The organism is Synechococcus sp. CS-205 (assembly GCF_025128255.1).
Classification (GTDB): domain Bacteria; phylum Cyanobacteriota; class Cyanobacteriia; order PCC-6307; family Cyanobiaceae; genus Regnicoccus_A.
In genome coordinates this window covers 53,382-139,697 of sequence record NZ_JAHLZB010000014.1, presented here as the reverse complement: position 1 = coordinate 139,697, position 86,316 = coordinate 53,382, and the positions used below count along the sequence as shown (strand labels likewise).

The following is an 86,316-nucleotide window of genomic DNA, read 5'->3' as shown; positions in this document are numbered from 1 at the left end:
TGAGATGCCCTCACTGCTGCCCAGCGACTGAGCAGCGCTCCCGGCACCGGAGGTATCAGCAGAGCAGATCTGCTGCCTCGCTTGATGACCATGGCAGCCACAATGCTGTGACTCAGCATCTCGCCCCCTGAATGGGTACCAACGGCTAAAGGACAAGTTGGGTGCGGCCCTCGGGCTGATCCTGGTGGGCAGGGAGATCCCCATCGGTGGATCCAGGCTGGCCATTCTGTTTGGCGGTGGCAGTTATTTGGACGATTGGAATGACGGCTTCGCTTTGCTCGATACCACGATCGATATTCCCCTAAGCAGGCGATGGTCGTGGAGCAACAGCCTTGTCTTGCGCTACCAAACCGATACAGTGATTAAGCAAAATCCAAACCTCAGCTCAGTTTTTTCTTCACGCTTCACGTTTAAGTTCGCGCCTTGATGCTACTAAGGGCCCATGGACTACGTACCTGGCCGGCCGCTTCTCCCGGGCCACTCCCTGCAGGTCATGGGATTGGGAATCACTCTGTTGAGGAACTCCTGAAAACCGGATGGAACCGGCTCAGTTCCAAGACGGAGGCTGTCAATGGATGGCGCCCCCCCTCGCCTGCGCAAGATGGGCGAGCGGGATCCTGATAGGCATTCGTTCGCCAAGGGACACCAGTGAGTTCACCGCTGCCCGGAGAGCGCTGCGTCCTACTGCCTGCAGCGAAAACCCTTGATCAGTTGTGGATTTAGCCGTGATCGCCGAGATATCTTCATCTCTGCTCTGCTGGAACGTCCCTGAGGGCCCTCAAGTCCCCCCTGGGCTTGCATCCGTTGGAGAGCCACTTCTCGGTTGGCCCCCTGCGTGATTCCCGCGGGCGGGTGGGGTCCTCTCAATCCTGGTGTTGCACGCTCAGAGCTTGCCCTTGGGGCCCTGACCATCGGCCCCGGCATACAGGGCCTGGCTGCCCAGTTCATCCTCGATGCGCAACAGGCGGTTGTATTTCGCCACCCGCTCGCTGCGGCTCAGGGACCCGGTCTTGATCTGGCCCGCCCGGGTGGCCACCGCCAGATCCGCGATGGTGGTGTCTTCGGTTTCACCGCTGCGGTGGCTGATCACGCTGGTGTAGCCGGCCCGGCCAGCCAGATCGATCGCCTGCAGGGTTTCGGTGAGTGAGCCGATCTGGTTCACCTTGATCAGAATCGAGTTGGCGGTGGCGGTGTCGATGCCCCGCTGCAGGCGGCTGGTGTTGGTCACGAACAGATCGTCGCCCACCAGTTGCACCGTGCCGCCCAGCTTTTCGGTGAGCAGCGCCCAGCCCTCCCAGTCGTCCTCCGCCAGGCCGTCCTCGATCGAGACGATCGGAAAGCGGTTCACCAGCACCGCCAGCTGGTCCACCATCTCGGCGCTGCTGTAGCTGCCGCCGCCGAAGGCGTAGCGACCGTCGGCGTAGAACTCGGTGCTGGCCACATCCAGGGCCAGGGAGATCTGATCGCCAGGGCGGTAGCCGGCCTTCTCGATCGCCCGAACCAGCAGCTCGCCGGCTTCCACGTTGCCCAGATCGGGAGCGAAGCCGCCCTCATCGCCCACAGCGGTGCTGAGGCCCCCGTCCTTGAGCAGCCCCTTGAGCACGTGAAACACCTCGGTGCCCATCCGCAGCGCCTCGCGGAAGCTGGGGGCGCCGTGGGGCACCAGCATGAATTCCTGGAAATCCAGGTTGTTGGCGGCGTGGGCCCCGCCGTTGATCACGTTCATCAACGGCACCGGCAGCAGGGTGGCCATCGGCCCACCCAGGTAGCGGTAGAGGGGAAGGCCCACCCCATCGGCGGCCGCCCGCGCCACCGCCAGGCTCACGGCCAGGATGGCGTTGGCCCCCAGGGCCGATTTGTTGTCACTGCCATCCAGCTCGATCATGGCGCTGTCGACCGCCACCTGGTCGAGGGCTGTGAGGCCGCAGAGAGCCGGGGCGATCTTCTCTTCGATGTTGGCCACGGCTTTGAGCACCCCCTTGCCGGCGTAGCGGCTGCCGCCGTCGCGCAATTCATGGGCCTCGTGGGCTCCGGTGCTGGCGCCGCTGGGCACGATGGCCTGTCCCTGCCCGCCCCCTTCCAGCCGGACTTCCGCTTCCACCGTGGGGGTACCGCGGGAATCGAGCACCTCCCGAGCCACGATGGAATCGATCACGAGGTCGAGGGAGTCGAACACGAAAACTTCAGGCGGGCATGGCTTGGGGGGATCTTATGGGGCGCCCCGGGGAGCTCCGATGTGACGGTCGGTACCGACGGACCAGACGCCGCCGGCAGGGCCGACGCCAGAATCGACGCAACGATTCCGGAAACCCCCATGCGCCTGCTGCACACCATGCTCCGGGTGGGAGACCTGGAACGTTCCCTGGCGTTTTACACGGAGGTGTTGGGGATGCGGCTGCTGCGCCGCAAGGACTATCCCTCAGGCCGGTTCACGCTGGCGTTCGTGGGCTATGGCGATGAGAGCGACCACAGCGTGCTCGAGCTCACCCACAACTGGGACACTCCGGCCTACGACATCGGCAGCGGCTATGGCCACATCGCCCTTGGCGTCGACGATATCCACAGCACCTGTGCGGCGATCACCGGCAAGGGGGGACGGGTGGTGCGTGAACCGGGGCCGATGAAGCACGGCAGCACCGTGATCGCTTTTGTGGAAGACCCTGATGGGTACAAGGTGGAACTGATTCAGTTGTCATCCAGGGCCGATGCAGCCGCCTGAACCCGTCCCCACCGGCAGCCTCACCAGCGAGCCCGACCGTTTCAGCGAGGCCGCCTGGGATCTACTGCTGGCCTCCCAGGATCAGGCCCGCCGCTGGCGCCACGGCCAGATGGATGTGGAGCATCTGCTCCAGGCGCTGCTGCAGGATCCCCGCTTTGCAGCCTGGGTGAATCCCTTGCCGATCCAGGCCGAGCGCCTGCTCGATGGCCTGGAGGCGTTCTGCGCCGAGCAGCCCTCCTCGCCCGGCGATGACCTCTACATCGGCGAGGCCCTCGAAGACCTGCTGGAGGAGGCCGACCGGCGCCGTGCCGGCTGGGGCTCGCGCCTGCTCGACATCCCCCATCTGCTGCTGGCCCTGCTGGATGAACCTCGCCTGGGTGCCGATCTTCTGGCGGAGGAGGGTCTGACTGAGCAGGAGCTGCTGCGCCACCTCCGGCCCGGTGCCACCGCGGCCCCCGTCGCCTCCTCTCGCCGCGCCTCCTCGGCAGGGACCACTGCCGCAGGCGATCCCGCCACGCCTTCCGCAGATGCCGGGCGTCCCCGACGCTTTGCGGCGACTGCCGTCGCGGCTGACGACTGGATCGACAGCCCATCGGCGGCACCCACAGCCGCGGCCGTCGCGCCTGCTCCCACTCCGCCACCGCCAGCGTTCCCCCGCCATTCCATGCCTTCAGCGGGCGGCAGCCAGGCGACCAGGCCACCCTCTGCCCCTGCGGAGCCTGAGCTCAGCCTCGACGCCGAGCCCAGCGCTCTGGAGCAGTACGGCCGCGATCTCACCGCCGCCGCCCGCGCCGGGCTGCTCGATCCCGTGATCGGCCGCGACACCGAAATCCGGCGGCTGATCCAGGTGCTCTCCCGCCGCGGCAAGAACAACCCGGTGTTGATCGGGGAGCCTGGGGTCGGCAAGACCGCCATCGCCGAGCGGCTGGCCCAGCGCATCGCCACCGGTGAGGTACCCGACTCCCTCAAGGGGTTGCGGCTGATCGCCCTCGACCTCGGTGCCCTGATCGCCGGAGCCAAGTTCCGCGGTCAGTTCGAGGAGCGCCTGCGCAGCGTGCTCGCCGAGGTGAAGGAGCCTGAGGCGGGCCGCGCTGATGCCGGGGTGGTGCTGTTCATCGACGAACTGCACACGGTGGTGAGCACCGACCGCTCCAGCGCCGATGCCGGCAGCATCCTCAAGCCGGCCCTGGCCCGGGGGGAGCTGCGCTGCATCGGGGCCACCACCCCCGAGGACTACCGCCGCACGGTGGAGAAGGATCCCGCCCTCAACCGCCGCTTTCAGCAGGTGCTGATCCGCGAACCCGGCAAGGAGGTGAGCCTCGAGATCCTGCGGGGCCTCAAGGAGCGCTATGAGCTCCACCACGGTGTCACCATCACTGATGGGGCCCTGCAGGCGGCGGTGCGGCTCTCCGATCGCTACATCGCCGACCGCTGCCTGCCCGACAAGGCGATTGATCTGATTGATGAGGCCGCGGCCCAGCTGCGCATGGAGGTCACCTCCAAGCCCCAGGTGGTGGAGGCCGCCGAACTCGACCTGCGCCGCATCGAGCTCGCCCTGCTCGGGGCTGAGGCGGCCTCCCAGGAGGAGCGGGTGGCCCTGCAGGAGCAGCGGCGCACGGCCCTGGAGCGGTTGCAGGATCTGCAGCGGCGCTGGCAGGCGGAGCGTGATCAGCTCGCCGAGCTGCGGGAGCTGCTGCAGCAGGACGACGAGCTGCGGCTGGCGATCGGCGAGGCCGAACGGGACGGGGAGTACGAGGAGGCGGCTCGGCTGCAGGTGGATCAGCTGCAGGTGGTGCAGCAGCGGCGTGCCGCCCTCGAGGAGGAACTTCTCGACGACCAGCGGGGAGGGCTCTCCCTGCTGCGCGAGCAGGTGGAGGAGGGTGACATCGCCGACGTGGTGGCCCGCTGGACGGGCATCCCGATCCAGCGCCTGCTGGCCGGGGAACGGCAGAAGCTGCTGGAGCTGGAGCAGCGCCTGGCCGAGCGGGTGATCGGCCAGCCCGAAGCGGTGGCGGCGGTGGCCGCCTCGATCCGCCGGGCCCGGGCCGGCATGCAGGACCCCCGCCGCCCGGTGGGCTCCTTCCTCTTCCTCGGACCCACCGGCGTGGGCAAGACCGAGCTGGCCAAGGCCCTGGCGGCCGCCCTCTTCGATGAGGAGGACGCCCTGGTGCGGCTCGACATGAGTGAATTCATGGAGCGCAACGCCGTGGCCCGGCTGGTGGGAGCGCCCCCCGGTTACGTGGGCTACGAGGAGGGCGGCCAGCTCACCGAGGCCGTGCGCCGTCGGCCCTACGCCGTGCTGCTGCTCGATGAGGTGGAGAAGGCCCACCCCGAGGTGTTCAACCTGCTCCTGCAGGTGCTCGACGACGGCCGTCTCACCGACTCCCAGGGCCGCACCGTGGATTTCCGTCACACCGTGGTGGTGATGACCAGCAACCTGGCCAGCCGGGCCATTCTCGAGAGTGCCCGCAGCGGCGATGAGTCAGGCCTGGAGGCGGCGGTGGAGCGTGCCCTGGCTGGACAGTTCCGGCCCGAGTTCCTCAACCGCATCGACGAGGTGATCCGTTTCCGGCCCCTGGCGGCGGGTGATCTGGAACGGATCGTGCGCCTGCAGGTGGCGGAGCTGGCGGCCCTGCTGCAGGAGCAGAGGCTGGTGCTCGAAATCGATGAAGCGGTGGTGAGCAGGCTGGCGGAGCTGGGCTACGAGCCGGAATTCGGGGCCCGCCCCCTGCGCCGGGTGCTGCGCCGCCGCATCGAAAACCCCCTGGCCACCGAACTGCTGGAGGACCACTTCCGCGGGGCCCGTGGTGTGCGGGTGAGCCTCGGCGACCCCAGTGGCCCGGGGGGCGCCGACGGCCTGCGGTTCCTGCCTCTGGAGTGAAGGCGGAAAGGGTGTCCGGTAGGGTGTTCGTTTGCCGGTACGCCTTGCCGTCCGGTGCGCTCGCGCCCTTGGATTCTCCCAGCCGCACCACCACCCCCGACGACACTGCCCCCCAGGAGGTCAACCCTGGGGAGCGGTCTGGTCCTGCTGGTTTCGTCTCTTCCACCCTGGAAGAGCTGCGCAAGGTGGTCTGGCCCAGCCGTCAGCAGCTGTTCAGCGAGTCGGTGGCGGTGATCCTGATGGTGAGCCTCTCGGCTGCCACCATCGCGGCCGTCGATCGTTTCTACAGCTGGGCCTCCAGCCAGGTTTTCCCCTGAGGCAGCAACGGTCCTGCCGCTGCCTCCCCCGTCCTGATCCCTCCTGAGCTCCCACTCCTCCGTCCCCGTGTCCGAAGCCGATCTCGTCACCGCAACCAGCCCCGACGGGGCCCCTGAGGACGCCGTCGTCGAAGACGTGCTCGCCCTTGAAGCTCCGCCGGAATCCGAGCGGCAGGGCAAGCCGATGGTGGCCCGCTGGTATGCGGTGCAGGTGGCCTCCAGCTGTGAGAAGAAGGTGAAGGCCACCCTTGAGCAGCGCGCGATCACCCTGGGGGTCGACAGCCGCATCCTCGAGATCGAGATCCCCCAGACCCCGGCGGTGAAGCTCAAGAAAGACGGCAGCCGTCAGGCCGCCGAGGAAAAGGTCTTCCCCGGCTACGTGCTGGTGCGGATGATGCTCGATGAAGACACGATGATGGCGGTGCGGAGCACACCGAACGTGATCAATTTCGTGGGTCAGGAGGAGCGCCGCTCCACCGGCCGCGCCCGCGGTCACATCAAGCCGAGGCCGCTCAGCCGCCAGGAGGTCGACCGGATCTTCAAGCGTGCCGCTGAGAAGAAGCCCGTTGTCAAGGTCGATCTGGCCGAGGGCGATCAGATCCTGGTCACGGCCGGTCCTTTCAAAGACTTCCAGGGGGAGGTGATCGAGGTGTCGGGCGAGCGGAGCAAGCTCAAGGCCCTGCTCTCGATCTTCGGCCGGGAAACCCCGGTGGAACTGGAGTTCTCCCAGATCAGCAAGCAGAGCTGATCCCCCTGCGGCCGTCTCCCTGCGGAGGGCGGCCCTGGCTGAGGGCACCGGACCGGTGCCCTCAGCAGACGCCTCGACCCAAGGGTCAGGCGATCCGCATCGCTTCCCTCCGTAGACCAGCCGATGGCCAAAAAAGTCGTTGCCGTGATCAAGCTGGCGCTCAACGCCGGCAAAGCCAACCCCGCACCACCGGTGGGCCCTGCCCTCGGTCAGCACGGGGTGAACATCATGGCGTTCTGCAAGGAGTACAACGCCCGCACCCAGGACAAGGCCGGTTATGTGATCCCGGTGGAGATTTCGGTCTTCGAAGACCGCAGCTTCACCTTCATCACCAAGACCCCGCCGGCTTCGGTGCTGATCACCAAGGCCGCCGGAATCGAGAAGGGTGCCGCCACCTCTGCCAAAGGCAGCGTGGGCGCCATCAGCCGTGCCCAGCTCCAGGAGATCGCCAGCACCAAGTTGCCCGACCTCAACTGCTCCAACCTGGATTCAGCCATGCGGATCATTGAGGGCACCGCCCGCAACATGGGCGTCGCCATCAGCGACTGAGTTCCACTGGAGCCCTGCTCCACCTGTTCCGCTTCACTCCACCATTCACCCCACCGGGGGAGACAGTCGCCGCCGGCCCTGGCCTCAGCCCTGCCCGCGGACAACCTGTCGCCTGAACCCCGCTCAAAACCATGCCCAAGACATCCAAACGGTTCACCGCCCTGCTCGAGACGATCGAGGACCGTGACTACACGCCGAACGAGGCCCTCGAGCTGGTCAAGGCCAACGCCAACGCCAAGTTCGATGAAACGATCGAAGCCCACGTGCGCCTCGGCATCGATCCCAAATACACCGATCAGCAGCTGCGCACCACCGTGGCCCTGCCCAGGGGCACCGGCCAGACCATCCGCATCGCCGTGATCGCCCGGGGCGAGAAGGTGGCCGAGGCCAAGGCCGCCGGCGCAGACCTCGCCGGCGACGACGATCTGGTGGAGGCCATCGCCGGCGGCCAGATGGACTTCGACCTGCTGATCGCCACCCCGGACATGATGCCCAAGGTGGCCAAGCTGGGCCGGGTGCTCGGTCCCCGCGGCCTGATGCCGAACCCCAAGGCCGGCACCGTGGCCACCGATCTTGCTGCGGCCATCAACGAATTCAAGGCGGGCAAGCTGGAGTTCCGTGCCGATCGCAGCGGCATCGTGCATGTGCGCTTCGGCAAGGCGAGTTTCACGGTGGAGGCTCTGCTGGAGAACCTCAAGGCTCTGCAGGAAACAATCGATCGTCAGAAGCCCAGCGGTGCCAAGGGCCGCTACTGGCGCAGCCTCTACCTGACCTCCACGATGGGCCCCTCGGTCCCGGTCGACTTCACTGCCCTTCAGGACATCAAGCTCGAGGGTTGAGGGTCGCCTCCAACCCCGGGACCGCTCGCGTGTAAGTTGGTGGATCGGGCACGCGCCCGGCCCAAGACAGCAGGTCAATGCTGCGGCCTCCAGGCTTCCCGCTTCAGCGGGTGATCCGGTGGCCACGGTCTTCGTAAACCCTGCCGAGGTGCACGCGACTTTTTTCCGGTTCGGATTCTCCGGGCGGATCACCGTTCAGCGGCCTCGACACTTCACTCCGGTCTGCACCGGCTGCGAAGTCGGCTGAGCCTTCTGGCCCCAATGGTCAGTGGTTCGGCCTCGGTGCCGCGTTCCCGGCTTGTTCCCCTCGATCCGTACCAAACCCATGGGCCGCACGCTGGAGAGCAAGCAACAGATCATCGAAGAGCTCAAGGGGCTCCTCGGTGAGGCCGAAATGGCGTTGGTCCTTGATTACAAGGGCCTGTCCATCAAGGAGATGTCTGATCTGCGGACCCGTCTGCAGGCCAGCAACGGCATCTGCAAGGTGACCAAGAACACCTTGATGCGCCGTGCCATCGATGGAAACAGCGCCTGGTCGGAACTCGATTCCCTGCTCACCGGCACCAATGCCTTCGTCCTGATCAAGGGCGATGTGGGTGGTGCCGTCAAGGCCGTTCAGTCCTTCCAGAAGGACACGAAGAAGTCGGATGTGAAGGGAGGCCTTTTCGAAGGCAAGCTCCTCTCCCAGAACGACATCAAGGCCATTGCCGAGCTGCCCTCCAAGGAGGCGCTGATCGCCCAGATTGCCGGTGCGATCAATGCCGTGGCCACCAAGCTGGCCGTTGGTATCAACGAAGTTCCCTCCGGTCTCGCCAGAGCCCTCAACCAGCACGCCGAAGGCGACGCCAGCTGAGCACTCCGCTTCCATCCGGCCACGCCGGCTCCACCCCACCGATCTGTTGCTGACTCTCAACCATGACCACCAAAACTGACGACATTCTCGATTCGCTGAAAACTCTCTCCCTGCTGGAAGCTTCCGAGCTTGTCAAGCAGATCGAAGAGGCCTTCGGTGTGTCCGCCGCCGCTTCCGCTGGCGTGATGGTGGCTGCGGCTCCCGCCGCTGCCGCTGAGGCCGCTGAAGAGCAGACCGAATTCGATGTGATTCTCGAAAGCTTCGACGCCGCCGCCAAGATCAAGGTGCTCAAGGCCGTCCGCGAGGCCACCGGTCTTGGCCTGGGCGAAGCCAAGGCCCTGGTCGAGGCAGCCCCCAAGGCTGTCAAGGAAGGCATCGCCAAGGCCGATGCCGAGGCTCTCAAGAAGTCGATTGAAGAAGTGGGCGGCAAGGTCACCATCAAGTGATCAGGCCCGGCGGGGGCCTGCCCTCCGCCACCCCCCTTTCATTCACCTCAGCCGGCCTCTCGGGGCCGGCTTTTTGCTGGACAAAGGCAAAAAAAAACCCCGCCGAAGGCAGGGTTTCAGAGGTGGAACGATGCCGGGAGTCTGTCCTCGTTTCGACCCCGGGAGAGCGTTCTGCACTCCTCACACAAGAAGAATATATGGGATGGATCGTTGGGGTGCCAGCGGCGAGGGTCGCTGTGTCGACTGTCACTCCTTGAAGGGCACCACCTGCAGGGCGATCGGCCCGCTTTCGAGCTCGCCGCCACCGGCCAGGTCGGCCACGTCACGCCCGAGGCTGGAGATGACTCCGCTGGAGATGGGCTGGAGCGGCTGGGCACCCTCGCTGTTGCTGCCACCACCACCGGAGCTGGCGATCAGTTGCTCCAGGGGGCTGCTGGCGGCGAAATAGATGTGATTCAGCGCCTGCTGGCCGTAGAGCCGGCGGTTGAGCTGCCAGTCGGTTTCGAGGCGGATGGGGACGAATCCATCGGAATCGCGGCGGCTCACCTGCCCACGGCCCACCAGCAGCAGCGTGGTGTCCGCCGGGCTCATGGCCTGCAACTGAATCTCGTCGCCCACCTGGCTGAGGCGCAGGCGGTAGCGGCTTGCCAGGTCCTGGTCAGCCACCCGCAGGGAATAGGCGTTGCTGCCGGCGTAGCTGGCGCAGACCCCCTTGGAGTCGAAGCGGTTCATCGCCGCGTCCACCAGCCCATCAGGTCGCTCCTGCCAGCAGGGCTGACCGTTGGCCACCTGCTCGATCAGCACCAGCGACCAGTCGGCCAGGCCGACTGGCTTGGCCAGGACTGCAAAGCGGGATGCTTCAACCGGCTGGGTGTCGAACACGCCGGCTGCCACAGCCAGGGGAGTTGTGACGGCCTGCAGCGTGGTGGCCGCAAGCCCGGCCCCCGCAAGGGCCAGGTAGGTTCGCTGCATGGTGGATTTTTTGCGTCCCAACATCGTCACCAAGGTCTACGGCACCACTGTCTATCGAACAATTGCCGGTCTGCCCAGTGGCTGCTGAGCAGACACGGGTGGTGGCTGCCGCCTGCGACGGGGCCTGCAGCGGCAATCCTGGCCCGGGGGGCTGGGGCTGTCTTCTGCGTTTCGAAGATGGCAGCGTGCGCGAGCTGGGAGGTGCGGCGGCGGCCACCACCAACAACCGCATGGAGCTCACCGCCGCCCTGGCTCTGATGGAGGAGTTGCGCCAGTGGCCTCTTCACCCAGACCTGCGCCTGCGCACCGACAGCCGCTATCTGATCGACGGTCTGACCAAGTGGATGCCGGGCTGGAAGCGCAAGGGCTGGCGCACCGCCTCCGGTGGACCGGTGCTCAACCGTGACCTCTGGGAGGAGCTGGACCGGGCCCGCTTGCCAGGGCTGACCCTGGCCCATGTGAAGGGCCACAGCGGTGATCCCGACAACGACCGCTGCGATGCGATTGCCGTGGCCTTCTCCCGGGGGGGTGTCCCCGATCTGGCCCAGGGACCTGGATCCGGTGGCACCAGGCGTGATCCTGAGCCCGCCCCTTCAGGGCAGGATCAGCTCGAGCAACCGGCTCCCGCCGACCTCGGTGCTCTGCTCACCCGCCTTGAAGTGGCCGACCGCCTCGCCAGCGGAGGCTATGCCCTCACGGCCGCTGAGCTGGCCCGTCTGGTGGAGCAGCCGCTGGCCCGGCTGCAGCAGCGGCAGGGGCCATGGATCTGGCGCGACTGGCGGGTGTTCCCCACGGGTGAGGGCCGCTGGCGACTTGAGCGCACCAAGCCCGCCCTGCAGGAGGCCCCATGATCCTGGAGCGATCCGAGCGAGACGCCACCGCCACTGCGGGGACCAGCACCGGCGCCCTCTACAGCCGATGGGTGGGTCCGCTGCTGGCCCGCGATGAAGGGGCCGACGCTGAGCAGCTCAGTGCGCTCACCCTCGCGGCCCTGGCCCAGGCCTCCCTGCGCCGCAACTGGCCTGTGGTGGCCGGCAGCCTGGCGGGCCTCGGCGCCGAACTCCAGCGGCGTGACCATCGCTTCGAGCAGACCCTGTTCGGCTGCCGCTTCGCCAATCCGGTGGGGCTGGCCGCCGGCTTCGACAAGAACGCGGTGGCGGCGGCGATCTGGCACCTGTTCGGCTTCGGCTTCGCCGAACTCGGCACCATCACCTGGCACGCCCAGCCAGGCAACCCCCGGCCCCGTCTGTTTCGCCTGGCTCAGGAGAGGGCCGCCCTCAACAGGATGGGCTTCAACAACGACGGCGCCCAGGGGGTGAAGCGCAACCTCCTGCGCCAGCACATGCCGTTGCCGGGCCAGCGGCCGGCGGTGCTGGGGCTCAATCTGGGCAAGTCGAAGATCACCTCCCTCGAACTCGCCGCCGACGACTACGCCTCCTCCCTGGAGCTGCTCTCGCCCCTGGCCGACTATGTGGTGATCAACGTGAGTTCGCCCAACACCCCGGGCCTGCGGGATCTGCAGGATGCCGTGCAGCTGCGGCGACTGGTGGAGCGTCTGCGGCGCCTCTCGGCCTGCCCGCCATTGCTGGTCAAGATCGCCCCTGACCTGGAGGATGACGCCATCGACACGATTGCGCGCCTGGCCTATGAGGAGGGGCTGGCCGGTGTGATTGCGGTGAACACCAGCGTCAACCGCCTGGGGCTGGAGCACCGCCGCCTTCCCCAGACGGGGCGCACCCTGGCTGAGGAGGCCGGCGGCCTCAGCGGAGCCCCCCTGCGCGGCCGTGCTCTGGAAGTGATCCGGCGGCTGAGGGCCACGGCAGGTCCTGCCCTGCCGCTGATCGGGGTGGGCGGGATCGATTCCCCCGAGGCCGCCTGGGAGAGGATCACGGCAGGAGCCTCCCTGATCCAGCTCTACACCGGCTGGATCTATCAGGGCCCCGGGCTGGTCCCGGCGATTCTCGAGGGCCTTGCCGACCAGCTGGATCGGCATGGCTGCAGCCATCTCAGTGAGGCCGTGGGCAGCGGCCTGCCCTGGCGCTGAAAGGACCAGGACCCTTGCGGAGCAGGGTTGTGCAAGGAGGTGCGCAAACGGCCGCTGACCGATACGCTTCTGGCGGATTAAGGAAAGCGCACCTTGGTCCTGGCCGGCGTGCAGGAACAACTCAAGCCCCTTGCAAAGCGGCTGTTTCCGCGCCTGGTCTGGCTTGCCCTCACGGATGACGCGGTCACGGTGCTGACCACCAAGGGGACGGGCCAGCCTGCGCAGGTGGACCTGTTGCAGCGGGTTCCCCTGCCCCGCGGGGCCTGCTCCGAAGGGGATCCGCAGGAGGTGATGGCCCTGGGCGACCTGATCGGTGATCTGCTGGTGGAACTGGGCCTGGTGGAGGCCGATGTCGCGGTGGTGCTGCCTGCGGCGGCCTGTGTCTGGAGGGTGGTGCAGTGGCCCTTCGACGACTGGCCCGAGGCGCCGGACGAGGCCCTGCGCCAGATCGATCCTGCGTTGGGCCTGCCCTACGACCTCTCTCAGGCCTACCTCAGCCTCCTGCCTCTTGAGGGCTCCAGCGATCTGGAACCAGGTTGCTCCAACCTGCTGGTGATATCCCCGCGCCAGCGGGTGCTCCGTTGGATCGAGGTCTTCGACATCGCCGGCGTTCAGCTGGTGCGGCTGGAAGCCGCCCAGGTGTGCGAGCTGCGGGCGCTGGCGCCTCTGCTGGAAGGGGCTGAGCCTGGGCAGTTGGAGGTGCTGATGGTGCCTGAAGACCGGGGTGCGCGGCTCACCCTGCTGCGCCATGGTGTGCCGGAGTATGGCCGTGCGTTGACGGGGGCCATGGCCGATCTCATTCCCCAGCTCGAACGTTGCATCACCTACTGGCGCTCGCGGGATGCCGCTGTCACAGGAGTTCGTCTCTGGCTGGGGGGCTCAAACCCCGACCTGCCCCTGCTGGCCGAGAACCTGCGCCGCAGCGGTGAGTGGTCTGTTCAGATCCTTGATCCGGTGGTCATGGGCTGGATGGCCTTGCCCCAGCAGGATGGCGATGGAGAGCTGCCGCCCGGCTGGGCCCTGAGCTCCCTCCATGGCCTGATGCAGGCGGAGCCGGCCCGATGAGTCAAGTGCTGCCTGGCCTGGATCTGCTGCGGGAACGCCGGCTCGAGCTGGGTCTGCCGGCCGAACCACCCCAGCCGCCCCCGGCCAGACGACTGCTCCTGATCGGATCGCTCATCGGTGGCTCCATTGCGCTGGTCACTGTGGGGGCTTCGTTGCTGCTCAAGCTGCAGGGGATGCTGCTGAAGCAGGAACTCACCCGGCTGGCACCGGTGCGGGGCCAGGTGGAGTCCATCGAGGCCGAACTCGCTGCTGACAAGATCAACCTGGACCGCAAGACCAAGGGCAATGATCAGCTGGTGCGCGGCCTGGTGACCGTGCGTTCGGGCTCTGCCTTCTTGACCGATCTGGCTGGCCGTACGCCGGCAGAGTTGCAGCTCTCCTCGGTGCAGGTCGGCAAGGATGATCTGCAGATCAAGGGCCGCACCGGTGATCCAGCAGCGTTCGAGCGGATCAACGCCCTCATGCTGAGCCTGAAGTCGTCCCCGCTGATCGATCCGGCCAGCGTGACGCTCAGCCGTGCGATCCGCAACGACACCGTTCCCAATCAGTCCAGCAAGGGGCCGGAGAGCGGGCTGGTGGACTTTGATCTCAGTGCTGCCTTCCGCCCCCCCCCGTCCAGCTCGGTCCAGCTGAAGCAGTTGCAGGATCTGGGTGCAGGTGGCATGGCCCGCCGCCTCGAGCTGCTGGAGGAGGAGGGTCTGCTGCGATGACCAACCTTCAGCAGGGTGCTCAGCCCCGATCCCAACTGCTGCGCAACGGTCTGCTGATCGGATTGCCCGTGGCGGCCGGCGTGATGGTGGCCTCCCTGGTGGCCCTGTTGGGGGTCTTCCAGCCCTGGGATCAGCTGCGCCGGGATCAGCTCCAGCTCGATGAGCTTCGGGGCATGAACGAGCGGCTGCCCCTGCTGCGAGGCCAGCGATTGCGTCAGCTCGATCAGCTCAAGACGGTGAACGGCCAGAGGGCGAGCCTGCTCAGGCTGATTGCCGGCAGTGGGCAGATCAGCACCTTTCTCGCCCAGCTCAACCGTGAGGCCACCGCCACAGGGGTGCAGCTCGACGTGTTCGAACCACTGCCTGACCCCGTGGCCACAGCCCCTGCCCAGGGCGGCAACTCTTCTGCTTCTCCGGCGCCTGCGGCCGGCGACGAGACGAAGAAGACCCCGCCGTCGGATCCACTCGAAGCCGATGGCCTGCGCAGGACCATCCTGCTGCTGAGTGCCCGGGGCCGCTACCCGAATCTGCTGGTGTTCATGCGCCGGCTGGAGCGACTTAGCCTTCTGGTGGCTCAGAGCGATCTCAACCTTGACCTCGAGGCGATCCGTGCTCAGGCCCAGCAGCAGGCCGCCAACAGCACGGCATCTCAGGGCCAGAGGATTCCGCTGGTGGTCTTGAAGCTGAACCTTGCCCTTTACAGCAAGGGCCCTGGTCTCACGCCTGCCTCCGGCCGGGCCACGGCGGCGGCGGCGGCTCCCACGCCAACCCCAGCACCACCTGAGCCTCCGCCGCCGCCCCAGTAATCCTCCACGGTGGAGTTGTTGTCCAGGGGGATGCTGGTCATTTTTTCCGGCTGCTTATACCATTCCGGCGAAATAGGTGCGTGGATGAATTCTGCAGGCGTCGGATTGCGTACAGGGTTGTGGCTGGGTGCCGCCACCGCCCTGCTCACCACGCTTCCCCTGGCGGTATCACCGCAGCTTGCGAAGGCCCAGGCGGCCATCCGACAGGACGGTCTGCAGCTCAAGCTTCGCCGCCTGCCGGATGCTCTGGAACTGGTGATTCAGGGTGCCGGCACCGGCAGCGATCTGCGTCAGCAGATGCAGGGCCAGGTGTGGGTCGGTGAGCTGCGCACCGGGCAGATCCGTGGGCTCAAGGCCGGCCCCCAGTCGTTCTCGATGACCGATGCGGGCGTCGATTCGATCACCTTCGATGGCACCGGCACTGAATTTCAGCTGAAGGTCACGCCGATGCCGGAGCGCAACCTGGGCACGCCGGTGGTGAGCAGCGACGGCCGCGACCTCACCGTGCGCTTCAACGCCCCGCAGCTGCCCGTGATCCAGACGGCCCAGGTGAATCTGCGGGCACCTGCGCGCGTGCCGACAGCGCCCTATGTGCCGCCCCTGCGGCCCCGGGCGGTGGCGCCCCCGTCGGGGGACATCGCCGTGGGCACGATGACGATCCGCAACCGGGGCTACCTCAGCCTCTACGGCCCGCCGGTGACGCTCACCACCCGCAGTGCCAACCCGCGCGATGTATTGATGGTGCTGGCGCAGATTGGGGGGTATGGCTTTGCTTTCTCCGATCCCTCGATGGCGGGGGGGGATCAATGGTCAGGGGGCAACGATGCCGGCCCCTCCCGCCCCGGTGACGGTGGCGTTCCAAAGCGAGCCCTACGAGCGGGCCTTCAACTTCGTTCTGCTCTCCTCCGGGCTGCAGGCCCGCAAGGAAGGCAACACGATCCTGGTGGGATCCGACGTGCTGGGCAAGACCATCGGCCCTCAGATGTCGAAGGTGTACCGCCTCAATCAGGTGGGGGCCAATTCGGCGGCGGATTATCTGGCCAACCTCGGCGCTCAGGTCACCAAGACCAACACGATCACCACGGCTGTGTCCCAGGGCGTGCCGCTGGGGGCTCAACCTGCCGGAACCGGGCTGAGTGCCACCTCCCAGAGCACCACCTCCACCCAGCAGACCGTGGAAGCCTTCGGGGCCTCCTCCGGTCCACTGGTGGGGCTGCGGGCCACCACCGATCCACGCCTGGGCACGATCACGATCGTGGGTGAGCCTTCGCTGGTGGCGATCGGCGAGCAATACCTCAAGCAGCTGGATCTGCGTCAGCGTCAGGTGGCCCTGTCAGTGAAAATCCTCGATGTGACCCTCACGAATGACACCGAGATCGACAACAGCTTCGCCTTCCGCTTTGGCAACAACTTCATCGTCAATGATGGCGGCCGGCTGCTGGCGGCCTTCGGGCGTAACCTTCCGGCCAACGCCGAGGATTTCAGCGACGTCAACACCCGTGAGTTCTTTGGCTCATCCTCGAGCTCTTCAAGTAATTCCCTGACAAACTCCGGCAGTGATTCGACGTCGGGCTCCAGCTCAAGCAGCCAGTCTGGCAGTACGTCTGGATCTGGAACCGACTCCTCATTCAGTGAGGATCTCACCTTGTCGCTGAACAACGGCCGGTCGCTGAATCAGAACCAGATCAGCGACGTGAATCGTCAGTTGTTCCGCGAAACCGGTACGGAGATTCAGCCCTTTGATGTTGAGCGCTTCATCCCCAATCCCAATTTCAACGAAGGTGCTGAGGACCCCGGTGACCGCTTCATCACTGTCACGGACACGGAATATCGCATCGTCCCGACAGGGCGCACCACGCGAGCCATCACCAATGACCTCACGTCCAGGATTTCCCAGATCGTCTCGTCACAGGTCAACAGCGGTGTGAACATCGCCCGCAGTCGTGGAGGATTCTCCAATTCCGGCTCCAGCTCCAGCTCCAACTCGGGCAGAACAGGTTCGAACAACTCCCGTTCAGGCTCCGACACCATTTCGCAGTCTTCCTCCGACTCCTTCCAGAACTACTCCGGATCCAGGCGTCGCAACCCCGGCCTGAACTATCCCGACAACGAGTTCTTCAGCTTTCTGCAGGCTCAGATCGTCTCGGAGAACGCCAAGGTACTGGCCAGCCCCACCCTGATCCTCAGCGAGAATCCCGAAGTCATTGAGGGCGGCGCCAATGTCGGAGGGGGAGGCTTGGGAGGACAGGCCGGTGACACCTCCGGCCTCAGCCCGGCCACCATCGGCCGCACCCGGGCCAATGAATCCTTTGTGACCGTGGGCCGCCAGGTGGTCTCGGCCTACGACGTCACCAACACGGCCAACGTGGGCACCAGTTGCGAGCCCACCTTCAGCACGGCGGGGCTCACCTTCGGTGCCCGGGTCTCGAAGATCGACGACAATGGGTTCGTGACCTTCACCCTCTCCCCGGCCATCTCGGGAGTGGTGGGCCGCCAGCCGGTGCCGGGCTGTGGCTTCATCGACATCCTGCGCCTGCGCCGCCTCGACACCGGCAGCGTGCGCGTACGCGACGGCCAGACCCTGATTCTCACCGGGGTGATCTCTGACGATGATTTCCAGGTGGTCTCCAAGTGGCCCATTCTGGGTGATCTGCCTCTGCTGGGTCAGTTCTTCCGCAGAACAAACGGTTCGCGCAACAAAAATGAACTGGTGATTCTGGTGACCCCGCGCATCATCGATGATCAGCAGGGTGGCACCTATGGCTATGGCTACACACCATCTACCCGGGATGCCCGCCGCTTGATCTACAGCCCCTGACCCCTCGTCGCCCGCCTGAGGATCAGAAGGCCAGGGGGGCGAAGTATTTGACCGCCAGCGGTGCCAGTTGCTGGAAGATCGCCGTGGCGCTCTGCAGGAACTGGCCGCCCCAGCCATTGCCGGCACTGTTGCCCTGGGGATTCTTCTTGAGGTCTTCAGCCCCCTGGCGCACCTGCTGGGCCACCTTGGTGTTGCCCTGTTGCTCGAACAGACTGGCGGCGTAGGTGAAGTCGGCGGCGGCCAGGTCGCGCTTGGCCTGCTCCGCCCGGCTGATCCCCCGGGCCAGCCAGCTCAGGGCCGCGTCGGGCTGCTTGAGAATGGCCTGGTTGAAATAGGTTTCCGCTTCGCTGGCTCGGCCCTGCAGGGCTGCCTCCACGCCGGAATTGTGCAGATCGGCGTAGCTGCTGGCGCTTGGATTCACGCCAACAGCCTGTTTCCAGTGGCTGCGAGCCAGCCCGTCCACGTCAAGCAGCGCGCCACTGAGGTCGGATTCACGCAGATCCGTGCCCTCCAGCAGGGCGCCGCGCAGGTCGGCGCCGCGCAGGGAGGCCCCCAGCAGCGAGGTGAAGGTGAGGTCGGCTCCCTGGAGATTGGCGCCATCGAGCTGGGCGCGGCTGAGGTTGGCCCGCTGCAACTGAGCCTTGCTCAGGTCGGCGTCACGCAGGTCGGCATGGACGAGATCTGCATCCTGAAGGCGGCAGCTCGAGCAGGCCCGCTGGTCGAGCAGCCGCATCACGTCGTTGGCGTCGGCGGCTTGCACCGCTCCACTCACCAACTGGGTGCTGGTGGCGAGCAGCAGGGCTCCCCTCAGAAGAGGGCGATGGGTTCGCAGCGAGGGCGCCATGCCGGAGATGGGTGATGGAGGGTGAACTGGTGGAATCAGAGGGCGGCCGCTGGAGCTGCCTTGACGCCGCGGGGTGCGATGCACCAGCGAGGGCCGATTTTCTTCCATTCGTAGGCCGCCGGCAAGGGCTCCAGGCCCACCATCCCGGCGAACAACTGGTTGAGGCAGGGCTGGCCACTGGAGCAGGATTGGATGTTGCGTCCGTTCACCCGCTCCACCGAGGCGTCTGGAGGTTGCGGTCCCTGGGTGAAGAACCGCTGCTCGGCCAGGCAGTAGGGGGCGGCCTGAACCACTGCGCCCATCAGGGTTGCTGCAACTGAGAGGCCCAGCGTCACCCCGTTGGCGATGCCCCTGACCATACCCAGGTCCATGGCCCCAGCTCCGGCAACCTGACGAACCGGATTATGGCAACCTCCTCAATGCCGGGCTGCTGATCGGTGGCCGCCGTTGCGTGGGGAGATCCTGACTGGTCCAGGCTGGGGGCATGGGCTGTCAGGCAGGCATGGGCGGAGGGCCAGCGGGGATAGGCACCGCGGAGCGTCACGGCGGCAATCTGGAGGCCGTTGCCCGGCGTCTGGGCTGCCGTCCCTCCGATCTGCTCGATGCCAGCGCCTCCCTGGTTCCCTTCGGCCCCCCCGCCAAGGTGCGGGGAGTGCTGGCGGCCCTGCTGCTCACGCCAGCCGGGAGGCCGTCGCCCCTGAGGGACTACCCCGACCGCGACTCCCTGCGGCTGCGCCAGGCCATCGCCGCACACCACGGGCTCGATCCGGCCGCCGTGCTGCCTGGAAACGGGGCTGCGGAGCTGTTCACCTGGCTGGCCCGCGACGCGACGGCGATGGGACGCAGCCTGCTGCCCACCCCCGGCTTCGCTGACTACCCCCGGGCCCTGGCCTGCTGGGGCGGGGCGTGGAGTCCCTGGCCGCTTGAGCTGCCTCTGCCGGGGCGGCTGGCCTGGCCCCAGCCCCTGCCGACAGTTCCCGATGGTGACGTCCAGGCGGTGTGGATCACCAACCCCCACAACCCCACCGGGCAGCTCTGGAGTCGCGCCTCCCTGGAGCCGCTGCTGCAGCGCTTTGCGCTGGTGATCGTCGATGAGGCCTTCCTGCCCCTGGTGCCCGGCGGGGAGTGCCAGTCGCTGGTGCCGCTGCTCCCGGACCACCCCCGGCTGGTGGTGATCCGCAGCCTCACCAAGCTGCTGGCGATCGCCGGCCTTCGCCTGGGTTATGCCCTGGCGGATCCCGCCCGGCTGAGGCGCTGGGCCTCCTGGCGTGACCCCTGGCCGGTGAATGGCCTGGCGGCGGCCGTGGGGGAGGCCGTGGTGGGCGATCGGCGCTGGCAGGAACGTGTGCAGCGCTGGGTGGCAGCGGAGCGCCCCTGGCTAGAGCAGGGTCTGCAGCGGTTGCCGGGGCTCACGCCGCTGCCTTCAGCTGCCAACTTTCTGCTGGTGCGAGGGGACGCCTCCCTGGTGGAGCTGCGGGAGCGGCTGGAGTGCCATCAGCGGGTGCTGCTGAGGGATTGCCGCTCCTTTGCCGGCCTGGGGGAGTGCTGGCTGCGGATCGCCCTGCAGGACCGGCGTGGCAACCGACGGCTGCTGCGGGCCCTGCAGCAGGAGTGGGCGCCGTGGCATGACGCCCTGGATCCGGCTCAGTCGACCGCCAGCTCGCCCAGCAAGCCTGCCAGCCGCTGATCGGCTTCGCGCACCGCCAGGCGCTCCATGCCCGCCCGCAGGGTGTTGAGGGGGTCAAGGGAGCCGCAGGTGCCCCGCAGACGCGGCCCGAGCAACCGCCACACCGCCTGCTCCAGGGCCGGATGCTCCGGCTGGTGCTGCCAAACGATCACAGCGGCTCCGGCCGCGGCGGCGGCCTCGGCGTTGGCGTCCTGGTGGTGGTCGGCGGCCTGGGGAAACGGCACCAGAATTGTGGGGGTGCCGCAGACGGCCAGTTCGCTGAGGCTCCCAGCCCCCGCTCGGCTGATGGCCAGCTGGGCGTGCTGCAGCAGGCCTGGCAGTTCGTCGCTGAAGGGCCGCTCGATCGCCCCGCGGATCTGCAGGCTGCCGGCATCGGGATCGCTGCTGCCTGTGAGGTGCACCACACGGCAGCCGACGGCCACCAGCTTCGGCACCAGCGGCCGCACCATGCGGTTCAGGCCGAGGGCACCCTGGCTGCCGCCCATCACCAGCACCAGCGGTCCGGGCCCGTCGGGCACCCAGCTGGGCAGGGGAGCCGGCTGCAGGAAGGCCGCACGCACCGGGGTTCCCGTGACCAGTGGACGGCAGTGCGGCAGGCGCTCCGCCGCTTCGCGCAGCCCCACGGCCACCCGGCTGCAGTGCCGACCGAGCAGGCGGGTGACCCGGCCGGGGATCGCGTTGGATTCATGCAGAACCACAGGCACCCCGCACCAACGGGCGGCCAGGATCGCCGGGGCGGCGATATAGCCACCGGTGCTGAACACCAAGCCGATGCCCTCCCGCCGGATCAGCCGGCGCACCGCCACGCTGGAGGCGATCAGGCGCAGCAGTTGCCAGAGCTTGCGCAACCCCTTGCCCTGCAACCCTCCGGCGCGGATGGTGTGCAACGGGTAGCGGCTGGGCACGAGCTCCCGCTCGAGACGGTTGGGGACCCCCAGCCACTGCACCTGCCACCCATCGGGCAAGGCCTCGGCCACGGCCAGGGCGGGAAACAGATGCCCGCCGGTTCCGCTGGCCGCGATCAGGAGCCTGGACATGGAGCTTCACTGACGCGCTCGGCGCGCTACCGGGGCGCGCCTAACTTAAAAGGGCCGCCATGGCCCACCCGGATGCCGCACCTCCGCCCGTTCCTGCTCGCGCTGTTGTCGGCCTCGATGGTCTTCACGCGTCCTGAGGCCATGGCCGCGCCCCCGGGTCCAGCCCTTCTCCAGAACCTCGAGCAGGCGCTCAACAACGGCAGTCCCTCGGGGCTGATCGCACTTGTTGAGGCTGGCCCTGGTCTGGATCCCGCCCTGCTGGAGGCCCGTTACAAGATCCTGCGCGACCGCTTCCCCGATGCCCGCTGGACCGTGACCAGCGCCGCTCCCCTGCGCGATGGTCGCCCCACCGTGGCGATCGCGGTGAGCGGCAGCCGCATGGAGGGTCCCTTCCGCTACAGCCTTCAGGCGGAGCAGCTGCTGGCCCTCAGCGCCAATGGTTCCCTGCTGAATGGCCAGGAATTGATTCGCGAAACCACCACCATGCGCAGCGGTGAGGCGAGCCTGCCTGTGAGCGTGCTGATTCCCGATGCGGTGCTCACAGGTCAGCGCTACGACGTGGACGTGGTCTTCGATGAGCCGCTCGATGGCGCCGTGGCCGCCGGCGGCATCACCGCGATCACCCCGGAGCAGATCAGTGCCCTGGAAACCCCCGATCTCGAACTGGCAGCCCTCGGCGGTGGGGGTCTGTTCAAGACGGTGCAGGCGCCCCTCAAACCCGGCAGCCAGACCTGGGCCGTGCTGCTGGTTCATCCCAAGGGCATCGTGAGCACCACCAAGCGTGTGCGGGTGGTGGCCGACAAGGCCTCGCTCACTCCCTGACCCCCTTGGGGTTGGTCTCAGTGAACCATCGGGCCAGGGCCGAGACGTCCTCGTCGCCATGGCCGGCGGAGATCAGAGCATCCTCGATCCCGGCCACGCGGGCACTGATCGGCAGGTCCACACCTGCGGATGCGGCCGTCTCCAGAGCGATCCCCAGATCCTTGCGGTGCAGGGCCAGACGAAAGCCCAGCGGGTAGGTATTCTCGATCATCTGGCTGGCACGGTTCTGCAGGGCCCAGGAACCGGCGGCTCCGCCTTCGAGGGCGGCACAGACCTCCTGCAGTGGCAGTCCCTGCGCCCTGGCCAGCGCCAGGCCTTCCGCCAGGGCGGCGTAACTCCCGGCCACCAGGATCTGGTTGACGGCCTTCACCTGCTGGCCTGAGCCCACAGGGCCGAAGTGGCTGATCCGGGCGCCCACCACCTCCAGGAGAGGCCGGGCCCGATCCAGGTGGTCGCTGGCTCCACCACACAGCACGGAGAGTGTGCCGGCGCGGGCCCCCTCGGTGCCGCCCGTGACCGGGGCATCGAGGTAGCCCACCCCCAGCTCCCGCAGGCGGCCGGCCAGACGGCTGCTGGTGGCTGCGGAGATGGTGGAGAAATCGATCACGAGAGCCCCTGGGGACACGCTCTCCGCCACACCGCCCTGGGCGAACAGCACGTCCTCCACGGCGAGGTCATCGCTGAGGCAGAGCGCAATCAGCTCGGAGGAGGCCGCCGCCTCCGCCGGAGTGGCCGCCCTGATGGCACCTGACGCAGCCAGGGGCTCTTCCGCTCCACGGGTGCGGTTGTGGATGGTGAGGGGGAAGCCCGCCGCCAGCAGCCGCCCCGCCATCGGAGCCCCCAGGGCCCCGAGACCCAGGAAGGCCACCGCGGGGCGGTCAGGGTTGCCTGGTCGATCGGGGCCGTCCGGGAAAGATCTGGTCATCGGTCCCACGGTTTCGGTTGGCATCTGGTGATACGGACTACGCGAGCATGAAAGTGTCTGAAATCAGCTCCGTCATGTCGCTGCTTCGAAACGTCCAGTTGCTTCTGCTACCCCCGGCCGCCGTCACTCTGGCGATGCTGCTGCAGGTGGGCTCCGGCCATGCTCAGACCGGAACCTCTCCCAGCACCCGGCCTGCGCCAGCACGGGTCAAGCTCACACCCAGCCAGGAAGCCGAGCTGTACAAAGGGCAGCGCAGCCTTTCGCTACGGGCCCATGCCGAGCAGATCGCCATCCTGCAGAAGGGAGAGCGCTGCCTGAATGAGGCCAAGGACCTCGCAGCGCTCAGCGCTTGCCGCCGCAGCGAACGGCAAGCCAGGCGGGAGCTGATGGGGCGGACCCGGAACGAGGCCCGTGCCCTGCATCAGCGGCTGGGCTTGCCGATGCGTGAAGGCCGCCGCGGCAAAGGCGGCAAGGGCAGGGCCTGGGAGACGCCGGCCGATCAGAACTGAGCGACCTCAGGCTTCGTCGAGGGCGGCGACACCGGGAAGCACCTTCCCTTCCAGCAGCTCCAGGCTGGCGCCCCCCCCCGTGGAGATGTGGCTCATCTTTTCGGCCACACCAAACTTCTCCACGGCCGCCACCGAATCCCCGCCTCCAATGATCGTGCAGCAGCCCCTGCCGCTCAGCTCGGCCAGGGTATGGGCGACACCGTTGGTACCGGCGGCGAACTTGTCGAACTCGAACACGCCCATCGGGCCGTTCCAGATCACGGTCTTGCAGTCGGCCAGGGCCTCCTGGAAGGCCTTGAGCGAATCGGGGCCGATGTCGAGGCCCATCCAGCCATCGGGGATCACGTTCACCGAGGTGGTGAGGGTCTTGGCGTCGGGGGAAAAGGCGTCGGCGAGCACCACATCGCTGGGCAGAAGGAGCTGAACCCCCTTGGCCTTGGCCTTGGCCTCCAGCTCGCGGGCCAGCTCAAGCTTGTCCTCTTCCACAAGGCTCTTGCCCACCGCCAGACCGCGGGCCTTGTAGAAGGTGAAGATCATGCCGCCGCCGATCAGCACCTTGTCGCACTTGTCGATCAGGGCTTCGAGCACGCCGATCTTGCTGCTCACTTTGGAGCCGCCCACGATCGCCGCCAGAGGGCGCTTGGGCTCGTCGATGGCCCCCTGCAGGTACTGCAGTTCCTTTTCCATCAGGTGACCGGCCACGTTGGGCCTCAGGAATTCGGTCACCCCTTCGGTGGAGGCATGGGCACGGTGGGCGGCGCCGAAGGCATCGTTGACATACACCTCGGCCAGGGCGGCCAGCTGACGGGCGAAGGCGTCGTCGTTTTTCTCTTCTTCGGCGAAGAAGCGCACGTTCTCCAGGAGCACCACGTCACCGTCCTCCATCGCCGCCACCTTGGCTTCGGCATCGGGGCCGATGCAGCTGTCGGTCTTCACCACCGGTTTGCCCAGCAGCTCGCTCAGGCGGGCGGCCACCGGAGTGAGCCGCATCGCCTCGTTCACCTCGCCCTTGGGCCGGCCGAAGTGGGCGGCCAGGATCACCTTGGCGCCCTTTCCCACCAGGTCGTTGATGGTGGGCAGTGCCGCGCGGATGCGGGTGTCGTCGGTGATGGCACCGCTCTCATCCAGGGGTACGTTGAAGTCGACCCGTACCAGAACGCGCTTGCCTTGCAGATCGGCTACGGACAGGCTGGTCAGGGATCGCTTCGCCATGGGGTCTGGGGAGATCGAGGATGGGAGAGATTAACCCGCAGCCTTCGGCTCACTCCTGGCAGGGCGCTAGGACAAGTGGGGATGGGCTTTCTGCCCGACCCCTGCGCCGTGATGGCGACCACTGGATGGCGAACCCATGTTCAACACCGTTCTTTTCCCGATCGACCAGAGCCGCCAGACCATGGACACCGCGGCGGTGGCCCTGAAGCTGGCCCTGCAGCACGGCAGCCGGCTGGTGGTGCTCTCGGTGGTGGAGCCCGAAGAGGGCGTGATGCACGATGCCGCCGCTGTGGCGAGGCTGCTGGAGCAGGCCCGCGGCCATTTTGAGCAGGCCGGTGTGGCCTGTGAGGTGATCGAGCGGGAAGGTCGGCCTGCCTTCGTGATCGGTGATGTGGCCGATGAGATCGATGCCGACGTGATCGTGATGGGGACCCGCGGCCTGTCCGTCGAGGCCGATCAGCCCAGCACGGCGTCGCGGGTGATCCAGCTGGCCCCCTGCCCTGTTCTGGTGGTGCCCTGATGGAGGGGATCGCCACTCCCGCCGCTGAGGGTCTGAGCCAGTCGGCCCCCGCGATCCAGTGGTACCCGGGGCACATCGCCAAGGCGGAGCGGCAGCTGTTCAGCCAGCTCGACAAGGTGGATCTGGTGATCGAGGTGCGCGATGCCCGGATCCCCAGGGCCACCGGCCACCCGCGCCTGCAGCGCTGGGTGAAGTCCAAGCCACGGCTGCTGGTGATCAACCGTCGCGACATGGTCAACGAGGCGGCCCGCCAGGCCTGGGATCACTGGCTGCGTGCCCGGGGTGAAACCCCCTGGTGGTGCGACGCCAAGGTGGGTACCGGGGTGAAGCAGCTGCAGGAGGCCGCGATCCGTGCCGGGGAGAAGCTCAATGCCCGCCGGGCGGGCCGGGGCATGCGGCCGCGCCCGGTGCGTGCCCTGATGCTCGGCTTTCCCAACGTGGGCAAATCGGCCCTGATCAACCGCCTCGTGCGCCAGAAGGTGGTAGACAGCGCCCGCCGCGCCGGGGTCACCCGCACGCTGCGCTGGGTCCGTCTCGGCCAGGCGCTCGATCTGCTCGATGCCCCCGGCGTGCTGCCACCGCGGCTCGACGACCAGCGCTCCGCCTTGCTACTTGCCCTCTGCGACGACATCGGCCAGGCCGCCTACGACGGTGAGGCTGTGGCGGTGGCCTTTCTGCGCCTGCTCGAGACCCTGCAGATCCACCCGGCGGCCGGCATCTCCTCCAGCGGCGTGCTGGGGCGCTACGGAGTGCCGGTGCCCTCCCCGATCGACGGCTGGAGCTGGCTGGAGTCGGCCGCCGCCCGCCACACCAGCGGTGACACGGCCCGCATGGCCCAGCGCCTGCTTGACGATTTCCGCCGCTCGTTGCTCGGTCCGATCGCTCTGGAGCTGCCCCCTGATCCGGCATGAGCGGCTTCGGGGAAGGCGATGGTGAGCTGCTCACGCTCCATTACCCGAAGCTGCTGCCGATGCGGCTCGACCGCTGGCTGGTGGCCCAGCGGCCGGAGCAGAGCCGGGCACGCATCCAGAAATTCATCGAGGCCGGCTACGTGCGCGTCAATGGCGTCACGGGCCGCGCCAAGACCCCCCTGCGCCACAACGATGAGGTGCAGCTCTGGATGCCGCCGCCCGAGCCGCTGCCTTACCTGCTGCCCCAGCCGATCCCGCTTGATGTGCTCTACGAGGACGCCCATCTGATTGTGATCAACAAGCCGGCTGGCCTCACGGTGCATCCGGCGCCGGGCAACCGTGACGGCACTCTGGTGAACGGCCTGCTGCACCACTGCCCCGATCTGCCTGGGATCGGCGGTGAGATGCGCCCCGGGATCGTGCACCGCCTCGACAAGGACACCACCGGCTGCATCGTGATCGCCAAGAGTCAGCAGGCCCTGGTGCGGCTGCAGGTGCAGATCCAGAAGCGGGTGGCCTCGCGGGAGTACCTGGCGGTGGTGCATGGGGCGCCGGCGACGGAGAGCGGCACGATCGTCGGTGCGATCGGCCGACATCCCGCCGATCGCAAGAAATACGCCGTGGTGGCCGACGAGAAGGGCCGCTTCGCCTGCACCCACTGGACCCTGATCGAGCGCCTTGGCGATCACTCCCTGTTGCGCTTCCGGCTCGACACCGGCAGGACCCATCAGATCCGGGTCCACTGCGCCCACATCGGCCATCCGATCGTGGGCGATGCCACCTACAGCCGCTGCCGCAGGCTGCCGCTGGAGCTGCCCGGCCAGGCCCTGCATGCGGTGGCCCTGGGCCTCGATCATCCGATCAGCGGCGAGCGGCTGAGCTTCGAGGCTCCCCTGCCGGAGCCGTTCGAGAGCCTCCTCCACCTGCTGCGCCGGCGCCGCTGATCCAGTCCACCGCGGCGAACCTCCCCGTCAGCCGGCCCGGCGCAGCTCCTCCTCCGCCTCCTCGCGCATCAGATCGAAGAGGGTGTCGCGCTCGAACAGATCAGCCACGGCGATGGCGGTGAGCACGGCGAAGCCGATCGGCAGCAGCAGGGCGTAATCCTTGCTCAGCTCGAAGCTGAGCAGGATCGCCGTCAGAGGTGTGCGGGTGAGCGCCCCCAGAAAGGCGGCCCCACCGGCGAACAGGAGTGAGGCGGGAGCGTAGTGGACCACCACCAGGCTGAATTCCCTCAGCAGCGTCCCCAGGGAGGCCCCCACCACCAGGGCCGGAGCGAGGATGCCCCCCGGGGCCTCCGCCGCCACCGCCACAGCCGTGCCGATGGCCTGGACCACCAGGGCCAGCAGGGCCAGCACCGGCGTCGTCAGGCCCAGCAGGGCGTCGAAGCCCAGCTTGTCCGGGCTGTCGAAGGAGGAGGGCAGAGCCGCCGCCCCCGCGCCGATCACCAGCCCCACCAGGGGCAGCAGCTGCCAGGGGGGTAACCGCCAGCGCCGGAAGAGGAGCAGCAGGCGCAGCACCCAGCGCTGGTACTGCATGGCCAGAAGTCCGGCCAGCACCCCGAGCAGCAGGAGGAAGGGGATGTCCACCAGGCGGAAGGTGTCGATGCGGCTGGGGTCGACCACGATCGGGGCCAGATTGCGCATCCAGGCCGGCGACGTCGGCGCGGACGAGAGCAGGCGCGTCCAGGCCACCGTGGCGAAGGTGGCGAAGGCGGCGATCGCGTTGACCCGGATGTCCGCCTTCTTGAGTAGTTCCTCGAGGGTGTAGACCAGGCCGCCCAGGGGGGAGTGGAAGATGGCGGCGAGGCCGGCGCCGCTGCCGATGGCCACGGCCGAGCGACGGGTGCTCCCCTTGGCGCCCACCACTCCTGCGGATTCCTTGGCCATGGAGGCGCCGATCTGGATGGAGGGTCCTTCAGGCCCCACCGGCAGGCCACCGCCGATGGCGACGCCGCTGGCCAGCAGCTTCACCAGGGCTACCTTCCATCCCATCGGCACGGGCAGGCCCCGCAGCCAGACCATGACCTGAATGATCCCCGAGCCCTTGGCGCCGGGTTCGACGCCGCTGATCAGCGCACCGGCCAGGCCGCCCCCGAGTGCCCCCATCAGTGGCAGCACCAGCAGGCGTGGCAGGTGGGAGGCCAGCTGCAGCCGCAGGCCGTTCACCGCCTCGATCTCGAGGGCATAGACCCAGATCGCCACCCCGACCCCCAGGCCGATGGCGTTCACCAGCAGGAACAGCATCAGCAGCCGGCGGAGCCTGACGAGCCGCTGGTTGGGACTCACCCCCACCGTCAGGCCACCGCAGGTAGGCGCGGGCAGGCCTCCACCAGCTGGCGCGTGATCGCCGCCCGCGGTTGCTCGAGCATCGGCCCGGCTGGCCCCTCCTCAACGATGCGGCCCCCGTCGAGCACGATCAGCCGCTGGCAGAAGCCGCTGGCCACCGCCAGGTCGTGGGTCACGAAGATCAGGCCCAGGCCCAGGCGCCCCTGCAGCTCCCGCAGCAGGGCCAGCACCTCGGCCTGCACTTCGGCATCGAGCATGCTCACGCTCTCGTCGCAGAGCAGCACCTTCGGCTCCAGCACCAGGGCGCGGGCGATCGCCACCCGCTGCTGCTGGCCCCCGGAGAGCTGGCGGGGCAGGCGGTTCTCGAACAGCTCCGGCGGCTCCAGCCCCACCGTGGTCAGCCATTCCCTCGCCCTGGCGCGGGCCCCGGAGCGGCCGGCCAGCCCATGGATCAGCAGCGGATCCGCCACTGCTTCCCCCACCGTCATGGTCGGATTGAGGCAAGCCAGCGGATCCTGGAACACCATCTGCAGGCGACGGCGAGCCCTGGCCAGCTCAGCCCCGCCCATCCTGAGCAGATCGCGTCCCTCCAGGCTGACGCGGCCGCCTCGCACCGGGGTGAGACCCATCAGGGCCCTGCAGAGGGTGCTCTTGCCGCAGCCCGAAGCCCCCACCACTCCGAGGGTTTCGCCGGGGCTGAGGCGAAGGCTCACCCCATCGACGGCCTTCAGCCAGCGCTGCCGCCAGGGGGGTGAGGGCAGGGGATGCCAGCAGCGAAGCTCCTCCAGCTCCAGCAGGGGAGGGGCCACGATCGCAGGGGGGGTGTGGCTGCCTTCACGAGCACGGGCCGCCGCCACCAGCCGTCGGCTGAGCGGTGCCTGGGGGGCTTGCAGCAGCGTGGTGGCCGGGGCCTCCTCCACCACCCGTCCATGGTCGAGAACGGCGATGCGCTGGCACCAGCGGCCTGCCATGGCCAGGTCGTGGCTGATCAGCAACAGAGCGCTGCCGCTCTCCCGGCAGAGGCCGGTGAGCTCCGCCATCACCTGGCCCGCCACGGCCACATCCAGGCTGGTGGTGGGCTCATCCGCGATCACCAGCGCCGGCTCCAGGGCCATGGCCAGGGCAATCGCCAGCCGCTGGCGCATGCCGCCGCTGAATTCATGGGGATAGCTGCCATAGCGATCCGGGCTGATGCCCACCCGCTCCAGCAGTTGCTGGGCCCGTTGCCGCACCCGGGCCCGATCCCAGTCGGGGCGGTGGGCCGAGAGGGTGTCGTCGAGATGCTCGCCGATGCGCAGGAGTGGGTTCAGCCGTGTCATCGGGTCCTGAAACACCAGCCCCACGGCTTCGCCCCGCAGCTGGCGCAGGGCCGAGCGTTTCAGCCCACGGGGATCCTGCCCCGCCAGCCGCAGGCTGCCAGAGCAGTGGCTGCCGGGGGGCAACAACTGCAGGACAGCCCTCGCCACGGTGCTCTTGCCGCAGCCCGACGGTCCCACCAGGGCGAGGGTGTCGCCCGAGCCGAGCCGAAGGTTCAGGCCATCGAGCGTGGGGGCGCCAGGGCTGGCGGGGTAACGCACGCTCAGGTCGTTGATCTCCAGAACCGGCTCGGCGGCACGCATGTCGACCATGGGACGCGGCGGTTCGTGACAAGCGGACACAGCATGGGTGGGCAGGTCCTCACGCACGTGGCTTTGTTGCGTGATCTGCATACGATGGATGCAGAAGCGTCTGGTGATGCTCGATACCGCCGTTGGAATCAGAGACAACGTTGCGGGCGAGAGCCTGGGCGGCGAGCGAATCGGCCTGCACGGTGCCCGTCCCGCTGGAGCGATCGCCGATCCCCGGACCCTGAGCGGTGACACCCCGGCCTCCCTTCCCCTGGGGCGACGGCCGATCAGTACCCCTGACGACTACGGGGTGAAGCTTCCCGACTGGCTGCGGCAGTGCATTCTCAACGTCCCCCCCGGCCAGGGCGATGTCTGCCCGACCGATGCGGAATCCCTGCTGGCGGCGGCCTTTGACTTCGCCTTTCAGCTCCACGACGGCCAGGTGCGTGCCACCGGTGAGCCCTACATCATTCACCCGATTGCCGTTGCCGATCTCCTGCGCGACATCGGCGCCAGCGCGGGGGTGATCGCGGCCGGATTCCTCCACGATGTGGCCGAGGACACCGACGTCACCCCCGAGGAGCTTGAGGTTCATTTCGGAGCCGAGGTGCGCGCTCTGGTGGAGGGGGTCACCAAACTTGGCGGGATTCACTTCACCAACCACACCGAAGCCCAGGCGGAAAACCTGCGGCGGATGTTTCTGGCCATGGCCAGCGACATCCGCGTGGTGCTGGTGAAGCTGGCTGATCGGCTGCACAACATGCGCACCCTCGGCGCCCTCAAGCCCGAGAAGCAGCAGCGCATCGCCCGCGAAACCCGTGAGATCTACGCTCCCCTCGCCAACCGGCTCGGCATCGGCCGCTTCAAGTGGGAGCTCGAGGACCTCGCCTTCAAGATTCTCGAGCCCGAGGCCTACGGGGAGATCAAGCAGCAGGTGGCCAGCAAGCGCAGCGACCGTGAGGAGCGCCTCGCCACCACGGTGGGCCTGCTGATGCAACGGCTCGAGGCGGCAGGGCTGCACGACTGCGAAGTGAGCGGACGGCCCAAGCACCTCTATGGCATCTGGAGCAAGATGCAGCTGCAGCAGAAGGCCTTCCACGAAATCTTCGATGTGGCGGCCCTGCGCATCCTGATGCCCAACCTCGAGAGCTGTTATCGCGCTCTTGCGGTGGTTCACGACACCTTCCGCCCCATCCCCGGTCGCTTCAAGGATTACATCGGCCTGCCCAAGCCCAATGGCTACCAGTCGTTGCACACGGCCGTGATCGGCCGTCATCGGCCGATCGAGGTGCAGATCCGCACCACCGAGATGCATCAGGTGGCCGAATACGGCATTGCGGCCCACTGGAAATACAAGGAGGGAGGCTCACCCGCCTCCGCCGGCGCTGCAGAGCGATTCAACTGGCTGCGTCAGCTGGTCGACTGGCAGCAGGACGACGGCGGTGAGGACAGCAGCGATTACCTTGCCTCGATCAAGGAAGACCTCTTTGACGAAGAGGTCTTCGTGTTCACGCCCCAGGGGGATGTGGTGGGGCTGCGCAAAGGATCCACGGCTGTGGATTTCGCTTTCCGCATTCACTCGGAAGTGGGCAATCACTGTCAGGGCGTACGCATCAACGACCGTCTCTGCCCCTTGGCCACGCCGCTGCGCAATGGTGATTTCGTGCAGATCATCACCGCCAAGTCGGCCCATCCGAGCCTCGACTGGCTCAATTTCGTGGCCACCCCCACCGCCCGCAACCGCATCCGGCAGTGGTACAAGCGCAGCCACCGCGAGGAGAACATCCAGCGGGGCACCGCCATGCTCGAGCGGGAACTGGGTCGCGACGGCTTCGATGCCCTGCTGAACGGCGAGGCGATGGTCAAGGTGGCCCGTCGCTGCAATCTGGTGGGCACCGAGGATCTTCTCGCGGCCCTCGGCTTCGGTGGCGTCACCCTGCAGCAGGCGGTCAACCGTCTGCGCGAGGAGGTGCGGCTCACCTCCGAGGCGGCGGCCCCGGTGCTCAGCAACGAGGACCTGGCCCGCACGGTCTCGGATCAGGCGGTGCAGCCCTTGCCCGCCTCTCCCGAGGGGGGTGGCAGTCCGATCCTGGGTCTCGAGGGCCTGGAGTATCGACTGGGGGGCTGTTGTTGTCCTCTCCCCGGCGAGTCAATCGTTGGCAGCGTGGCCCTGGGCAACCACGGCATCACCATTCACCGCCAGGACTGCGTCAATGTGGCGGCCGTGCCGGTGGAGCGTCGCTTGCCGGTGCGCTGGAACCCCGAAGCGGATCTCCAGAGCCGTCGCTACCCGGTGCAGATCCGCATTGAGGTGCTCGATCGTGTCGGTGTACTCAAAGACATCCTCACGCGCCTCTCCGACAGCCGCATCAATGTCAGCGATGCCCGGGTGCGCACGGCCTTCGGCAAACCAGCCCGCATCGACCTCAAGGTGGAGCTCGCCAGCGCCAGCCAGCTGGTCACCACTATGGATCAGATCCGCTCCATGGCCGATGTGCTCGACCTCTGTCGCACCGGCATCGGTTAGGCCCTGCCCCTGCCCAGCGCGGCCGAGCAGGTGGCGACCATCGCAGAACCGCCATCGAAGTCTGGATGGATGGCCTTGGCGCACCGGGTCCATCCGGCTCACGGTTCTCGACGGAAGACCCTGATCGCCCCGGAGGAGAGATCCAGGTCCTGGGTGATCTCCCGCCAGCTGAGCTCGTCGCGGCTCAGGCACTCCAGCAGGAAGGCTTCGCTGTGCCGACCGCCCCGCCCGGTGCGGCTCCAGATCAGGTGCCGGTGGCGCGGGTCGGTGAGCTGGGCGCAGGCCTGCTCCTCGCTGATCGCCAGACCGATCTGATCGGTGGCCCAGGAGCGCCGCATGCCGTAGGGATCCAGGCTCCAGCTGGGGTGCACCCCCACGGTGGAGGACGGTTCATCCAGTTCCCAATGCAGGGAGAAATCCTGGGGGGAGGTGAAGGTGCCCGCCTCCCCCGGCAGGTTTCGCAGCTGCTCGATCAACCGCTGGCGATCCTGTTCCACCGCATCCGGGCCCCTGCTGCCTGCCCCGAGGTCCAGGGTCTCCACCACCAGCAAATTGTTCACCAGGATCAGCGAAAGCACGAGGGCGAAGGCGGCACCCGTTCGCCGCAGTCCGCGGCTGGACGACTGCTCCAGGGCGGCCATGCCGGCGGCCACGATCAACACCACCGGCACGATCGCCATCAGCACATAGTGCCTCCAGTAGTGGGTGGTGCTGAAGGAGAGGATCAACCCCCCCAGAAAAACCAGACTCAGCAGCGGCACGATCAGGCTTCTGCCACGGGCTCCGGCCCGACCTCGACTGGCCAGCCGGGTCAGGCGCAGCACACCCAGCAGTGGGATGACCAGCAGCATCCAGAGCTCCACCCCCGCCACTGACGCCCCCGCCACCCGCGCCAGCAGCTCACCCAGGCTCTGGCTGTCTCCAGGGCGCTGGGCGCTCCACTCCAGCGGCAGAACCACCGCTCCGGCCCAGAGTTTGGCCAGGCCGTCGCTGAGAAACAGGTAGGGGAGCCCCATCAGCAGCGCCCCCAGCCCAGCGCCAGCGGTGACCCAGCCAAGGCCCTCCCAGCGCCGCCGCCAGCTCCAGGACCCCGGCCAGGACAGCAGCGCCAGCGCCACCAGCAGCAGGGGAAGCAGCAGGTTGGGGCGTACGGCCACCGCCAGGAACAGGGTGAACCCCGAGGCCGCCAGTCCGACCCGGCGCGGCTTCGGCACCTGGCGTGCCAGCAGAGCCACGGCCAGCACCAGGAAGGCATTGGCGAACTGGTGCAGATGGCCGGAGAGTCCGCCGAGCATCTTCTGGCTCATGATCACGAACAGAGCGGCGCTGCCGAGCGGCACCAGCGAGCCATCCCGCAGCGGCACCAGGCCACGGCTGGCCAGCTGGCGGATCGCATCGGCCAGCAGCAGGCCGCTGCCGATGTTGAGCAGCAGCGTCAGCACCCGGTGGGCCCGGATCGATCCCAGCCATGCCGAGGGGGCATAGAGCACCTGGATGATCGGCCACTTGGCGTTGAAGCCCTCCTCGTACATCAGTCGACCGTGCAGCAGCCGGCGGCCCAGGTGGAGGTACGTGTCCACATCCAGGTCGTAGTTCCCCGCGGCCGTGGGGGCCTGCCAGAGCCGCAGGACCAGTCCTGCGCCGATCAGCAGCCAGAGCCCGGTGAGGACGATCTCGATCGGCCTGTGAGCGGTTGATCCGGAGGGTGGAATCACGACGTCGGACCTGGTGTCACGCCCCGTTTCTAGGCTGCGCCCAGCCAAGGGCTTCAGGGGTGTCGCACCAGCGTTCGAATCCGCTGCTCGCCTTGCCGTTCTAGCCGTCGCTCGAGGGCCTTGGCCCCGACTACTGGGACGTGGTGGAGGCGGCCCGCTTCCCGCTCACCCGGCTGCGCTTCCGCAACGACGACCTGCTGGTTCAGCTCGGCCTCGATCCTGGCGCCATCTGTGATGGGGATCTGGAGGCCGCCTATGGCCGTTTCGAGGCGCGCACTCCCCTGCTGGCCCTGCGCTACCACGGCTATCAGTTCGGCAGCTACAACCCCTTCCTCGGGGACGGCCGTGGCTTCCTCTACGGCCAGCTGCGCGACTGCAGGGGTGATCTGCAGGACCTGGGCACCAAGGGCTCCGGTACTACCCCCTGGAGCCGGGGTGGGGATGGCCGCCTCACCCTCAAGGGCGGGGTGCGTGAGCTGATCGCCTCCGAAGCCCTGCATCGTCTGGGTTTCTCCACCAGCCGCACCCTCAGCCTGGTGGAGACCGGCGAGGACCTCTGGCGGGGCGACGAACCCTCCCCGACCCGCAGCTCGGTGATGGTGCGCCTGGCCCGCACCCACCTGCGCTTCGGCACCTGTGAACGGCTGCTGCACCGGCGTGAGCCCCAGGCGCTGGAGCGCTTGCTCCGTCACGTGGTGCGGGTCTACTACCCCCACATCTCCGAGGCCCATCCAGTAGGCCCTGGCGGGAACAGCGAACCTGCCCTGCTGGCTTTCTACGGGGAGCTGGTGGAGCGGGTGGCCCAGCTGGCCGCGGAGTGGATGGTCGCCGGCTTCACCCATGGGGTGCTCAACACCGACAACATGTCGCTGGCCGGGGAGAGCTTCGACTACGGCCCCTTCGCCTTCCTCGAGGGCTGGGATCCGGGGTTCACTGCGGCCTACTTCGACCACAGCGGTCTCTATGCCTATGGCCAGCAGCCTCTGATCTGCCACCACAACCTGCGTCTCCTGCAGGAACCGCTGGCGATGCTGCTGCCCAGGGCTGAGCTCGAATCCAGGCTGGAGCGCTTTGCATCTGCCTACGACACCCACTACCACGCCCGCCTGATGCGCAGGCTGGGCTTCGATGCCGTGGCCCTGGCCGCGATCGAGCCGGGGTGCCCCAGGATCCCGAGCAGCTCAGCCCCTTCGTGGCTGGATGCGCTGATCCGCCGCGCCAGGCCTGGCAGGCCTGGCGGGATGCCTGGTGGGAGAGCAGCCAGGCCCTCACGAGCGAACGGCAGGCCACGATCGCCCCCACGTTGCGGCGCTGGACTCTGCCCGAGCCGCCGGTGCGTTCATGCATCGAGCGGATCTGGGCGGATATCGATGAGCACGACAACTGGCAGCCCCTGCATGACTGGTTGGACCGGTGCGGATCCAGCCACAGTGCCGGATCCGGGTGCTCGGCGCTACAGCTTCCTCGCTTGGATTCTGTCTGAATTCGTCTATCGATTTCCTCGCTGGAATGTGCAGCCATGACCTCCGAACAGGCCGCCCAACTGATTGACGACACCCTGGATCTTGTGCACCAACGTCTTCAGGCGCTTGACGCGGTCCAGAAACGTCGGGAGCACAAAGCTCTTGCCGAGGAATTTCGCGAGTGGCGTCAACCCAGTGGCGGTCACATCGACCTGATGCTCTGCCCTGGCTTCGGGGGCGGCTGACGCAGCATCCAGCGCCAGTAGGTGAGCCCCACCACCGAAGCGGAGCTGGCCCCGACGATCGTGGAGCCGAGAATCAGCCGGCTCGTGAATGACCAGCCCAGCTCCCAGAATCCATGCTGTTTCAGGATGGCCATGCTGGGCCATCCATGGCCCGGACCCAGCAGCCAGGTGCCCAGCTGGTAGTTGAACCAGAACAGCGGCACATACGTGAAGGGGTTGCTGATCCAGGTGCCGGCGGCTGCCAGCAGGTGATTGCCCCTCACCAGGCTGGCCAGCGCCACCCCCAGAAGGGTCTGCAACCCGAAGAAGGGGAAGCAGCCGCAGAACACCCCGGCGGCCAGTCCCCGCGCCCGCTGAGCGGGGCTGCCCTCCTGCTCCCAAAGCCAGCGGATCCAGTGGCGGACCCTGGTCAGGGCCGCTGAACACCAACGCCGCCACCGAGACTGGCGGGGACCCTGGCCGTTGGGCTGCTTGGACTCGGACGACACCATTGCTGCGATCGCGACGGCGCTGGCGCCCGGAGAGGGAAGTGTGGCGATCGTAAGAATGTCCGGCCCCCAGGCGGAGGCGATCGGCCGGAGCCTGTTCGTGGCCCCCGGGGATCAGCCCTGGGCGAGCCACCGCGTGCTTTACGGCCATGTGCGGGATCTCTCCAGTGGCGAGCGGTTGGATGAGGCCCTTCTGCTGCTGATGAAGGCTCCCCGCAGCTTCACCCGGGAGGACGTGGTGGAGTTCCACTGCCACGGCGGTCTTGTCGCTGTGGCGCGGGTGCTGGAGCTGGTGCTCCGCTGTGGCGCACGTCTGGCGCGGCCTGGGGAATTCAGCCAGCGAGCATTCCTCAATGGCCGTCTCGATCTCACCCGTGCTGAGGCGATCAGTGATCTGATCACGGCCCGCAGCCGACGGGCGGCCCAGCTGGCGGTGGCGGGTCTCGATGGCGGCGTGCAGCGACGGATCAGCGCTCTGCGCGAACGCCTGCTCGATCAGCTGGCGGAGCTGGAGGCCCGGGTCGATTTCGAGGAGGACCTGCCTCCTCTCGACCCAGAGGCCCTGGTGGCGCAACTGGAGGCGGTGCGTGGGGATCTCAGACAGCTGGTGGCCGAGGCCAGCGAGGGCCAGCTGTTGCGCGAGGGCCTGAGGGTGGCGATCGTCGGCCGCCCCAACGTGGGGAAATCCAGTCTGCTCAATGCACTCAGCCGTCGGGAGCGAGCCATCGTGACCGAGTTGCCGGGCACCACCCGCGATCTGGTGGAGAGCGAGTTGGTGCTGCAGGGGGTGCCGCTCACCCTGCTCGACACCGCCGGCATCCGTGCCACCGACGATCCGGTGGAGCGCCAGGGCATCGCGCGCAGCCGCCAGGCCCTGGCATCCGCCGACGCGGTGCTGCTGCTGGTGGACCTGAGTGAGGGCTGGACCGCGGCCGACGCCGATCTCTCCGCCCAGCTGCCTGCCGGGGTGCCCGCCCTTGTGGTGGGCAACAAGACCGATTGCGCCGCAGGCCCTCCCCCGGCCCCAGTGGATGTGGGGATCAGCGCCCTCACCGGCAGTGGCCTCGAGGACCTGGCGGCGGCGCTGCTCTCCCGCTGCGGCCTCAGCCTGGGCCCAGGGCTTCAGGTGGCCCTCAACGCCCGTCAGCGGGATCTGGCGGCGGCTGCCGCCACCAGCCTGGGTGGCTCCCTGGAGGCGGCCGCCACAGGGTTGCCCTGGGATTTCTGGACGATCGACCTGCGCCAGGCGGTGCGCAGCCTGGGTGAAATCACCGGTGAAGAGGTGAGCGAAGCGGTGCTCGATCGGGTCTTCTCCCGTTTCTGCATCGGCAAGTGAGGCCTCCTCGCCCGGCAGGATGATGGACCCACCCGTCGACGTTGTTGTTGGCCATTCCTGAGCGTGTCCTCGCGGCCGCCTCCCTGCTCAGCCAGCCTCGTCTGGAGCCACTGCTGCGCTCCTGGCTGGCTGAAGACATCGGTCGCGGGGACCTCAGCGCCGCCGCGCTTGTGGGCCGCACCGGATCGGCGGGCTGGACGACCCGGCGTGCGGGGATCTTCTGCGGCGGCCTGCTGGTGGAACCGCTGTTCCGCTTGCTCGATGCCTCGGTGCAGGTGAGCCTGTTGGTGGCCGACGGGGAGGCGGTGGAGCCCGGTCAGCGGCTGCTGGAGCTGTCGGGTCCGGCAACGGCCCTGGTGGCCGGTGAGCGTACGGCCCTCAACCTGGCCATGCGCCTCTCGGGCATCGCCACCGCCACCGCGGCGCTGGTGGCGGAGCTGAGCGGAACTGGGGTGGGGCTGGCTGACACCCGCAAGACCACCCCGGGGCTGCGGCTGCTGGAGAAATATGCCGTGCGCTGTGGCGGCGGCATCAATCACCGCTGCGGCCTCGATGATGCTGCGATGCTCAAGGAAAACCACCTGGCCTGGGCTGGCGGGGTGGCCGACGCCGTGGCCGCGGTGCGTGCGGCTGGCCCCTGGCCGGCCCGGGTGATCGTGGAGGCGGAACGGGCAGACGAGGCGGTTCGGGCGATTGGCGCCGGGGCCGATGGGGTGCTGCTTGATGGCTTCACGCCCGAGGCCCTGCTGACGCTGGTGCCGCAGCTGCGCCGGCAAGCGGAGGAACGGGGCACCCGGGTGGTTCTGGAGGCTTCCGGCGTGGATCCCGATCGCCTGCGCGCCTACGCCGCCACGGGGATCGATCTGATTTCCACCAGTGCCCCGATCACCCGCAGTACCTGGCTGGATCTGAGCATGCGCTACGAGGCCCTGCCGGCCTGAGGGCCCTCGGGCGGCTGGCGCGCCGCCAGGGTGCGGAACCAGCGGATGTACTGCCTCGGCCCCCCAGCCATGGTCGTGTCGATCCTCAGGGGATCCTCGGGATCACTGAGACCGGCCAGGCGGCCATCGGCCAGAGAAGGGCGATCCACTTCGCCGCCGCTGCTGTCCACCAGAACCACCCGGTTGGCGGTGCCGAAGCTCTCCCCCAGCTCCTGCAGCAGTGTGAGGAAGCCCCGGTCGCTTCCGCCCCGCAGCCAGCCTCCGCCCATCCCCGCCGGCTGTGAGGTGATCGTGTCGCCCACCCCCACCAGCCGCGGCATCTGGGTTGGATCGATGTGGCTTCGGCACAGCTCCAGCAGGCCGGCATGGTCGTGGGGGGCGTTGCGCACATGGAACTCCCCGCCCAGGGGTGCCGTGCCCGTGCGGCGCTGGATGAATTGATTGAGCAGCACCAGCAGGCCCACCTCCTTGAGGGCGCCGCGCAGCATCAGCTGGAAATCCGTGGTGCCGCTGCCGTCCGGATCCGCAGGCTTCAGACGTTCCCGGCCGTCCACGCGGCCCAGGTTGGGGGCCAGATGCACAAAGAACGACTCTCCCAGCCCGGCTGACGCTGCCTGCTCAAGCAGGGACTCCATCAGCTCCAGGGCCAGCGCCTGCAGATCCTGCTGCCGGCCCACCTCGCCGCCGATCGCCGCCAGCAGGGGATTGAGGTTGAGGCTTGGCGAGAGGGGGTTGTCGAGCACGGCCGCCGCGATCAGCTCAGTCCTGTGCTCCTGGGCTGGCGGTGGCAGCAGGGGGGGCAGTCGCTCCTCCAGCGCGGCGTGCAGCCATGCCGGAACCGCGGCCAGAAAGCGAAGCTCCGCCTGGCTCACCCCCGGGTGCGTCACCCGGCCATGGGGGCTCTGCAGCTGCACGCCGCCGGCGCCCAGCCCCGGCAGGTACAGCCCCTCGGCGGCTGGGTCCGCCACGCCGGCCAGGGCCTGCTCCACCAGCCGGTTCACCCCACGGCTGCCGTCATGCTCGCCGTTGGTGAGTACCGCAAACCGTCCCTCCAGCTGCCGCGCGGCCCTCAGGTAGTCGGGATCCAGCAGGCGCCGGCGCGGATCGTGGACCAGCTCCATGCAGACCCCATCGAGGTCCTGCACGAGCAGCCACGGGGTGCCTCCGCTGAGCTCCTCCAGCAGCCCATCGGGGCTCAGCCAGGCCTGGGCCGGGGATCGTGGTTGGGCGTTCATGCTGAGGGTTCGGAGAGGATCAACGCCGAGTGCCCGGCCAGAGAGGCCGTGGTTTCAGCGACGGTCGGGGCGCTTGCCCAGAGCGGCGTTCCTTGGACGGGCGGGGCCAGGGGCAGCGACGCCTCACCGCGGTTGATCGCCACCCAGACACGCTCAAGACCCTCGCCGCGCCGCAGCAGCAGCAGGTCGTCATGGGGGCTCTCGAGGAGCTGGAGGGTGGCCGAGCGCAGCGCCGGCAGGCGCCTGCGCAGGGCGGCCAGCTCCCGCAACCAGTCCGCCAGGGCGCCCCCGGGGCTGTCCCAGGGGTAAGCCTCCCGGCAGCCGGGCTCCCGCCCCCCGTCGAGGCCCATCTCGGTGCCGTAGTACACGCAGGGGGCTCCCGGCAGCAGGAAGAGGAACAGCAGGCAGAGACGCAGGGCGTCCCTGTCGCCACCGAGGACATGCAGGGCCCGGGGGGTGTCGTGGCTGTCGAGCAGGTTGAGCATGCAGCGGTTTACCGCTGGTGCATGGCGGCCGAGCAGCTCGTTAAGGCGTTGCTCGAAGCCGGCCCGATCCAGGGGCTGGTAAGGGGGCTCGGCCAGAGGTGGCAGCTTCAGGTCGTCGCGCACGCTGGTGGCGCCGAAATAGCCGTGGATGCTCCAGGCCAGGGGGTAGTTCATCACCCCGTCGAATTGATCGCCCCCCAGCCAGGGTCTGGCATCGCCCCAGATCTCCCCCACGATCCAGGCCTCCGGGTTCTCAGCCCGCACGGTCTGGCGGAACGCTTCCCAGAACTCGGCCGGCACTTCATCGGGGACATCCAGCCGCCAGCCATCGGCACCGGCGGCGATCCAGGTGCGGGCGACCTCCAGCAGGTGTTGGCGCACCGGCGGATGGTCGTGGCGGAATTTCGGCAGGGCCGGATCATTCCACCAACAGCGATAGCCGCAGCTCTGCCCCGCCGTCGGATAGGGGTTCAGCGGCCACTGCTCGACGTGGAACCAGTGGCGGTAAGGAGACGCCTCCCCGTTTTCCAGCAGATGGTGAAAAGCCCAGAAACCCCGGCCACAATGGTTGAACACCCCATCGAGGATCAGCCGCATGCCGCGCTGGTGGACGGCCTCGATCAGGGCTTTCAGGGCATCGTTGCCACCCAGCAGGGGATCCACCTGCAGGTAGTCATAGGCGTGGTAGCGGTGATTGGCGGCTGAGGCGAACACCGGATTCAGCGACAGGCAGGTGATCCCCAGGTCCTGGAGGTGGTCGAGGGCCTCGATCACCCCGTAGAGATCGCCCCCCTGGAACCCCTGCAGGGCCGGATCGCTGCCCCAGGGCATCAGCGCAAGCCTGTCCTGGGCCGCCACCTGCCCACTGCGGCGGAAGCGATCGGGAAAGATCTGATACACCACCGCATCGGCCACCCAGGCCGGGGCTGAGGCTGCTGCCGTTGCAAATCCCATCGCTTGCGCTTGGCGTGCCTCATCCAGCGCTAGCACATGCAAAAGCGGTTGTTCCATGCTCTCTCCCCTGTTGTTGAGCATCGATCAGGGCACCACCAGCTCCCGCGCCGCCATCCATGACCTCGCAGGCCACCGGTTGCTGAGCCGGTCCGTGCCGCTGGAGAGTCACTACCCGGCCAATGGCTGGGTGGAGCAGTCGGCCGAGGCCATCTGGCACAGCCAGCTGCAGGCCCTCCTTCAGCTCGAGCAGGCCCTGAGCCCCGAGCAGCGCCGGGCGGTGGCGGCCTGCGGCATCACCAACCAGCGTGAAACCACCGTGCTCTGGCGGCGCGGAAGCGGTGAGCCGCTGGCACCGGCGATCGTGTGGCAGGACGGTCGCACCGCCGCTCTCTGCGAGGAGTGGAAGCGGGCCGGGCTGGAGCCTTTGTTGCGGGCCCGCACCGGATTGCTGGTGGATCCCTACTTCAGCGCCAGCAAGATCGCCTGGCTGCTGCGGGAGGTGCCCGCCGTGGCCGCGGCGGCGGCCGATGGTCAGCTCTGCTTCGGCACGGTCGACAGCTGGTTGCTGCAGAAGCTCAGTGCGGGGGCGCGCCATGCCACCGAGTGCAGCAATGCCAGCCGCACGCTGCTGATGGACCTGGAGAAGCTGTGCTGGGACCCTGACCTGAGCGCTGCCCTGGGCGTGCCGCCCTCGGCGTTGCCGGAGCTGCTGCCCAGTTGCGGCGCCTTCGGCACCATCGCGGACGGCTTGCCTTTTGCGGGCGTTCCGATCACCGCCATGCTGGGGGACCAGCAGGCGGCCACCCTCGGCCAGGGCTGCCTGGCTGCCGGTGAAGGCAAGTGCACCTACGGCACCGGAGCCTTCCTGGTGATCAACACCGGGGCCACGATTCACCGCTCCAGCGCGGGCCTGCTGAGCACGGTGGGCTGGAGCGATGCCGCCGGCCGGCCCACTTACTGCCTGGAGGGGAGTCTGTTCAACGCCGGCACCGCGATCCAGTGGCTGCGCGATGGCCTCGGGCTGATCGAGCGCTCCGACCAGGTGAACGAGCTGGCGGCGCGCTGCGACAGCAGTGGGGGCGTGATGCTGGTTCCCGCCTTCACAGGCTGGGGTACGCCCCACTGGGACCCCACGGCCCGGGGCCTGCTGATCGGTCTCACGCGCGACAGCGGGCCGGCCCAGATCGCCCGCGCGGCCCTGGAGGGGATCGCCCTGGCGGTGGCCACCCTTGTGGAGCTGGCGGAGGAGGCCCGCGGCCAGCCCCTGCTGGAGCTGGCGGCCGATGGAGGCGCTGCGGCCGCTGACCTCCTGCTGCAGGCTCAGGCCGATGCCACGGGGTTGCCGGTGCTGCGCCGTGCCGATCTGGAGAGCACCAGCCGCGGGGTGGCTCTGCTGGCGGGTGTCCAGGCAGGTGTGCTGCCCGATCTCTCCAGCTGGTCGGGGCTGGTTGACGAGCCGGCGCCCCAGCGTTTCTCGCCTCGAATCGACGGGCCGTCGCGGCAGCGTTGGCGGGCCCGATGGCGCTCGGCGGTGGAGCGCAGCCTGCACTGGCATGCTCAGACCGCCAGTGTGGGCGCAGCTGAGTCGACCTAATGAGCGTGGATCTGCTCGTGATCGGCGCCGGAGCCACCGGCGCCAGCATTGCCATGGAAGCGGCCCGGCGGGGCCTGAGCGTGGCCCTGGTGGAGGCCGGCGACATCGCCATCGGCACCAGCAGCCGCAGCACCAAGCTCCTGCATGGAGGGGTTCGCTACCTGGAGCTGGCCTTCCGCCGGCTCGACTGGCGTCAGCTCCAGCTGGTGCGCGAAGCCCTCGCTGAGCGGGGCCACTGGCTGGAGGCCGTGCCGTTCCTGGCGCGGCGGCTGGAGTTGTTGCTCCCCAGTGATGGTCTGCTTCAGCAGGCCTACTACGGCCTCGGCCTGGCGGTCTACGACCGGTTGGCGGGGCGGGCCGGCATCGGCTCCAGCCGCTGGCTGGGCCGCGAGGCGGTTCAGGAGCTGTTGCCGGAGCTGTCCGCCGGCCACGTCGGTGTGGCCTATGGCGATGGCCAGTTCGATGACGCGCGACTGAACCTGCTGATGGTGCGGACCGCCGCCCACCTGGGGGCCGAGGTCTTCACGCGGACGGAAGTGGTGGAGCTGCTGCGCCAGGGTGATCGGCTCAGCGGCGCCGTGCTTCACGACCAGGCCACAGGCCAGCGGCGCCGGCTGGAGGCCCGGGTGGTGCTCAATGCCACGGGGATCGGGGCCGATCGGATCCGTCAGTTGGCCCAGCCCGACCTGCCGCCCTCCCTGCAGGTGAGCCGCGGGGTGCACCTGGTGCTGGCCGCCGACCTCTGCCCCGGGGGGACGGGGTTGCTGATCCCCTCCACCGACGACGGCCGGGTGCTGTTCGTGCTGCCGTTTTATGGCCGCACCCTGGTGGGCACCACGGACACCCCCTGTGGCTCCGCCGAGGCCGAGCGCCCCAGCGAGGCCGAGGAGCATTACCTGCTTGACCATGTGCGCCGCTGGTTCCCGGGCCATGGGGAACCGGTGGTGAGCAGCCGCTGGGCCGGTGGTCGCCCCCTGCTCTTGCCCACGGGGGAGGAGGATTCCGCCAGTGGCGGGACGGCCACGGTGGTGCGTGAGCACCGGGTGGAGACACTCCCCTGCGGTCTGATCAGCGTGATGGGCGGCAAGTGGACCACCTGCCGCCCGATGGCCTTCGACGGGCTCCAGGCCGTGGCTCAGCAGCTGGGTGTACCCCTGCCAGTTCCTTCAGAGCAGGCCGCTGCCGTGGCGATCCATGGGGCGGCCGGCAGTGGCGCGGCCACCCTGGCCGGCCTCAGCCGACTGCGGGCCGAGCTGCCCCAGCGCCTGCCCTGCGGGGAGACGGCGTTGCTGGAGCACCTGCTGATGGGTCACGGCCTGGAAACCGAGGCGGTGCTGGCCTGTGCCGCCGGCCCGCATGACCTCGAACCCCTCAGCCCGGTGATCCCGCTCACTGCCGCGGAGGTGCGCCATGCGGTGCGCCACGAGTGGGCACGGACGGCCGATGATCTGCTGGCCCGGCGTTGCCGCCTGGCGTTCGTGGATCAGGCCGAAGCCGAGCGTTTGCGGCCGCTGGTGGAGGCCCTGCTGGATCAGGAGTTGTCCTCACTGAGGTCCTCGCCCACCAGCCACCAGAAGAATCCGTAGGCCTGCAGGTAAACGAACCAGGCGTCGCTGGCGGGGGGAAACTCGCAGCCCCAGAGGGTGTCGCGCATGCGGCTGCCATGCCACTGGCCCAGGTCGAGACGGCTTGAGGCTCCCGTGGCCGCCAGGTTCGCCGCCACCACCACGGTCATGCCTTCGCTGCGGCGGGCATAGCAGAGCACGCTGGGATGGGCGCTCTGGAGCAACTCGAAGTTGCCCTGGCGCAGAGCCGGCAGCAGCCTCCGACAGGTGAGCATGCGGTGGTGCCAGTTCAGCAGGGAGCCCGACAGCTGCTGTTGCACCTCCACATTCACGACCCGGTAGTCGTAGCCGGGGGAGGTGATCGGCGGCAGCACCAGCAGGGGGTCGGGGGCAGTGGAGAAGCCGCCGTTGCGTTCGCGGGTCCAGGCCATCGGCGTGCGGTTGGCATCCCGGTCCCGCAGGCCTGGCCAGTCGCCCATCCCCAGTTCGTCGCCGTAGTAGAGGCAGGGAATGCCGGGCAGGCTGTACAGCAATCCGTGCAACAGGGTGTTCGGCCGGGGGTCGCCGTTGAGCAGGGGGGCCAGGCGGCGGTTGACGCCCCAGTTCAACCAGTGCTCCCTGGCCTCGGGGAAACCGGTTATCACCGCCTGAACCACCGCGTCTTCCACCAGGTGGCCGTCGCCGAGCCAGAGTTCGTCGTGGTTGCGCAGTGGCAGGGCCCAGCGGCTGCCGGGCACCATCTCCTGGGCGTGCTGCAGGCACTCCTGAAGCTTGTCGCAGCGTCCCTGGGCCACGGCGGCGAACAGGTGTGCGGTGAGGGCGAAATCAAAGGCGGCGTGCAGTTCGTCGTCTGCCAGATAGGGCGCCGACTCCTTCACCGGCTGAATGGCCTCGGCGATCAGCAGCAGGTCGCGTCCGGAGGCATCCACCCGGGCGCGCAGCCGCTTCAGGAAGGCATGGGTTTCGGGCAATCCCTCACAGCGGGTGCCCTCCCGCTCATGCAGGAACGGCACCGCATCCAGGCGAAAGCCGTCGACGCCACGGTCCACCCAGAAATCGACCACCTCCAGCATTGCTTGCTGAACCGCGGGATTGTCGTAGTTGAGGTCGGGCTGGTGATGCAGGAAGCGGTGCAGGTAGTACTGGCCGGCCACCGAATCCCACTGCCAGTTGGAGCTCTCGAAGTGGCGGAACAGCACCTGGGCCTCGGGGTAGCCGCTGTCGTCGTCGCGCCACACGTAGAAGTCACGCTCGCTGCTCCCGGTGGGTGACCAGCGGGCCCGCTGGAACCAGGGATGGAGCACGCTGGTGTGGTTGAGCACCAGGTCGAGCAGAACCCTGATGCCGTGGCCGTGGGCCTCCTCCAGCAGCCGTGCCAGGTCGTCCATGCTGCCCAGATCGGGATGGATGGCCGTGAAATCGGTGATGTCGTAGCCACCGTCCCTCAGGGGAGAGGGGTAGATGGGCGTCAGCCAGATCGCATCCACCCCCAGCCATTGCAGGTAGGGGAGGCGGCTGGTGATTCCCTCCAGATCACCGACTCCATCGCCGTTGGCATCCGCGAACGTGCGCGGCATCAGCTGATAGATCACGCAGCCTCTCCACCAGTGCTCCGTCTCGATCGACATCGGTGGCCACGGCTGGGCTTCGTTTCGGGTCTAGGCCTGGTCGGGATGGTCTGCCAAGGGCCGGAGCCCCTGGTGAGGGCTCAAAGAGCCCGGAGGGTGCCCAGTTGCTGCTCCGCCCAGTGCTGGACCGTGAATTCATCCACGGACAGAGTCATCGAGGCCATCCGGCGCACCTGCTCCTCCTGGGGCATGTCCAGCGCGGCGCTGATGGCCTCATCCATGCTGCGGTGGGAATAGGGGTTGGTGAGAACTGCGTCTTCGAGTTCGACGGAGGCACCGGTGAATTCGGAGAGCACCAGCACGCCGCCCAGGCCCTGGCGGGCTGCCACGTATTCCTTGGCCACCAGGTTGAGGCCGTCCCGAAGCGGGGTGATCCAGCAGACATCGGCCTGGCTGAACCAGCCCATCAGCTCCTCGTAGGAGGTGCGGCGGGTGGAGAGGCGAACCGGCGTCCAGTCGATGCGTCCGAAGCGACCATTGATGCGCCCCACGATCTCTTCCACCGAACGCTGGATGTCTTCGTAGATGCGCATGCCGCTGGCGGCAGCCACGCAACCGAGAAACAGTTCCACGCCACCCTGCCAACGGGGCTGCTGCTCGAGCAGACGCTCGTAGGCCAGCAGCATTTCCTCATTGCCCTTGGTGTAATCGACCCTGGAAGCCGAGAGAATCAACTTGCGCCCCTCGTGCTGCTCCGCGATCTGGCTGGCCATGGCCTGCACCGCCGGAGTATGAACCAGTTCACGGATCAGCTCAGGGGAGGTGCCGACCGGGGAGGCCTGGATGTGAACCCGGCGGTCCGGGTGATCGAGCCAGGGCACCTCGGTGGGTTCAGAGAGTGCGCTGCCATGGAGGCGGAACTTCTTGGCCACGGGCACTGGATCGCCGCCTTTGACCCCGCGCAGATTGATGGCGCTGCGGGCGAAGTTGTTGGCGTAGCGGGGGATGTGGAAACCCACCAGGTCACAGCTGAGCAGGCTGTCGAGGATTTCATCCCGCCATGGAAGGATGCTGAACACATCGCTCGAGGGGAAGGGCGTGTGATGAAAGAAAGCGATCCGGACGTCTTTTCGATGCTTGCGAATCAGGGCGGGGGTGAGCCAGAGGTTGTAATCGTGGATCCAGATGGTGGCGCCATGGGCTGCTTCTTCACAGGCGGCACGGGCAAAGGAACGGTTCACCTCCTCGAAGGTGGCCCAGTCGGAATTGTCGACGCTGAACAGTCCAGGGAAGCTGTGCAGGATCGGCCAGAACGATTCCTTGGAGGTGACGTGGTAGAAGCTTGAGATCTGCTCCGGCGTGAGGGGAAGCCGCCGCAGGGTGAAGGGACTGGGGGAAGTGAGGCTCAGCCGTTCGTCGGGGGTGTGGAAAGCGCTGGCATCTTCACGCCAGGAGATCCATGTGCCGGATCGTTCCTCCTGAAAGAGATTGCGCAGGGTTGGAATGACCCCATTCGGGCTTTTCTGGTCCACCCACTTGCGATTGCCGTCGGCGTCGATCTTTTCTTCGTAGGGAGATCTGTGGTAAACAAGGACAAATTTGCTCTCGCCGATCTTGGTCGGAGCTGCGTCAGGCGAGGCCTGTGGCGTTATTTCTTTAGATGTATTGGCCTGCAATGTTGACTCTGTTGTGGATTGATCGGGAGGATGTTGGTCTCTTTGTTGGAGTTGTTGCGTCACGAATTCTTCACCCTCGCATTTGAAACCATTCTATACGCTTGAACGCCTGAGCGCTCCATCGCAGCCTGTCGCCTGCTCTGATCCCTGTGCTGCACTGGTCTCGCTCAGGGCCTCTCCTGGTGACGTGGGCTTCTGTCGGGTGCCTCCGGCAACCAGGGCACTGGTCAAATCCACCCGACGTGGCCAGATTGGAGCTGGTCTGCCTGGCGAGCTCCCGTGCTGAGCCTGTTTCGTTCCCGCTTCGCTCGCTGGCTGCTGCCAGGAGGGGTGGCCCTGCTGGCGGGGCTGCTGCCAGCTGCCGGCGCTCGTGCGGAAGGTGTCATTGATCGGGTTGCCCGCAGTGGTGAATTGGTGCTGGTGGGAGATCCAGATCAGGCACCGATGCTTTCCCTCGACGACCAGGGGCAGCCGGTGGGCTATGGGATGGAGGTGGCCAAGAGGATTGCAGCCGAGCTGGCCATGGCCGTGGGCCGGCCGGTGCGGCTCCGCTTCGATGCGGTGGCTGACCCGGCCGAACTGGGCCAGCGTCTCGTCGGTGGCCAGGCAGATCTGGCCTGTGGCGTGCCCTTCACCTGGGAGCGGGACATCACGCTCGACTATTCACTGCCGTTCGGTCTCTCCGGTCTGCGGCTGCTGGCGCCCGCTGGCCGTCTGGATGGATCGCCCCAGGCGCTGGCGGGTCAGCGCATCGGTGTGGTCGCCAACTCCCTGGCGGAAACGGAACTGCGGGGCATCCAGCCGGCCGCCCGGCCCGTGGGTTTCAGGGATCTCTCCCAGGCTGTGGAGGCCCTTCGCGCTGGCTCGGTGGATGGGGTGATCGGTGACAGCACCCTCCTGGCCGGCCTGGGCGCCGGCGGGAAGGGCGCAGCTCTGGTTCAGACCCCCTCTGAGCCCTACGAGCGCTATGCCGTGGCCTGCCTGGTGCCAGAGAACGACTCCGCCTTCCGCAACCTGGTGAACCTGGCGATCGCACGCTTGCTGCAGGGATACCTCGACGGCCAGTCCGAGGCGGTGACCGCCATCGATCGCTGGGTGGGACCCGGCAGTGCCCTCAACCGCTCCCCTGAGCAGATCCGCAACTATTTCGAGGCGGTGCTGCTCGGGGTGGAGGCCCTGCGCCCGCTGCCAGCCCAGGCGGGTGCGCCCCCCACCAGGCCCACGGCTCCCTGATGCCTTGAGGCAGCCCACTCCGGCGCGTCGTTGTCTCTCCATACCCCGCTTCCACCCCTGCTCCGATGGCCTTCTTTACCCGCTCCAGGCTTTTCGGCATCCTTTTGTTGGCTGCCTCCTTGCCCCTTGATCCTGGGGTGGCCCGAGCCCTTGCGGCTTCGGGCTCAGCAACCTCAGCCGGTGATCAGCCCCGCCAGTCCGATGCCATCGAGGGGCGCCTGCGCCGCATCGCTGCCGCCATTCGGGAACACGACGACGCGGAAGTCGCGGGGAATGGGGCCAGTGCTGACGGCAGGCTGGCGCGGGTGTTTCTCAACGGGCCAAGGGTCGGTTGGGGGAATGGTGGATTCCGCAACGGTGGCTTCTACAACGGTGGATTCCGCAACGGCGGCTTCTTCAACGGTGGCTTCCGCAACGGTGGATTCCGCAATGGTGGTTTCCGCAACGGCGGCTGGCGCAACTACTGGTGACCTGCGCGCCCGCCACGGCCAAGGCCGGCCCGCTGCGGCTGCTGGTGGTGCAGCCCACCCCCTTCTGCAACCTCGACTGCGACTACTGCTATCTGCCCAGCCGCGACGACCGCGCCCGGCTGCCACTGGAGATCCTGGACGCGGCCCTGGAGCGGGTGCTGGAGAGTCCGTTCCTGGAGGGCGGCTTTACCCTCCTCTGGCATGCGGGCGAGCCACTCACCATGCCGATCGCCTTCTACGACGAGGCCTCCAAGCGAATCCGTCTGGCCCTGGAGCGTCACGAACTGCCTCCGTCCACGATCGTGCAGTCGCTGCAGACCAATGCGGTGGTGATCGACGACGCCTGGTGCGACTGCTTCGAGCGCAACGGCATCCACGTGGGCGTGAGCATGGATGGACCGGCCTTCCTGCACGACGCCCACCGCCGCACCCGCACGGGCCTGCCCACCCATGGGGCCGTGATGCGCGGCATTTCCGCCCTGCAGCGCCGCGGCATCCCCTTCCAGGTGATCTGCGTGCTCACCGCCGACGCCCTTGATCAGGCCGACGCCCTCTACGACTTCTTCACCGGTGCCGGCATCGCCGACGTGGCCTTCAACATGGAGGAAACCGAGGGGGTGAATCTTCGCTCCACGCTCGAGCGTCCCGATGGCGAGCGCCGCTACACCGCGTTTCTGGACCGTTTCTGGCAGCGGACCCGCGCTGAGCCCGGACGGCTGCACCTGCGCGAGTTCGATGGCATCACCAGCCTGGCCTGTGGCGAGGGCCGGATGGAGAGCACCGACATGAACACCCCCTTCGCGATCGTGAACGTGGATGCACGCGGCAACTTCTCCAGCTTCGATCCGGAATTGCTGGCGGTGGCTACTGCCGACTACGGCGATTTCATCTTCGGCAACGTGCTGCAGGGCAGCCTGGAAGCGTCGATGGACACCGACAAGTTCCAGAAGGTGTGGCGTGGGATCGCCTCCGGCGTGGATCTCTGCCGCCACGACTGCGCCTACTTCGGCCTCTGCGGTGGCGGTGCCGCCAGCAACAAGTACTGGGAGCACGGCAGCTTCGATTGCAGCGTCACCCAGGCCTGCCGTTACCGCATCCAGCTGGTGGCCGACGTGGTGCTCGCGGGCATGGAGCGGGAGCTGGGGCTGAGTCCCCAGAGAGGACCCAGCGGCTGAGCGCCGACCCCCACGGGGGATGATCGGAGCTGAACCTGTCCCCTCCCCGCGGCACGCCGGCCGCACCCGCCACCCATGCTTCGCATCGCCCACGCCCTCGACGCCCAGCTGCGCGCGGCCCTGGAGCGGGCCTTTCCACAGCACGTGGCCGCTGCGCTTGAGGCCGGTGCCCCGCTTGATCCCCAGCTGGCGCCGGCCAGCCAGCCGGAGTTCGGAGATTTCCAGGCCAATGGTGCTCTCTCCCTGGCCCGTCGCCTGAAGCAGCCCCCCCGGGCCATTGCCGGTGCGATCGCGGAGCAGCTGGCCGCCGATCCGGCCTTCACGGCGCTCTGCGAACCCGCTCAGATCGCGGGCCCAGGCTTCATCAACCTCACCCTGCGGCCCGGGCGGCTGGCGGAGGAGCTGCGCTCCCGTCTGGGAGATGCACGCCTGGGGGTGCCGCCGGTGACGACCCTGACCCCGGCGGTCATCGATTTCTCCAGCCCCAACATCGCCAAGGAGATGCACGTGGGGCACCTGCGCTCCACCATCATTGGCGACGCCCTGGCTCGGGTGCTGGAGTTCCGCGGCCATCCGGTGCTGCGCCTCAACCATGTGGGCGACTGGGGCACTCAGTTCGGCATGCTGATCACCCACCTCAAGCAGGTGGCTCCTGAGGCGCTCACCACCGCCGATGCGGTGGATCTGGGCGATCTGGTGGCCTTCTACCGCCAGGCCAAGGCACGCTTCGATGCCGATGAAGCCTTCCAGGCCACCTCTCGCGAGGAGGTGGTGAAGCTGCAGAGCGGCGATCCGGTGACTCGCAGGGCCTGGCAACTGCTGTGTGAGCAGTCGCGGCGTGAATTCCAGCAGATCTACGACCGCCTCGACATCCGCCTGAGCGAGCGGGGCGAGTCGTTCTACAACCCCTATCTGGAGTCGGTGGTGGCTGATCTGGAGGCCTGTGGGCTGCTGGTCAGCGATGCCGGGGCCCAGTGCGTGTTCCTTGAGGGGGTGAGCGGCAAGGACGGCAAGCCGCTGCCGCTGATCGTGCGCAAGAGCGACGGCGGCTTCAACTACGCCACCACTGATCTGGCGGCCCTGCGTTATCGCTTTGCGGCGCCGCCCGAGGGGGATGGCGCCCGCCGGCTGATCTACGTGACTGATGCGGGTCAGGCCAGCCACTTCGCCGCCGTGTTCCAGGTGGCGCGCCGTGCCGGCTGGGTGCCCGAGGGCGGGAGGCTGGAGCACGTGCCTTTCGGTCTGGTGCAGGGGGACGACGGCAAGAAGCTCAAGACCCGCTCCGGCGACACGGTGCGCCTCAAAGATTTGCTGGAAGAAGCGGTGGAGCGCGCCGAGGCGGATCTGCGCCGCCGCCTGGCGGAGGAGGAGCGCCAGGAGGAGGAGGCGTTCATCACCCATGTGGCCACCACCGTGGGTCTGGCGGCGGTGAAGTACGCCGACCTGAGCACCAATCGGAACACCAACTACCAGTTCAGCTTCGATCGCATGCTCGCCCTGAGCGGCAACACGGCCCCCTATCTGCTCTATGCCCTGGTGCGGATCGCCGGCATCGCCCGCAGGGGGGGCGTGGGTGCCGGTGAAGGGGATGAGGCTGGGGTTTTCCCTGATCCCCTTGTGTTCAGCGAACCTCAGGAATGGGCCCTGGCGCGTCAGCTGCTGGCGCTGGATACGGTGATTGCCGAGGTGGAGGAGGAATTGCTGCCCAATCGGCTCTGTTCCTACCTCTTCGAGCTCTCCCAGGTGTTCAACCGCTTCTACGACCAGGTGCCGGTGCTCAAGGCTGATGAACCGGCCCGGGGCTCGCGCCTGGCCCTTTGCCGCCTCAGCGCCGACACGCTGCGCCTGGGTCTGGGCCTGCTGGGCATCCCGACGCTGGAGCGGATGTGAGCGAAGCCCGGCTGCCGGAGTGGGCGGCGGCTCCCCTGGCCCGCCCCGAAGTGGAAGGCCTGGTGGCCTACAGCGCCCCCCTGGAGGGACGCCGGGGTCTGCTGCGGCTGGATTTCAACGAGAACACCGTGGGCCCCAGCCCGCTGGTGGTGGACGCGATCCGTGCCATCCCCGCCGACCACTACGCCATTTATCCCGAGTACGACGGGCTGCGCGAAGCGGTGGTGGTCTCTCTGGGTGGGATGGGCCTGAGTCCGGCCCACATCGGCCTGTTCAACGGTGTCGATGCCGCCCTGCATGCGGTGTTCCACGCCTATGGCGCCCCGGGCGACCGATTGCTCACCACCAGCCCCACCTTCGGCTACTACAGCCCCTGCGCCCGCATGCAGGGCATGGCGATCGAGGCGATCCCCTACCCGTTGCCCGACTACAGCTTTCCCCTCGAGGAGATCCGCGCGGCGCTGCTCGGTCCTGGTGGGGCCGGAGAACCCAGCGGTGACTGGCACCCTCCGCGCCTCCTGCTGCTCTGCAACCCCAACAACCCCACCGGCACCCGCCTGCCTCCGGAGCGGATCCTGGAGCTGGCGGCCGCCGCGCCCCGCACCCTGGTGGTGGTGGATGAGTTGTATGAGGCCTTCACCGGCGACAGCGTGATACCTCCGTTGCTGAGCTCAGGGGTGGCCGGACCAGAGGCTGCCGTCGACCCGTTCGCGGCCCACCCGAACCTGCTGGTGCTGCGCTCCCTCGCCAAGACCGCCGGCCTGGCGGGTCTGCGCATCGGTTTCGCGATCGGCGCGCCGGCTCTCGTGGACCGCATCAGCCGCGTCACCGGCCCCTACGACATCAACAGCTTTGCGGTGACGGCCGCCCGCGCCGCCCTGGCGGATCAGGCCTATGTGGATGGCTATGTGGCCGAGGTGCTGCTGGCCCGCGACTGGCTGCTGGAGCAACTTCAGGCCGCCGGTGTGTGCCACCACGCGGCTGGTGGCAATTACCTGCTGGTCTGGCCCTCCCGGTCGGTGGCGGCCGTGGAGGCTGAACTGCGCCAGGCGGGCATTCTGGTGCGCTCCATGGCCGGCAAGCCCCTGATCGATGGGTCTCTGCGGGTGAGCCTGGGCACCCGCGAGCAGATGGCGCGCTTCTGGGAGGAGTATCGCCGAATCGAGAAACGCCGCTGAAGGGCCTCAGCGCATCACCTTGATCAGGGGGCCATCGTTCAGTGGGGAACCGAAGCTGACCGTGCGTCCCACCCGTTGCACCGGCGTGCCGCTCATTGCTTCAAGGAAGGGCTCGATGTTGCCCTGGTCACAGCCGCTGGGAGCGCTTCCACTCACGTATTGCACCGGAATCACCCGCCGGGGTTCGAGCTCCCGCACCACAGCTGCCGCCTCGGCGCCGTCGTAGACCTTGGCGCCACCGCCCACACCGATGATCAGCACATCGGGCTTGCCGATCAGCACCCGGTCTTCAGGGCGCAAAGCCGAAGCCGTGCCGCCCAGGTGGGCGATCTCTAGCCCCCCCTGCTTCCAGCGCCAGAGGGTGGCCTGACCGAAGCGCCGTCCGCCGATGCGGTCGTGGGGGATGGCTGCCCCCTCCAGCTTCAGGCCCGCCACCCGGTAGGAGCCGGGGCTGACCAGCATCCGGCCGGAGGCCACGGGGGCGCCCTCATCCAGCAGCCGGCTGCTGGCCAGGATCACATCGGCGCGCACCCGCGGCTCAGCCAGGCCGGCAGCGCAACCCACGGCCTTGAAGGGGTTGACCAGCACAGTGGCGCCACCACCCCTGATCAGCAGGGCGCTGTGGCCAAAGCTGGTGACTGTGACGCCCCCGGCCGCCTGGCCGGCGCCAGGAACTCCGAGGCTCACGCCGGACACCAGAGCCGCCGCCCCCAGCGCCGAAGCCAGATGGCTCAGGGACCTGTTCCCGTTGGGTGAGGCTCCCTGGTGCCGTTGCCCTGATGCGGAGGCCATGCCTGCTGGTGCGCCCCGCAGGCGCCGATCGTGGCGCGAACCTAGCAGCGATGCTCCGGCTGCTTTCAGGAAGGGGTTCCGGTGAGCGGTCTGGCGTTGGCCGGTGGGTGCTGGGCTGCCTGCACAAGGAAGTTGGCCAGCAGTCGGTGCCCGTCCTGGGTGAGCACGCTCTCCGGGTGGAACTGGACTCCCTCCAGGGGGAACTGGCGGTGGCGCAGGCCCATGATTGTGCCGTCCTCCAGCCAGGCGCTGATCTCGAGCACATCGGGCAGGCTGGCGCGCTCCGCGATCAGGCTGTGATAGCGGGTGGCCGTGAGCGGGCTGGGCAGGCCCGCGAAGACCCCCTGGCCTGCATGCAGCACCGGTGAGGTCTTGCCGTGCATCAGCTCCGCCGCCCGCACCACCCGACCGCCGAACACCTGGGCCAGGCACTGGTGGCCCAGGCAGACCCCCAGGGTCGGCACGGTCGGCCCCAGCTCCCGCAGCACCTCCAGGCACACGCCCGCCTGGTCGGGGTCACCGGGGCCTGGCGAGATCAGGATCGCGGCCGGTTGCAGGGCTCTGATCTGGTCCACGCTCAGGGCGTCGTTGCGAACCACCCGCAGGTCAGCGGCGATCGGGTGGTCTGCCGCCAGCTCGCCGAGGTACTGAACCAGGTTGAAGGTGAAGCTGTCGTAGTTGTCGAGAACCAGGAGCATCAGGCCAGCCGCCAGGCCTCCATTCAAACGCCCAGGCGCAGCAGCAGGGGGGGCAGCAACAGCAGCAGGGCGATCAGCAGCGAGGCCAGGGCGGCCACCAGCACGGCCGCTGCCGCGCAGTCCTTGGCGATGCGCGCCAGCGGGTGGAAACGGCGGCCGATCGCCAGGTCCACCACCGACTCGATCGCCGTGTTGATCAGTTCCAGCACCAGCACGGCGGCCACGGTGAGCACCAGCAGGGCCAGCTGCTCTGTGCTCAGCTGCAGCCACACCCCCAGGGCAAAGACGCAGGCTCCGGTGATCGCATGGATGCGGAAGTTCCGCTGGCTGGCGAAGCCGTAGGCCAGCCCCTGGGCCGCATAGCGAAAGCTCAGGGGCAGGTCACTGGCCACTCGCCATGCCCCGGTCCGTTGGGTCCGCCCCCTGCGGGGAGAGTCGCTGCTCATGGGATCCGCCAGCACAAGGGGAACCGGCTCGAGGGGGACCGGATTGGCCATGCTGCCGCCTCCTTGGGTTCCGCTGCTGCGTGCTTCTCGGCTGAACGTTACCGCTGTCGTCCAGGGGGGTCGCCGCCGTCGCGACCGGAGCTGTGGCCCAGCAGCTGGTCCTGACGGCGCAGCATGGTCTCCAGGCTTGGGTCGTCGGGGTGATCCCAGCCCAGCAGGTGGAGCAGGCCGTGGCACGCCAGCCAGCAGAGCTCCCGGGTCAGGCCCTGGCTCGCCGCCTCGGCCTGCCGGGCGGCCGTTTCCAGAGAAATCACGATGTCGCCCAGCTCCAGGGGCTGCGGCTGTCCGGTCTCCGGGACCGTGGGCATCGGCATCGCCGCTGCCCCCTCCAGGGCTTCATCCTGGGCGGCGAAGGCCAGCACATCGGTGGGGCCTGGCTGGCCCCGCCAGCCAGCGTTGAGTTCGGCCATCTCCCCGTCACCCACCAGGCTCAGCCCCAGGCTGTAGCTGGGCGCCTGCAGGGCCGCCGGCAACTCGGCCTGCATCTGCTCCAGCCAGGCGCCGAGCTGATCGTGCCAATGCTGCTCCGCCGCGACGGGGTCGGCCAGGGGGCCTGCCGCCTGCAGCAGCCGGGCGCTCAGCCCAGGGTCGCAGCTGAAAGCCAGGTCGAGGCCAGGGCGGACCTCCGTCACTGGGGCAGGCTGGGACGGCCGAACCAGGCCAGCAGCAGCAGAACGGCGCTGAAACCCACCGCGGTCAGGCCGAAGTGGAGCAGGCTCTGGCGGCCCTTGCGCACCATGTTGCGCATGGCCAGCTTCACGAAGCTGGGCGGTGGGCTGGTCGCCGGCGCTGGCTCCATGTCGGCGGCTTCCGGCAGGACCGCCTCGGGTTGGTTGCTTTCAGGGAGGCTGCTGTCAGTCATCAGGGGATCGGCAGGGCTCAGGCGGCCACATCGGCGGCGATCTCCACACCCTGGCGCAGCAGGGCCTGAATGAAGGGATCGAGGTCGCCGTCCATCACCCCCTGCACATCGGTGGTCTCCTCCGCTGTGCGCAGGTCTTTCACCATCTGATAGGGGTGGAACACGTAGTTGCGGATCTGGTTCCCCCAGGCCGCCTCCACGATGTCGCCGCGGATGTCCGCGACTTCCGCGGCCCGCTGCTGCTGGGCGATCACCAGCAGCTTGGCCATCAGCAGAGCCATCGCCTTCTCCTTGTTCTGGAGCTGGGACCGCTCCTGGGTGCAACGCACGGCCAGGCCGGTGGGCACGTGCAGGATGCGCACCGCCGTTTCCACCTTGTTCACGTTCTGCCCCCCCGCGCCGCCCGAGCGGGAGGTGGTGATCTCCAGGTCCTTGTCGGGGATGTCGAGCTTCACCTCCTCCTCCAGCTTGGGCATCACCTCCACCCCAGCGAAGCTGGTCTGGCGCTTGTCGTTGGCATTGAACGGCGAGATCCGCACCAGCCGGTGGGTGCCTTTCTCGTTACGCAGATAGCCGTAGGCGTAGCGGCCGTCGATCTCGATCGTGCAGCTCTTGATGCCTGCTTCCTCCCCTTCCGAGAGTTCGTCCACGGTCACCGCCATGCCGTGGTCCTCGGCCCAGCGGGTGTACATGCGCATCAGCATCAGGGCCCAGTCCTGGGCGTCGGTGCCCCCGGCGCCGGCGTTGATGGAGATCACCGCACCCTCCTTGTCGTAGGGGCCGCTCAGCAGCCGCTCCAGCTCCCAGCGGTCGAGATCCCCCTTCAGGGTCTGTAGGCCGCCATTGGCTTCGCCCAGCAGCTCCTCGTCAGGCTCCAGGTCGTAGAGCTCCAGGGTGGCGCGGGCATCGTCGACGGCTGTTTGCCACCGCTGCAGCTGCTCCAGCTGTGCCTTCACCTCATCGAGCTGGCGCATCAGTTTCTGGGCCTGCTGCTGGTCGTCCCAGAAGCCGGGCTGGGAGGCCAGCTGCTCGAGGTCCTGCTGGCGGGCGTTCAGGGCCGGTACGTCAAAGACAGTCCTGGGCATGGCCCAGGCGGTCGGTGAGCTCGGAGAGGTCGCGTTTGAAATCGGTGAGATCGAGCACCGGCTGCAGCTCAACGGTTTTCACGACCGTATCAGCGGGGCTGGGCCCCCGCAGAGGCTTCTAGGATCCGGCCATTGCCATGCACCTGGGCGATTTTGGTGAACACTGCGGCGAAGGTCGAGATCTACACGTGGCGGTTCTGCCCCTTCTGCATTAGGGCCAAGGCTCTGCTGGATCGCAAGGGCGTGGCCTACGAGGAATATGTGATCGATGGCGATCAGGCGGCACGCGCTGCCATGGCCCAGCGGGCCGAAGGCCGCTCCAGCCTGCCCCAGATCTTCATCGACGATCTGGGGATCGGCGGCTGCGATGAGCTCCATGCGCTCGAGCGGTCCGGTCGGCTCGATCCGCTGCTGCAAGGGGCCTGAGGGTGCCGACCAGCGCGGACGCCACCAGCCGCTCCCACCTCTTCATTCTTGACCCGATCCAGCGTCTGCGCCCCGGGAAGGATTCGAGCGTGGCTCTGATGCAGGCGGCCCAGCGGGCCGGCCATCAGGTCTGGATCTGTTCCCTGGCCGACCTGGCGGTGGAAGGCGAGAGAGCCGACGCCACCGAACCGGGCCAGCGCCCCACGGTTCTGACCCAGCCCGCCCGTCTGGCGGAGATCCGCCCCACCGCGGCAGGTTGGGAGATCCCCGAGCCCTGGGTGGAACTGGGCGAACCCCAGCGGGTGCCCCTCGAGGTTTTCCCCTGGGTGTGGATGCGCAAGGATCCGCCCGTGGATGAGGCCTACCTCTATGCCACCCATCTGCTGGAGCTGGCGGAGCCCCGGGGGGTGCGTGTGCTCAACCGGCCGGCCTCCCTGCGGGCCTGGAACGAGAAGCTGGGGGCCTTGCGCTTCAGCCATCTGATGGCGCCCACCCTCGTGAGCGGCAACATCGAGCAGCTCTCGGCCTTCACCGCCGAGTACGGCGAGGTGGTGCTCAAGCCTCTGGGTGGGCGAGCGGGGCAGGGGGTGGTGCGCACCGAAGCGCGAGCGCCGGGATTGCGGGCCCTGCTGGAGCTGGTCACGAACCAGGGACAGTTGCCGGTGATGGCCCAGGCCTTTCTGCCCCAGGTGGTGGCGGGCGACAAGCGCATCCTGCTGGTGAACGGCGAACCGCTCGGCGCCGTGAACCGCCGCCCCTCGCCCGGAGAGTTCCGCAGCAATCTGGCGGTGGGGGGGGAGCCGGAGGCCACCGCCCTCACCGATCCCGAGCGCCGCATCTGCGCCGAGCTTGCCCCGGCCCTGCGGGCCGCCGGGCTGTTCTTCGTGGGCATCGACGTGATCGGCGATCGCCTCAGCGAGATCAATGTCACCAGCCCCACGGGCGTGCGCGAGATCGAGCGGCTGGGCGGCGTCCCCCTGGCGGATCTGACCATCGAGGCACTGCTGGCCAGCTGAGGCTGCAAGGGTCGGCGTCGAGCAGGATCAGAGTCCCGCCCCGCAGGCTTTGCAGAAGCGCGCATCGCTGTCGTGGTCCGTGCAACCGCAGCGACGGCAGACACGGCCCGACTGACGCCGCTGACGATGGGCGTCCCGTAGGCCGACACTGAGGATGCCGGTGGGCACAGCGATGATGCTGTAGCCCAGCAGCATCACGGCGGAGGCCACGAACCGTCCCAGAGGAGTCACTGGTGCCACATCCCCATAGCCCACCGTGGTGATCGTGACCACGGCCCAGTAGATCCCCACGGGAATGCTCACGAAGCCACCCGCTTCACCCTCGATCAGAAACATCAGGGCCCCGATCACAATCACCAGGGTGATGATCGTTAGCAGGAATACCAGGATCTTTCGCCGGCTGGCCACCAGAGCCTGCCAGAGCAGTTCCGATTCCTTGAGGTATTCCCCCAGCTTGAGAATCCTGAAGACCCGCAGCAGCCGCAGGATCCGCACCACCAGAAACGATTGGGAGCCCGGCAGGATCAGTCCCAGGAAGGTGGGAAGGATCGCCACCAGATCCACCACGCCATAGAAACTGGTGGCATAGCGAAGCGGCTGCCCCACGCAGAGCAGCCGCAACACGTATTCCAGGCCGAACAACAGGGTGAAGCCCCATTCCAGGATCCCGAAGGGGACCATGTAGCGCACCCTCAGCCGCGGATCGCTCTCCAGCACCACGGATAGAACACTGGCGACGATCGCCAGCAGCAGCACCACGTCGAACCCTTTGCCGGCGGGAGTGTCGGCCTCGAAAATGATGCGATAGAGCCGTCCGCGCCCCAGCCAGCGGCGCAGCAACACGGCCAGGGCCACCAGGCTGCCCAGGATCAGCGCCATGGCGACGGGGGGCGCCATCGCCGATCAGTGCAGGGTGGGTTCGATCGCCGCTGGTTGGCCGGCGGCCTGGCTGTTGCGGGATGACCGGAAGGTGCTGAGGTTGAGCTGCTGCTGCAGCACCCCCAGTTTCAGGGCCACTTCCTGGAGCTCCCGCTCCGGCTCGGAACCCCGCACCAGTCCGGCCCCGGCGGTGAGCTCCAGCTGATGGCCGTGCAGGCGGCCGCTGCGAATCGCCACCCGCAACTCGGCGTCGCCAGCGCTGTCGATCCAGCCGATCGGGGCGGCGTAGTGACCCCGCTCGAAGGGTTCGAGGCTGCGCAACCAGGCCATCGCCTCCCGCCGTGGCAGCCCGGCCACGGCCGGGGTGGGGTGCAGGGCCTCCGCCAGGGCCAGGGGCTGATGCTCTGCCAGGGCGGCGGTGATCGGAGTGTGCAGATGCACCAGCCTCCCGTGGCGGGCCAGACGGGGATGGCGGGGGCGCCGGGGACTCAGCCCCGCTTCCGCCAGCACCTGGGTGATCGCCTCCACCACCAGTTCGTGCTCATGGCGATCCTTGGTCGACTGGGTGAGGCGCTCGGCCGGTTGCCCGAGGGGGGCCGTGCCGGCCAGGGCATCGCAGCGCAGCTGTCCCTGGCGCACCGCCAGCAGACGCTCGGGGGAGGCACCGATCAGGGCGTCGTCGGGGCGCTGTTGCCAGAGGAAGCGACAGCTGCCCGGCTGGTGCCGTCGCAGGCGGGCCAGCAGCTCCAGGGGGTCGAGCGGCTGATCCAGCCCCACCTGCTGGCGCACGGCCACCACCAGTTTGCGCAGGGCTCCGGCTTCCACCAGGCCAAGGGCCTGGCGCACCGCTTCGCGGTAATCGGCTTCCCAGCAGGAGCGGTTGGTGATGCCCACCCCACTGGCTCCGCTGGGTGCTTCCTGCCTGCAGGCCGGCAGACGGCTGAGGATCTGGGCGCGTTCCCAGAGCTCCTCGGCCACCCCCCGGGGGGTGACGTCTCCTCCCAGGCAGCGCTGCAGCCGCAGCCAGCAGTGGCGCCCCTGGCGACTCAGCTGCCAGCGGGGAAGCACAGCCTGCACTCCCGGGACAGCGCCGCTGGCTTCCTGAAGGGGGCTGTCGAAAAAGGAGAAGGCCAACAGCACCCGTGGCCTGGCCAGGGCCGGGACAGCCTGGGGCTGTTGCCCCAGTCGGCTGAGGCTCATGGCGCTGAAGCGCCGGGCCAGCTCGAAGCGCCTCGGCCCACTCAGGTCCAGGCGGTGGGTGGTGCCGCTGGCCGCCAGGCAGAGTCCGGGTGCCCCATCCCAGAGAAAGCGGAAGCGTTCCCCGTCGTCGAGGTGGGGGAGCAGCGCCAGGGGATCGCGGCAGGGCAGCGGCAGGGCCAGGCTGAGCACACCCTCCTCCTCCAGCTGCCGCGCCCCCTGGGCAGCGGCGGCGAGCAGATCGGTGAAGGAGGGAACGACCTGCACCAGGACGACAGCGGCAGGGGCCAGGGAAGCTGCTCAAATGTATGGGTGCTTCCAGGTCCGCCGTCCCCGCAGCCCATGTCCGACCCCCAGGTCGTCGCAAGCCGTTACGCCGGCGGGGACTCCGCCGGCGACCCAGCCCGCCGCCGCCTCTGGAAGGCGGCGATCAAATGGCCGATGTATTCGGTGGCGGTGATGCCGGTGCTGCTGGCCGCCGGCTGGTGGGCGGGCCAGGGGGAGCCTCCGCGCCTGGATCAGCTGCTGGCCTTCCTGCTGGCGGCCGTGCTGCTGCTGGGCTGGGAGAACCTGTCCAACGACGTCTTCGATGCCGACACAGGGGTGGATCGGCTCGGAAAACCCCATTCGCTGGTGAACCTCACGGGCCGCCGCGACCGGGTGGCCCAGCTCGCCAATGGCTGCCTGGTGCTGGGGCTGGGGTTGTTCGCCCTGGTGGCGGCAAGGAGCACCCCTCTGGTGCTGGGGCTGGTGGTGGGGTGCTGCGGCCTGGGCTACGCCTACCAGGGTCCCCCCCTGCGCTTGGGTTACCGCGGCCTCGGTGAACCGCTCTGCTGGCTGGCCTTCGGGCCTCTGGCCACCGCCGCCGCTCTGCTGGCGCTGGCGCCCAGCGCAGCCAGCGCCCTGGCCGGCCCCATTCCCTGGAAGACGGCCCTGCTGCTCGGCAGTGGACCGGCGGTGGCCACCACCCTGGTCCTGTTCTGCTCCCACTTCCATCAGGTGGAGCAGGATGCCAGCCACGGCAAGCGATCCCCGGTGGTGAAGCTGGGCACCGCCTCCGCGGCGGCCCTGGTGCCCTGGTTCATCGCCATGGCCCTGGCTCTGCAGTGGGCTCCGGTGCTGCTGGGACGCTGGCCCCTCACCGCCCTGCTGGGGTTGGTGGGCCTGCCGCCGGCCCGGGCCCTGATCCAGCTGCTGCGGGAACACCACGACACACCCGAGCGGATTGTCGGCAGCAAGTTCCTGGCCCTGCGCTTCCAGGCTCTCAACGGCCTGGGGCTGGCCCTGGGGCTGGCGATTGCCCCCTGGGTGCCTTTTCGGTGAGGTTCGGCCTGCACTGGCAGCCCTTCGATCTGGCACTCGCCGCTCCTCTGGTCACCGCCCGGGGCAGGCTGCGCCGCAAGCGGGGCTGGCTGCTGCGGCTCGTGCTGCAGAGCCGCCGAGATGGAGCCTCCGGGGCATGGGCCGATCAGGGCTGGGGGGAGGCGTCCCCGCTCCCTTTCGGGGCTGAACCCGAGGCTTCCGGGCGTGAGCTGACTCGGCTGGCCGAGGCCATCAGCGCTTTGGGGCCCGCGATCGAGCACAGCGAGCTGGAGGCTTGCCTGCCATCCCAGCCGGCGACCCTGGCCTTCGCGCTCGGAGCCGCCCTCGGCGAGATTCAGGGGCTGGTGGGGGGCGCCGTCGGGGGGTGGTTGCCGCCGCCGGTCTCTGCGCAGTTGCTGCCGGCAGGGCCTGCGGCGCTGATGGCCCTGGAGCGGACCCTGGGCGATCACCCCCTCAGCCGGCAAGGCCAGGACGGCGGTGGTCCCCTCACGCTGAAATGGAAGGTGGCGGCCAGCGACGACCTCCAGGAGCGCCAGTTGCTGGAGCAGCTGCTGGAGCGCTTGCCGCCAGGAGCTCGGCTTCGGCTCGATGCCAATGGGGGCTGGGATCGAGACACAGCCGCAGCCTGGGCGGTACGGCTGGCCGGGGATCCCCGGCTGGAATGGCTGGAGCAACCGCTGGATCCCGCCGATCACGCCGGTCTCCTCGCTCTGGCTGCTGGTCCGCCGGCCGTGCCTGTGGCCCTTGACGAGTCGCTGGTGCTGGATCCGGTTCGGGGACGGAGCTGGCGCGGCTGGCAGGTGCGACGGCCGTCCCAGGAGGGCGACCCCCGACCCCTGCTGGCCCAACTCCGGGGAGGGGTGCCCCGGCTGATGCTCAGCACCGGCTTCGAGACTGGCATCGGCAGCCGCTGGCTGCATCACCTGGCGGCCCTGCAGATTCTGGGAACTACTCCCGCGGCGCCGGGCCTGGCCCCGGGCTGGGGCCCCAGCGGTGATCTGGCCAGTCACGACCCTGAGCGGGTCTGGGCCGCGGCCGCAGAGAGCTGGGCAGAGCCGCCAGAGTCGGTATCAACCGCTCCGCCCCCACGATGAGTCTCAGCAAGCAGGACACCCTGGCGGCCTCGGCCCCCTGGGTGGCCGTGGTCCTCAACCTCGTCCCCGGCCTCGGCACCGGCTACATCTACCAACGGCGCTGGCGGGCCTACTGGATCACCTCAGCCCTGAGCACCGGCTGGTTCGGTCTCGGGCTGGTGCTGGGCCAAACGGATGGGGCCGATCTCGGCGCCCAGCCGGACCCCCGGCAGCAGTTGGTCGGTCTGCTCGGACTGCTGCTGCTGGCCGGCGTCACGGCCGCGGAGGCGGGGATCACCGCTCGCCGCAGCCGGCAGGGATAGGCCAGGGAGCGTCGCCGATGCCCTCTCCGTTGCTCCTCACCAGTGCCGTCCCGGCTGATCGGCTGGTGGCTCAGCTCGAGCAGGCCTGGCGTGAGGGTCGCCTCGTGGGCCTCTGCTCGGCTCAGGAGCAGGGGCTGCTCAGCGCGGCTGTGGCTGGATCAGGCACGGGGGTGCCCTCTGTGGTGGTGGGCAGCGGCGGCAGTGCCGGAGGCCGCCGCTGGTGCCTGCAGCCCCTAGCCCATCTGGAGGCCTCGGCTGCTGCCACCGGTCTCTGGCTGCAATCGATCGGGCTTGATCCGTCAGCCACCCTGCAGCTCGATCCCCTCCCTCTGCATCACGTCAGTGGCCTGTTGCCCCTGGTGAGAAGCCGGCTCTGGGGGACACCCTGGCGCTGGTTGCCTCCGGAGCTGATGCGTAAGCCCACTGAACTGGCGGCGGCGATTCCCCTCCCCGCCGCCAGTCGGGCCCTGCTCTCCCTGGTGCCGACCCAGCTGGAGCGGCTGCTGGCTGTGCCGGAAGGCTGCGCCTGGCTGCGGCGCTGCGCACTGGTGTGGATCGGTGGCGGTGCCCTCTCCGCGAGGCTGTCCGAGCGGGCCCGGGCCGCTGAGATCCCATTGGCGCCCTGTTACGGCGCCACGGAAACCGCCGCGATGGTGACGGCCTTGTCTCCCGATCGCTTCCTTGAGGGGGCGTCAGGCTCCGGTCAGGCCCTTGCCGATGTGGAGCTGCGGATCGATCCAGGCGGGGCGTTGATGGTGCGGACACCGCGTCTGAGCCCGGGAAGCTTTCAGGCCGGCCGGCTCCAGCCCCTGGAGCGGCGAGGCAGCTGGTGGCGCAGTGGCGATGGGGCCCGCCTCGGTCCCGCTGGCCTGGAGATCCTCGGGCGGCTGGATGGGGCGATCAGCAGCGGCGGCGAAACGGTGTTCCCCGAGCAGGTGGAGGCCCGCCTGCTGGGCTGGGCCAGGGCGGAGGACCTGCCCCTGGCGCATCTGCTCCTGCTGGCCAGCCCTGATCCCCTCTGGGGCCAGCGCCTGCTGGCGCTGGTGCGCCATGCCGAGGCCGATGGGGCCGATGGGCCTGCGATCGGATCTGTCGACGGGCTGATCGCCCGTTGCCGCAGCCTGGCTCAGCGGCTTCCTCCCGCCCAGCGGCCTCAGCACTGGCTGGCCTGCCCTGATCTGGCCCCCAACGCCCTGGGCAAGTGGGAGCGGAGGCGCTGGCGCCAGTGGCTGCATCAGTCCTGTGACGGAGGCCCCCGAGCCGATGACGCTGCCGCAGAAGTCGGCTAAAGCTGGTCAGTCGCGCCCACTGGATGACCTCGTCTGCTGACCCGGAACTTTCCAACAAGAAACTGGCCGCGGGGCTGTTGGCGATCTTCCTGGGTGCGTTCGGGATCCACAAGTTCGTGCTCGGCTACACCACCCCGGGCGTGATCATGCTGGTGATCACCCTGGTCACCTGTGGCCTGGGAGGATTCGTGATGGGGGTGATCGGCCTGGTGGAGGGAATCATCTACCTCACCAAGACCCCCGAGGAGTTCAAGGCCACGTATATCGACGCCAAGAAGGAGTGGTTCTGATGACTGGCCGCGGCCTCACCCCACCCCGGGCTGGAGTTGGAGCCCTGAACCTGCGCGCTCCCGGACTCTCCGGTCGCCTCGGCCTGACCCTGCTGATCGGCCTGGCGGCCATGGTGAGCTTCTCCCTGGCTGGGCTGGCCGTGGAAGATGGCTTTCACCCCCTCACCCTTCTGGCCAGCCTTCTTCCCCTGCAGCTGGCTGCCTTGCTCTGGGCCGTCTCCCGTCGGGCACCGACCCACTGATTGGATCCCCTCGGAGGATCGTTCCGCTCCCACACGCCTGCCCCATTCCGGGCGAGCGATCAGCCACTTTCAACCTTTCGAGTACACCTCGCCTCGGAAGCCAAGCCCGCCTGTTTGATTGCTGCCGTCAGGGCATCACTTCAGCCGATGCCTCCAACCAGCTGCCGATCGCCTTGGGCAGATCGCAGCGGCAGCGGCTGACGGGGTCGATGGCCACATGGCGTGTCAGGGCGAGGCCCGCAGGGCCGCTGGCCACCTCCCGACGCCTGAAGCTGTAGCCCACTTCGAAACATCCGGCATCGAGCCGCTGGGGGCTGAGGGTGATCGTCAGTTGGTCGCCACACACCAGAGGGGCCTTGAAATCGGCCTGGCAGTGCACGATCGGCAGGGCTGTCCGCACCGGGCTGGAGACGATGCTGTCACGGGTGGGGGCTGTGCGGAGGGGTGTGGGAAAGATTGCCGCGGCTGGAATTCCGAACGTTTCAAGGCTCTCTTCATAAGCCTCATGGCACCAGCGCAGAAGCTGGTGAAAATGCATCACACCAGCGGCGTCGGTATCGCCGAAACGCACGGTCCGGTGCAGCTGCAGCCAGCTGGAGGAGGGCATGCCGCCATGCTGGCACCGTTGGGTCATCCAGAGGGGAAGGCGGTGATGCCGAGTCCGTAGTGGAGGAGCAGACGCAGGCCCCAGTACGTCAGCAAGGCCGCCGTGGTCGTGGCGACCTGCCAGCCCTTCAGGCCGCGGGGAACCAGCCGGTGCTGGCGGATGGCCTCGACTGACCACAGCACCAGGGCGGCCGCTGCCAGGGGGCCGAACGCATGCAGGGCGATGGCTTCTGACCAGTGACCACGCAGGCTGGCGCAGGTGGCACGGGTGAGGAAGCAGCTGGGGCAGGGTATGCCTGTGAGAGCCCGCAGGGGACAGCTGAATCCCGGCAGGCCTGAATTGCCCGCTTTCAGCCACAGGTATCCCGTCAGGCTCGCCGGCAGCAGAACACCGGCGTGGCGAAGCCGGGCGAGGAAGGAGCTCAGCGGTCGACCGAGCCCATGATCACATCGATCGAACCGAGAATCGCCATGATGTCGGCCACCTTGGCTCCGGTGAGGATGTGGGGGAGGATCTGAAGGTTGTTGAAATCAGCTGCGCGGATCTTCCAGCGCCACGGGGTGACATCATCATTGCCCATGATGAACACACCGAGTTCACCCTTGCCTGATTCCACCCGGGCGTAGAGCTCACCGCCGGGAATCTTGAAGGTGGGGGCCACCTTCTTGGCGACGTACTGATAGTCAAAGCCATACCAGTCACTCTTCTTGCCTTCGTTCAGGCGGTGGGCCTCGAGGTTCTCGGTGGGGCCGCCGGGGATGGCCTTGCAGGCCTGTCGCAGGATCTTGAGCGACTGGCGCATTTCTTCGATGCGCACCCGGTAGCGGGCATAGCAGTCGCCCTCCTTCTCGCTGGCCACGTCCCACTCGAAGTCGTCGTAGCACTCATATTTGTCCACTTTGCGGAGATCCCAGGGGACGCCGGAAGCGCGCAACATCGGGCCGGACAGACTCCAGTTGATCGCCATCTCACGACTGATCACCCCAAGGCCCTCGATGCGGCGCTTGAAAATCGGGTTGTTGGTGATCAGCTTCTCGTATTCATCAATCTTCGGGCCGAACCAGTCGCAGAAGTCGAGGCATTTCTCCAGCCAGCCATAGGGCAGATCTGCAGCAACGCCACCGATGCGGAAATAGTTGTTGTTGATCAGCCGCTGGCCGGTGGCGGCTTCCCAGAGGTCGTAGATCATCTCCCGCTCCCGGAAGATGTAGAAGAACGGCGTCTGGGCGCCCACGTCGGCCAGAAAGGGGCCAAGCCAGAGCAGGTGGTTGGCGATGCGGTTGAGCTCCAGCATCAGCACCCGGATGTAGCTGGCGCGCTTCGGCACCTGGATGCTGGCGAGCTTCTCGGGGGCGTTCACCGTGATCGCCTCGTTGAACATCCCCGCCGCATAGTCCCAGCGGCTCACATAAGGCACGAACATCACGTTCGTGCGGTTCTCGGCGATCTTCTCCATGCCGCGGTGCAGGTAGCCGATCACCGGCTCGCAATCCACCACGTCTTCACCATCGAGGGTCACCACCAGGCGCAACACCCCATGCATGGAAGGGTGGTGCGGCCCGAAGTTGACCACCATCGGCTCCGTGCGCGTTTCCAGTTGCGTCATGGGCCCGTGGACTCGAAGGCGAACGTGCGGATCTTAGGAAGGAAGCCATGCAGCAGACGTTCGACCACCAGCCGGTTCTCGCCGCCGCCGTGGTGGCTGCCTTTGCCGCCCTGCCGAGCGAGGGGACCCTGCTCGATGCCACCGTGGGAGGCGGTGGGCACAGTGCCCTGTTGCTGGCCGCCCATCCCGGCCTGCGCCTGATCGGTCTCGACCAGGATCCTGCGGCCCTCGCCGCTGCGGCCCGGCGCCTGGAGCCCTTTGCCGAGCGGGTCAGCCTGGTGCCCGGCAACTTCGCCGGTTACACCCCCAGTGGGCCTCTGGTGGGGGTGCTGGCCGATCTGGGAGTGAGCAGCCCCCAGCTGGACCGGCCTGAGCGTGGTTTCAGTTTTCGCTCGGATGGCCCCCTCGACATGCGCATGGACACCACCTGCGGTGAGACGGCCGCCGAGCTGATCGACCGGCTGGAGGAGAAGGAGCTGGCCGATCTGATCTACGCCTATGGGGAGGAAAGACTCTCGCGCCGGATTGCGCGCCGTATCGTCGAAGCCCGTCCGTGGCATGGCTCGAGCCGTGGCACCGCTGAACTGGCGTACCTGGTGGCGGGCTGCTACCCACCCAAGGCCCGCCATGGCCGCATCCATGCCGCCACCCGCACGTTCCAGGCTCTGCGCATCGCCGTGAATGATGAACTGGTGGCGCTCGAGCGCCTGCTGCACGACGCCCCCGCCTGGCTCGTGCCAGGCGGATTGTTCGGCGTGATCAGCTTCCATTCCCTCGAGGACAGGAGGGTCAAGGCGGCGTTTCTGAGCGATGACCGTCTCGAGCGTCTGACCCGCAAGCCCGTTGTGGCCGATGAGCAGGAGTCGGAGCGGAATCCCCGCAGCCGTTCCGCGAAGTTCAGGCTGGCCCGGCGTCGTTCGGCGGACCCATCCCCCGGGGACCGCTGATGGATCGCGCTGACCTGCTCTGGTGGCTTGCCTTGATCATCCAGTTGATGGCGATCCCAGGCACGCTCCTGCCTGTGCTGCCTGGGCTCGCATTTCTGCCTCTGGGGGCTGCGCTCTGGGTCTGGGCCGAGGGCTGGGCCGCCGCCTGGCCGGAGTTCCTGCTGGCCGCCCTGATCCTGCTGCTGGGCTGGGGAGCGGATGTGCTTGGCATGACCCTCGGGGCGGCCAGGCTGCAGGCCACACGATGGGCCTATGTGGGGGCGGGGCTTGGCTTGCTGTTCGGCCTGCTGGGGCTGTTGCCGGCGCTGCCGGTCGGTGGACCGCTGCTCGGAGCTCTGGTCGGACCGTTGCTGGGGGCCTCCCTGGGGGAGCTGCTCACGGCCCCCAGTTCGCTTGGGCCCCTTGGCCTGCTTCGGCTGCGCCGGTCCCTGCTGGTGGGACTGGCCGTGGTGACTGGAATGCTCGTGAGCCGGCTGGCGCAGTTTCTGCTGGCGCTTGGCGGGGTGGCGGGGTTCGTGCTGCTCAGCCGGGTGCTGCTGCCGGGTTGAGGGGGCTTGGATCGGGGTTGGCCCAGTGGAGGTAACAGCGCCCGACGTGCAGCAGCACACCCAGAGAGAAGAGGCATTCGGCAACCTCCTGGTCGCGGGTCACCAGCACCGGTATGAACACACCGTGCTTCAGCAGCACCACCGGAACGTAGAGAACGGCTGCAAACAGGAAGTAGCCCAGCAGCGTGACGTGCGGCAGCACCGCATCAGCCAGGGAGCGGCGAATCAGGCGCCCCTTGGACTCCAGGGCCCAGCGGACTCCCACCAGCAGGGTCATCCCCACACAAACCGCCGCAGTGATGGTCCAGATCCGGTTGTGAATCAGCACCAGGTTGTGCAGGTTCGTTTCCTTCTGGGCATTGGTGGTGACGAACAGCTCAGGGGTCTCCCAGTTGAAGATGATCTGCCCCCAGCTCATCTCCTCGAAGCCGATCAGCAGGCTGACCACGCCCAGGGCGAGGAAGAGGCCACCGATGCCCCGGCGCCCCATGCCCCTGGAGGGCCCCCATTCCACCCGCCCGGTGAGCAGGAAGAGCGCCCCGGCGGCGAGAAAGAACAGGAAGGTGAGCCACTCCACCACGCTCCCTTCCGAGACCAGCACCTTGTAGCCATCCACGTCGGTCACCCCCAGCCGGTAAATGGCGAACAGGGCCATGGCTCCGAAGGGGAACCAGCCCAGCAGGCGTCCGAGGCGCCGTTGCCCCCCGGGGGAGGCCGTCCATCCCACCAGCAGGCGGCCGCATCGGCGCCAGCCGGCCGTGAGCAGCAGCAGTCCCAGCCCTGCCACCACGGCTTGCACCACCGTGGGTCGACTGCCTCCGATACCGGCGATCCGGCCGGCCGCCGAGAGCATCAGGGCCACGCCCAGGGCTCCCAGCAGTCGATCGATCGTGAGGGCAAGGAAGCGCTCCCGCCGCTGCCGCAGGGATTCTGTTCCCGGTGGCTGGGGGATCTGGGCCCCCTCGGCAAGAGCAGACGCACGGTTCGTCATGGCATTGGGCGTGACTGGTTGTCTGTCGGAGGTGTCATCGCTCAAGGATTGACCAACACCTGGTGAAGACCGAGCAAACATGGCACGCGCGGCCATGACTTTGGTCAGCCCCGAAGTTCTTGAAGTACCGCCGCCACCACCTCCACGGCCTGGTTGATCTCCTCGACCGTGGTGGAGCGTCCGAGCCCGAATCGGATCGAGGCTGCCGCTTCCCCTGGGCTCAGCCCCAGGGCCGCCAGCACGTGGGAGGGGCTGCCGCTGCTGCAGGCCGAGCCTCCGCTCACCGCCAGATGCCTCCTCAGCGACCTGTGCAGCTGGTTGCCATCCACCCCCTCCAGCGCCACGTTGAGGTTGTGGGCCAGGCGATGCTCCAGGCTGCCGTTCACCGTCACCCCCCCCAGGCTCACCAGACCAGCCAGCAACCGATCCCGCAGCCTGCTCAGGCGCTGCTGCCGCTCCTGCCGGTCGTGGCCGGCGAGCTCCGCCGCCCGCGCCAGCCCTGCAATCAGCGGGACTGCGAGGGTGCCGCCCCGCAGTCCCCCCTCCTGGCCACCGCCATGCTGCTGAGGTGCCGGGATGGTCCCCGGGGCCACCACCAGGGCCCCGATGCCCTTGGGGCCATAGATCTTGTGCCCGCTGAGGCTGAACAGGTCGATGCCCAGCTCGCCGGGGCGGAGCAGGCGGTTTCCGAAAATCTGGGCGCCATCGCAGTGGAAGGCGATCCCACGGTCCCGGCAGAGGGCCCCGATCCCGGCAAGGGGCTGAAGCACGCCGATCTCATTGTTGGCCGCCATCACGCTCACCAGCACGGTGTCATCGCGGAGGGCCTCGCTGAATCGATTCAGGTCGACCAGGCCATCGGGTTGCACCGGCAGAACGGTGAGTTCGAAGCCATGACCAGCGAGATAGCGCAGGGGTTCGAGCACCGCCCGGTGCTCCGTGGCCAGGGTGAGCAGATGCCGGCCCCGGCTCTGGCGGGATTCAGCCACCCCCTTGATGGCCAGGTTGTTGGCCTCCGTGGCCCCGCTGGTGAAGACCACCTGCTCTGGGGCCACAGCCAGTTCGGCGGCCAGGCGGGAGCGGGACAGTTCCACCGCAGCGGCTGCTTCCAGGCCCGGGCGGTGCAGGCGGCTGGAGGGGTTGGCGAACAGCTCGCTCCAGAAGGGCGCCATGGCAGCCACCACGGAGGGATCACAGGGCGTGGTGGCCTGGTGATCCAGGTAGGGGATGGTGGTCATCCCGGCTTCCCATCCCCACGAAACCGTTCCATGCTGGCAAGTCCCGGCCCGTCGATCCTGCCCATGGCTTCCCCCCCACGATGTCGGCGCTGGTCCCCGCTGGCCCTGGCGGGAGCCCTGATCTCCCTCGCCTGGAGGCCCGCAGCCCTTGCCCAGAGCGTTTTCGTGCGCCCCGATCAGAATCGCCCGGCAGGGCTGGCCCTCCTCCTGGAGCGGGACATCGCCGACGGCAAGCAGGCCCTCGGAGTCTTCGGCATCACCGCCGATCCCGTCCAGCCGCAGGTCTGGCGGATCAAGGTCTGGGAGGAGCTGCCCAACGACGTCAAGGTGCGCTCCGAGACGGTCCAGTGCTCTCCCACGGCTCCGCTGAGGGTCACCAACGACGGCCGCAGCCTGATCCTGCGGGAACTCAATCCCGGTGGAGTGGTCACGACCGCCAACCGCATCGACCATCTGGTCTGGTGGGCCACCTGCTTCCCCGAGCAGGCCGGCAAGGACCCCAACAGCCTGCGCAGCCTGGCCCGTGAGTTGGGCTACAGCGGCACCCGAATGGAGCGGGAGCAGGTGGTGCCGGCAAGCAACCTCTGACGATCTCTTCCTCACGGGAGGTGTCCCCCGTCAGGGCCGCCAGACCGGCCTGGATAGATTCCCTCCTGTTGCCAGCCGGGTCATGAGCCAGAACGAGTCCCTCCCCAGGCCGGACGGGGAGAGCCCCGGCGAAGAGGCGGTGGCCCCGCCCGCACCGGCCCGGTTGCTGCTGGTCGACGATGAACCGGGGTTGCGCACCGCCGTGCAGGCTTACCTCGAGGACGAGGGCTTTGACGTCAGCACCGCCAACGACGGGGAAGAGGGCTGGACCGCCGCCCAGGAGCTGATCCCCGACCTGGTGATCAGCGATGTGATGATGCCGCGCCTGGATGGCTACGGTCTGCTCAAGCGCCTGAGGGCCGACGAGCGACTGGGGGGCACCCCGGTGATCTTCCTCACCGCCAAGGGGATGACGGCCGATCGGATCGAGGGCTTCCAGGCCGGAGTCGACGACTACATCCCCAAGCCCTTCGACCCCGATGAGCTGGTGGCGCGGGTTCGCAACGTCGTGCGGCGCCAGGAGCGGCTGCTGGCTGAGGCGGCCCGCTACGCCGATGCCGACATCGGCCAGATGGCGCTGCAGATCACCGAGATCCGCTCCCTTCTTCAGCAGACGGGTGCCCGCAAGAGTGTCACTCCGGCCAGCCATTCCTTCACCCCCCGCGAAGCGAGCGTGCTCCAGCTGGTGGCTGAGGGTCTGATGAACAAGGAAATCGCCCGCCGCCTCGAAACCTCCATCCGCAATGTCGAGAAGTACGTGAGCCGCCTGTTCACCAAGACCGGCACCACCAGCCGCACTGAACTGGTGCGCTACGCCCTCGAGAACGGCCTGGTTGACTAACCGGCCACCTGGAGCCCCCGGCCCGACGGGTTGGTTGCCGGCCCAGCTCAACCAGGGCTGGACCTACCGCGACCGGGTCGGCCCCTCCGAGCGCGGGCACTGGCTGAGTGCGTTCTACGCGGCCCGCTACCGGCATTCCGATCGGGAGGCGTGGATGCGGCGGCTGGAGGCCGGCGAGATCAGGTGCAACGGCGAAGCGCTGCGGGCTGATCGACCACTGGTCGTGGGTGATCGCCTGGCCTGGCATCGGCCCCCCTGGCTGGAGGAGGCTGTACCGGCAAGCTGGCCGGTTGTGTTCGACGATGGCGATCTGTACGTGATCGACAAGCCCAGCGGCCTGCCGGTCCTGCCGGGCGGCGGCTGGCTGGAGCACACCGTGCTTCACCTCCTGGAGCGCCGCTTCGCTCAGGCCGGCAGCGGGGGCCTGGCCCATGGCGGTGTGCCGCGGCCGGTTCACCGGCTCGGCCGGCACACCTCCGGCCTGCTGGTCTGTGCCCGTTCTCCCCGGCTGCGTTCCTGGCTGAGCGCCCTGCTGCGCGAGAGCACGGCAGACACCCTGAGCGCGGTTGGGGGCGAGATCCGCAGTGATCAGGACCAGAGTCGACCGCACGACTGGCCTCGCCGGAGCTGCCTCAAGACCTACAGGGCCCTGACGGCTCCTGTTCCCCTAGCCCTGGCCCCAGGAGAGTGCCTGGAGATCACCACGCCGATCGGCCGTCGGCCCCATCCGCTCCTGGGCCAGATCTGGGCGGCGCAGGAGTCAGCGGGCGGGGGTCGGTCGCTGCCGGCGATCAGTCGCCTCACCCTGCTGGAGCGGCGTGGTGATGCCAACCTGGTGGCCGTGACGATCGGGACGGGCCGTCCTCATCAGATCAGGATCCATCTGGCGAGTGTGGGTGCCCCGTTGCTGGGGGATCCCCTCTTCCTTCCTGGTGGCGACGCCCATCCAGGCAGCCGCCCTGGCGACGGGGGATATTGCCTCCATGCCCATCAGCTCAGGCTGCCACTGCCAGATGGTGGGGAACTGGAGCTCGAGACCCCGTGCCCTGCCCGGTTGCGCCGCGAAGCGTTCAACCCCTGACGGGACAGGGACCCCGGCTCACCTCAGAAGCCTCCCCAGGTGGAGTTCCGGCTGTGGGTGCGTCCCCCCTGGCCGGTCCATTCGATCTGGGTGGATCCGGGCTGGCGCTCGACGACACGCATGGTGGAACGTCCGCCCGGACCCGTGACGACCGTGGAACGATTGCCCTCGCCGTAGGTGGTTTCCCGGGTGGTGGTGCGACCCTGCCGGTCGGTCCACTCGACCTCAGTGGAGCCTGGATTGCGCTCGGCGGAGCGGGTGACGGTGCGACCGCCAGGACCTGTGATGGTGGTGTTGCCTTCACCATCCCCGTAGGTGGAGGTCTGGGTGTAGGTGCGGCCCTGCCTGTCAGTCCACGTGGCTTCTGTGGAACCCGGGGTGCGCACGGCGGAGCGGGTGACGGTGCGACCGCCGGGGCCGGTGATGGTGGTGTTGCCTTTGCCGCCCCCGTAGGTGGAGGTCTGGGTGTAGGTGCGGCCCTGACGATCGGTCCAGCGGGCGTTGGTGGAGCCTGGCTGGCGCACGGCAGAGCGGGTGAGGGTGCGACCGCCGCGCCCGGTGATCGTGGTGTCGGCCCTGGCGGCGGTGGAGTCGAGCGGAACCAGGAGGGCTGTCGCTCCGAGGGCGGCCAGGGTGAGAAGGAGGCGTTTCATTGGAAGAGTTCCAATACGGGGTGAGTGAGCCTCAAGTATCCCGCTGGTGGATGAATGAGCCATGTCCGGTGAGGGGGGAACTGTGACTGGATGCACCTTCGGGATCGGAAGGGCCCTGGCCGGAGCGGACGCCTGAGTCCTGGCTGTGCTCAGCGCGGATGGGTGCGCATCAGCCGCTGCACTTCTCCGGCGTGATAGCTGCTGCGGGTGAGTGGTGAGCTGACGACCTGCAGGAACCCCAGCCGCCTTTCCCCTTCGTGGCGGAAGTGATCGAACCGATAGGGCGTCACGAACCGCTGAACGGCCAGATGCTTCGCTCCGGGGGAGAGGTACTGACCGATCGTCACGATGTCGACGGCCTGGGCTCGCAGATCCGCCATCACTTCCAGCACCTCGCTGTCGGTTTCGCCCAGGCCCACCATGAGCCCCGATTTGGTGTAGGTCCTTGGCCAGTCCTGGTGGACCCGACGCAGAAGCTCCAGGGAGCGCGGGTAGAGGCCCTGAGGCCGAACATGCCGGTACAGCCTCGGCACCGTTTCGATGTTGTGGTTGAGCACGTCCGGAGCCCCCGCCATGACAGCGGCCAGGGCGTCCCAGTTCCCGCAGAGGTCCGGGATCAGCAGCTCGATCGTTGTGCCGGCGGAGCGACGACGCACCTCCTCCATGCAGGCCACGAACTGGCTGGCGCCCCCGTCCTTGAGGTCATCGCGGTTCACCGAGGTGATGACCACGTGGGAGAGGCCCATGCGGGCCACCGCCTCCCCCAGCCGCTCCGGCTCGCTGGGGTCGAGGGCCCTCACGCTCCTGTCGAAGTCGATGTCGCAGTAGGGACAGGCCCGGGTGCAGCCCGGACCCATGATCAGAAAGGTGGCGGTGCCGCCGGCGAAGCATTCGCCGATGTTCGGACAGCTGGCCTCCTGGCAGACGGTGTTGAGCTTCAGGTCCACCAGCAGGTCGGCCACGGCACCGATCCGCTCCCGCTGCGGCGCCTTGACCCGTAACCAGTCGGGTTTGAGCATGGCGTCTGGAGCCATCGCGGCAGGGCTGCTGGATCCAGACTTTAGAAACCCTATGCCGCCCGGAGCAGGCGACGGTCATCCCCTAAAGTCCCTCATGGCGGGATGTGGCGCAGCTTGGTAGCGCACTTCGTTCGGGACGAAGGGGCCGCAGGTTCGAATCCTGTCATCCCGATCGCTGAGCTCCGGGAGCGATGGCGTCCCGGAGCCCTTCAGCACAGTTCGGCGCCCGGGTAGCCCCGTGGCGTCACCATCATCCCGTCCTGACGGCGGGAGGTGCTGTTGCCCACCAGCACCAGGCTGAGCATGTCCACCTGATCCAGGGGCAGGTCCCCGAGGCTGTGCAGCTGCACGCTTTCCTCCGCCCGGCCCAGCTGCCGTGCCAGCACCACAGGGGTTTCGGCGCTGCGCCCCTCCAGCAGCAGCTCCCTGGCCCGGCCCAGCTGCCAGTCGCGGCCCAGCGAGCGGGGGTTGTAGAGCGCCACCACGAAATCACCGCTGGCGGCGGCCTTCAACCGTTTCTCAATCGTCGGCCAGGGGGTGAGGCGGTCGCTCAGGCTGATCGTGCAGAAATCGTGCATCAGCGGCGCTCCGGCCCTGGCAGCGGCCACCTGCAGGGCGGAGAGGCCGGCATGCACCGCGAAGGCCGGCCTGTCCTCCGGCGCCCGCTCCAGCCAGAGCTCCAGGGCCAGCCCCGCCATGCCGTAGATGCCGCTGTCGCCCGACGACACCAGGGCCACGTTCAGTCCGGCATCCGCCAGCTCCAGGGCCAGCCGGCAGCGGTCCCGCTCCTGGGTGAGCTGGCCGTCACGGCGCAGTTGGTCGGGCCGCCTAAGGGGCTCCAGCAGATCGAGGTAGAGGGTGTAACCCACCCAGACCGTGCTCTCTGCCAGGGCGAGGCGAGCCTCGGGGGTGAGCAGATCGAGCTGGCCGGGGCCGCTGCCCACCAGATGGATTTTTCCCCGCTGCGGGGCCCATTGCCTTTGAGCCTGTGCCACCGCCAGGGTGGCGGCCCCCCGCTCCCCCTGGCGGGCCCGTTCGATGCGCTTCGGCAGCAACAGGGCCGACTGGGGGGCTGCCGCCAGCAGGGCGGCCGCTTCGGCCACGCTGGCGGTTCCCATTTCCCTGAGCACCGCCTCCGACGGGGTGGGCACGGCCACCGGCGCCAGGGCCTCGGAGCTGAACAGCCGCAGCGGCCACCGATGGCGCCCGGCCAGCTCCAGCAGCGCCGGTTCATCGCCCTTGCGGTCGATGCTCGCCAGCCCGGCCACGGCTTGCGGGGCCAGTTGCGCCTCATCCAGGGCCCTCTCCACCAACCGCTCCAGCAGGCTGAGGCTGGTGTGGCGCTCACAGCCCAGGCCCAGCCAGAGGCTGGGAGGATGCCAGCGGCAGCCGGGCCCCTGGCGTGGGCTGATCACCAGCGACAGCGGTGCACCCCCCTCGGGCAGCCGTTCCGCCGCCGGCCGCAGCAGCGCTGAGGCGGCCTCAAGTTCCTGCCAGTCAGGGCAGCCGCTCTCCTGGTTCACGGCGATCGGCGCGCCCCTGGCCGCGGCTTTCATCAGGGTGTCCCAGTCACCCAGACCCTTCCGCCAGCCCCAGGCCACCCCGAAGCAGTCGAGGGCCAGGCTGCCGCTGCCACTGCTGGCGCCCGTGAGTACCGCTTCCCCCCCGAGCAGGGCGGCCACCCGCTGGCTGAGCTGCTCGGCTCCCGCCCCATGCCCTCCCAGCAGCGGGACGGCGAAGCGTCCCTGGGGATCCACCACCACCACTGCAGGGTCCTGGTGCTTGCCCACCAGCAGAGGCGCCACCAGCCGGGTCACGGCGCCGCAGGCCCCCACCACCACGAAGGCAGACGCCTGGGCCCAGTGGCGGCTGAGCTGCTCGGATGGCGCGCCGCCAGGTTCGAGCCGCCCCCCCAGCAGGCCGGCCTGATCGAGCCGCTCGAGCACGGGGGCACCGGCCCTGCTCAGGGCCAGTCCCCAACAGAGGGAATCACTCATCCCCCGAACCTGGCACGCAGCCGTCCAAGACCCTGGGCGGCGGAGGTCCCATCCCCTTCATCCCCAGGACTGCTGGGCTGCAGGGAAGATGCCGCTGGAGGCTCTGTCATCGGTTGCTCTGAAGCCTCCTCAGGCTCCCCGCCTTCCGGCGCTTCCACGGAGGAAGCCTGAGGTGCGCTCACTGGCCCAGGTGCCACGGCCTCCTCTGGCTCTGGCGCGTCCGCTGCATCAGCCTCCGGCTCAGGCTGAGGCGAAGTCTCGAGAGCCTCGGATTCAGGCGATGCCTGGGCTGGCGCCTCGGGCTCTGGATTCAGCCTCGGCTCCGGCTCCGGCTCCGGCTCCGGCTCTGGTTCCTGTTCCTGTTCTGGTTCCGGTTCCGGTTCCGGCTCAACCTCGCTCTCAGCCTCAATCGGTCGCTCACCGAGCAGACGCTCCAGATCCTCAGCGGCGAGTGCGGCCGTCTGCCAGGGGCGTGGGGCACCGGGGAGCATCACCAGGTCCTGCACCCGGCTGTTGAAGGGCGGGTTGAGGGGCTCGCCCAGCCCGTCGAGCAGCTCCAGCTGCAGGGGGTTGCTGCCCGGGTGCAGGCCGGAAAGCCAGAGCGGCGACTGCCGATCGACCAGGAAGCTGTCGCCATTGAGGGTCACCCGCAGCCGCCAACGGGGCCCCGCCCCATCGAAGCTCTGCAGGGGCGCGTCGATCAGCAGCCAGTCGATCAGCACCGGTTCGCGGTGGATCAGATCGGTGGGCGTGCTGTTCACCAGCTGGGGCGTCCCTCTGCGAGGTTGGCTGAGAGGGTTGGCGGCCAGGCCATGCAGGCGGATCTGGCTCGACGCCCCGGGATCCTTCACGGCCTCTCCCCAGGGTTGGGCGGCGTACACCGTGAGGCGATGGCTGCCTGGAGCGAGCGGGGGCATCACCGTGCTGAGCGTTGCTGCCCCCGCTCGCTCGATGGGGGCTGTTCCCTCGGCTCCTTGGGCGGGGTCGGTCCCCAGGCGGATCGGTTCCTGGTCATCCAGCTGCACCACCAGGTGAGCGCCAAGCCCCAGTGAGCCTGCATCGGTCAGTGGCCAGTCCTCCAGCTCGAGCTGCAGTGACCAGGGGCCTGCAGGAAGCACGGCGTCGTCGGCCGGAGCCAGAACCCTCAGCCGGGGCTGATGCTCCGCCAGCCGAAGGCGCAAGGCCTGGCTGGCCTTGGGAGGGGGGACCTCCCGCAGCCTGCCGGAGGGACTGCTGCCGGCGGATGGTGGCGACTCTGGCCTGGGCCGGAGGCTCCAGCCCCCGCTCAGCAGCACCACCAGGCAGAGCAACACCGCTCCCAGGCTTCGAAGCCCCGCCGCCAGCATCCGCATTGCTCCTGATGGACGTCAGGCCACGGCCTTGGTGCCGGGGCCATGGAGTCAGTTTGCCCAGCGGGCCACGGATCCGTAAAAAATGATGCTGAATTTATCCCCAGATCTTCTGGGAATTAGATAAAGAAAGCGCGTCATCACGCTGCCATTGAGTGATAGGGAGCCCAGGTCAGAGCCCTGTCCCTGACTGGGGTGGCGCCGGATTGAACCTTTGTTACTTACCCCCCAAGAGGCTTGAAACTCGCCCTTATACTTCCGCCAGCGGTCCCCTCATAGGGGCCCCAGCTCCAGTTGCGGCAGTGGGTTTCGGTCTTTTCCGGATCCTCTCCGCACTGGTGCCCATGGTTCCAGCGGCCTTGGCCGCGAACCGTGAGGCCCACCGGCCAGGCCTTTCGGCCCGGTCCGGAGGGGTGGACCTCCACCTCGACTCCGTCCCTCGAGGAACGTCTCGATGACCATCAGCCCACCAGAGCGTGGGAAAACGGCGAAGGCCCAGGTGGACCAGGTGAACAACCCGGCCACCTTCGAACTGTTCGGCAAGCCCGGCCACTTCGATCGCACCCTCGCCAAAGGTCCCAAAACCACCACCTGGGTTTGGAACCTCCACGCCAACGCTCACGACTTCGACAGCCACACGAGCGATCTCGAAGAAGTCTCCCGGAAGATCTTCAGCGCTCACTTCGGCCATCTGGCCGTCATCTTCATCTGGCTGAGCGGCGCCTTCTACCACGGTGCCCGCTTCTCCAACTACACCGGCTGGCTGGCCGACCCCCTGCACGTCAAACCGAGTGCTCAGGTGGTCTGGCCGATCTTCGGCCAGGAAATTCTCAATGGTGATGTGGGAGCCGGTTTCCACGGCATCCAGATCACGTCAGGCCTCTTCCACGTGTGGAGAGCCTGGGGATTCACCAGCGAGTTCCAGCTCCTCTGCACGGCCATCGGCGCCTTGGTGATGGCTGGCCTGATGCTGAATGCCGGCGTCTTCCACTATCACAAGGCAGCTCCCAAGCTCGAGTGGTTCCAGAACGTTGAGTCCATGCTCAACCACCACCTGGCTGGCCTGCTGGGCCTGGGCTCCCTGTCCTGGACCGGGCACCTGCTGCACGTGTCCCTGCCTACCACGCAGTTGATGGATGCCATCGACGCCGGCAATCCGCTGGTGCTCGACGGCAAGACCATCGCTTCGGTGGCGGACATCCCCCTGCCCCACGAATTCCTCAACCTGGATCTGCTGACCCAGCTGTATCCGGGATTCGGCGCGGGTCTCTCCGCCTTCTTCACCGGCAACTGGGCCGCCTACAGCGATTTCCTCACCTTCAAGGGTGGACTCAATCCTGTCACCGGCAGCCTCTGGATGACCGACATCGCCCATCACCACCTGGCGATCGCGGTGCTGTTCATCGTGGCCGGTCACCAGTACCGCACCAACTGGGGCATCGGTCACAGCCTCAAGGAGATCCTGGAAGGCCAGAAGGGTGATCCCCTGCTGTTCCCGGCTCCGAAGGGTCACGATGGCCTGTTTGAGTTCATGACCACCTCCTGGCATGCCCAGTTGGCCGTGAACCTGGCCCTGCTCGGTTCACTGAGCATCATCGTGGCGCATCACATGTATGCGATGCCGCCCTATCCCTACATCGGTATCGACTACCCAACGCAGCTTTCGATCTTCACTCACCACATGTGGATCGGCGGTTTCATCATTGTTGGAGCTGGTGCCCACGCCGCCATCGCACTCATCCGCGATTACGACCCGGCCCTGCATGTCGACAACGTGCTGGATCGTGTGCTCAAAGCCCGGGATGCCCTGATCAGCCACCTCAACTGGGTGTGCATTTTCCTTGGCTTCCACAGCTTCGGCCTTTACATCCACAACGACACCATGCGTGCCCTGGGCCGTCCCCAGGACATGTTCAGCGACACCACCATTCAGCTGAGGCCTGTGTTCGCTCAGTGGATCCAGGGTCTCCACGCCTCTGCCGCCGGTTCCACCGCACCCAATGCGCTGGCCGGAGTGAGCGAAGTGTTCAACGGTGCCGTCGTCGCCGTCGGCGGCAAGGTGGCTGCCGGTCCGATCCCCCTGGGAACGGCCGACTTCATGGTCCACCACATCCACGCCTTCACGATCCACGTCACCGTGCTGATCCTGCTGAAGGGCGTGCTCTACAGCCGCAGCTCCAGGCTCATCCCCGACAAGGCGAACCTGGGCTTCCGCTTCCCCTGCGACGGCCCCGGTCGTGGCGGTACCTGCCAGGTGTCGGCCTGGGACCACGTGTTCCTCGGCCTCTTCTGGATGTACAACTCCCTGTCCATCGTGATCTTCCACTTCAGCTGGAAGATGCAGAGCGATGTCTGGGGAACCGTGAATGCGGACGGCAGCGTCCAGCACATCACCAATGGGAACTTCGCGCAGAGCGCCATCACCATCAATGGCTGGCTGCGTGATTTCCTCTGGGCTCAGGCTGCACAGGTGATCAACAGCTACGGCTCGTCATCCAGTGCTTACGGCCTGATGTTCCTCGGTGCCCACTTCGTCTGGGCGTTCAGCCTGATGTTCCTGTTCAGCGGCCGTGGCTACTGGCAGGAGCTGATTGAGTCCATCGTCTGGGCTCACAACAAGCTGAGGGTGGCTCCTGCCATCCAGCCCCGTGCGCTGAGCATCGTTCAGGGACGCGCCGTTGGCGTAGCCCACTATCTCCTGGGCGGTATCGCTACCACCTGGGCGTTCTTCCTGGCCCGACTTGTCGCGGTCGGCTGACCTCACACCTGACCTTTCCACATGGCAACGAAATTTCCTTCGTTCAGCCAGGGTCTGGCACAGGACCCGACAACCCGCCGTATCTGGTACGGCATCGCCACGGCTCACGACTTCGAGAGCCATGACGGGATGACGGAGGAGAAGCTTTACCAAAAGCTCTTCTCCACCCATTTCGGTCACCTGGCGATCATCGGCCTCTGGGTTTCGGGCAACCTGTTCCATATCGCCTGGCAGGGCAACTTCGAACAGTGGGTCGCCGATCCACTTCACGTCCGTCCCATCGCTCATGCGATCTGGGATCCGCACTTCGGCCAGGGGGCCATCACCGCCTTCACCCAGGCGGGAGCCACCTCCCCGGTCAACATTGCGTATTCCGGTCTGTACCACTGGTGGTACACCATCGGCATGAAGACCAACGCCGAGCTGTATCAGGGTTCCATCTTCATGATGATCCTGTCGGCTTGGGCACTCTTCGCCGGCTGGCTCCACCTTCAGCCCAAGTTCCGGCCTTCCCTGGCCTGGTTCAAGAACGCTGAATCCCGCCTCAACCACCACCTCGCCGTCCTCTTCGGCTTCAGCTCCATCGCCTGGACCGGTCACCTGGTTCACGTGGCCATCCCTGAAGCCCGTGGCCAGCACGTCGGTTGGGACAACTTCCTGAATGTGCTGCCGCACCCCGCTGGTCTGGCTCCGTTCTTCACCGGCAACTGGGGCGTTTACGCCGAGAATCCCGACACCCTCAACCAGGTGTTCGGCACCTCCGAGGGCTCCGGTACCGCGATCCTCACCTTCCTGGGTGGCTTTCACCCCCAGACCGAGGCGCTCTGGCTGACCGACATCGCCCACCACCATCTGGCGATTGGCGTGATCTTCGTGATCGCCGGTCACATGTACCGCACCAACTTCGGGATCGGCCACTCGATCCGGGAGATTCTGGAGGCCCACAATCCTCCCAAGGGCACCCCTTTCGGTGGTGCGCTGGGTGCAGGTCACAAGGGTCTCTATGACACGGTCAACAATTCTCTGCACTTCCAACTGGGTCTGGCTCTGGCCAGCCTGGGGGTGATCACCAGCCTCGTGGCGCAGCACATGTATGCGCTGCCGTCCTATGCGTTCATCGCCAAGGACTACACAACGCAAGCTGCCCTCTACACCCACCACCAGTACATCGCCATCTTCCTGATGTGCGGTGCCTTCGCCCACGGTGCGATCTTCTTCATCCGTGACTACGACCCCGAAGCCAACAAGAACAATGTTCTGGCCCGGATGCTCGAGCACAAAGAAGCGATCATCAGCCACCTGAGCTGGGTCTCCCTGTTCCTCGGGTTCCACACCCTTGGTCTCTACGTCCACAACGATGTGGTCGTGGCCTTCGGTACCCCCGAGAAGCAGATTCTGGTGGAGCCGGTCTTCGCGCAGTTTGTTCAGGCTGCGAGTGGCAAGGCCATCTATGGCTTCGACGTGCTGCTCTCCAATCCGGCCAGTGCCGCCAGCCTGGCTTCGGCCAACATCCCTGGTGAGCACTTCTGGTTGGATGCCATCAACGGCAACACCGATGTGTTCCTGCAGATCGGCCCTGGCGACTTCCTGGTCCACCACGCCATCGCCCTTGGACTGCACACCACCACGCTGATCCTGGTGAAGGGTGCCCTGGATGCCCGGGGTTCCAAGCTGATGCCCGACAAGAAGGACTTCGGCTACTCCTTCCCCTGCGACGGCCCCGGCCGTGGCGGCACCTGCGACATCTCAGCCTGGGACGCCTTCTACCTGTCGGTGTTCTGGGCCCTGAACACCGTGGGTTGGGTCACCTTCTACTGGCACTGGAAGCACCTTGCCATCTGGCAGGGCAACGTGGCCCAGTTCAACGAATCCAGCACCTACCTGATGGGCTGGTTCCGCGACTACCTCTGGCTGAACAGCTCCCAGCTGATCAACGGCTACAACCCATTCGGCTCGAACAACCTGGCCGTCTGGGCCTGGATGTTCCTCTTCGGTCATCTGGTGTGGGCCACCGGTTTCATGTTCCTCATCTCCTGGCGTGGTTACTGGCAGGAGCTGATTGAAACCATCGTCTGGGCGCACCAGCGCACCCCCCTGGCCAACCTGGTTGGCTGGCGCGACAAGCCCGTGGCTCTGTCGATCGTGCAGGCCCGTGTGGTCGGTCTGGCTCACTTCACCGTGGGCTACATCCTCACCTACGGTGCTTTCCTGATCGCTTCCACTTCAGGCAAGTTCGGCTGATCCCCAGGATCAGCCCAGTCACCCCGAGGGACGTACCTCCAACACCAACCCCCGGAGATTCTCCGGGGGTTTTTTCATGGCTTCTTCGGCTGGGGCCACCAGCGGCGACCCTCCAGAAGTTTGATCTCCAGATACACCACAGGCACCACGAACAGCGTCAGCCCCGTCGATACCAGCAGCCCGAAGAACACCACGGTGCCGATGCTGATCCGGCTGGCGGCCCCCGCCCCTGTGGCCAGCAGCAGCGGCAGAAATCCCGCCAGGGAGGAGAGCGCCGTGAGCAGGATCGGTCGAAGGCGGCTGATGGCGGCTTCCTCCACGGCTTCCCGCAGGCCCAGTCCCTCCTTCAGCCGCTGGTTGGCGAATTCAACGATCAGGATGCCGTTCTTGGCGGCCAGGCTCACCAGCACGAGCATCCCCACCTGGGCGTAGATGTCGAGAAAGAGGCCTCGAGAGGCCAGGCCCAGCAGAGCACCCAGCAGAGCCAGCGGCACCGTGATCAGGATGATCAACGGATCGAGAAAGCTTTCGTAGAGGCCGGCGAGCACCAGGAACACCACCGCCATCCCCAGGGCGAACAGCTGCCAGGTGCGACCCCCGGCCTGGCGTTCCTCCTTGGCCAGCCCCACCCACTCCAGGGCGATCACCGGATTGGCCAGCTCCTGCTTCACCTCCTCCAGTCGTTGGATCGCCTGCCCGGTGCTCAGCCCTGCTCTGGGCAGGGCCCGAACGGTGATCGCACGCACCAGGCGGCTGTGGTTGATCACCGTCGGGCCACTGTCCTGGCGCAGGGTCATCAGTTCCCGCAGCGGAATCAGGTCTCCCTCCCGGCTGCGCACCTGGAGGGCCAGCACGTCCTCGGCTGTGCGCCGGTGGGCCCCATCCAGTTGCACCACCACACGTCGCACCCGCTCCCCTTCAAAGGTGTCGTTCACATAGCTGCTGCCGAAACTGGCACCAAGGGTGTCGACCACCGTGTCGAGGTCCACCCCCAGGGAGGCCATGCGCAGACGGTTGGGCTCCAGCCGCAACTGGGGCGAATCGGCACTGAACCGTGTGCTCACCCGCTCGAAGTCGCCCGTGGCCGTGGCCGCGGCGATGAAGTCACGGGTGGCTTTCTCGAAATCGCTCAGGCTGAGCCTGCCGCCACTGAGATCCAGCAACTCCAGCTCCAGTCCCCCCTCGCTGCTGAAGCCCCGAACCACCGGTGGCACGCTCACCAGCACGGTGGCTTCGCTGATCTTGCTGCGCAGTTGTTTGGAGAGCCGCTCCGCCACCGCGGTGTTGCTGTCCTCCGCTCGCGATCCTCGCTGCTCGAGCGGTTTCAGGCGCAGAAAGAAGATGCCCCGGTTCGGGGCGCTGTCGCCGAAGGAACGACCGGAGTAGAAGTTGCCCACCCGTACCAGAGGTTCACGGGCCACCTGCTCCCGCACCTGCTCCATCACGGCTTCGGTGCGCTGAATCGAGGCTCCTCCGGGCAGCACCACCACCCCGCGGATCTGACTGTCGTCTTCCTGCGGAACGAACGCCGTGGGCAGTTGTCCCAGTCCCCAGCCGGCCAGGACCAGACCACCCAGCAGCCCCAGCAGGATGCGGCGCCGCCAGCGAAAGCTGCGATCCAGGGACCGGCCGTACTGCTCGCCGAGTCGGTGGATCCAGCGCTGCGGCCGATCCAGCAGCCGGCGCATCCAGCGCGGTTCCTTCCATCCGTGCTGCAGCAGCCAGCTGGAGGCCACAGGCGTGAAGGTGAGGGCGTTGATGGTCGAGAAGAGGATCGTGGCGCTGATCGTGATCGCGATCGGTTGGTAGAGGCGGCCCACACTGCCGGGCATCGCCAGCACCGGCAGGAACACCACCACCAGCACCAGGGAGGTGGCGATCACGGCACTCCCCAGCTCCTGCATGGCGTTGTAGGCCGCTCGCCCGGGTGGTTCACCCGCTTCAAGGCGGCGGCCGATGTCTTCGCTGACCACGATCGCGTCATCCA

At 67.8% G+C, this 86,316-nt stretch carries 81 protein-coding genes, 1 tRNA gene and 2 pseudogenes (1 of these 84 cut by a window edge); 50 read left to right on the top strand and 34 right to left on the bottom strand.

Annotated features, from left to right (window positions below; all coding sequences use genetic code 11):
• Positions 1 to 157 precede the first annotated feature (157 nt).
• Positions 158 to 427: a hypothetical protein gene (locus KQ297_RS03595; protein WP_259738202.1), complete on the top strand. Its 270-nt coding sequence runs from the start codon at positions 158 to 160 to the stop codon at positions 425 to 427.
• Positions 428 to 883: 456 nt separating this feature from the next.
• Here KQ297_RS03595 and eno read toward each other — a convergent pair whose 3' ends face one another.
• Positions 884 to 2,176 (bottom strand): phosphopyruvate hydratase, encoded by a 1,293-nt coding sequence (gene eno, locus KQ297_RS03590; RefSeq protein ID WP_259738201.1) that lies wholly within the window; start codon positions 2,174 to 2,176, stop codon positions 884 to 886.
• Positions 2,177 to 2,314: 138 nt separating this feature from the next.
• Between eno and gloA the strand changes: the two genes are divergently transcribed.
• From gloA to rplL, 8 genes are all read left to right on the top strand, one after another.
• A complete protein-coding gene (gene gloA / locus KQ297_RS03585; RefSeq protein ID WP_259738200.1) occupies positions 2,315 to 2,719 on the top strand; it encodes a lactoylglutathione lyase in 405 nt (134 codons plus the stop codon).
• The gene (locus tag KQ297_RS03580; RefSeq protein WP_259738199.1) at positions 2,706 to 5,600 is read left to right on the top strand and encodes an ATP-dependent Clp protease ATP-binding subunit; all 2,895 of its coding nucleotides are present in this window, start codon (positions 2,706 to 2,708) and stop codon (positions 5,598 to 5,600) included. Before gloA ends, KQ297_RS03580 begins: the two co-directional genes overlap by 14 nt.
• A 68-nt stretch (positions 5,601 to 5,668) precedes the next feature.
• Positions 5,669 to 5,917: a preprotein translocase subunit SecE gene (secE, locus tag KQ297_RS03575; RefSeq protein WP_185464269.1), complete on the top strand. Its 249-nt coding sequence runs from the start codon at positions 5,669 to 5,671 to the stop codon at positions 5,915 to 5,917.
• 67 nt (positions 5,918 to 5,984) lie between these two features.
• The gene (nusG, locus tag KQ297_RS03570; protein WP_399251110.1) at positions 5,985 to 6,665 is read left to right on the top strand and encodes a transcription termination/antitermination protein NusG; all 681 of its coding nucleotides are present in this window, start codon (positions 5,985 to 5,987) and stop codon (positions 6,663 to 6,665) included.
• Positions 6,666 to 6,788: 123 nt separating this feature from the next.
• Complete coding sequence (gene rplK / locus KQ297_RS03565) at positions 6,789 to 7,214, top strand: 50S ribosomal protein L11 (protein WP_185464267.1); 426 nt, start codon at positions 6,789 to 6,791, stop codon at positions 7,212 to 7,214.
• A 131-nt stretch (positions 7,215 to 7,345) separates the two neighbouring features.
• On the top strand, positions 7,346 to 8,053 hold the full coding sequence (rplA, locus tag KQ297_RS03560) for a 50S ribosomal protein L1 (protein ID WP_259738198.1): 708 nt from the start codon (positions 7,346 to 7,348) through the stop codon (positions 8,051 to 8,053).
• A gap of 325 nt (positions 8,054 to 8,378) precedes the next feature.
• On the top strand, positions 8,379 to 8,906 hold the full coding sequence (gene rplJ / locus KQ297_RS03555) for a 50S ribosomal protein L10 (RefSeq protein WP_185464265.1): 528 nt from the start codon (positions 8,379 to 8,381) through the stop codon (positions 8,904 to 8,906).
• Between the two features lie 62 nt (positions 8,907 to 8,968).
• Complete coding sequence (rplL, locus tag KQ297_RS03550; protein ID WP_185464264.1) at positions 8,969 to 9,352, top strand: 50S ribosomal protein L7/L12; 384 nt, start codon at positions 8,969 to 8,971, stop codon at positions 9,350 to 9,352.
• Between the two features lie 246 nt (positions 9,353 to 9,598).
• On the opposite strand, the gene KQ297_RS03545 is transcribed toward rplL, so the two are convergent.
• Positions 9,599 to 10,324, bottom strand: coding sequence for a DUF3747 domain-containing protein (locus KQ297_RS03545; RefSeq protein WP_259738197.1), 726 nt, complete (start codon positions 10,322 to 10,324; stop codon positions 9,599 to 9,601).
• 77 nt (positions 10,325 to 10,401) lie between these two features.
• Here KQ297_RS03545 and KQ297_RS03540 point away from each other — a divergent pair, with 77 nt between their 5' ends.
• The 6 genes from KQ297_RS03540 (at position 10,402) to KQ297_RS03515 (ending at position 17,767) form a co-directional block, all read left to right on the top strand.
• Positions 10,402 to 11,175: a ribonuclease H gene (locus KQ297_RS03540; RefSeq protein WP_259738196.1), complete on the top strand. Its 774-nt coding sequence runs from the start codon at positions 10,402 to 10,404 to the stop codon at positions 11,173 to 11,175.
• Entirely contained in the window at positions 11,172 to 12,368 is a 1,197-nt protein-coding gene (locus KQ297_RS03535) for a quinone-dependent dihydroorotate dehydrogenase (protein ID WP_259738195.1), read from the top strand. Before KQ297_RS03540 ends, KQ297_RS03535 begins: the two co-directional genes overlap by 4 nt.
• A 93-nt stretch (positions 12,369 to 12,461) precedes the next feature.
• Positions 12,462 to 13,433: a type IV pilus biogenesis protein PilM gene (gene pilM, locus KQ297_RS03530; protein WP_259738194.1), complete on the top strand. Its 972-nt coding sequence runs from the start codon at positions 12,462 to 12,464 to the stop codon at positions 13,431 to 13,433.
• On the top strand, positions 13,430 to 14,143 hold the full coding sequence (locus KQ297_RS03525; RefSeq protein WP_259738193.1) for a PilN domain-containing protein: 714 nt from the start codon (positions 13,430 to 13,432) through the stop codon (positions 14,141 to 14,143). The genes pilM and KQ297_RS03525 overlap by 4 nt, the downstream gene beginning before the upstream one ends.
• Positions 14,140 to 14,949: a hypothetical protein gene (locus KQ297_RS03520; RefSeq protein WP_259738192.1), complete on the top strand. Its 810-nt coding sequence runs from the start codon at positions 14,140 to 14,142 to the stop codon at positions 14,947 to 14,949. Before KQ297_RS03525 ends, KQ297_RS03520 begins: the two co-directional genes overlap by 4 nt.
• Positions 14,950 to 15,772: 823 nt before the next feature.
• Positions 15,773 to 17,767 (top strand): secretin N-terminal domain-containing protein, encoded by a 1,995-nt coding sequence (locus tag KQ297_RS03515; RefSeq protein ID WP_259738191.1) that lies wholly within the window; start codon positions 15,773 to 15,775, stop codon positions 17,765 to 17,767.
• 22 nt (positions 17,768 to 17,789) lie between these two features.
• On the opposite strand, the gene KQ297_RS03510 is transcribed toward KQ297_RS03515, so the two are convergent.
• Together KQ297_RS03510 and KQ297_RS03505 are read right to left on the bottom strand one after the other, a co-directional pair.
• Entirely contained in the window at positions 17,790 to 18,611 is an 822-nt protein-coding gene (locus KQ297_RS03510) for a pentapeptide repeat-containing protein (protein ID WP_259738190.1), read from the bottom strand.
• A 35-nt stretch (positions 18,612 to 18,646) separates the two neighbouring features.
• A complete protein-coding gene (locus KQ297_RS03505; protein WP_259738189.1) occupies positions 18,647 to 18,982 on the bottom strand; it encodes a hypothetical protein in 336 nt (111 codons plus the stop codon).
• A gap of 131 nt (positions 18,983 to 19,113) precedes the next feature.
• On the opposite strand from KQ297_RS03505, the gene cobD reads away from it, so the two are divergent.
• Positions 19,114 to 20,298 (top strand): threonine-phosphate decarboxylase CobD, encoded by a 1,185-nt coding sequence (cobD, locus tag KQ297_RS03500; protein ID WP_259738188.1) that lies wholly within the window; start codon positions 19,114 to 19,116, stop codon positions 20,296 to 20,298.
• Here cobD and KQ297_RS03495 read toward each other — a convergent pair.
• On the bottom strand, positions 20,256 to 21,335 hold the full coding sequence (locus KQ297_RS03495) for a UDP-N-acetylglucosamine--N-acetylmuramyl-(pentapeptide) pyrophosphoryl-undecaprenol N-acetylglucosamine transferase (RefSeq protein WP_259738187.1): 1,080 nt from the start codon (positions 21,333 to 21,335) through the stop codon (positions 20,256 to 20,258). The genes cobD and KQ297_RS03495 overlap by 43 nt on opposite strands.
• 72 nt (positions 21,336 to 21,407) lie before the next feature.
• Here KQ297_RS03495 and KQ297_RS03490 point away from each other — a divergent pair, with 72 nt between their 5' ends.
• Positions 21,408 to 22,157: a hypothetical protein gene (locus tag KQ297_RS03490; protein ID WP_259738186.1), complete on the top strand. Its 750-nt coding sequence runs from the start codon at positions 21,408 to 21,410 to the stop codon at positions 22,155 to 22,157.
• On the opposite strand, the gene KQ297_RS03485 is transcribed toward KQ297_RS03490, so the two are convergent.
• Positions 22,147 to 23,082, bottom strand: coding sequence for an NAD(P)-dependent oxidoreductase (locus KQ297_RS03485; protein WP_259738185.1), 936 nt, complete (start codon positions 23,080 to 23,082; stop codon positions 22,147 to 22,149). The genes KQ297_RS03490 and KQ297_RS03485 overlap by 11 nt on opposite strands.
• 74 nt (positions 23,083 to 23,156) lie before the next feature.
• Between KQ297_RS03485 and KQ297_RS03480 the strand changes: the two genes are divergently transcribed.
• Entirely contained in the window at positions 23,157 to 23,591 is a 435-nt protein-coding gene (locus KQ297_RS03480) for a hypothetical protein (RefSeq protein WP_259738184.1), read from the top strand.
• A 6-nt stretch (positions 23,592 to 23,597) separates the two neighbouring features.
• Here KQ297_RS03480 and KQ297_RS03475 read toward each other — a convergent pair whose 3' ends face one another.
• A complete protein-coding gene (locus KQ297_RS03475; RefSeq protein WP_259738183.1) occupies positions 23,598 to 24,803 on the bottom strand; it encodes a phosphoglycerate kinase in 1,206 nt (401 codons plus the stop codon).
• Positions 24,804 to 24,939: 136 nt separating this feature from the next.
• Between KQ297_RS03475 and KQ297_RS03470 the strand changes: the two genes are divergently transcribed.
• Genes KQ297_RS03470 through KQ297_RS03460 form a run of 3 tightly spaced genes read left to right on the top strand, consistent with a single transcriptional unit; the run spans position 24,940 to position 27,178 of the window.
• On the top strand, positions 24,940 to 25,323 hold the full coding sequence (locus tag KQ297_RS03470) for a universal stress protein (RefSeq protein WP_185464249.1): 384 nt from the start codon (positions 24,940 to 24,942) through the stop codon (positions 25,321 to 25,323).
• Positions 25,323 to 26,234 carry a ribosome biogenesis GTPase YlqF gene (gene ylqF, locus KQ297_RS03465; protein WP_259738182.1) on the top strand — a complete coding sequence of 304 codons (912 nt, stop codon included), beginning with the start codon at positions 25,323 to 25,325 and terminating at the stop codon, positions 26,232 to 26,234. The genes KQ297_RS03470 and ylqF overlap by 1 nt, the downstream gene beginning before the upstream one ends.
• Positions 26,231 to 27,178: an RluA family pseudouridine synthase gene (locus KQ297_RS03460; protein WP_259738181.1), complete on the top strand. Its 948-nt coding sequence runs from the start codon at positions 26,231 to 26,233 to the stop codon at positions 27,176 to 27,178. The genes ylqF and KQ297_RS03460 overlap by 4 nt, the downstream gene beginning before the upstream one ends.
• Before the next feature lie 27 nt (positions 27,179 to 27,205).
• Here KQ297_RS03460 and KQ297_RS03455 read toward each other — a convergent pair whose 3' ends face one another.
• Positions 27,206 to 28,519 carry a ClC family H(+)/Cl(-) exchange transporter gene (locus tag KQ297_RS03455; RefSeq protein WP_259738180.1) on the bottom strand — a complete coding sequence of 438 codons (1,314 nt, stop codon included), beginning with the start codon at positions 28,517 to 28,519 and terminating at the stop codon, positions 27,206 to 27,208.
• Between the two features lie 8 nt (positions 28,520 to 28,527).
• A complete protein-coding gene (locus KQ297_RS03450) occupies positions 28,528 to 30,147 on the bottom strand; it encodes an ABC transporter ATP-binding protein (RefSeq protein ID WP_259738179.1) in 1,620 nt (539 codons plus the stop codon).
• Positions 30,148 to 30,253: 106 nt separating this feature from the next.
• Between KQ297_RS03450 and KQ297_RS03445 the strand changes: the two genes are divergently transcribed.
• Positions 30,254 to 32,653, top strand: coding sequence for a RelA/SpoT family protein (locus tag KQ297_RS03445; RefSeq protein WP_399251121.1), 2,400 nt, complete (start codon positions 30,254 to 30,256; stop codon positions 32,651 to 32,653).
• A 98-nt stretch (positions 32,654 to 32,751) separates the two neighbouring features.
• Here KQ297_RS03445 and KQ297_RS03440 read toward each other — a convergent pair whose 3' ends face one another.
• Positions 32,752 to 34,368, bottom strand: coding sequence for a hypothetical protein (locus KQ297_RS03440; RefSeq protein ID WP_259738177.1), 1,617 nt, complete (start codon positions 34,366 to 34,368; stop codon positions 32,752 to 32,754).
• 140 nt (positions 34,369 to 34,508) lie between these two features.
• On the opposite strand from KQ297_RS03440, the pseudogene KQ297_RS03435 reads away from it, so the two are divergent.
• From KQ297_RS03435 to KQ297_RS03430, 3 genes and pseudogenes are all read left to right on the top strand, one after another.
• Positions 34,509 to 35,450: pseudogene (locus tag KQ297_RS03435) on the top strand (protein adenylyltransferase SelO family protein); the annotation flags it as partial.
• 77 nt (positions 35,451 to 35,527) lie between these two features.
• Entirely contained in the window at positions 35,528 to 35,851 is a 324-nt protein-coding gene (locus tag KQ297_RS12745) for a protein adenylyltransferase SelO family protein (RefSeq protein WP_311133977.1), read from the top strand.
• A gap of 36 nt (positions 35,852 to 35,887) precedes the next feature.
• Positions 35,888 to 36,076, top strand: coding sequence for a hypothetical protein (locus KQ297_RS03430; protein ID WP_185474719.1), 189 nt, complete (start codon positions 35,888 to 35,890; stop codon positions 36,074 to 36,076).
• On the opposite strand, the gene KQ297_RS03425 is transcribed toward KQ297_RS03430, so the two are convergent.
• Entirely contained in the window at positions 36,034 to 36,567 is a 534-nt protein-coding gene (locus KQ297_RS03425; protein ID WP_259738176.1) for a DUF2062 domain-containing protein, read from the bottom strand. The two genes, KQ297_RS03430 and KQ297_RS03425, sit on opposite strands and share 43 nt — an antisense overlap.
• Between KQ297_RS03425 and mnmE the strand changes: the two genes are divergently transcribed.
• Together mnmE and nadC are read left to right on the top strand one after the other, a co-directional pair.
• Positions 36,548 to 37,900: a tRNA uridine-5-carboxymethylaminomethyl(34) synthesis GTPase MnmE gene (gene mnmE / locus KQ297_RS03420; protein WP_259738175.1), complete on the top strand. Its 1,353-nt coding sequence runs from the start codon at positions 36,548 to 36,550 to the stop codon at positions 37,898 to 37,900. The genes KQ297_RS03425 and mnmE overlap by 20 nt on opposite strands.
• Positions 37,901 to 37,947: 47 nt before the next feature.
• Positions 37,948 to 38,841 (top strand): carboxylating nicotinate-nucleotide diphosphorylase, encoded by an 894-nt coding sequence (nadC, locus tag KQ297_RS03415; protein ID WP_259738174.1) that lies wholly within the window; start codon positions 37,948 to 37,950, stop codon positions 38,839 to 38,841.
• Here the strand turns inward: nadC and stpA are convergent.
• Together stpA and KQ297_RS03405 are read right to left on the bottom strand one after the other, a co-directional pair.
• Positions 38,820 to 40,076: a glucosylglycerol 3-phosphatase gene (gene stpA / locus KQ297_RS03410; RefSeq protein WP_259738173.1), complete on the bottom strand. Its 1,257-nt coding sequence runs from the start codon at positions 40,074 to 40,076 to the stop codon at positions 38,820 to 38,822. The two genes, nadC and stpA, sit on opposite strands and share 22 nt — an antisense overlap.
• Positions 40,073 to 41,515, bottom strand: a complete 1,443-nt coding sequence (locus KQ297_RS03405; RefSeq protein WP_259738172.1) for a glycoside hydrolase family 13 protein — start codon at positions 41,513 to 41,515, stop codon at positions 40,073 to 40,075. The genes stpA and KQ297_RS03405 overlap by 4 nt, the downstream gene beginning before the upstream one ends.
• 55 nt (positions 41,516 to 41,570) lie before the next feature.
• Between KQ297_RS03405 and KQ297_RS03400 the strand changes: the two genes are divergently transcribed.
• Complete coding sequence (locus KQ297_RS03400) at positions 41,571 to 43,109, top strand: glycerol kinase GlpK (RefSeq protein WP_259738171.1); 1,539 nt, start codon at positions 41,571 to 41,573, stop codon at positions 43,107 to 43,109.
• Entirely contained in the window at positions 43,109 to 44,695 is a 1,587-nt protein-coding gene (locus KQ297_RS03395) for a glycerol-3-phosphate dehydrogenase/oxidase (RefSeq protein ID WP_259738170.1), read from the top strand. Before KQ297_RS03400 ends, KQ297_RS03395 begins: the two co-directional genes overlap by 1 nt.
• Here the strand turns inward: KQ297_RS03395 and KQ297_RS03390 are convergent.
• Together KQ297_RS03390 and ggpS are read right to left on the bottom strand one after the other, a co-directional pair.
• The gene (locus KQ297_RS03390; protein WP_259738169.1) at positions 44,641 to 46,302 is read right to left on the bottom strand and encodes an alpha-amylase family protein; all 1,662 of its coding nucleotides are present in this window, start codon (positions 46,300 to 46,302) and stop codon (positions 44,641 to 44,643) included. The genes KQ297_RS03395 and KQ297_RS03390 overlap by 55 nt on opposite strands.
• Positions 46,303 to 46,382: 80 nt before the next feature.
• Positions 46,383 to 47,855: a glucosylglycerol-phosphate synthase gene (ggpS, locus tag KQ297_RS03385; RefSeq protein WP_259738210.1), complete on the bottom strand. Its 1,473-nt coding sequence runs from the start codon at positions 47,853 to 47,855 to the stop codon at positions 46,383 to 46,385.
• A 342-nt stretch (positions 47,856 to 48,197) separates the two neighbouring features.
• Here ggpS and grrP point away from each other — a divergent pair, with 342 nt between their 5' ends.
• The 5 genes from grrP to KQ297_RS03360 all read left to right on the top strand — a co-directional run bounded on the left by grrP (position 48,198) and on the right by KQ297_RS03360 (position 53,864).
• On the top strand, positions 48,198 to 49,151 hold the full coding sequence (gene grrP, locus KQ297_RS03380) for an extracellular substrate binding-like orphan protein GrrP (protein WP_259738168.1): 954 nt from the start codon (positions 48,198 to 48,200) through the stop codon (positions 49,149 to 49,151).
• A gap of 65 nt (positions 49,152 to 49,216) precedes the next feature.
• Entirely contained in the window at positions 49,217 to 49,621 is a 405-nt protein-coding gene (gene grrA / locus KQ297_RS03375; protein WP_259738167.1) for a GrrA/OscA1 family cyclophane-containing rSAM-modified RiPP, read from the top strand.
• Positions 49,618 to 50,796 (top strand): cyclophane-forming radical SAM/SPASM peptide maturase GrrM/OscB, encoded by a 1,179-nt coding sequence (gene grrM, locus KQ297_RS03370; RefSeq protein ID WP_259738166.1) that lies wholly within the window; start codon positions 49,618 to 49,620, stop codon positions 50,794 to 50,796. The genes grrA and grrM overlap by 4 nt, the downstream gene beginning before the upstream one ends.
• 75 nt (positions 50,797 to 50,871) lie before the next feature.
• Complete coding sequence (gene argS / locus KQ297_RS03365; protein ID WP_259738165.1) at positions 50,872 to 52,686, top strand: arginine--tRNA ligase; 1,815 nt, start codon at positions 50,872 to 50,874, stop codon at positions 52,684 to 52,686.
• Positions 52,683 to 53,864: a histidinol-phosphate transaminase gene (locus KQ297_RS03360; protein ID WP_259738164.1), complete on the top strand. Its 1,182-nt coding sequence runs from the start codon at positions 52,683 to 52,685 to the stop codon at positions 53,862 to 53,864. The genes argS and KQ297_RS03360 overlap by 4 nt, the downstream gene beginning before the upstream one ends.
• Before the next feature lie 6 nt (positions 53,865 to 53,870).
• On the opposite strand, the gene KQ297_RS03355 is transcribed toward KQ297_RS03360, so the two are convergent.
• The 6 genes from KQ297_RS03355 to prfB all read right to left on the bottom strand — a co-directional run bounded on the left by KQ297_RS03355 (position 53,871) and on the right by prfB (position 57,865).
• Positions 53,871 to 54,656, bottom strand: a complete 786-nt coding sequence (locus KQ297_RS03355; protein ID WP_259738163.1) for an MBL fold metallo-hydrolase — start codon at positions 54,654 to 54,656, stop codon at positions 53,871 to 53,873.
• Between the two features lie 65 nt (positions 54,657 to 54,721).
• Positions 54,722 to 55,354 (bottom strand): aminodeoxychorismate/anthranilate synthase component II, encoded by a 633-nt coding sequence (locus tag KQ297_RS03350; RefSeq protein ID WP_259738162.1) that lies wholly within the window; start codon positions 55,352 to 55,354, stop codon positions 54,722 to 54,724.
• 23 nt (positions 55,355 to 55,377) lie between these two features.
• Complete coding sequence (locus KQ297_RS03345) at positions 55,378 to 55,800, bottom strand: diacylglycerol kinase family protein (protein WP_255441265.1); 423 nt, start codon at positions 55,798 to 55,800, stop codon at positions 55,378 to 55,380.
• Positions 55,801 to 55,898: 98 nt separating this feature from the next.
• Positions 55,899 to 56,492, bottom strand: a complete 594-nt coding sequence (gene ybeY / locus KQ297_RS03340) for an rRNA maturation RNase YbeY (protein WP_259738161.1) — start codon at positions 56,490 to 56,492, stop codon at positions 55,899 to 55,901.
• Entirely contained in the window at positions 56,489 to 56,722 is a 234-nt protein-coding gene (locus tag KQ297_RS03335) for a DUF3285 domain-containing protein (protein WP_185464229.1), read from the bottom strand. The genes ybeY and KQ297_RS03335 overlap by 4 nt, the downstream gene beginning before the upstream one ends.
• A 17-nt stretch (positions 56,723 to 56,739) precedes the next feature.
• Positions 56,740 to 57,865, bottom strand: a protein-coding gene (gene prfB, locus KQ297_RS03330; protein ID WP_259738209.1) for a peptide chain release factor 2 whose coding sequence is annotated in 2 segments (ribosomal slippage) — positions 56,740 to 57,789 and positions 57,791 to 57,865 — 1,125 coding nt in all. Because the reading frame shifts where the segments join, the coding sequence is not laid out codon by codon here.
• Positions 57,866 to 57,963: 98 nt separating this feature from the next.
• Here prfB and grxC point away from each other — a divergent pair.
• Positions 57,964 to 58,233, top strand: coding sequence for a glutaredoxin 3 (gene grxC, locus KQ297_RS03325; RefSeq protein WP_259738160.1), 270 nt, complete (start codon positions 57,964 to 57,966; stop codon positions 58,231 to 58,233).
• A 2-nt stretch (positions 58,234 to 58,235) separates the two neighbouring features.
• Entirely contained in the window at positions 58,236 to 59,249 is a 1,014-nt protein-coding gene (gene gshB, locus KQ297_RS03320) for a glutathione synthase (protein ID WP_259738159.1), read from the top strand.
• A 27-nt stretch (positions 59,250 to 59,276) separates the two neighbouring features.
• On the opposite strand, the gene KQ297_RS03315 is transcribed toward gshB, so the two are convergent.
• Complete coding sequence (locus tag KQ297_RS03315) at positions 59,277 to 60,146, bottom strand: ion transporter (protein WP_259738158.1); 870 nt, start codon at positions 60,144 to 60,146, stop codon at positions 59,277 to 59,279.
• A 6-nt stretch (positions 60,147 to 60,152) separates the two neighbouring features.
• Entirely contained in the window at positions 60,153 to 61,592 is a 1,440-nt protein-coding gene (locus KQ297_RS03310; protein ID WP_259738157.1) for an isochorismate synthase MenF, read from the bottom strand.
• Between the two features lie 75 nt (positions 61,593 to 61,667).
• On the opposite strand from KQ297_RS03310, the gene menA reads away from it, so the two are divergent.
• Genes menA through KQ297_RS03280 form a run of 6 tightly spaced genes read left to right on the top strand, consistent with a single transcriptional unit; the run spans position 61,668 to position 65,865 of the window.
• Positions 61,668 to 62,648: a 2-carboxy-1,4-naphthoquinone phytyltransferase gene (menA, locus tag KQ297_RS03305; RefSeq protein WP_259738156.1), complete on the top strand. Its 981-nt coding sequence runs from the start codon at positions 61,668 to 61,670 to the stop codon at positions 62,646 to 62,648.
• The gene (locus KQ297_RS03300) at positions 62,645 to 63,742 is read left to right on the top strand and encodes an o-succinylbenzoate synthase (RefSeq protein ID WP_259738155.1); all 1,098 of its coding nucleotides are present in this window, start codon (positions 62,645 to 62,647) and stop codon (positions 63,740 to 63,742) included. Before menA ends, KQ297_RS03300 begins: the two co-directional genes overlap by 4 nt.
• Complete coding sequence (locus KQ297_RS03295) at positions 63,739 to 64,044, top strand: hypothetical protein (RefSeq protein ID WP_185464223.1); 306 nt, start codon at positions 63,739 to 63,741, stop codon at positions 64,042 to 64,044. The genes KQ297_RS03300 and KQ297_RS03295 overlap by 4 nt, the downstream gene beginning before the upstream one ends.
• Before the next feature lie 17 nt (positions 64,045 to 64,061).
• Positions 64,062 to 65,333 (top strand): AMP-binding protein, encoded by a 1,272-nt coding sequence (locus tag KQ297_RS03290; protein WP_259738154.1) that lies wholly within the window; start codon positions 64,062 to 64,064, stop codon positions 65,331 to 65,333.
• A gap of 23 nt (positions 65,334 to 65,356) precedes the next feature.
• Positions 65,357 to 65,623, top strand: a complete 267-nt coding sequence (locus KQ297_RS03285; protein ID WP_185464221.1) for a TM2 domain-containing protein — start codon at positions 65,357 to 65,359, stop codon at positions 65,621 to 65,623.
• Positions 65,623 to 65,865 carry a hypothetical protein gene (locus KQ297_RS03280; RefSeq protein WP_259738153.1) on the top strand — a complete coding sequence of 81 codons (243 nt, stop codon included), beginning with the start codon at positions 65,623 to 65,625 and terminating at the stop codon, positions 65,863 to 65,865. Before KQ297_RS03285 ends, KQ297_RS03280 begins: the two co-directional genes overlap by 1 nt.
• A 127-nt stretch (positions 65,866 to 65,992) precedes the next feature.
• Here the strand turns inward: KQ297_RS03280 and KQ297_RS03275 are convergent, their stop codons facing one another.
• The 4 genes and pseudogenes from KQ297_RS03275 to KQ297_RS03265 form a co-directional block, all read right to left on the bottom strand.
• Complete coding sequence (locus tag KQ297_RS03275) at positions 65,993 to 66,472, bottom strand: thioesterase family protein (RefSeq protein WP_259738152.1); 480 nt, start codon at positions 66,470 to 66,472, stop codon at positions 65,993 to 65,995.
• Positions 66,473 to 66,495: 23 nt separating this feature from the next.
• A complete protein-coding gene (locus KQ297_RS12740; protein WP_311133976.1) occupies positions 66,496 to 66,654 on the bottom strand; it encodes a hypothetical protein in 159 nt (52 codons plus the stop codon).
• Positions 66,655 to 66,657: 3 nt separating this feature from the next.
• A pseudogene (locus KQ297_RS12735) lies at positions 66,658 to 66,783 on the bottom strand (DUF2752 domain-containing protein); the annotation flags it as partial.
• Positions 66,784 to 66,893: 110 nt separating this feature from the next.
• Complete coding sequence (locus KQ297_RS03265; protein WP_259738151.1) at positions 66,894 to 68,078, bottom strand: NAD(P)H-quinone oxidoreductase subunit H; 1,185 nt, start codon at positions 68,076 to 68,078, stop codon at positions 66,894 to 66,896.
• Between the two features lie 47 nt (positions 68,079 to 68,125).
• Between KQ297_RS03265 and rsmH the strand changes: the two genes are divergently transcribed.
• Positions 68,126 to 69,025: a 16S rRNA (cytosine(1402)-N(4))-methyltransferase RsmH gene (gene rsmH, locus KQ297_RS03260; RefSeq protein WP_259738150.1), complete on the top strand. Its 900-nt coding sequence runs from the start codon at positions 68,126 to 68,128 to the stop codon at positions 69,023 to 69,025.
• The gene (locus KQ297_RS03255; RefSeq protein ID WP_259738149.1) at positions 69,025 to 69,573 is read left to right on the top strand and encodes a DUF456 family protein; all 549 of its coding nucleotides are present in this window, start codon (positions 69,025 to 69,027) and stop codon (positions 69,571 to 69,573) included. The genes rsmH and KQ297_RS03255 overlap by 1 nt, the downstream gene beginning before the upstream one ends.
• Here KQ297_RS03255 and KQ297_RS03250 read toward each other — a convergent pair.
• Complete coding sequence (locus KQ297_RS03250) at positions 69,548 to 70,564, bottom strand: hypothetical protein (protein ID WP_259738148.1); 1,017 nt, start codon at positions 70,562 to 70,564, stop codon at positions 69,548 to 69,550. The genes KQ297_RS03255 and KQ297_RS03250 overlap by 26 nt on opposite strands.
• Before the next feature lie 104 nt (positions 70,565 to 70,668).
• Positions 70,669 to 71,802 carry a cysteine desulfurase family protein gene (locus tag KQ297_RS03245; protein WP_259738147.1) on the bottom strand — a complete coding sequence of 378 codons (1,134 nt, stop codon included), beginning with the start codon at positions 71,800 to 71,802 and terminating at the stop codon, positions 70,669 to 70,671.
• 63 nt (positions 71,803 to 71,865) lie between these two features.
• Here KQ297_RS03245 and KQ297_RS03240 point away from each other — a divergent pair, with 63 nt between their 5' ends.
• The 3 genes from KQ297_RS03240 to KQ297_RS03230 all read left to right on the top strand — a co-directional run bounded on the left by KQ297_RS03240 (position 71,866) and on the right by KQ297_RS03230 (position 74,312).
• A complete protein-coding gene (locus KQ297_RS03240) occupies positions 71,866 to 72,390 on the top strand; it encodes a hypothetical protein (protein WP_259738146.1) in 525 nt (174 codons plus the stop codon).
• Positions 72,391 to 72,472: 82 nt separating this feature from the next.
• The gene (locus KQ297_RS03235) at positions 72,473 to 73,231 is read left to right on the top strand and encodes a response regulator transcription factor (protein ID WP_259738145.1); all 759 of its coding nucleotides are present in this window, start codon (positions 72,473 to 72,475) and stop codon (positions 73,229 to 73,231) included.
• Complete coding sequence (locus KQ297_RS03230; protein WP_259738144.1) at positions 73,224 to 74,312, top strand: RluA family pseudouridine synthase; 1,089 nt, start codon at positions 73,224 to 73,226, stop codon at positions 74,310 to 74,312. The genes KQ297_RS03235 and KQ297_RS03230 overlap by 8 nt, the downstream gene beginning before the upstream one ends.
• 23 nt (positions 74,313 to 74,335) lie before the next feature.
• Here KQ297_RS03230 and KQ297_RS03225 read toward each other — a convergent pair whose 3' ends face one another.
• Both KQ297_RS03225 and lipA read right to left on the bottom strand, forming a co-directional pair.
• The gene (locus tag KQ297_RS03225) at positions 74,336 to 74,965 is read right to left on the bottom strand and encodes a hypothetical protein (RefSeq protein WP_259738143.1); all 630 of its coding nucleotides are present in this window, start codon (positions 74,963 to 74,965) and stop codon (positions 74,336 to 74,338) included.
• A gap of 149 nt (positions 74,966 to 75,114) precedes the next feature.
• Positions 75,115 to 75,984, bottom strand: coding sequence for a lipoyl synthase (gene lipA, locus KQ297_RS03220; protein ID WP_259738142.1), 870 nt, complete (start codon positions 75,982 to 75,984; stop codon positions 75,115 to 75,117).
• 98 nt (positions 75,985 to 76,082) lie between these two features.
• Here lipA and KQ297_RS03215 point away from each other — a divergent pair.
• Positions 76,083 to 76,156 (top strand) — tRNA-Pro (locus KQ297_RS03215).
• A 37-nt stretch (positions 76,157 to 76,193) separates the two neighbouring features.
• Here KQ297_RS03215 and cobJ read toward each other — a convergent pair.
• Both cobJ and KQ297_RS03205 read right to left on the bottom strand, forming a co-directional pair.
• A complete protein-coding gene (gene cobJ / locus KQ297_RS03210) occupies positions 76,194 to 77,981 on the bottom strand; it encodes a precorrin-3B C(17)-methyltransferase (protein ID WP_259738141.1) in 1,788 nt (595 codons plus the stop codon).
• Positions 77,978 to 79,327, bottom strand: coding sequence for a hypothetical protein (locus KQ297_RS03205; protein ID WP_259738140.1), 1,350 nt, complete (start codon positions 79,325 to 79,327; stop codon positions 77,978 to 77,980). Before KQ297_RS03205 ends, cobJ begins: the two co-directional genes overlap by 4 nt.
• 457 nt (positions 79,328 to 79,784) lie before the next feature.
• On the opposite strand from KQ297_RS03205, the gene psaA reads away from it, so the two are divergent.
• Together psaA and psaB are read left to right on the top strand one after the other, a co-directional pair.
• Positions 79,785 to 82,088: a photosystem I core protein PsaA gene (psaA, locus tag KQ297_RS03200; RefSeq protein WP_259738139.1), complete on the top strand. Its 2,304-nt coding sequence runs from the start codon at positions 79,785 to 79,787 to the stop codon at positions 82,086 to 82,088.
• A gap of 21 nt (positions 82,089 to 82,109) precedes the next feature.
• Entirely contained in the window at positions 82,110 to 84,329 is a 2,220-nt protein-coding gene (gene psaB / locus KQ297_RS03195; RefSeq protein ID WP_185464210.1) for a photosystem I core protein PsaB, read from the top strand.
• A gap of 74 nt (positions 84,330 to 84,403) precedes the next feature.
• Here the strand turns inward: psaB and KQ297_RS03190 are convergent, their stop codons facing one another.
• Positions 84,404 to 86,316: the 3' portion of an efflux RND transporter permease subunit gene (locus tag KQ297_RS03190; RefSeq protein WP_259738138.1), read on the bottom strand. Its footprint extends 1,222 nt past the window's final position; only the last 1,913 of its 3,135 coding nucleotides appear in the window; its start codon lies beyond the right edge, outside the window; the stop codon is at positions 84,404 to 84,406.

Bases quoted from the DNA above. Each gene is read 5' to 3' on its own strand.
- gloA (WP_259738200.1), top strand. From the start codon at position 2,315: ATGCGCCTGCTGCACACCATGCTCCGGGTGGGAGACCTGGAACGTTCC.
- KQ297_RS03580 (WP_259738199.1), top strand. From the start codon at position 2,706: ATGCAGCCGCCTGAACCCGTCCCCACCGGCAGCCTCACCAGCGAGCCC.
- rplK (WP_185464267.1), top strand. From the start codon at position 6,789: ATGGCCAAAAAAGTCGTTGCCGTGATCAAGCTGGCGCTCAACGCCGGC.
- rplA (WP_259738198.1), top strand. From the start codon at position 7,346: ATGCCCAAGACATCCAAACGGTTCACCGCCCTGCTCGAGACGATCGAG.
- rplJ (WP_185464265.1), top strand. From the start codon at position 8,379: ATGGGCCGCACGCTGGAGAGCAAGCAACAGATCATCGAAGAGCTCAAG.
- rplL (WP_185464264.1), top strand. From the start codon at position 8,969: ATGACCACCAAAACTGACGACATTCTCGATTCGCTGAAAACTCTCTCC.
- KQ297_RS03545 (WP_259738197.1), bottom strand. From the start codon at position 10,324: ATGCAGCGAACCTACCTGGCCCTTGCGGGGGCCGGGCTTGCGGCCACC.
- KQ297_RS03535 (WP_259738195.1), top strand. From the start codon at position 11,172: ATGATCCTGGAGCGATCCGAGCGAGACGCCACCGCCACTGCGGGGACC.
- KQ297_RS03525 (WP_259738193.1), top strand. From the start codon at position 13,430: ATGAGTCAAGTGCTGCCTGGCCTGGATCTGCTGCGGGAACGCCGGCTC.
- KQ297_RS03520 (WP_259738192.1), top strand. From the start codon at position 14,140: ATGACCAACCTTCAGCAGGGTGCTCAGCCCCGATCCCAACTGCTGCGC.
- KQ297_RS03515 (WP_259738191.1), top strand. From the start codon at position 15,773: ATGCCGGCCCCTCCCGCCCCGGTGACGGTGGCGTTCCAAAGCGAGCCC.
- KQ297_RS03510 (WP_259738190.1), bottom strand. From the start codon at position 18,611: ATGGCGCCCTCGCTGCGAACCCATCGCCCTCTTCTGAGGGGAGCCCTG.
- KQ297_RS03505 (WP_259738189.1), bottom strand. From the start codon at position 18,982: ATGGACCTGGGTATGGTCAGGGGCATCGCCAACGGGGTGACGCTGGGC.
- cobD (WP_259738188.1), top strand. From the start codon at position 19,114: ATGGGCGGAGGGCCAGCGGGGATAGGCACCGCGGAGCGTCACGGCGGC.
- KQ297_RS03495 (WP_259738187.1), bottom strand. From the start codon at position 21,335: ATGTCCAGGCTCCTGATCGCGGCCAGCGGAACCGGCGGGCATCTGTTT.
- KQ297_RS03490 (WP_259738186.1), top strand. From the start codon at position 21,408: ATGCCGCACCTCCGCCCGTTCCTGCTCGCGCTGTTGTCGGCCTCGATG.
- KQ297_RS03485 (WP_259738185.1), bottom strand. From the start codon at position 23,082: ATGACCAGATCTTTCCCGGACGGCCCCGATCGACCAGGCAACCCTGAC.
- KQ297_RS03480 (WP_259738184.1), top strand. From the start codon at position 23,157: ATGTCGCTGCTTCGAAACGTCCAGTTGCTTCTGCTACCCCCGGCCGCC.
- KQ297_RS03475 (WP_259738183.1), bottom strand. From the start codon at position 24,803: ATGGCGAAGCGATCCCTGACCAGCCTGTCCGTAGCCGATCTGCAAGGC.
- KQ297_RS03470 (WP_185464249.1), top strand. From the start codon at position 24,940: ATGTTCAACACCGTTCTTTTCCCGATCGACCAGAGCCGCCAGACCATG.
- ylqF (WP_259738182.1), top strand. From the start codon at position 25,323: ATGGAGGGGATCGCCACTCCCGCCGCTGAGGGTCTGAGCCAGTCGGCC.
- KQ297_RS03460 (WP_259738181.1), top strand. From the start codon at position 26,231: ATGAGCGGCTTCGGGGAAGGCGATGGTGAGCTGCTCACGCTCCATTAC.
- KQ297_RS03450 (WP_259738179.1), bottom strand. From the start codon at position 30,147: ATGGTCGACATGCGTGCCGCCGAGCCGGTTCTGGAGATCAACGACCTG.
- KQ297_RS03445 (WP_399251121.1), top strand. From the start codon at position 30,254: ATGCTCGATACCGCCGTTGGAATCAGAGACAACGTTGCGGGCGAGAGC.
- KQ297_RS03430 (WP_185474719.1), top strand. From the start codon at position 35,888: ATGACCTCCGAACAGGCCGCCCAACTGATTGACGACACCCTGGATCTT.
- KQ297_RS03425 (WP_259738176.1), bottom strand. From the start codon at position 36,567: ATGGTGTCGTCCGAGTCCAAGCAGCCCAACGGCCAGGGTCCCCGCCAG.
- stpA (WP_259738173.1), bottom strand. From the start codon at position 40,076: ATGAACGCCCAACCACGATCCCCGGCCCAGGCCTGGCTGAGCCCCGAT.
- KQ297_RS03405 (WP_259738172.1), bottom strand. From the start codon at position 41,515: ATGGGATTTGCAACGGCAGCAGCCTCAGCCCCGGCCTGGGTGGCCGAT.
- KQ297_RS03400 (WP_259738171.1), top strand. From the start codon at position 41,571: ATGCTCTCTCCCCTGTTGTTGAGCATCGATCAGGGCACCACCAGCTCC.
- KQ297_RS03395 (WP_259738170.1), top strand. From the start codon at position 43,109: ATGAGCGTGGATCTGCTCGTGATCGGCGCCGGAGCCACCGGCGCCAGC.
- KQ297_RS03390 (WP_259738169.1), bottom strand. From the start codon at position 46,302: ATGTCGATCGAGACGGAGCACTGGTGGAGAGGCTGCGTGATCTATCAG.
- grrA (WP_259738167.1), top strand. From the start codon at position 49,217: ATGGCCTTCTTTACCCGCTCCAGGCTTTTCGGCATCCTTTTGTTGGCT.
- argS (WP_259738165.1), top strand. From the start codon at position 50,872: ATGCTTCGCATCGCCCACGCCCTCGACGCCCAGCTGCGCGCGGCCCTG.
- KQ297_RS03355 (WP_259738163.1), bottom strand. From the start codon at position 54,656: ATGGCCTCCGCATCAGGGCAACGGCACCAGGGAGCCTCACCCAACGGG.
- KQ297_RS03350 (WP_259738162.1), bottom strand. From the start codon at position 55,354: ATGCTCCTGGTTCTCGACAACTACGACAGCTTCACCTTCAACCTGGTT.
- KQ297_RS03345 (WP_255441265.1), bottom strand. From the start codon at position 55,800: ATGAGCAGCGACTCTCCCCGCAGGGGGCGGACCCAACGGACCGGGGCA.
- KQ297_RS03335 (WP_185464229.1), bottom strand. From the start codon at position 56,722: ATGACTGACAGCAGCCTCCCTGAAAGCAACCAACCCGAGGCGGTCCTG.
- KQ297_RS03315 (WP_259738158.1), bottom strand. From the start codon at position 60,146: ATGGCGCCCCCCGTCGCCATGGCGCTGATCCTGGGCAGCCTGGTGGCC.
- menA (WP_259738156.1), top strand. From the start codon at position 61,668: ATGTCCGACCCCCAGGTCGTCGCAAGCCGTTACGCCGGCGGGGACTCC.
- KQ297_RS03295 (WP_185464223.1), top strand. From the start codon at position 63,739: ATGAGTCTCAGCAAGCAGGACACCCTGGCGGCCTCGGCCCCCTGGGTG.
- KQ297_RS03290 (WP_259738154.1), top strand. From the start codon at position 64,062: ATGCCCTCTCCGTTGCTCCTCACCAGTGCCGTCCCGGCTGATCGGCTG.
- KQ297_RS03285 (WP_185464221.1), top strand. From the start codon at position 65,357: ATGACCTCGTCTGCTGACCCGGAACTTTCCAACAAGAAACTGGCCGCG.
- KQ297_RS03280 (WP_259738153.1), top strand. From the start codon at position 65,623: ATGACTGGCCGCGGCCTCACCCCACCCCGGGCTGGAGTTGGAGCCCTG.
- KQ297_RS03275 (WP_259738152.1), bottom strand. From the start codon at position 66,472: ATGCCCTCCTCCAGCTGGCTGCAGCTGCACCGGACCGTGCGTTTCGGC.
- KQ297_RS03265 (WP_259738151.1), bottom strand. From the start codon at position 68,078: ATGACGCAACTGGAAACGCGCACGGAGCCGATGGTGGTCAACTTCGGG.
- rsmH (WP_259738150.1), top strand. From the start codon at position 68,126: ATGCAGCAGACGTTCGACCACCAGCCGGTTCTCGCCGCCGCCGTGGTG.
- KQ297_RS03255 (WP_259738149.1), top strand. From the start codon at position 69,025: ATGGATCGCGCTGACCTGCTCTGGTGGCTTGCCTTGATCATCCAGTTG.
- KQ297_RS03250 (WP_259738148.1), bottom strand. From the start codon at position 70,564: ATGACGAACCGTGCGTCTGCTCTTGCCGAGGGGGCCCAGATCCCCCAG.
- KQ297_RS03245 (WP_259738147.1), bottom strand. From the start codon at position 71,802: ATGACCACCATCCCCTACCTGGATCACCAGGCCACCACGCCCTGTGAT.
- KQ297_RS03240 (WP_259738146.1), top strand. From the start codon at position 71,866: ATGGCTTCCCCCCCACGATGTCGGCGCTGGTCCCCGCTGGCCCTGGCG.
- KQ297_RS03235 (WP_259738145.1), top strand. From the start codon at position 72,473: ATGAGCCAGAACGAGTCCCTCCCCAGGCCGGACGGGGAGAGCCCCGGC.
- KQ297_RS03225 (WP_259738143.1), bottom strand. From the start codon at position 74,965: ATGAAACGCCTCCTTCTCACCCTGGCCGCCCTCGGAGCGACAGCCCTC.
- lipA (WP_259738142.1), bottom strand. From the start codon at position 75,984: ATGCTCAAACCCGACTGGTTACGGGTCAAGGCGCCGCAGCGGGAGCGG.
- cobJ (WP_259738141.1), bottom strand. From the start codon at position 77,981: ATGAGTGATTCCCTCTGTTGGGGACTGGCCCTGAGCAGGGCCGGTGCC.
- KQ297_RS03205 (WP_259738140.1), bottom strand. From the start codon at position 79,327: ATGCTGGCGGCGGGGCTTCGAAGCCTGGGAGCGGTGTTGCTCTGCCTG.
- psaA (WP_259738139.1), top strand. From the start codon at position 79,785: ATGACCATCAGCCCACCAGAGCGTGGGAAAACGGCGAAGGCCCAGGTG.
- psaB (WP_185464210.1), top strand. From the start codon at position 82,110: ATGGCAACGAAATTTCCTTCGTTCAGCCAGGGTCTGGCACAGGACCCG.